We start from the raw sequence: 101,322 nt of genomic DNA, 5'->3' as shown, positions 1-101,322 counted from the left end.
GCCGCCCGTCTCCACCGCGAGGCGGGCGGACTCCTCGTACATGGTGCGCGGGTCGTCCACGAAGTGGCACCGGCCGCCGTGGAATCCGCGCCCCACTTCGACGAAGCCGACGGTTACTGGTCGCGGTACATCTCCGCCACCAGGAACGCCAGGTCGAGCGACTGGCTGCGGTTGAGCCGCGGGTCGCAGGCCGTCTCGTAGCGCTGGTGCAGATCGTCGACGAAGATCTCGTCGCCGCCGCCCACGCACTCGGTGACGTCGTCACCGGTGAGCTCGACGTGGATGCCGCCCGGGTGGGTGCCGAGGCCCTTGTGGACCTCGAAGAAGCCCTTGACCTCGTCGAGCACGTCGTCGAAGCGGCGGGTCTTGTGGCCGGAGGCCGCCTCGTAGGTGTTGCCGTGCATCGGGTCGGTGATCCAGGCGACGGTCGCACCGGAGGCGGAGACCTTCTCCACCAGCTCGGGCAGCTTGTCGCGGACCTTGTCGGCGCCCATGCGGACGATGAAGGTCAGCCGGCCGGGCTCGCGGTCGGGGTCCAGGCGCTCGATGTACTGCAGCGCCTCCTCGGCCGTGGTCGTCGGGCCGAGCTTGATGCCGATCGGGTTGCGGATCTGCGAGGCGAACTCGATGTGCGCGTGGTCCAGCTGGCGGGTGCGCTCACCGATCCACACCATGTGCGCCGAGACGTCGTACAGGCGCCCGGTGCGCGAGTCCACGCGGGTGAGCGCCGACTCGTAGTCCAGCAGCAGCGCCTCGTGCGAGGAGTAGAACTCGACGGTCTTGAACTCCTCCGGGTCGGTGCCGCAGGCCCGCATGAAGTTCAGCGCCTGGTCGATCTCCCGGGCGAGCTGCTCGTAGCGCTGGCCGGAGGGGGACGACTTCACGAAGTCCTGGTTCCAGGCGTGCACCTGGCGCAGGTCGGCGTAGCCGCCGGTGGTGAAGGCGCGCACCAGGTTGAGCGTGGAGGCGGACGCGTTGTACATCCGCTTCAGGCGCTCGGGGTCCGGGATACGGGCCTTCTCGTTGAACTCGAAGCCGTTGACGGAGTCGCCCCGGTACGTCGGCAGCGTCACGCCGTCACGCGTCTCGGTGCCCTTGGAGCGCGGCTTGGAGTACTGGCCGGCGATGCGGCCGACCTTCACGACCGGCACCGAGGCGGCGTACGTCAGCACGGCGCCCATCTGGAGCAGGGTCTTGAGCTTGTTGCGGATGTGGTCCGCGGACACGGCGTCGAAGGCCTCGGCGCAGTCGCCACCCTGGAGGAGGAACGCCTCTCCCTTGGCGACGGCCGCCATCCGGGCGCGCAGCTGGTCGCACTCGCCCGCGAAGACGAGCGGCGGATACGACTCGAGGTCCGCGATCACTGCGCGCAGAGCCTCGGTGTCGGGGTACTCGGGCTGCTGCGCCGCGGGCAGGTCTCGCCAGGTGTTGCCAGCGCTCGCGCTGGTCTTAGCGTTCACGGTCACGCCCTCCACATTACGGGGTCGTGTCGAGTCGTTTTCGCACGGCTCGACAGGTGAGACACGGCCCCGCTCAGGTGCGCATGGGGTAAGGTGCGGCGCATGTTCGCGCTTTCGACCCAGAACTGGTGGTGGACCGCTCATCCGGCGGCCCACTGACTGCGCGTACGCAAGACTTCGCGAAGGCCGCCCGAGGGGCGGCCTTCGGCGTTTCCGAGGTCGTTCCTCACCGACATCGAGTGATCGGGAGTTTGAGGAACCATGGACCTGACAGGCCTGCTGAACGACGACCGCCCCTTCGCCCTGCTCCGCCGCCGTACCCCCGGCCACGACGAGAACACCGTCGAACTCCTCGTCGGGCCGGTCAGCACCCGCGACCGTCTCGCCGACCTCCCCGACGAGGGCCTCGCGCTCGTCCCCTACCGCCAGATCCGCGAGCGCGGCTTCGACGTACGCGACGACGGGACACCGCTCGCCGTCCTGACGCCCGAGGAGACGCACACGCTCTCCCTCGCGGAGGCCCTCTCTCAGCTTCCCGCCCACGACGTCCGCGTCGAGAACGGCGGCTTCGACGTGGCCGACGAGGAGTACGCCGGGATCGTCGGGCGTGTCCTGCACGAGGAGATCGGGCGCGGTGAGGGCGCCAACTTCGTGATCCGGCGGACGTACGAGGGGGAGATCCCGGGATTCTCCCGCGCGGACGCCCTCGCGCTGTTCCGGCGGCTCCTGGTGGGCGAGCGGGGCGCGTACTGGACCTTCGTCGTCCACACCGGCGAGCGCACCCTGGTCGGCGCGAGCCCCGAGGTGCATGTGCGGATGTCCGGCGGGACCGTCGTCATGAACCCGATCAGCGGGACGTACCGCTATCCCGCCGAGGGCCCCACCCCCGAGCACCTGCTCGACTTCCTGGCCGACGGCAAGGAGATCGAGGAGCTGTCGATGGTCGTCGACGAGGAGCTCAAGATGATGTGCACCGTCGGTGACATCGGCGGGGTCGTCATCGGGCCCCGGCTTAAGGAGATGGCCCACCTCGCGCACACGGAGTACGAACTGCGCGGCAAATCCTCGCTGGACGTGCGGGAGGTCCTCAGGGAGACGATGTTCGCGGCGACCGTCACCGGGTCCCCGGTGCAGAACGCCTGCCGGGTCATCGAGCGGCACGAGGTCGGGGGCCGCGGCTACTACGCGGGCGCGCTGGCGCTGCTCGGCCGGGACTCCGGCGGGGCGCAGACCCTGGACTCCCCCATCCTCATCCGCACGGCGGACATCTCCACCGAAGGGCACCTGAAGGTCCCGGTCGGCGCGACCCTCGTGCGGGGCTCGGACCCGGTGAGCGAGGTCGCGGAGACCCACGCGAAGGCGGCGGGGGTGCTGGCGGCTCTCGGTGTACGGCCGTCCCTGCCGCGTACGGAGCACGCGCGCGTGAGTCTTGCCGAGGACCCACGCGTGCGTGCCGCGCTCGACGGGCGCCGCGCGCACCTCGCCCCCTTCTGGCTGCGGATGCAGGAGCGGTCCGAGCAGCTCACCGGACACGCCCTGGTGGTCGACGGCGAGGACACCTTCACGGCGATGCTCGCGCACGTGTTGCGGTCGAGCGGCCTGGAGGTGACCGTACGGCGGTATGACGAGCCCGGACTCCAGGACGCGGTGCTCGCGCACAAGGGGCCCCTCGTGCTCGGCCCCGGTCCCGGCGACCCTTCCGACCTGCACGATCCCAAGATGCGGTTCCTGCGCGAGCTGACCGCGCTGGTGATCCGGGAGCACCGGCACGGCGTGCTCGGCGTCTGCCTCGGCCATGAGCTGATCGCGGCCGAGCTGGGGCTGGAGATCGTACGGAAGGAAGTGCCGTACCAGGGGGCGCAGACGACCGTCGACCTGTTCGGGCGGCCGGAGACGGTCGGCTTCTACAACAGCTTCGTGGCCCGCTGCGACGACGAGGCCGCCCGGGAACTGGCCGAGCACGGCGTCGAGGTGAGCCGGAGCGACACGCACGAGGTGCACGCCCTGCGCGGGCCCGGCTTCGCCGGGGTGCAGTTCCACCCGGAGTCGGTCCTGACGCTGAACGGCGCCGCCGTCGTGCGGGAGCTGGTGGCTCAGCTGCGGGGTACCAGCACGTTCCCGGAGCGGCGGCCCGCCGTGTAGTCGAGGACGTTTTGCACCGTGGCGTCGATGATCTGGCCGACGGCGTCCTCGGTGTAGTAGGCCTGGTGGGAGGTGACCAGGACGTTCGGGAAGGTGCCCAGGCGGGCCAGGGTGTCGTCCTCGATGGCCTCCAGGGACCGGTCGACGTAGAACAGGCCCGCCTCCGCCTCGTACACGTCGAGGCCGACGCCCGCGAAGCGGCCGGCGCGCAGTTCGGTGACGAGGGCCGCGGTGTCGATGAGGCCGCCGCGGCTGGAGTTGATCAGGATCGCGTCGTCCTTCATGGCTTTCAGGGCGTCGGCGTCGAGGAGGTGGGTGGTCTCCGGCATCAGCGGGACGTGCAGGGTGATCAGGTCGGACTCGGCGAGCAGCTGTTCCTTGGGGACGTACTGCATGCCGAGTTCCCGGCAGACCGGGTTCTCGGCGACGTCCCAGCCGAGCAGCCGCATGCCGAAGCCGTGGGCGATCCGGGTGAAGGCCTCGCCGATCTTCCCGGTGCCGAGGACGCCCACCGTGCGGCCGTGCATGTCGCGGCCCATCAGCCCGTCGAGGCGGAAGTCGAAGTCACGCGTGCGCGTGGAGGCGCGCACGACCCGGCGGTTCACCGCCATGGCGAGGGTCCAGGCGAACTCGGCGACCGAGTACGGCGAGTAGTACGAGACCCGGGCGATGGTCATGCCGAGGCGCTGGGCCGCCTGGAGGTCGATGTTGTTGTAGCCGGTGGAGCGCTGGGCGATCATCCGCGTGCCGCCCGCCGCCAGGACCTCCAGGACACGGGCGCCGAGTTCGGCGTTGACGCTGGTGGAGACGGTCTCGTAGCCGGACGCGATGGGCGCGGTGTCCTCGTTGAGGAAGACGTCCAGGCAGCGGACCTCGTGGTGGCCGGCGAAGGCGCTCTCGATCAGGGGCTTCTCGTCGGCCTGCACACCGAAGGCGAGGATCTCCAAGACGTCTGCCCTTCGGTCGGCCATGGGCCGAATATACGACCCACGGCCGACTCCCGCCGGGTCAGCCGAAGAACACCCCGACCTCGTCGTACAGCTCGGGATCGACCGTTTTCAGCTTCGCCGTCGCCTCCGCGATCGGCACCCGCACGATGTCGGTGCCGCGCAGGGCGACCATCTTGCCGAAGTCGCCGTCGCGGACGGCGTCGATGGCGTGCAGGCCGAAGCGGGTGGCGAGCCAGCGGTCGAAGGCGCTGGGGGTACCGCCGCGCTGGATGTGCCCGAGGACGGTCGTGCGGGCCTCCTTGCCGGTGCGCTTCTCGATCTGCTTGGCCAGCCACTCGCCGACGCCCGACAGCCGCACGTGTCCGAAGGAGTCGAGCGACTCGTCCTTGAGGACCATGTCGCCGTCCTTGGGCATGGCCCCCTCGGCGACGACCACGATCGGGGCGTACGACGCCCTGAAGCGGGAGGTGATCCAGGCACACACCTGGTCGACGTCGAAGCGCTGCTCGGGGATGAGGATGACGTTGGCGCCGCCCGCGAGGCCGGAGTGCAGGGCGATCCAGCCGGCGTGACGGCCCATCACCTCGCAGACCAGGACGCGCATATGGGACTCGGCGGTGGTGTGCAGGCGGTCGATGGCCTCCGTGGCGATGCCGACCGCGGTGTCGAAGCCGAAGGTGTAGTCGGTGGCGGAGAGGTCGTTGTCGATGGTCTTCGGTACGCCGACACAGGGCACGCCGTGCCGTTCGGACAGTTGCGCGGCGACACCGAGCGTGTCCTCGCCGCCGATCACGATGAGCGCCTCGACCTCCCGCGCGGCCAGGTTCTCCTGGATCCGGCGGATGCCGTCCTCCTGCTTCAGCGGATTGGTGCGCGAGGAGCCGAGGATGGTGCCGCCGCGGGGCAGGATGCCGCGGACGGCCGGGATGTCGAGACGTACGGTGCGGTCCTCCAGTGGACCTCGCCAGCCGTCCCGGAAGCCGGTGAAGTCATAGCCGTACTCCTGTACGCCCTTGCGGACTATGGCCCGGATGACGGCGTTGAGGCCGGGGCAGTCGCCGCCTCCGGTCAGTACTCCGACGCGCATGGACAGTTCCCTTCGCCGCAGGTGCCTGACGAAGGGTCAGTGTGACGCGCGTCTCACTCGTCGTCGAGGCCCCGTTCGATGGCGTAGCGGACGAGCTCGACCCGGTTGTGGAGTTGCAGCTTGCCGAGGGTGTTCTGGACGTGGTTCTGGACCGTGCGGTGGGAGATGACCAGTCGCTCGGCGATCTGCTTGTAGCTCAGGCCCTTGGCGACCAGGCGCAGCACCTCGGTCTCGCGCTCGGTGAGCTGCGGGGCCCTGGGCTGGTCGGGGTCGGTGGTGGGCGTGGGGTCGGAGGCGAGGCGGCGGTACTCGCCGAGGACGAGACCGGCGAGGCCGGGCGTGAACACCGCGTCGCCGACGGCCGTACGGCGGACCGCGTCCAGGAGTTCGTCCGTCGACGCCGACTTGAGCAGATAGCCGGTCGCACCCGACTTCACGGCCTCCAGCACGTCGGCGTGCTCGCCGCTCGCCGACAGCACGAGGACGCGCAGGGCCGGGTTGTGGCCGACGAGTTCCTTGCAGACCTGGACGCCGGGCTTCACCGGCAGGTTCAGGTCGAGCACCAGCACGTCGGGGCCGGCCGCCTTGGCCCGGCGTACGGCCTGGTCGCCGTCGCCCGCGGTGGCGACCACGTCGAAGCCGGACTCGGCCAGGTCCCGGGCGACCGCGTCGCGCCACATGGGGTGGTCGTCGACCACCATCACCTTGATCGGGTCCTTGTCGTTCATCGCTGTCCTGCCTTCCCCCGTGAGACCTTCGGTATTTTCAGCTCGACCTCCGTGCCCTGCCCCGGAGGCGAGATCAGCTCGGCGTTGCCGCCGAGGTCGCGCAGCCGGCCCCGGATCGACTGAGCCACCCCGAGCCGCCCCTCCCCCTCCGCCTGCGCGAGCCGGCCCTCGGGGATGCCGGGTCCGTCGTCCCGTACGGTCACGATCACCTCGTCGGGCTCGTCCTCGACGAGGATCCACGCACGCGCGTGGTCACCGGCGTGCCGGTGCACGTTGTCCAGGGCGGCCCCGACGGCCGCGGCCAGCTCGCGCGCGGCGGGCGGGGGCAGCGGGACGGGGGCGCCGGGCTCGACGAGGGAGACCTTCGCCGAGGCGTACGGGGCGAGCAGCGCCCGCAGGTCGAGCGGGCCGTCGTCGTCCGGCTCTTCGTCGACGACGCGGACGACCGCTCCCTGGGCCGCGTCCTGCGACACCCGGGAGACGGGCGTCAGGCCGCCGGAGACCAGGGTGCGCAGCGCGACCTCCTGCTCGCCGGCCATCCGGCCCAGCTCGGCCGCCTCGCCACCCATGACCGCGCCCCGGCGCTGCACCATGGCGAGCACCTGAAGGACGCTGTCGTGGATGTCCCGGGCCAGTCGCTCGCGCTCCCGGGTCGCCGCCTCGATCTCCAGGGCGCGGGCGAGGGTGCGCTCGGAGGCGCGGGCGACCTCGACGACGTAGCCGATGGCGATGGAGGCGACCCAGACGAGGATCACGTTGTGGACGGTGTCGCGGGCCGGGTGGCCGCGCTCGATCAGGTTGGCGGCGGCGACCGGCGTGGAGGCGAGCGCGGCCCAGCGCCAGCCGCCCTTGATGGCGAAGGCGAGGACGGAACCGGCGGTCCATATCGACGGCAGGGTGGAGCCGCCGCTGTCGATGTGGTGGTCGTTGACGACCAGCGGGGTCAGCACGATCCCGGTGACCGCGATCGCGAGGTCCACGGCGAGGAAGCGCTTGGTGCACGCGGCCGCGTTCTGGACGCGGGGCAGGGTGGCTAGCGTCCACACGCACAGGACGACGTAGTAGGTGATGGCGATGCCGGGCCGGTCGAACTCGTCGTAGGCGGTGGCGAAGAGGCCGACCGCGTACAGCATGGTGAGCACCCGGTACCCGGTCAGCGCACGCCACAGCGGCTGTTCGACCGACATGCGCATGACGCGTACCTGCTTGGCCATGTCCCCCACCCCTGGCTCAGACTGCCGTGTCCCAGGATCTTAGGGCGCGGGAGTCCCGGGCTGGTCCTTGTCGGCCTTCGCGACAGCCGTCCTGGCCGCCTTCTCCGCCTTGGCCGCTTCCGCGATCCGGCGCTTGGCGGCGGTCGCGTAGATGTCGACGTACTCCTGGCCGGAGAGCTTCATGATCTCGTACATGACCTCGTCGGTCACCGCGCGCAGCACGAAACGGTCGTGCTCCATGCCCTGGTAGCGGCTGAAGTCCAGCGGCTCGCCGATGCGGATCCCCGGCCGCATCAGCTTGGGCATGACCTTGCCCGGCGGCTGGATCTTCTCGGTGTCGATCATGGCGACCGGGATGACCGGGGCGCCGCTGGCGAGCGCCACGCGCGCGAGGCCACCGGGCTTGCCGCGGTACAGGCGGCCGTCGGGCGAGCGCGTGCCCTCGGGGTAGATACCGAACAGCTCACCGCGCTCCAGGACGTCGAGGCCGCTCTTGATCGCGGCCTCGCCCGCGCCGCGCGCGCCGGAGCGGTCCACCGGGAGCTGGCCGACGCCCTTGAAGAAGGCGGCCGTGAGGCGGCCCTTCACCCCGGGCGTGGTGAAGTACTCGGCCTTCGCGATGAAGGTGACCTTGCGGTCGAGCACCGCGGGCAGGAAGAAGGAGTCGGAGAACGAGAGGTGGTTGCTCGCCAGGATGGCGGGGCCCTCGGCGGGAATATTCTCGAGGCCTTCCACCCAGGGCCTGAAGGCGACCTTCAGCGGCCCTCCGATGGCGACCTTCATCGTGCCGTACAACAACCGAGTGCCTCCTGTGTCCGTCGAACAGACCTTAACCCGGAGCCCTGTCAAAGAGCCCGACGGCCCTGGTCGGTGTCAGTGCGGTCGCGTACGGTGAACCACACCTGGACTTGCTCACGCTTCTTTCATGAACAGGAGACCTAGGTGCCGGTCCTCCCCGGAGCCGAGCCGTTCCGCCATGAGGGCGGGGAGGCCGGTGTCCTTCTCTGCCACGGCTTCACCGGTTCCCCCCAGTCGCTGCGGCCCTGGGCCCAGTACCTCGCCGAGCACGGCCTGACGGTCTCCCTGCCGCTGCTGCCCGGACACGGCACCCGCTGGCAGGACATGGCCCTCACCGGCTGGCAGGACTGGTACGCCGAGGTGGACCGCGAGCTGCGCACCCTCACCGAGCGCTGCACCTCCGTGTTCGTGGCCGGTCTCTCCATGGGCGGCACCCTGGCCCTGCGGCTCGCCGCCAAGCACGGGGACTCGGTGAGCGGTGTCGTGGTCGTCAACCCGGCGAACCGCATGCACGGCCTCGCGCCGTACGCCCTCCCGGTGGCCCGCCACTTCGTCCGTACGGCGCCCGGGATCGCCAGCGACATCAAGAAGGAGGGCAGCGTCGAGCTGGGGTACGACAAGGTGCCGCTGCACGCGGCGCACTCCCTGCGGACCTTCTTCCGGCAGGTCGACGGCGAGCTGCCGCAGGTCACCCAGCCGCTGCTGGTGCTGCGCAGCACGCAGGACCACGTGGTGCCGGCGGCCGACTCCGCGCGCGTGCTGAGCCGGGTGTCGTCGACGGACGTCACGGAGATCGTGCTGGAACAGAGCTACCACGTGGCGACGTTGGACCATGACGCGGAGCGGATTTTCGACGAGAGCCTCGCGTTCATCGGCCGGCACACCACCGGCATCGGCAGTGAAGGGACGGCCGCCCGTGGCTGAGCACGACTCCGACCGCGAGGACCGCGAGCCGGACGAGCAGGGCGTCCCGTTCGACGAGGAGGCCGCGTGGGCGGCCATCGTCGCCGGGTACGGCGAGGAGCCGGCGGACCCGCCGGGCACGAAGCCCTTCAAGTCGGTCGAGGATCTCGCGCTGCTGGAGACCGAGACGAACGACGAGCCGACGGTGACGGCGGAGAAGACGGAGCCCAGGGCGAAGACGGACGAGAAGCCGGCGAAGCCGCTGGGCGGTTCCGTCTCCTTCGCGCCCGGCGTCGGGCCGCGTGACTACAGCGCGCCGGAGCCGTCCGACGACGACTTCGAGGAGGACGACGAGGGGCACTTCGTGCCGCCGGAGCCACCACCGCTGCCCACCGGCGACACCACCGCGAAGTTCGCCTGGCTGGGGGTGCTCGGCGGGCCGGTGCTGCTGCTGATCGCGGTGCTGCTCGGCTGGGAGATGACGTGGTGGCTGGCCACGGTGGGCATCGGTGGGTTCCTGGGCGGCTTCGTCACGCTGGTGACGCGGATGCGGACGGACGACGAGGACGAAGACGGTCCCGGCCGGGGGGCCGTCGTCTAGTCGGGCTCAGGTCGCGGGGATTTTGAGGGTGGCCAGGACCGGAAGGTGGTCGGTGGCCGCCCTCAGGTCTGTCTCCGTGATGCCTGGAAGATCCGTGGGGACTCCGCAGCCGACCACCTCGATGCCCTTCGTGGCGAAGATCGCGTCGATGCGCCGGTGGGGCTCGGTGCGGATCCAGGTGGGTTCGCCGCCGGTGGGGCTGGTCGCCCAGCAGTCCTGAAGGCTGTCCGCGATGCGGGTGAAGGCGGGGCCGGAGGGCAGTTCGTTGAGGTCGCCGCCCGCGACGGCGTGGTCCACGCCCATGCCGGCGAGGCGGTCGAGGAGCATGCCCGCCTGGTCGTAGCGCTCGTCCTTCCGCAAGGACAGGTGACAGCTCAGGACGCCGAGCCGGGCGCCGCCGAGTCGTACGACGGCGGTGGCGAAGCCCCTTCGGTGCTCGCCAGGGGTGAGGGGCAGCAGGACGTCTTCCGAACGTTCGACCGTTGTCCGCAGGTTGCAGAGGATGGCCGGGCCCGCCGCGGTGCCGCCGCCGGTGAGGATGACCAGCCCCGAGGCCGACGCCAGCCTCGCCAGCTTCTTGCGCCAGCGGAAGAAGCGGGGGGCCTCCTGGATCAGGACGAGATCTGGTGCGCAGGCCCTGATGACCCGGGCCAGCGCGTCTGTGTCGTCTCGCATCGAGCGGATGTTGTAGCTCAGGACCTTGACCGGAACCATGTGGATCAATCTACGCCCATGGGCAGGGGCGCGAAGGCCGTGTCCCTACAGCCCCGCGCCCCTCCGACGGAAAAGTCACCGTCACATGATCGGGTCGGGCTCTCTCGCCAGGTCCGCCGCGCCCACCAGACCCGCCTTGTTGCCCAGCCGGGCCGCGATGACGTCGGCCACCGGGCGCCAGTTGCCGCCCACCAGCCAGCGCTTGTAGGACTTGCGGATCGGGTCCAGGACCAGTTCGCCCTCGTCGGAGAGGCCGCCGCCGACGATGAAGGCGGAGGGGTCGAAGAGGGAGGCCAGGTCGGCGAGGCCCGCACCGGCCCAGCGGGCGAGTTCGCGGTACGAGTCGACGGCGACCGGGTCGCCCTGACGGGCGGCCATGGAGATGTGCTTGCCCTCGATGCCGTCGGGGCTGCCGTCGCCGAGACCGAGGAGGATCTCGGCGTTCTCCGGGGTGGCGTTGGCGCGCTGCTTGGCGTACCTCACGAGGGCGCGGCCCGAGGCGTACTGCTCCCAGCAGCCCTGCGAGCCGCAGCCGCACAGCAGCCCGTCCGGGACCATGCGGATGTGGCCGAACTCGGCCGCCACGCCGAAGTGGCCGCGGCGCAGCTTGTTGCCGATGATGATGCCGCCGCCGAGGCCGGTGCCGAGCGTGATGCAGATGACGTTGCGGTGGCCCTTGCCCGCGCCGAACTTGTACTCGCCCCACGCGGCCGCGTTGGCGTCGTTCTCCACGACGACCGGAAGGCCGACACGGGTCTCGACCTTCTCCTTCAACGGCTCGTTGCGCCAGTGGATGTTCGGGGCGAAGTAGACCTCCGAGCGCTGGCGGTTGACGTATCCGGCCGCACCGATGCCCACGCCCACGATCTCGTGCCCGGCGCGCGCGCCCTCCACCGCCGAGGCGATCGCGTCCACGATGCCTTCGGCCGTGCCCGGGGTCGGCACCTTGTAGGTCGAGAGGATGTTGCCTTCCTCATCGACCACGCCGGCCGCGATCTTCGTGCCGCCGATGTCGACGCCGATGGTGAGTCCCATGAATCCCTCAGTTTCGGTCGAGCCCCGCTACGGCCAACCGTACCCGAGGCCCTGCCGTCAGCGGGTTTCAGTCCAGATCGATGCGCTCGGGACCGGGGTCCTCACCCTTGTCGCGCAGGGTGTCGTCACGCCGGCTCCAGCGCTGTTCCTGCGCCTGGACCGCGGAGCGGTACGCGGCGAGGAGTTCGCCACCGGCGGCGGCGAGGTGGTCGAAGACGTCCGGGTTGCGCTCGATGACCGGCTCGACCGCGGCCTTGGCCTGCTGGACGACCTGCTGGGCGGCGGGTCCGGCGATGCCCCCGAGGAGCGGGGACTGGAGTCCGGACAGCTTCTCGGCGACGTTGTCGACGAGCTTGCGCAGCTCCTCGGCGGCCGAGCCCGGGGGCGGGCCGTACTGGGTGCGGCGGCGGGCCTTCTCCGCCGCGAGGTCCTCCGCGACCGCCGTCGCCCATGCGTCGGCGTCGGTCGCCCGTACCTCGTCCACGGCGTCCACGGGCTCGCGGTCCGCGGCGTCGGACGGGGGGAGCTCTTCGCTCATGACGACCTCCTGACTACGGTTCGTCTCTACGACGTTACCCGAATGGGCGTACGTGGTTCACGGGGTGCGCGGCCACAGATCCGGGTCCGGCGCGAACCGGATCCGCAGCTCGCCCTCGCGCAGGGCGGCCCCGGCGACGGTGCAGCGGCGCAGGGCGGAGGGCAGCGGGACGATCCGGCGGAACTGCCCCGCGCTGACGACGAGTTCGTCGCCGCGCCGGATCAGGTCCAGCTCGTCGCGGACGGCGCCGGGCAGCGGGATGTGCCACACCAGCACGCCGTCGTCGGCGAGGTGGTCGACCACGGGCCACCCGACGGTGGAGGTCGTGTGGTTGACCTCGGGGACGGTGAGCGCGCCGAGGTCGTCGCTGCCGCGCGGGTCGTGGCCGAGACGCGGGACGGCATGGACGTCGTACGACTCCTGCCACTCGTCCAGGGCCTTGCGCTGCTGGGCGACGAATCCCGCCGGCCAGTCCTCCGGCACGACGCGGTTGGCGACCAGGATGTCCGGGCGCAGGCCGCGCAGGGCGAGGGCGAGGCTCGCGGCCCGTACGGCGTCGGTGCCGGCCGGGCCGGGTTCGGCGACGAGTCGCACCACGGCCTGTCGGTCGGCGAGGACGGCCTGGACGGCGCCGAGTTCCGTGTCCCAGCGGGCAGCGGTGTCATACAGCCACTCCGAGGGCATGGGGACGCCGGCGAGCCGTCCGAGCACGGGGCGCAGGCCGGAGGCCGCCTGGCGCTCGGCGGGGAGGAGCCGGCGCAGGTAACGGCGCAGCTCCTCGGGGAGGGAGAGAAGGGCGAGGGCCTGCGGGGTGGGCGGCAGATCCACGACGAGCAGCTCGTGCCGCTCGGAGAGGGCCGCGTCCCGCAGGGCCCTCAGAAGGGTGAGTTCCTCGGCGCCGGGGAGGGGGGTGACCTCCTCGGGGTCCAGGCGGGAGGCGCCGAGCAGGTCGAGCACGTGGGAGGCACGGTCCTGGAAGCCGGCGAGATCGTCCCGGAAACCGGCGGCGGCGTCGGGGCGCCAGGCGGTGAGGGTGGGGGTGACCTGGGTGGGGGTGGGGCCCGTCGTCGCGCCGAGGACCGTACCCAGGGTGTCTGTCCGGTCGGCGCTCAGCACCAGGGTGCGGGTGCCCTCGCGGGCGGCGGCGAGCGCGGTGGCGGCGGCGACGGTCGTACGACCGCTGCCGCCGGGGCCGGTGATCAGGATGGTGCGCATAGGGGTGAACCGTAACGGACGCCGAGGATGTGCCTCGCTGTGCCGTCTTGCGGCTGCGGGTGCGTCGTGGCTGGTCGCGCAGTTCCCCGCGCCCCTGGGTGGGTGCAGTGCAGGCTCCTCGAGCTGTACCCACCTGTTTGGGGCCGCGGGGAACTGCGCGACCAGCCCCACCGGCCCGCAGCCGACAGCGAACGGGCGAACCCCTACTGCTCCGACTCGACCCGCTTCTTCAGCCCCGCCAGCGCCCGGTCGATGATGACCTTCTCCGCCTTGCGCTTGATCATGCCGAGCATCGGGATCTTGACGTCGACCGTCAGCAGGTACGTGACCTCCGTCGCCCCCGCTCCCGCGGGCTTCAGCACATACGAGCCGTCCAGCTGCCGCAGCATCTGGGACTTGACCAGCGTCCAGGAGACCTCGTTCTCGCCGGTCCACGTGTAGCCGAGGACCTGGTCGTCCTTGATGGCGCCCGCGTCCATGACCAGCCGGACCTGCTCGGCGCGGCCGGACGGGTCCGTCGAGAGCACCTCCGCCTGCTTCACCTCACCCGTCCAGTCCGGGTAGCGGGCGAAGTCGGCGATCACGGCCATGACGTCGGCCGGCGCAGCTTCGATCGTGATGCTCGAACTGGTGTGTTCCGCCATCGCCGTGGCTCCTCCAGATAATCCGGTGAGGAAGGGGTGGTACGCACGTCTGTGCAGCGTGAAGGCTACCGCGCGGACGGACTCACCATTCCAGCGCCCACGGCTTCCCGGTTCCAGCGAAGTGCCCGACGTTCACGCACTCGGTCGCCCCGATCCGCATCCGCCGGGCCAGGGGCTGGTGGACATGGCCGAACAGCGAGTAGCGGGGCCGGGTGCGGCGGATCGCGGCCAGCAGCGCCCGGCTCCCCCGCTCGAACCGCCGCGCCACCGTGTCGTAGACCAGCTCCGGTACCTCCGGCGGGATGTGGGTGCACAGCACGTCCACCTCGCCGACCGCCTCGATCTTCGCCGCGTACTCCTCGTCGCTGATCTCGTACGGCGTCCGCATGGGGGTTCTGAGACCGCCGCCGACGAAGCCGAACGTCCAGCCGCCGATCTCCACCCGTTCGCCGTCGAGCACGGTCGTCCCCGGTCCGGCGTACTCGGGCCACAGAGACGGCATGTCGACATTGCCGTAGGTCGCGTACGTCGGTGTCGGGAACGCGGCGAACATCTCGGCGTACTGCTTGCGTACGGCCTTCTCGATCACGGAGGCTCGCTCGGCGCCGATGCCGCCCCACAGCCGGGCCCCGAGTTCCCGCGCCTCCTCGAAGCGGCGGGCGGTGCGCAGTTCCACGATCAGGTCGGCGTTCTCCGTCCCGAACAGGTCGGGGAAGATGCCGCGCGAGTGGTCGGCGTAGTCCAGGAACAGCACCAGGTCGCCGAGACAGATCAGGGCGTCGGCACCCTCGCCGGCTCTGGCCAGGTCACGGGCGTTGCCGTGCACATCGCTGACCACGTGTACGCGTGTCTTCCGGTTTCCGGCCGGTGTGGGTGCCATGGCGATCAAGAGTAAGGCTGTGCGGCATACGTGAACAGTGCCGCCCGGGCCTGCGGTTACTGGCCAGTCAGTCAGCAGGTGGACTACTGTGCCGAAGAACCCCAATCCGTGTGACGCAGCGAACATCTCGCCGGGACCCCCTGTCGAAGAAGCCATACCGGCGGGTAACGTCCGGGCAGTCCAGTCGTGCTCAGCATTCAATTACTGAATCCCTGAGCACCTGCCCGAGCCTTGGACCGACCGTCGCATCACACAACGTCGTGGCGCCGGCGCCCTATGAGGAGCAGCAGTCTTGCGCGAGTTCAGCCTTCCGGCTTTGTACGAGGTCCCTGCGGACGGCAATCTCACCGACATCGTCCGGAGAAACGCCGCGCAGCATCCCGACGTCGCCGTCATCGCCCGCAAGGTGGGCGGCCAGTGGCAGGACGTCACGGCCACGGCCTTCCTCGCCGAGGTGCACGCCGCCGCCAAGGGGCTCATCGCCTCCGGCGTCCAGCCGGGCGACCGGGTCGGCCTGATGTCCCGTACCCGCTACGAGTGGACGCTGCTCGACTTCGCGATCTGGAGCGCCGGCGCGATCACCGTGCCGGTGTACGAGACCAGTTCGCCGGAGCAGATCCAGTGGATCCTCTCCGACTCGGGCGCGACCGCCTGTGTCGTGGAGCTGGACGCTCACAGCGCGGCCGTCGAGTCGGTGCGCGAGCACCTGCCGGCGCTCAAGCACGTCTGGCAGATCGAGGGCGGCGGGGTCGAGGAGCTGGGCCGCGCGGGCAAGGACATCAGCGACGCGGCGGTCGAGGAGCGCAGCTCGCTGGCGAAGGCCGACGACCCCGCGACCATCGTGTACACGAGTGGCACCACCGGCCGGCCCAAGGGCTGTGTGCTCACTCACCGCAGCTTCTTCGCGGAGTGCGGCAACATCGTGGAGCGGCTGCGCCCGCTGTTCCGCACCGGGGAGTGCTCGGTCCTGCTCTTCCTGCCGCTGGCGCACGTCTTCGGCCGGCTCGTGCAGATCGCGCCGATGATGGCGCCGATCAAGCTGGGCATGGTCCCGGACATCAAGCAGCTCACCGACGAACTGGCGTCCTTCCGGCCGACGCTGATCCTCGGCGTCCCGCGCGTCTTCGAGAAGGTCTACAACTCGGCGCGTGCCAAGGCGCAGGCGGACGGCAAGGGCAAGATCTTCGACAAGGCCGCCGACACGGCGATCGCCTACAGCAAGGCGCTGGACACCCCGTCGGGCCCGTCGCTCGGTCTGAAGATCAAGTACAAGACCTTCGACAAGCTGGTCTACAGCAAGCTGCGGGCCGTCCTGGGCGGTCGCGGCGAGTACGCCATCTCCGGCGGCGCCCCGCTCGGCGAGCGCCTGGGTCACTTCTTCCGCGGTATCGGCTTCACGGTCCTGGAGGGCTACGGCCTGACCGAGTCGTGTGCCGCGACCGCCTTCAACCCCTGGGACCGCACGAAGATCGGCACGGTCGGGCAGCCGCTGCCGGGCTCGGTGATCCGGATCGCGGACGACGGCGAGGTGCTGCTGCACGGCGAGCACCTGTTCCAGGGCTACTGGAACAACGAGGCCGCGACCGCCGAGGCGCTCACCGACGGCTGGTTCCACACCGGTGACATCGGCACCCTGGACGAGGACGGCTACCTCAGGATCACCGGCCGCAAGAAGGAGATCATCGTCACCGCGGGCGGCAAGAACGTCGCCCCGGCCGTGATCGAGGACCGTATCCGGGCGCACGCGCTGGTCGCGGAGTGCATGGTGGTGGGCGACGGGCGGCCGTTCGTGGGCGCGCTGGTCACCATCGACGAGGAGTTCCTGGGCCGTTGGGCCGAGGAGCACGGCAAGCCGGCGGGTTCCACCGCGGCGTCGCTGGCCGGGGACGCGGACCTGAACGCGGCGATCCAGGCCGCGATCGACGACGGCAACGCCGCGGTGTCGAAGGCGGAATCGGTGCGGAAGTTCCGCATTCTGTCCTCCCAGTTCACGGAGGAGACGGGCCACCTCACGCCGTCGCTGAAGCTCAAGCGCAATGTGGTGGCGAAGGACTACGCGGCCGAGATCGAGGCGATCTACGCGAAGTAGTACGCCTCCTGACGGAACGTCATGGCGCGGTGTCCTCCACCAGGACCCGCGCCATCGTCCGTTCGGCGAGCGCGGTGATGGTGACGAACGGGTTCACCCCGATGTTGCCGGGGATGAGCGAGCCGTCGGTGACGTACAGCTTCGAATAGCCCTTCACCCGGCCGTAGTTGTCGGTGGCCTTGCCCAACACGCAGCCACCGAGCGGGTGGTAGGTGAAGTCGTCGGCGAAGACCCTGCTGGGGGAGCCGAACAGGTCGTACCGGTAGATGGTCGAGTTGGCGGAGTTGATCCGGTCGAAGAGCTTCTTGGCCATGCCGGAGGAGACCGAGCTCTGCGCGGCGCTCCAGTCGAGTGCCAACCCCCCGCTGCCGTAGGAGAACCTGGCGCGCTGCGGGTTCTTCGTGATCGCCAGGTACAGGCTGACCCAGTGCTCCAGTCCCGTGGGTAAAGGCGCGATCTCGGCGAACACGGGGTTGTCGGTGTTGCCCCAGTCGTCGATGCCCATGACCGGCATGGTCGACTGGTTGGCACCGACGGTGTCCCACAGGTGGTTGGCCCGGCCGAGCATCACGTTGCCGTTGGGGCCCCAGCCGGACCCGACGCTCGCGTCCAGCGCCGGGAGGGTGCCCGACTGCCGTGACCTGAGCAGGAGTTCGCTCGTGCCGAGGCTGCCGCCGCCGAGGAACAGGTAGGTGCAGCCGTACTGCTTGGTCTCGACGACCGCGCCGGTGTAGTCGATGCGGTCGGCGGTCAGCGTCCAGGTTCCGTCGCTCGCCCGGCTGATCCCGGTGACCTTCTCCAGGGTGTGGATGGTGACGTTGCCGGTGCCGAGCGCGGAGGCGAGGTAGGACTTGTCGAGGCTCTTCTTGCCGTAGTTGTTGCCGTAGATGACCTCCTGGCCGAGGGCGGACTTGGTGGCGGTACCGGCGGCCTCGCGTTGCATGTAGCCGAAGTCGTAGACGCTGGGCACGAAGGTGGTCTGCAGGCCGGTGTTGGTGGCGTGCTTCCGGGAGACCCGGGTGAACTGGTACCACTCGGTCGACTCGAACCAGGCCGGGTCGATCGTGTTGACGCCGAGCATGGCGCGGGCGCGCGGGAAGTACGTGCCGTACATCTCGGCGGCGTCGACGGTCGGGAACTGCTCGGCGAAATAGGACTGGCGGGGGGTGACCGCCATCGAGCCGTTGACCAGGGAGCCGCCGCCGACCCCGCGGCCCACGAAGACGGACATGTTGTTGAAGTGCACCCGGTCCAGGACGCCGGGGTAGGGGCTGACGTCCTTGTTGACGACGTCCAGCCACAGGAAGGTGGCCAGCGGCGCTTCGGTGCGGCTGCGGAACCACATGGAGCGCTGGTCGGGGTTGGCGGTGTTGCAGAAGACCTTTCCGTCGGGGCCCGCGGTGTTCCAGAGCCGGCCCATCTCGAGGACCAGGGTGCGGATGCCGGCCTGACCGAGACGGAGGGCGGCGACCGAGGCGCCGTAGCCGGAGCCGACGACGATGGCGGGCGCGGACTCGACCGCGGCGGGCTCGTCCGCGTGGGCCGACTGGAGCCCGACGCGGGTGAAGCCGAGAGTGGCCGCCGTCTGGAGGGCGGCCATACCAAGGATCTGACGTCTAGTCAGCTGACGCTGCATCAGTTTTGCTGTCATGCGCGCAGCATCGGCGGATTATCGGCCTCCGGCTAGAGCAACGTCCTCAACTTCTCAGCCAACAAATCCCAGCGCCACTTCTCCTCGACCCACTCCCGTCCCCGCTCCCCCATGCGTCTCCGCAGTTCCGCGTCGCCGAGCAGGGCGGTGATCCGTTCGGCGGTCTCCTCGGGGGAGCCGCCGCGCACGACCCAGCCGGTCTCACCGTCGAGCACGGCGTCGGGGGCGCCCCCGGAGTCACCCGCGACCACCGGGAGTCCGGTCGCGGAGGCCTCCAGATAGACGATCCCGAGCCCCTCGACGTCGAGGCCGCCCCGGCGGGTCCGGCAGGGCATCGCGAAGACGTCCCCGGCGCCATAGTGGGCGGGCAGCTCGGCCCAGGGCACCGCGCCGGTGAAGCGGACGGAGCCGGCGACCCCGGTCTCGTGAGCGAGCCTGCGCAGGTCCCTCTCGTACGGCCCGCCGCCGACGATCAGCAGAACGGCGTCGGGCTCCGCCGTGAGAATCCGCGGCATGGCGAGGATCAGCGTGTCCTGCCCTTTACGCGGCACGAGCCGGGACACGCACACCACCACCGGCCGGTCGCTCAGCCCCAGCCGCGCCCGCACGGCGTCGCCGCCCGAGCCGGGATGGAAGGTCTTCTCGTCGACCCCCGGCGGCAACTGCACCATCCGCCCGGCGGCCTGGGGCGTCAGCGCGGCGGCGATCCGCGACCGCGTGTACTCCCCGAGGTAGGTGATCGTGTCGGTCGCCTCCCCGATCCGCCCCAACAGCTGACGCGCGGCGGGCAGTTGGGCCCACCCGGCCTCGTGCCCGTGGGTCGTGGCCACCAGCCGCTCCGCCCCGGCCCTCCTGAGCGCCGGGGCCATCAGCCCCAGCGGCGCGGCCGCCCCGAACCACACCGCCGTACAGCCGTGCTCCCGCAGCAGCCCGACCGCCTTCCGGGTGGCGCCGGGCGTCGGCAGCAGCATGGTCGTGGAGGCCCGTACGACGGTGAAGGGCTGCTCGGCGTCGAAGGCGGCGGTCGCCTCGGCGCCCTCCCTCCCCCGCTTCCAGGTGGAGGCGTGGACGACCAGGCGCTCGGGGTCGAGCCGCAGCGCCATGTTGTGCAGGAACGCCTGGATGCCACCCGGGCGGGGCGGGAAGTCGTTCGTCACGATCAGGGTCTTGTGCATCGCGGCCGACCCTACCGAACCGGCTGCTCACAGCCGGGCGCGCCCACGTTTATGGCACCCTCACAGGAGAGCGGGACATCATGTTCCCCTCAAGACCGAATGAGAACGGCAGGGGATCACGTGGAGACGAAGGCCGGGCGGCGATCCCTGACCGGACTGCTGCTGACCTGGGGCGTGACCAGGCTGTTGCTGCTGCTCTGGGTCTACAGGGTGTACGTCTTCCCCGGCCCGGACGTCACCAGTGACGTGTCGGTCATCTACCAGGGCTGGTACGACGTCCTGCGCACCGGAACGTTCCCTCAGGACGACGTGACCTGGCAGTACCCGCCGGCCGCGGCCCTCGCGATCCTCTCCCCCGCACTGCTGCCGTTCCTTGAGTACACGCAGGCCTTCTTCCTCATGGCCTTCGCCGCGGACCTGGTCGTCCTCCTCCTGCTGGTGTACGCGGGCCTGCGTCCCGGGCGGCGGCTGCGGGGGGCCTGGGTGTGGGTGGCGGGCGTACCGCTGCTCGGCCCGACCGTCTACTCCCGCTACGACGTGATGGTGACCGCGGTGGCGGTCGCCGCGGTGCTCGCGGCCGCCCGGCATCCGAAGGTGGCGGGAGCCCTCGTGGGCTTCGGGGCGCTGCTGAAGGTGTGGCCCGCGCTGATCCTGGTCGGGATCCGCAGACGGAGCGTGTGGGCCTCGGCGGCGGTGACGGTCGCGGTGGTGGCCGGCCTGTTCGCGGTGTCGATGCCCGGAGCCTTCGCCTTCCTGACCTTCCAGCGGGAGCGGGGCACCGAGGTGGAGTCGCTGGGCTCCCTGGTCTTCCACATCGCCCGGCACCACGGCTGGGACGGCTCGGTGTCGCTCAACTACGGCTCGGTCGAGTTCCTCGGCCCCTGGGTGACCGCCGTCAGCACGGCCGCGCTCGCGCTGACCGGCATGGCCTTCGGACTGCTGCTGCTGTGGCGGCTGACGGCCACCCGGTTCGAGGCGCACACGGCGGCCGACGCGGCGCTGGTCGCAGTACTGATGTTCACCACCACCAGCCGGGTGATCAGCCCGCAGTACATGGTGTGGCTGGTCGGCCTCGCGGCGGCCTGTCTGTGCTTCCGCGCGAGCCGGATGGGCCTGCCGGCCGTCCTGGTGCTGGTGGCGTGCTTCGTGACGGTCCTGGAGTTCCCGATCTGGTTCGCGGACGTCGTGGGCAGCAGCCCGCGCGGCATCGGCCTCCTCCTCATCCGCAACGGCCTGCTGGTCCTCGCCACGGTCATCGGAATGCGCGAGCTGTGGCGGTCAACGGTCCCGAACCGAACCCCACCGCCCCCCGCCCCGGATCAGGCCACCGCCCCGGCCCGGGAGACATCGCCGTCCTCCTGAACCCGCCCGAGCGCACCGGAAAAGCGCCGGCTGCGGCGCACGACGGCCCCGCACCAGACCCCACCGCCCCCGGGTCAGGCCTCCACCCCAGCTCGGGAACCCTCGGCCTCCTCCTGAACCCGGGCGCCCACCCGCCGGAACAGGAGAAGCACGACCCCGCACTGCAGTGCCATCGCCAGCGCGAGCGCCAGACACACGCCGGGCAGGCCGAGGCCCGTGCAGCCGTACGCCAGTACCAGTTGGACCGCCGTACCGAGCAGCGTCACCTTCAGCAGGGCCGGCGCTCCCCCACTACCCTCGAAGACCCCGCCGAGCCCGATGAAGCAGGCCATCAGCAGCAGGTAGGGCCCGACGCAACGCAGGAACAGCACGCCCTCGTGGGCGACCTCGGGTCCCGCACCGAAGGCGGCCATGACCCAGGGCGCGGTCACGAGAAGCAGCACGGCCGCCGCCAGCCCCACCGCCCCGGACACCAGCGCCGCCTCCCGCCCGACCACCCGCCGCGCGTCCTGCCCGGCGCCCCGTAGATGCGCCGTGTGGATCGAGGCGGCCTGCCGCATGGCGTAAAAGGCCATCGTCGCCACGTACATGGCTTTGTAGGCGATGGAGTACGCGGCCACCGCCGCCACCCCGAGCCGCGCCACGATCGCGACGAGGACGAGGGCGCCGCCCTGGCGGACCGTGAAATCAGCGGCCATGGGCAACCCGGTGGTGAGCACTCGGCGCAGAAGGATCCCGCCACCGACGGAGGACCGCAGCAGCGCGTTCCGGCGCATGGCCGACAACCCCGCCCCGAGGGCCACGCCCCGGCACAGCACGGTCGAGGCGGCGGCGCCCTGGACGCCGTACGCCTGGATCAGGAAGGGATCGCAGACGAGGATCAGCCCGTTCGCGAGGAGCGCGAGCCGCATCGGTGTGCGGGTGTCGCCGGCACCCTTGAGGATGCCGTCGACGAGCTGCTGGGCGAAGAAGACGGCGATGCCGGGCAGGGAGATCGCGAAGTAGGCGGTGGCCAGGGACACGGCCGGGCCGCCGTCGAGCACCAGCCGGGCCAGCGGCTCGCGGAGCAGGAAGCCGCCCACGGCGACCACCGGCGTGACCAGCGCCCACAGCGCCACACCACCGCGTACGGCAGCCCGCATCCCGCCGGGATCCCGTGCGCCCCGGGCGTGCGCCACCAGCACGGTCGTACCGGAGCCGAAGACGAGCGCGACACCGAGCAGCACGTTCTCGGTGTTGGTCGCGACGGCCACCGCGGCAACGGCGGGACCGCCGAGCCGGGAGACCCACACGGTGTTGATGATCCCGGCGGCGACGGAGGCCAGGAAGCCGAGGTAGACGGGGCGGGCGAGCGCGACGAGCTGCTTGCGATGGCTGTTCACGGACAGATCCCCCTCGATACGAGCTACCTCGAATAGAGGTAGCTCGATTAGAGGTAACATGGTGCCACCATCCCCGCAAGGAGGAATGCAGTGCTGGAGCTGTCGATCCTCGGCTTCCTCGCCGAAGAGCCGCTGCACGGCTATGAGCTCAAGGAGCGCATCAAGGCGCTCACCGGCCATGTCCGCCCGGTCAGCGACGGGGCGCTCTATCCGGCGATCACGCGGCTCGTCAGGGCGGGCATGCTCGACGAGCGCGCGGAGCAAGGGGCGAGCGCAGCGCCGCGCCGGACGCTGTCACTCACGGCGCGGGGCCGCGAGGAGCTCCTGGGGCGGTTGCGACACCCCAAGCAGGCCGAGATCAGCGACCAGGTCCGCTTCAACACCGTCCTCGCGTTCCTGCGGCACCTGCCGGACCGGCACGAGCAGGCGGCCGTACTGCGGCGGCGGCTGGAGTTCCTGGAGACGCCGACGAGCTTCTTCTACGACGGCGGCGCACCGGTGCGTGCGGAGGAGGCGGACGACCTGTTCCGGCAGGGCCTGCTGCGGGTGGCGCGGGCGACGGGCCAGGCCGAGCGGGCGTGGCTGGCGGAGGCCATCGAGCAGTTGGATCAGCCGAGCTGATCCCGCAGGTACTCCTGCCACTGGGCGGTGAAGGTCTTCAGGTCGGTGTCGAGCACCTTCGTCATGGCCTCCTCCACCGCCCCCGGCCGCTTCTTGTGCGTGCCCACGGCCCGGTAGAACTCGCGCAACTTCGCCTCACCCCACCGGTCCGCGATCATCCGGCAGGCCATCCAGCCGCCCTCGTAGGACGTCGCGAGCCCGGACGCGCTGCCGCCGAAGCCGAAGTCCGCGTCGGACGGCAGGGCCGCCGGCGTCCGGCCCGCGGCGACGGCCTCCCCGAGCTCCGGCGCGACCTCGGCCGGGGTGCGCCCGGTGTCCCGGTAGCCGACCCAGTCGGCATACCCCTCCGACAGCCACAGCGGTGTCGCGGCGGTGGTGTCGGCGCGGGTGGCGACATGGGTGGTCTCGTGGGTGAGCACGACCTGTCTGCCCAGGGTGCCGAGCAGGCCGTACGCGTCGGGGTTGACGATGATCCGGTCCGCGGGCGCCTGTGCCGGGGCGCCGGTCTCGCCGGTGGTGACGGCCGCGATCCCGCGGTACGAGGAGGCCGGCGAGCCGAGCAGCCCCGCCATCCCCTCCAGGGACTTCGGTACGAGCACGACGACGTGCCGGGACCACCGGGTGCCCCAGGCGTCCGACACGGCGGGCACGGCGTGGTCGGCCAGGTCCGCGAAGGAGTGCAGCCGCTCGCCGGACTGGCCGACGCCGAGAACGATGCTGTGCTTTCCGCGGACGACGGTCACCTCTCCCTGGTCCCACAGCAGCTGCGAGGTCTTTTGGGCGGGCTTCTCACTGACGACGTACCACTGGTCGGCCGCGTCCAGGGAGAGGTCCAAGTTGCGGGCGACGGTGGCGGGGGCCTGGTCGTAGCCCTGGACCTGGTAGCGGAGTTCGGCGTCGGCGGTGGCCGTGGCGCCGGTGCGGTGCACCGCCGTGACCTTGTAGGACCAGGAGGCGAGCGGCACCGCGCTGACGTTCTCGAACCAGCTCGCGGTGCCCGTCTCGGCTATCGCCGCCTTGTCACGGTCGAGGACGGCCGCCGCCCGCCGGTCGAGGACGTGCTGTACGTCGGCCTCGGCGGCGTCGGTGGCCGTCGGCCTGCCGCCGCACGCCACCAGCGAGGTGAGCAGCAGGCACAGCACCACGACACCGTGTTTCGACGCCCGCCTTCGACCAGCCATGTTTCCCGATCGTACGGGTATCGCAGCCGTCGGTCAGGGGCGCGTGACCGTCGCCCCCGGCAGCATGCCCACCGGGTCGTAGCGCACCGCGGCGCCGGGGTACGGGGCGTGCAGGACCTGGCCGTTGCCGACGTACATGCCGACGTGACTGGCGTCGCCCCGGTAGGTGACCAGATCGCCGGGCCGCGCCTGGGAGAGCGGTACCTGGCGGCCGGCGTAGCGCTGGGCCTGCGAGGTGCGCGGGAGGGAGACCCCGGCCTGGGCGTACGACCACTGCATCAGGCCCGAACAGTCGAAGGCGCCCGGCCCGTTGGCGCCCCACACGTACGGCTTGCCGAGCGCGGACTGCGCGGCGGCCACGGCGGCGACCGCCCGGCCCGAGGGCGCCGCCACGCCCGAGAGGTCGGGCATCTCCGAGCGTCCGGAGCGGGAGGCCCGGTCGTAGGCTGCGCGCTCGTCGGACGGCAGGGAGTTGAGCAGCGCACGCGCTCTGGCGAGCTTCTTCTCGACGGTCCGCTTGTGGGACGCGACGGCCTTACGGCTCTTCTCCAGTTCGCCGAGCTTGCGGGCCGCCTCGCTGCGCTCCTGGGCGAGTTCGCGCATGGCCTCCTGGAGGTCCTTGAGCTCGCCCGCCTGACGGGCGTTGATGCGGTCCAGGACGGCCGCCTTGTCGAGGTAGTCGTCCGGGCCGTCGGAGAACAGCAGCGCGAGCGACGGGTCGAGGCCGCCGGAGCGGTACTGGGCGCCCGCCAGTGAACCGAGCTTCTCCCGCATGGAGTTGATGCGCTCCTGCTGCCGGGCGATCGTGTCCTGGGCGGTACTGACCTCCTCGCGCAGCGAGTCGGCGCGGTCGTCGGCCTTGTTGTAGGCCTCGGTGGCCCGCTCGGCCTGCTCGTAGAGGCGGTCCACCTCGGGCTTGGTGTCGGTGGACGGGGCGGCGACGGCCGGTACGGCGCCGAGCGCGGCGGCCGCCGCGGACAGCACGCACAGGGCGGCACCGGCGCCCCGGTTGAACCCGGACGTCTGGACAAGGCGGCGATGGGACCCCACGGAGGCCGCACTCCTTCCACTGGCGGACGAGAACGCGGCAGACAGTAGCCCCGGGAACGGGGCTCGGCCAAAGACCTCAAAGGGTGCACAACGGGACGCCCCGCCTCAGACGCAGGTCATGGGCGGGGCGTGGAGTCAGATGAAGTTGTCGCGATTCGCCCGAACGGGGGGCCGCCGGGTGTCAGATCCGCACGCCGAACTGGAACGGCATGTTGTTGATCGACTCGTAGCGCACGACCGTGCCGGTGCGCGGGGCGTGGATGACCTGGCCGTTGCCCGCGTACAGCGCGACGTGGTGCAGGTCGCCGTAGAAGATGACCAGGTCGCCGACCTTGAGGTCGCTCATGCTGTAGATGCGTGTGCCGGCGTTGGCCTGGGCCTGCGAGGTGCGCGGGATGGTGATGCCGGCCTGGGCGTAGGCCCAGGAGGTCAGGCCCGAGCAGTCGTAGGAGGCGGTGCCGGTGGCGCCGTAGACGTACGGCTTGCCGAGCTGGGTCTGAGCGGCGTTGAAGGCCGCCTGGGCCCGGGCGGAGGACGCGGGGGCGTCCCCGAGGTCCACGCGCTCGCTGGCGGAGCGGCTGGCGCGGGAGTCGGCGGCGGCGAGGGCGGCCTTCTCGGCGGCGGTCAGCGAGTTGAGGAGCTTCTGCGCCTCGGCGAGCTTGCCCTGAACGGCCTTCTTCTGCTTGGCCAGTTCGGTGCGGGTGCTCGCGAGGTCCTGGAGCTTCTCGGTGGCCTCGGCACGGTCCTGGGCCAGCTCGCGCTGCTTCTCCTGGATCTTCTTCAGCGCCTCGACCTGCTGGGAGCTGAGCTGGTCCGCGGTGGACGCCTTGTCCAGGTAGTCGTCCGGGTTCGACGACAGGAAGAGCTGGAGCGAGGAGTCGATGGAGCCGGTGCGGTACTGCGCTGCGGCCGCCATGCCTATGGAGTCCCGCAGTTCGTTCAGGTCGTCCTGGCCGCGGGCCACGTTGTCCTGGATGGTGGAGATCTCCTTCTGGAGCTTCTCCTGCTTCTCCTTGGCGCCGTTGAGCTTCTCAGTGGCCTGCTCGGCCTGCTCGTACAGCGCGTCGACCTTCGCCTTGACCTCGTCCTTGCTCGGCTTCTCGCTCGGCGCGGCATTGGCGGCATTGGCACTGAGGGCCACGGCGGCAGCCGCTGCGGTCGTGAGCACGGTCACGCGCGTACGGCTCGGCTGCTTGGGTCGACGGTGGGACGCCACGGAGGTGAACTCCTTCTTTTGAGTGATCACCCGCTCGGAGGTTCGAGAGCAGACCCTAGTGACCTTCCCGTGATCATTCAAATCCTCAGGAGCAAAATCTCGTCACGCCCTGCATTCTTTGCACATAACTCACATGCAGTGAGGCCAGCTTGACACTACGTTGCGTGACGATACCGCCAATTCGGGCGTTAAACCCCGAACTTCAAGGTTTAGGACAGCCGCTTCAGAAGCACCGCAGAAGCGACCGGCCGAGCTCCCGCCTTGGCGATGCCGTCGGCGACCTCGCGGTCGGTCGAGGCGACGATCACCGGCCGCCCGGGCGGCTCGGCGCGCACCAGCTGGCGGATCAACTCGTCGGCGGTGACGCCCGCCTTGGAGAACAGCACCCGCACCCCGCGCGGCGGCGCGAGCAGCACCGGCGCGGCCAGCTCGGCCCCGTCGAAGACGCAGGTCACCTCCGCCCCGGTCTGCGCGGCAAGCTGGGAGAGCTGCCCGAGGAGCCTGAGACGCTGCTTCTCCAGCGGCATCTGGGGATAGCCGGTCTTGGTCACGTTGTAGCCGTCGACCACCAAGTGCGCCTGGGGCAGGGCGAGAAGCTGGTCCAGGATCGCCGGGTCGTTCTCGGACAGTGCCCGCGCGGCGATGTCCTTCGGGGTCATACGGCCCGGCTCGACCGCGTCCACGGTCTCGGCGGGCCGGACGGAGACCGGCGGCAGGGCCAGTTCCCGGCGCAGCCCCTGGGCCGCCTCCAGAACGGTGTCCAGAAGCAGACGCACGCGCATGTCCTCGACACTGCGCCCCTCCCGTGCCGCTCTGCGCGTGGCCTCCAGAGCGGCCTCCGCCTCCCCGAGGCGGGCCTTCAGGCGGCGGGACTCGCTCTCGGCGGCGGACACCTGGGTCTGGCTCTCGGCGCGCGCGGACTCCATCTCGGCCTGCTGCTTGCGCAGGGCCGCCTCGCCGCGCTTGACGTCACTGAGTGCCGCGCGCAGCTTGCGGTGAAGCGATTCGGCTTCCTTCTTGGCGGACTCCAGCTCGGTGCGCAGCCGCTCGGTCTCGGCGCGCGTCTGGTCACGGGCGGCCGTGAGCTCCTCGCGCAGCCGCTCCAGCTCGGCACGGCTCTCCTCGTCGGCCCGCTCGGCGTCCGCGCGCTGGGCCTCCTCACCGGCCGCGGTGACCAGCTTGACCCAGCCGGTGGGACGCAGGACATAGGCCGCGGCCGCCACGTCGAGCGGCTCCGCGGCCGGAGGCGGGGAACCGGAGTCGAGGGCGCCGCACAGCTCCGGCTGGGCCTCCCTGAACTTCTCCCCGATGCGCTGGCGGAACAGCGGATCGGTCTCCAGCGCGGCCGCCATCGCGTTGCCCGCGAACTTGGCCCGCCGGTTCGGCGCGAAGCGCGCGTACTGTCTCAGCTGTGCGGGCAGTTCGCCGACGGTCAGGCCGCCGAACCCCTCGGAGACGATGTGCACGACCCGGCGCCGGACACCGTCGGGCAGCGGGCGGTCGAGCACCTCGGCGGTGCCGTCGCCCGGCTCCCCGCCTTGTGTCTCCACCATCCGTCACACCCCATCACTGTGCGGGGCCGGCCCTGTCAGGAGCCGGCGCCCGGCCTGTCCACGAGTTCCACCTGGTCCACGGCGTTGCACCAGCGGCACCGCACCGACTCGATGGTCTCACTGACCACCTCGCGCTCCTCGACCTTCGGCTCTCCGGCCAGGTCGAGGTGGACGTACTCGACGACCTTCGACGAGCGGGTCACGTCGAAGCGCGTGAGGTTGCCGCAGAGGGTGCAGCGCCACCGCGTCGAGGCGGTCGGAAGGGGAACCGTCATCGTGGCTGTGCTCTTTCCTACTAGCCATTGTCAGTGACACACCGGCGTCCCGGTGCGTGTGGCTCGTAACCCTACGGCCTGGCGGGTACTCGCCGCTCGGGCGTCCACAGGACCTGTGCGGCGGCGAGGCGCTCTGTTCGGTTGCGTCCCGTTACGTCATGCTCTGTGTTCATGATCCGCAACTGGAAGGTGACGGTCGGTGGAACAAGCAGGGCGCTGAGGGGGCCGGCTCCGGTCACCTACGGCCTGATCGCCCTGTGCTGTCTGGTCTTCGTGATCGGCCCCGCCTCGGGTCTCGATCCGGCCTACGGCTCCGGAGACGCGGCCCTGGCCGCACAGCGCGCCTACTTCCACCGCTGGGGCGTGGTCCCCGCCGAGCTCTTCGAGGGCGCGCCCGGCGCCGCCCTCACCCCGGCCACCGCACTGTTCGTGCACGGCAGTTGGGTGCACCTGCTGGGCAACATGCTCTTCCTGTACGTCTTCGGGGTGATGACCGAGGAACGGATGGGCCGGCTGCAGTTCCTCCTCTTCTACGTCGGCTGCGGCTACCTCGCCCTGCTGGGCTACGCGGCCGCCAACGCGGGCTCCGAGCAGTCCCTGGTCGGTGCCTCCGGGGCGATCTCGGCGGTACTCGGCGCGCTTCTCTTCCTGTTCCCCGGAGCCCGGGTGACCAGTCTCCTGCCGTTCCTCTTCTTCCTGCCGCTGCGCTTCCCCGCCTGGGTCGTCCTCCCCTTCTGGGCGGCGCTGCAGTGGCTCGCGGCGGGCCGGGCCTCCGACGGCCCCGGGGTGGCCTATCTCGCCCACCTGGTGGGCTTCGGCCTGGGCCTCGTCTTCGCCTGGGTGCGTTTCGGCCGTACCACTAGAGTGAAGGCCGCCCCAGCTCCGTCCCCCGAGGGAGAGAACCAGCCGTGATCACCGCGATCGTGCTCATCAAGACCAGCGTGGACCGGATCCCCGAGATCGCGGAGCGGATCGCCGCGCTGGAGTCCGTGAGCGAGGTCTTCTCGGTCACGGGCACGTACGACCTGATCGCCATGGTCCGGGTCAAGCAGCACGAGGACCTCGCCGAGGTCATCCCCGGCAGCATCAGCAAGATCCCGGGCGTCGAGGCGACGGACACCCACGTGGCCTTCCGCACCTACTCCCAGCACGACCTGGAGGCCGCGTTCGCGATCGGCCTCGACAGCTAGGAGACCGGCGTGAGCACGGTGACGCCGTCGGCGGTCGCGACATGGGCACGGCTGCCCCGGACCACCGGGGACTGGGTGCCGACGGACGCCCCGCCCTCGACGCGCTTGTGCCAGGTCTGCCTGCCCGCACGGTTGACGCCGTAGAGGTGAACCGGAAGGACCACACCGTCGATCCGTCGGCCGGGTCCAGGGCGAGGAGTTCGTAGTCGGTCGCGGTGACGCCCGGGCCGCGGAACGGCACGCAAGGTGGGCCCGCCCCGCCGACGGTCTGCGCGGCCCGCCCGGCGCCTGGGCGAGCCACACCTCGCCCATAGGCGCGCCGGACGCCAGTACGTCAGACGGCCGGGACGCAGCGGCCGTCCTCGGTGCGGTACGTCCACTTCGCACCGTCCGCGACCAGTTCCTTCACGGCCTGCACGAACCGCTCCACGTGCTCGTCCGGCGTGCCCGCGCCGAAGCTCACCCGGATCGCGTTGAGGGACTTCTCGCCGGGCGCGGCCTCGGGGGCGCCGCACTCGCCCTGGGACTGCGGGTCGCTGCCGAGGAGGGTGCGGACGAGGGGGTGGGCGCAGAAGAGGCCGTCGCGGACGCCGATGCCGTACTCCGCGGAGAGCGCGGCGGCGAAGTGGGAGCTGTTCCAGCCCTCGACGACGAAGGAGATCACGCCGACGCGGGGGGCCTCGTCGCCGAAGAGGGACAGGACGCGGACCTCGGGGACGTCGGCGAGGCCCTGGCGGACCTTCTCGATCAGGTACTGCTCGCGGGCGACCAGGCTGTCGAAGCCGGCTTCGGTCAGGGCCTTGCAGGCGGAGGCGATGGAGTAGGCGCCGATGACGTTGGGCGAGCCGGCCTCGTGGCGGGCGGCGCTGTCGTGCCACTCCACGTCCACTCCCCCGTCCTCGCGCCGGGTGACCTTGCGGCTGGCGCCGCCGCCCGCGAGGTAGGGGTCGGCGGCCTTGAGCCAGTCGGCGCGGCCGGCCAGGACGCCGGAGCCGAAGGGGGCGTAGAGCTTGTGGCCGGAGAAGGCGATCCAGTCGACGTCGAGGTCACGGACGCTCACCGGGTGGTGCGGAGCCAGCTGGGCGGCGTCCAGGACGATCCGGGCGCCGTGCGCGTGGGCGGCGGCGGCCAGCTCACGGACCGGCCACAGCTCGCCGGTGACGTTGGAGGCGCCGGTGACGCAGACCAGGGCCGGGCCCTGGGGGTCGCGGTCGGCGAGGGCCTTCTCCAGGGTCTCCACGGCCTGCCGCGGGGTGCGCGGGGCGTCGAGGTAGCTGACCTGGGCGTCCTTCCAGGGCAGCAGGCTCGCGTGGTGCTCGGTCTCGAAGACGAAGACCTGGCAGTCGGCGGGGAGGGCGGCGGCCAGGAGGTTGAGCGAGTCGGTGGTCGACCGGGTGAAGACCAGCTGGTCGTCGTCGCGGCAGTCGAGGAACTCGGTGACGGTCCTACGGGCGTTCTCGAACAGGTCGGTCGACAGCTGGGAGAGGTAGCCGGCCCCGCGGTGCACGCTGCCGTAGTAGGGCGCGTACGCCGCCACGTCGTCCCAGACCCGCTGGAGGGCCGGAGCGCTGGCCGCGTAGTCGAGGGCGGCGTAGGTGACCTCGCCGCCGGTGACGAGCGGGACGGTGACATCCCGGCCCAGAACGGGCAGCTGGGCACAAATGGTCTGGGTGGAGGCAGCGGTGGAGACAGACATGGGGGACTCCCGTGAAAAGAGAAAGGGTGATGATGAGATGGGTGCGCGGAGGCGGGGCTCGGCGGCCCTATCGCATTCGCTTGCTCACGGAAGACTCCCTCGAACGACCAGGACCCCTGGTTTCGAGAGGGGCCCGCGCTTGCCGTAGACCTCGCTGCCTACGGCCTGGTCTTCACCCGGGGCACCCCGCCACGGACGGAGGGTTGCCGGACAGTCGGCCGGGGCCTCATGACTGTCACTCATGACCTGGTCAAAGAACGTACGTGAAGTGATCGTCGTCCCGCAACCCGTGTCCGGATCGCGGGACGACTCCCGGTCGCACGCTAGGCGTTGCTCGCGGCCACCCAGCGCTCCAGCGTCCGCTTCGCCGACCCCGAGTCGATCGATTCGGCGGCCTTGTCCATCCCGGCCCTCAACTGCTCGGCCAGCGTCCCGGAACCGGGGTCCAGGGCCACCAGCGCGGCCGCCGAGTTCAGGAGTACGGCCTCCCGGACCGGGCCCCTCTCGCCGTCCAGGAGGTTGCGCGCGACCTCCGCGTTGTACGCCGGGTCACCGCCGCGCAGGGCCTCCACCGGCACCAGGTCGAGGCCCACGTCCCGGGGGTCGAAGCTCTCCTCGGTGACCTTGCCGTCGCGGACGGTCCAGACGTGGGAGGTCGACGTGGTCGTCAGCTCGTCGAGGCCGTCGTCGCCGCGGAAGACGAGCGCGGAGTTGCCGCGCTCGGCGAAGACGCCCGCGACCACCGGGGCCATGCGCGGGTCGGCGACTCCGACCGCCTGGGACCGCACCCGGGCGGGATTGGTCAGCGGGCCGAGGATGTTGAACACCGTGCGGATGCCCAACTGCCCGCGTGCGGCGCCCGCGTGACGCAGCGCCGGATGGAACTTGATCGCGAAGCAGAACGTGATCCCGGCCTCCTCCGCCACCTCGGCCACCCGCTGCGGGGTCAGCTCCAGGTTGACGCCGAGCTTCTCCAGGACGTCGGAGGCGCCGGACGCGGAGGACGCGGCCCGGTTGCCGTGCTTGACGACCGTGGCACCGGCTCCGGCCACGACGATCGCCGACATGGTGGAGATGTTGACGGTCTTGGCGCCGTCGCCGCCGGTGCCGACGATGTCCACCGTCCGCCCGGGTACTCCGATCACGTTGGCGTGCTCGTACATCGCCCGGACGAGGCCGTTGATCTCCTCGACCGTCTCGCCCTTGGCCCTGAGGGCGACCACGAAACCGGCGATCTGCGCGTCGGTCGCCTCGCCCTGCATGATCCGGTCCATCGCCCACGCCGTCGCGTCGGCGCTCTGGTCACGGCCGTACAGCAGGGCGTTCAGTACCTCGGGCCAGGAACGGCCCGCCGCGGTGTCGCCTCCAGCGGGGGTCACAGCGCTCATGGGGCCGCTCCAGATGTCGTAGAAAAGTGTGCCCACACCCTATCCAGCCCGGCGCACGACAAAGGGCCCCCGTCCGGCGTTCGGACGGGACGCAGAAGACCCGGTGGGTCGGACGGAGCCTCCGCCCCGGGCGGCCCGACTCCCGTGGTCGGGCGCGGCCCCGCGCGTTGGGCAGCTCTGTCACGTCGTCCTCGGCCCGACGGGGCGGTGGCGCAACCCCCTCGGGCCGCACGGCTGGACGCACCGGACCTGGTTCGCCCCCTCGCAGACGCGGCAGAAGGAGCCGTCCCGTGCTTCCTCCTCGGCCTCGGGCCGGCGGGCCCTTCACCGCCTCCTCGACCGCACAGCCGCACTCCGGCCGTCGCGGACACGGCAAAGGCTCCCGTCCCGTGGATCGGGCAGGGCCGCCCGGTCCGGTGCGCCCCCCTCGCGGTACGGCAAAGGGCCCGTCCGGTGGGTCGGACGGGCCCTTCTACCGCGCGTGGCGAGCGCAGCGATCAGTGGTGGCCGTGGCCGCTCGTGATCTCCTTGTACTCCTCGACGGTCGGCTTGGCGATCTGGGCTTCCTCGCCGTAGTACGCCTCGCTCAGCTTGGCGCGCAGCTTCTCGGAGCCCTTGACCTTGCGCTCGACGCCGTTCTCGTCGGTCGTCGGGCCGATCTCGGCCGGTCGGTACTGCTCGTGCGCCGTGAGCGTGTGCAGTTGCTCCTGGCTGAGCGGCTCGTGCACCTCGATGAACTCACCGTGCGGCAGGCGCTTGATGATGCCGGACTCGCGGCCGTGCAGCACCTTGTCCTTGTCGCGGCGCTGGAGGCCGAGGCAGATCCGCTTGGTGGCCACGAACGCGAGGACCGGGGCGACGAAGAACGCGACCCGGACGAACCAGGTGATGGCGTTGATCGACAGGTGGAAGTGGGTGGCCCAGAGGTCGTTTCCACCACCGATCAGCAGCACCATGTACCAGGTGATCCACGCGACGCCGAACGCGGTCCGCGTCGGGGCGTTGCGCGGGCGGTCCAGGATGTGGTGCTCGCGCTTGTCGCCGGTGACCCAGGACTCGATGAACGGGTAGACCGCGATCGCGACCAGGACCAGCGGGAAGATCACCAGCGGGATGAACACGCCCAGGACGAGCGTGTGACCCCAGAAGTTGATCTCCCAGCCCGGCATGACACGGATCAGGCCCTCGGAGAAGCCCATGTACCAGTCCGGCTGGGCGCCCGTGGACACCTGGTCGGGACGGTAGGGGCCCATCGACCAGATCGGGTTGATGGAGGCGATCGCCGCGATGGCCGCGATGACACCGAAGACCAGGAAGAAGAAGCCTCCGGCCTTGGCCATGTAGACCGGCAGCAGCGGCATGCCGACGACGTTGTTGTTCGTCTTTCCGGGGCCCGCGAACTGCGTGTGCTTGTGGTAGAAGACCAGGATCAGGTGGCCGACGACCAGGCCGAGCATGATGCCCGGCAGCAGCAGGACGTGGATCGAGTAGAAGCGGGCCACGAAGTCGCCGCCCGGGAACTCGCCGCCGAAGAGGAAGAACGACAGGTACGTGCCGACGATCGGCACGGACAGGATCGCGCCCTCCATGAAGCGGACACCGGTGCCGGAGAGCAGGTCGTCCGGGAGCGAGTAACCGGTGAAGCCGGTGAACATGCCGAGGACGAACAGCAGGAAGCCGAACAGCCAGTTGACCTCACGCGGCTTGCGGAACGCGCCCGTGAAGAACACACGCATCATGTGCACGAACATGCCGGCGAGGAAGATCAGCGCCGCCCAGTGGTGGATCTGCCGGATCAGCAGACCACCGCGCACATCGAAGGAGATGTGCATGGTCGAGTTGAACGCCTCGGACATCATCTGGCCCTGCAGCGGGATGTAGCTGCCGTGGTACTCCACCTCGTTCATCGACGGGTGGAAGAACAACGTCAGGTACACACCCGTGAGGATGATGATGATGAAGCTGTAGAGGCAGACCTCTCCCAACATGAACGACCAGTGGTCGGGGAAGATCTTGCGCATGTTGGACTTGGCCAGGGAGTAGATCCCCAGGCGGCCGTCGGCCCAGTCGGCGACACGTTCGCCGGCCGGTGCCTTCCCGCGTGCGCGGGACTCGGAGGACTCTGTAGTACTCATCCGCGCTCCCAGAATGCAGGACCGACGGGCTCCTCGAAGTCGCCGAGCGCTTCGAGGTAACCCTGGTCGTTCACGCCGATCCGCAGCTGCGGCAGGGCGTGACCGGCGGGGCCGAAGATCACCCGGGCACCGTCGGAGAGGTCGAAGGTGGACTGGTGGCAGGGGCAGAGCACGTGGTGCGTCTGCTGCTCGTACAGGGAGATCGGGCAACCGACGTGGGTGCAGATCTTCGAGTACGCGACGATTCCGTCGTACGACCACTCGAGCTCGCGCTTGTCCTTGATGTTGTCCGGCTGAATGCGGACGATCATCAGGGCGGCCTTGGCGATCTCGGTCTGGAAGTCCTCGTCGTGCTCCTCCAGGCCCTCGGGCATGGCGAAGGTCAGCGAGCCGACCTGGACGTCGGAGGGGCGCAGGGGCTCGTTGGTGTTCATGTTGACGAGCTGGAGGCCCTGGCGCCACATGGTGTGGCGGAGCTTGGTGCCGGGCAGCGGACCGAGGTCGCGCAGCAGCATGACGCCGGAGAGCGGGAACAGGGCCAGCGCGCCGAACATCGTGTTGCGGATCAGCTTGCGCCGGCCGAGCGCCGACTCCTTGGCACCCTGCTTGAAGTCCGCGTGGACCTTCGCACGGACCTCGGGCGACGCCTCGATCGGGTGACGCTCGTCGGCGATCTCCTCGTCGGACATCAGGGTGCGGGCCCAGTGGACCGCGCCCGCGCCGATCGAGAAGAGGGCGAGACCGAGGGTCAGGCCCAGCGCGAAGTTCAGCGCGTTGATGTGCCCGATCGGGAAGACGTAGATCGACTTGTCGTGGGGGATGCCCACGTACGAGGCGATGAACCCGACGGTGGCCAGCATCGACACCGTGAACAGCAGGGCCACCATGCGCTCGGACCGCCTGGCGGCCCGCTCGTCGATGTCCTGCACCCGGTGCTCGTGGGGCGGGAGGCCGGGGTCCGCGAACGGGTCCTTCTCGTCCGCGACGCCTACCGCGCCGTGCGCGTCCTGCTCTGCGGGCAGGTTCTCTTCTGGAATGTCTTGGCTACTCATGACTTCTTGGCCTTTGCGGTCCGAGCGGCGACCCAGACGGCGACTGCGATCAGCGCGCCGAGGCCGAAGATCCAGGCGAACAGGCCTTCGGAGACCGGGCCGAGACCGCCCAGCTCAAGGCCGCCGGGGCTCACGGTGTCGTCGCCGTTGACCGCGTTCAGGTACGCGATGATGTCCTTCTTGTTCTGCTCCGACAGTGTGGTGTCGGGGAACGACGGCATGTTCTGCGGGCCGGTCTGCATGGCCTCGTAGATGTGCTTCGGGGCGACACCCTCGAGGCTGGGCGCGAACTTGCCGTGCGTCAGCGCACCACCCTTGCCGGTGAAATTGTGGCATTGGGTGCAGTTGTCACGGAAGAGCTCGCCGCCCTTGGCGATGTCGGCACCGTCGGGGCCGTACTGCGCCTCGGTCGGGATGCTCGGACCGGACCCCAGCGAGGAGATGTACGCGGCCAGCTGGTCGATCTCGGCCTGCGTGTAGATGACCTTCTTGCGCGGCACCTGCGCGCCCGGCTGCTGGGCCGGCATACGGCCCGTGCCGACCTGGAAGTCGACGGCCGCGGCGCCCACGCCCACCAGGCTCGGACCGTCGGAGGATCCCTGACCGCCGGTGCCGTGGCAGCTGGCGCAGCCTACGGCGAAGAGCTTCTTGCCCTCGTCGATGGCCAGGGACTGGGCGGTTTCATCTGCCTTCGCCTTGCTCGCGGGTGCGAACACGGCGTACAGCCCCCCGGTGCATGCCAGCGCGAGGAGTAGGACGACGAGCGCCGCCAGCGGGTGGCGTCGTCGTGCGGAGAGCTTTTTCACGGATTACCCCGGTGTCAGGATCTTCTGCGTCGATGCTTGCGATGTCGGGAGCGGGCCCGGCTACTTGATCATGTAGATCGTGGCGAAGAGGCCGATCCAGACGACATCGACGAAGTGCCAGTAGTAGGACACGACGATGGCCGCGGTCGCCTGCTCGTGGGTGAACCTCTTGGCCGCGTAGGTACGCCCGAGTACGAACAGGAACGCGATGAGGCCGCCCGTCACGTGCATGCCGTGGAAGCCGGTGGTCAGGTAGAACACCGAGCCGTACGGGTCGGAGGAGAGCGAGAGCCCGTCCTTCTTCACCAGCTCCGTGTACTCGTAGATCTGACCGCCGATGAAGATCGCGCCCATGATGAAGGTGATGATGAACCAGCCCCGGAGCTTCTTCACATCACCGCGCTCGGCTGCGAAGACGCCGAGCTGGCAGGTGAGGGAGGAGAGCACCAGGATCGTGGTGTTCGTCGCCGAGAACGGGAAGTTCAGGCTGGACGCCATTTCCTTCCAGTGGTCGGGACCCGTCACCGATCGCAGGGTGAAGTACATCGCGAAGAGGGCCGCGAAGAACATCAGCTCGGAACTCAGCCAGATGATGGTTCCGACGCTGGTGAGGTTCGGTCGGTTGACCGACGGGTGCGCGTGCCCGGTTGTCTCTGTCGTTGCTGTCGCCACGACCGACATTATGTCGGTCGCTTATCCCGCCCTCACCCCGGGGGGTGCCGTTCGGAGTGTCTGCCTGTTCCGGACCGGTGTTGACGTGGTGTTCAAGGGAGTAGCATCCGGCCCAACGGGCCTGTCCTTACGACGCTGACGTCATGGAGGAACAATGCAGCCGACCGCCACGGTGCTGGTCTACAGCGACGATTCCAACACCCGCGAGCAGGTGCGGCTCGCCTCCGGCCGGCGACCGGCTCCGGACGTCCCGTTGGTCGAGTTCCTGGAGTGCGCCACGCCCGCCGCGGTGCTGAAGGAGCTGGACAAGGGCGGGATCGATGTCTGTGTGCTGGACGGCGAGGCCGTGCCGATGGGGGGCATGGGCCTGTGTCGGCAGATCAAGGACGAGGTGTTCGACTGCCCGCCGGTGCTGCTGCTGATCGGGCGGCCGCAGGACGCGTGGCTGGCGACGTGGAGCCGGGCGGAGGGTGCGGTGACGCATCCGGTGGATCCGGTGGAGTTCGCTTCGGCGCTGGCTTCCTTGCTGCGGGACCGGAAGGCCTTGAGCGCCTAGGAGCTTGCGGTGTGCGGTGTGCGGGCGGCTGCGGTCCGTTGTGGCTGGTCGCGCCCACGCGGCGGAGCCGCATATCGATACAGCCCCGCGCCCCTGGGGAGTCACACCACCGTCGGTCGCAGACGTGCCGTTTGGTCCGCGCTCGGGGCATCCGGAGTGCCGGCCACCAGGGCGCTGCCGTCGCGCCACTTCTTCCAGTCCAGGTTCCAGTCGCCGAAGCCGTTGCCGAACGGCTCCATCGTGTGGCCGTCCGAGTTGATGACCTTGACCACATCGCCCTCGTGGACGGTGTTGAAGAACCACTCGGCGTTGGACGTGCTCATGCCGGTGCAGCCGTGGCTGACGTTGGCGTAGCCCTGGGAGCCGACCGACCAGGGGGCGGCGTGGACGTACTCGCCGCTCCAGGTGACGCGGGTGGCGTAGTAGACCGGGAGGTCGTACGAGTCCGAGGAGCCCTCGGCGATGCCGATGCTGGTGCCGCGCATACGTACGAAGTACTCCTTGCCCAGCACGACCTTGACGCCGTTGCGGGTCTCGAAGCCGGGCTTGCCGGTGGTCACCGGGAGCTCCTTTATGACCTCGTCGTTCTTGTAGACCGCCATCGAGTGTGACGCGGCGTCCGTCACGGCGATGATGCGGTCGCCGGTGGTCAGCTTCAGGGGCTTGCCCTTGCCGCCCCAGAGCCGGTCGCCGATCTTGATGCCCTCCAGGTCGCTGCGGACGTGGATCGTGGCGTGGGCGGGCCAGTACTCCTTGGGGCGGTAGTGGAGTTCCTTGTCGTCCACCCAGTGCCAGGCGCCCGGTACGGCGGGCGTGGAGTCGACCCTGAGGGCGCGCTCGACGACGGCCCGCTGGGCTTTGTCCTTGACGGGACGGTCCAGCTTGGCGGTGACGGGCTGGCCGACGCCATAGGTGCCCGACTTGGGGCCGAAGGTGACGTTCAGGCGGGTCTTGCCGAGAGGTTTGCTGGTGTCGAAGTCGACGACCTTGCGGCCGGGTGCCCCGTCGTCGTCCTCGGTGCTCACCCGGACCGTGTAATGGGCGTTTGCGGCCAGCGGGGAGGTGCTGTGCCAGCGGGTGCCGTCGGCGGAGAGTTCGCCCGCCACATGGCGGCCCGTGGCGTCCGTGGCCGTGACGTCGGTGATGCGGCCGTCGTCGTCCTCGGCGGTGACCTCGAGCGGCTTGTCCGGGTCGGCCTTCTTGCCGTCGCCCGTGGGCGCGTTGAAGGAGATCTGGTCCGCCGCGTCGTACGGCGACTCCGCCAGCGGGTTCCCGTCGGACCCGCAGGCGGAGGCGCTCGCGCCGAGGGCGATCACCAGCAGGCTGCAGCTGACGACGGTGCGGGTACGCGGTGCCTGGTTCATGACTTCACGCTAGGGAGCGTGGTCAACTCCGGCACGCCGGGCGACTCGAACGAGGGACATCGATTGCGGCAAACGCAGGAGCCCGGACCCTCCTGACGGAGTGTCCGGGCTCCTGATGGGCTCCGCTCGTGCTACTGGGTGCGGTTCTCACCGCGGTAGTACTCGAAGACCCAGCCGTACAGGCCGATCAGGATCACCGGCACCGAGAAGTACAGCAGCCACCAGCCGATCGCGACCGACAGGAAGGCCAGGGCGCCGCCGAAGCCGAGTGCGAGCGGCTGCCAGCTGTGCGGGCTGAAGAACCCGACCTCGCCGGCGTCGTCCGCGACATCGGCCTCCTTGTTGTCCTGCGCGCCGGCGTCCACCCGCTTGGCCGTGAAGCCCAGGTAGAAGCCGATCATGATGGACAGACCGAAGGCCAGGAAGAGCGCGGTGGTACCGGCCGGCTCCTTCGACCACACGCCATAGACGATCGCCATGGCGAGGATGAAGATGCTCAGCCAGAAGAACATCCGTCCCTGGATCTTCACTTCCCGGCCTCCTTGCCGCCGTTGCCGGCCAGAGCCTTCTCACCGTGACCGGCGTTCTCGAGCTGGTCGAGAGCGGCGATCTCCGGGTGGTGCAGGTCGAACGCCGGGGATTCGCTGCGGATCCGCGGCAGGGTGAGGAAGTTGTGGCGCGGCGGCGGGCAGGAGGTCGCCCACTCGAGCGAGCGGCCGTAGCCCCACGGGTCGTCGACGCCGACCGGCTTGCCGTACTTGGCGGTCTTCCACACGTTGTAGAGGAACGGCAGGATCGACAGGCCGAGCACGAACGAGCTGATCGTCGAGATCGTGTTCAGGGCGGTGAAGCCGTCGGCCGCCAGGTAGTCGGCGTAACGACGCGGCATGCCCTCGGCGCCCAGCCAGTGCTGGACGAGGAAGGTGCCGTGGAAGCCGATGAACAGCGTCCAGAACGTGATCTTGCCGAGGCGCTCGTCGAGCATCTTGCCCGTGAACTTCGGCCACCAGAAGTGGAAGCCGGAGAACATCGCGAAGACGACGGTGCCGAAGACGACGTAGTGGAAGTGCGCCACCACGAAGTACGAGTCCGAGACGTGGAAGTCCATCGGGGGCGAGGCCAGGATGACACCGGTCAGACCACCGAAGGTGAAGGTGATCAGGAAGCCGGTGGCCCAGAGCATCGGGGTCTCGAAACTCAGGGACCCCTTCCACATCGTTCCGATCCAGTTGAAGAACTTCACGCCGGTCGGTACGGCGATGAGGAACGTCATGAAGGAGAAGAACGGCAGGAGGACACCGCCGGTGACGTACATGTGGTGGGCCCACACCGTCACGGACAGACCCGCGATCGCGATGGTCGCCGCGATCAGACCCATGTAGCCGAACATCGGCTTACGGGAGAAGACCGGGATGACCTCGGAGATGATGCCGAAGAACGGCAGGGCGATGATGTACACCTCTGGATGGCCGAAGAACCAGAAGAGGTGTTGCCAGAGCAACGCTCCGCCGTTCGCGGCATCGAAGACGTGTGCCCCGAATTTCCGATCCGCCTCCAGCGCGAAGAGCGCGGCGGCGAGGACGGGGAAGGCGAGCAGGACCAGCACGGCGGTCAGCAGCACGTTCCACACGAAGATCGGCATGCGGAACATGGTCATGCCGGGCGCGCGCATGCAGATGATCGTGGTGATGAAGTTGACCGCACCGAGGATCGTGCCGAAGCCGGAGAAGGCCAGACCCATGATCCACAGGTCGGCGCCGACGCCCGGCGAGCGGACCGCGTCCGACAGCGGGGAGTAGGCGAACCAGCCGAAGTCGGCCGCGCCCTGCGGGGTCAGGAAGCCGCCCACCGCGATCGTCGAGCCGAACAGGTAGAGCCAGTAGGCGAACATGTTCAGCCGCGGGAACGCCACGTCGGGCGCGCCGATCTGCAGCGGCATGATCCAGTTGGTGAAGCCGGCGAACAGCGGCGTCGCGAACATCAGCAGCATGATCGTGCCGTGCATCGTGAACGCCTGGTTGAACTGCTCGTTCGACATGATCTGCAGACCCGGCCGGGCCAGCTCGGCGCGCATGAAGAGCGCCATCACGCCGCCGATCAGGAAGAACGCGAACGACGTGACCAGGTACATGGTCCCGATCGTCTTGTGGTCAGTGGTGGTGAGCCACTTGATGACCACGCTGCCGCGGTTCTGGCGCCGGACCGGCAGCTCGTCCGTGTAGTGGGACCCTGCTGCCGCGGCACCCTGGGGTTCGTTGAGGATGCTCACAGGTTCGTCGTCTCCCGGTCCTTCTCGTGGGCGGTCTGCTCGATGCCCGCGGGAACGTAACCGGTCTGCCCCTTCTTCGCGAGGTCCTTGAGGTGCTGCTCGTAGCGCTCGGGGGAGACGACCTTCACGTTGAACAGCATCCGGGAGTGGTCGACGCCGCAGAGCTCGGCGCACTTGCCCATGAAGGTGCCCTCCTTGTTCGGAGTCACCTCGAAGGCGTTGGTGTGGCCCGGGATGACGTCCTGCTTCATCAGGAACGGCACCACCCAGAAGGAGTGGATGACGTCACGCGAGGTGAGGACGAAGCGGACCGTCTTGCCCTTGGGGAGCCAGAGGGTCGGGCCCGGGTTGCCGGTCTGCGGGTTCCGCGTCGCGGGCGTTCCGAAGTCGTAGACACCGCCGGCGTTCGCCGGGAAGGCGTCCTTGTACCGGGTCGGAATCGCGTTGAGGTTCTTGTCGGTCTTCGCGTCACCCGTGGAGCCCGCGACGGGCTCGATGTAGTTGAACGCCCAGCTCCACTGGTAGCCGACGACGTTGATGGTGACGTCGGGCTGCTTCTTGAGGCTGAGCAGCTTCGACTCGTCGCGGGCCGTGAAGTAGAACAGGACCGAGACGATGACCAGCGGAACCACGGTGTACAGCGCCTCGATGGGCATGTTGTACCGGGTCTGCGGAGGTACCTCGACCTTGGTGCGGCTGCGCCGGTGGAAGATGGCGCTCCAGATGATCAGACCCCACACCAGCACGCCAACGGCGAGCGCGGCAGCCCAGGAACCCTGCCACAGGGAGAGGATCCGCGGAGCCTCTTCCGTGGTCGGGGTGGGCATACCAAGGCGGGGGAAGTCCTTGTATGTGCAACCGGTGGCGGTCGCCAGGACCAGGCCCGCGGTCATTGCCTGCAGCAGCTTCCGCCGCATCGGGCGCCGCGGCGAGCGGTCGGAGCCGTTGGGACTCACGTAGCGCCTTCCCGAGAGTCTCGCCCGCGCGTAACGGCTGCGGCCTGGCCTTACTCGGTGGTCGGTCGCCGCCCTGCGTCGGGCAGGGGTTTGGATGTTTATGCGGACCAAACCCTAGCCGACGCCCTCCGGGGGTTCAGCGGGAGGGGTGCCTACTCACTCGCTGGGTTAGCGCGATTGGCGGCTGCGGGTGGTTTGTGGCTGATCGCGCCCCGCGGCGGAGCCGTTATGGGTACAGCCCCGCGCCCCTGGGGAGGTTAGCGTTGCCGTGTGTCTTATTTCGACGCCGCTTCCAGTGCGCCTCTTCACCCCGTTGCCCGTCAGGCGCTCTTGGCCTCTCTGGATGAAGGGTGGGCTGATCCCTCTCGGTTGTACCGGGAAGGGCGGCGGGCTCGGATGTTGCTGGATGCTGCTCGGGAGGCCGGTGCCGACGCCGTGGGGTGTCGTCCCGATGAGCTGACGTTCACCTCGTCCGGGACGCGGGCCGTGCACAGCGGGATCGCTGGGGCGATGGGCGGACGCAGGCGGGTCGGACGTCACCTGATCGTGTCTGCCGTCGAACACTCCTCGGTCCTCCATTCGGCGGAGTTGTTCGAGGTGACCGAGGTGCCGGTGGACCGTACGGGGGCGGTGAGTGCGCAGTCGTACGCCGATGCTCTGCGCCCCGACACCGCGCTGGCGTGTCTTCAGTCGGCCAACCACGAGGTGGGGACCGTGCAGCCGGTGGCCGAGGTGGCCGCCGCGTGCCGGGCGGCCGGGGTGCCGTTGCTGGTGGACGCGGCGCAGTCGCTCGGGTGGGGGCCGGTCCAGGGTGAGTGGTCCCTGCTGACCGCCAGCGCGCACAAATGGGGTGGTCCGTCGGGGGTCGGCCTGCTCGCCGTACGGAAAGGTGTCCGGTTCTCGCCCCAAGGCCCCGCCGACGAGCGGGAGTCGGGGCGGGCGCCGGGCTTCGAGAACCTGCCGGCGATCGTCGCGGCGGCGGCTTCACTGCGGGCGGTGCGGGCCGAGGCGGCGCAGGAGGCCCTACGGCTGCGGGAGCTGACGGCGCGGATCCGGTCGCGCGTGCCGCAGTCGGTGCCGGATGTGGATGTGGTGGGCGATCCCGAGCGGCGGCTGCCCGGGATCGTGACCTTCTCCTGTCTCTATGTCGACGGAGAGACACTGCTGCACGAACTGGACCGGGCGGGTTTCTCCGTGTCGTCCGGTTCGTCCTGCACGAGCAGCACGCTGACGCCGAGCCATGTGCTCAAGGCGATGGGGGTGCTGAGTGAGGGGAATGTGCGGGTGTCGTTGCCGTTCGGGGCGGTCTCCGAGGAGGTCGACCGTTTCCTGAAGGTGCTGCCGGGGGCGGTGGCGCGGGTTCGGGAGAAGCTCGGCGCGCCTGCGCCCGCGCCCGCGGTCGTGGTGCGGGAGGACGTGCTGGTCGTGGACGCCCTCGGCAAGCGGTGCCCGATCCCGGTCATCGAGCTGGCGAAGGTCATCGGCGAGGTCCCGGTGGGCGGCACGATCCGCGTCCTCTCCGACGACGAGGCCGCACGGCTCGACATCCCGGCCTGGTGCGAGATGCGGGAGCAGGAGTACATGGGAGAAGAACCGGCGGACCAGGGTTCCGCTTACCTGGTCCGCCGTAGGTCCTAGTTCCTAACGGGTCACTTGAGGTGCGTGCGGACCTCGTCGGCCGCCTCGTCCCCGTACGCCTTGGTGAACCGCTCCATGAAGTTGCCGCGCCGCAGCCGGTACTCCTGGGTCCCCACGGTCTCGATGACCAGGGTCGCGAGCATGCACCCGACCTGCGCGGCCCGCTCCAGCGAGACACCCCAGGCCAGTGCCGACAGGAAGCCGGCGCGGAACGCGTCACCGACGCCGGTCGGGTCGGCCTTGCGCTCCTCCTCCGGGCAGCCGACGACGATCGGCTCCTCGCCGACCCGGTCGATGCGCACGCCCTGCGCCCCGAGCGTCGTGACCCGGTGACCGACCTTCGCGAGGATCTCCTCGTCGGACCAGCCCGTCTTGGACTCGATGAGCCCCTTCTCGTACTCGTTGGAGAAGAGGTAGGTGGCGCCTTCGAGCAGGATGCGGATCTCGTCGCCGTTCATACGGGCGATCTGCTGGGAGAAGTCCGCGGCGAACGGGATGCCCCGGGAGCGGCACTCCTCGGTGTGGCGGAGCATCGCCTCGGGGTCGTCGGCGCCGATGAGGACGAGGTCGAGGCCGTCCACACGGTCGGCGACCGTCTTGAGCTCGATCTGGCGGGCCTCGCTCATCGCGCCCGTGTAGAAGGAGCCGATCTGGTTGTGGTCGGCGTCGGTGGTGCACACGAAGCGGGCGGTGTGCAGAGTCTCTGAGATCCGGACGGACGCGGTGTCGACGCCGTGCCGGTCCAGCCAGGCGCGGTACTCGTCGAAGTCGAAGCCCGCGGCGCCGACGAGGATCGGCTTGGTGCCGAGCTGACCCATGCCGAAGGCGATGTTCGCGCCGACCCCTCCCCTGCGTACGTCGAGGTTGTCGACCAGGAAGGAGAGCGAGACCGTGTGCAGCTGGTCCGCGACGAGCTGGTCGGCGAAGCGGCCGGGGAACGTCATGAGGTGGTCGGTGGCGATGGAGCCGGTGACTGCGATGCGCACGGCGAGGCTCTCCTGAGAATAAAGGGGGCGCGATAGCGCTCGTTGGAAGGGCGGTGGCGGGAGACGGGAGGGCGTATTGACACTTCACGCTATCGGGTCCGTATGGAGTACTGCGAGGCAGAGACGGAGCGGGGAAGCAGGTAAAACTACCCGATAGTAGATCTTTCTTCGCAGGCTCCGGCGTGCTTACGGTTTCGTCATGACGAACCTTGAGCTGTACGCCTCCGTCCCGGCCGACCTGGACGGAGACCTCGCCTCGCTGCGTGGTGACTGTGCCCGGATGGCTCCGCACTGGGCGGTTCCGGACCGGATCACCGCTCTTCCGGTCTCTCCTTCGCTGATCCACGGGGTGTCGGTTCCCGAGGGGTCCGCCCGGCTGCTGGACGCGATGTCGGAGTACGGCGACTGAGCCACGGCGCGTGCGTCGGCGCGTTCGAGGGAACCGCGCGCTCCCCCGCTGCGTCCCATCGCCGTCCCCCGGAAAGGGGATGCGGGATACGACCCGTTCGCCGACCTTTTTGACAGGGCCGGGTCAGGGTCGAGGGACAGTTGCGCAGCAGAAGGAGCGATGCGGTGAACACCGAGCGACCCGACAACAACGACCCCGGCGAGGCCTCCGGCGGCGGGGACGGGAGCGCTGCGGAAGCGCACGGTGCCGGTGACGCGAATGCTGCCCAGGAGCGGGGTTCCGAGGCCTCCGGCGACAAGCGGACGAGCCGGAACGCCGAGGCAGGTCAGGACGGCGCGGCCGAGGGCGCCGGGAAGACGCTCGGTGCCGACGAAGGCTCGGCCGGGCACGCCGAGGAAGTCGCCGACGCCGACACGGACGACTTCCCTGCCTCGGACACCGCAGCCGCTGCCGCGGAGCCGGGCGGCTCCGCGAGCCCCGACGCCCCTGCCGACGATGACGCGCCACCGGCGGCCGCCGACGCCGACAGCAGCGCTCCTGCCTCGCCCGCCGCGAGCCCTGCGGCCACAGAAGCCCTCCTCGACCGTGGCGAGCCCGCGGGCACCGATCAGCCCCGAGCCTCTGCCGGCGCCGACACGAGCACGGAAGGTGCCCCGGCCCCCGCCGGTGACGATCTCCCCGACTCCGAGATCCCCCGGCACGCGGATGCCGGCGCCCGCCGCCCGGCCCGGCATCGGTCGCCCGTCGCCATTGCTGCCGTAGCCGCTGCCGTGCTGCTGGTCGGGGGCGGTGGGGCGTACCTCGCCGCCGGTGCCTCCGGAGGGTCCGGCGACGACACGACCTCCGGCGCGTCCGGCGACAGCACCCCGCCGCCCCTCGCACTCGACGGTTACGGCGCGGGCGGTGGCGCGGGGAACGGGATCGCGCCCGGGGAGCCGAATCCGTACGGCGTGACCTACCGCGTCGACGGCAGCCTCCCGGACGGTCCCGGCTCGGCGCCCGTCTACCGGGCCCAGGGGCAGGTCACCGAGGACGACGCGGCGCGGCTCGCCGAGGCGCTCGGGGTCGACGGGACGCCGGTGGCACAGGGACAGGTCTGGCGGGTCGGGGTCAAGGACGGTTCGGGGCCGAGTCTCCAGGTGGACCGGCAGGCACCGGGCGCGTGGACCTTCCAGCGCTTCTCCCCCGTCATCGACCACTGCGACAGTGCCACCGTGTGCGGTGCGGAGTCCGAGACCCCCACCGGTCCTGCGGTGAGCGAGGCGGTCGCGGAGAAGGCCGCCGCGCCGGTGCTGAAGGCCGTGGGCCAGGGCTCCGCGAAGCTGGACGCGAGCCAGGTCATGGGCGCCCAGCGGATCGTGAACGCCGATCCGGTCGTGGGCGGGCTGCCCACATACGGCTGGGCGACCGGCGTCACCGTGAACGGGCAGGGCGAAGTGGTCGGCGGCACCGGCCAGTTGAAGGCGCCGGTGAAGAGCGACACGTATCCCGTGCTGAGCGCCGAGAAGACGCTGGGCCTCCTGAACAAGGTGCCCGCGCCCGGCCACCGCATGGGTATCGGGGGCTGCGCCAGTCCCGTACCGCTGAAGGACCGCCTCGAGGCGCCCTGCGGGGAGTCGTCGGCGAGTCCGGCGAAGAGCGTGCTCACCGTCGAGAAGGCGGTGTTCGGGCTGGCGTCGCACTTCGTGGGCGGCCGGCAGGCGCTGGTGCCGTCCTGGCTGTTCGAGGTACGGGCGACGGGCGCGAAGGACGCCTTCACGGTGACGTATCCGGCGGTCGACCCGCGGTACATCGCCTCCCCGGCGACCGCGACGCCGACCATGCCCGTCTCCCCCACCGCGCCCTCCGCCCCGCCCAGCTCCGCGCCGAAGACACGGGACGTCGAGGTGGACGGCTACACGGCCGAGGGCGACGAGCTGACCGTGAGCTTCACGGGCGGGGTGTGCGGGGACTACACGGCGACGGCGAGCGAGAGTGCGGCCGAGGTGAGGGCCACCGTCACCTACACGCCGTGGCCGGACAAGATCTGCATCCTGATCGCCAAGGAGATGCAGAAGACCGTGCCGCTCGACCAGCCGCTCGGTGACCGCAAGGTCGTGGGCTCGGACGGCAAGGAGATCCCGCTGAAGAAGACGGGGGCACGGCTGCCGGAGACCTCCGGGGCCCGGTAGCCCTGGAGATGCGCGAAGGCGGCGGCCCCGTCGGAGGGGGCCGCCGCCTTCTGTCGCTCGAAGCCTGGTCGAACTCGACGCCTAGCTGAAGGAGTCGCCGCAGGCGCAGGAGCCGGTCGCGTTGGGGTTGTCGATCGTGAAGCCCTGCTTCTCGATGGTGTCCACGAAGTCGATGGACGCGCCACCCAGGTACGGGGCGCTCATGCGGTCGGTGACGACCTTGACGCCACCGAAGTCCTTGACGACGTCGCCGTCGAGCGAACGCTCGTCGAAGAAGAGCTGGTAACGCAGGCCGGAGCAGCCGCCGGGCTGAACGGCGACGCGCAGGGCCAGGTCGTCACGGCCTTCCTGGTCGAGCAGGGCCTTGACCTTCGCCGCGGCGGCGTCGGACAGAATGATGCCGTCGGTGACGGTGCCGGTCTCGTCCGATACGGACATCTACATCTCTCCCGGGTTGTACGGAGACTGCTTGCCGACTGGTGCAACCGGCAAGGCCGCGGATTCATTCCGGGCCGGACGCCGGATTTCCGGCGCCCTCTTCATGCTCGCACATGCGGTCGCCGTCAGAAAATGCCACTTCGGGATTCACGTCACATCGACGCAATGACCATCGTCAAAGTGACGTGAACCGGGTTATGATAGATAACGTCAGTTCGACGAAAAGTAGAAAGGGTGCGTGTCGTGACCACCGCCCAGACCACGGAGCTCGACGTACAGCCGACTCCGCTCGCCCTGTTGCTGCTCGGCCGCGAGGCCGACCCGAAGAGCGAGCGGGGCGTCGAGTGTCCCGGCGACCTGCCCTCGCCGTCCGACCCCGACCTGGTCGAGCGCGCCCGCGCGGCCAAGGAGAAGCTCGGCGACAAGGTGTTCGTCCTCGGCCACCACTACCAGCGTGACGAGGTCATCCAGTTCGCCGACGTCACGGGCGACTCCTTCAAGCTGGCCCGGGACGCGGCCGCGCGCCCGGAAGCCGAGTACATCGTGTTCTGCGGTGTGCACTTCATGGCCGAGTCGGCGGACATCCTCACCTCCGACGACCAGAAGGTCGTCCTGCCCGACCTCGCCGCCGGCTGCTCCATGGCCGACATGGCGACGGCCGAGCAGGTCGCCGAGTGCTGGGACGTGCTCACCGACGCCGGCATAGCCGAGCAGGTCGTGCCGGTGTCGTACATGAACTCCTCCGCGGACATCAAGGCGTTCACGGGCAAGCACGGCGGCCTGATCTGTACGTCCTCCAACGCCAAGCGCGCCCTGGACTGGGCCTTCGAGCAGGGCGAGAAGGTCCTCTTCCTGCCCGACCAGCACCTCGGCCGCAACACCGCGGTGCGGGACCTGGGCATGTCCCTGGAGGACTGTGTCGTCTACAACCCGCACAAGCCGAACGGCGGCCTGACCGCCGAGCAGCTGCGGGACGCGAAGATGATCCTGTGGCGCGGGCACTGCTCGGTCCACGGCCGCTTCTCGCTGGAGTCCGTGGAGGACGTCCGCGCCCGCATCCCCGGGGTGAACGTCCTGGTGCACCCCGAGTGCAAGCACGAGGTCGTGGCCGCGGCGGACCAGGTCGGTTCGACCGAGTACATCATCAAGGCGCTGGAGGCGGCCCCGGCCGGCTCGAAGTGGGCCATCGGCACGGAGCTCAATCTCGTACGACGCCTCGCGAACCGTTTCGCCCCCGAGGGCAAGGAGATCGTCTTCCTCGACAAGACGGTCTGCTTCTGCTCGACCATGAACCGCATCGACCTGCCCCACCTGGTCTGGACCCTGGAGTCCCTGGCCGAGGGCAAGCTCGTCAACCGGATCGAGGTCGACAAGGAGACCGAGACGTTCGCGAAGCTGGCGCTGGAGCGGATGCTGGCGCTGCCGTAGAGCGACCGCCAGAGGCCTCCCTCTGCCGCCAACGACCAAGTCGTCGGGGTTCCACGCGCGTACGGGCGCGGGGGCTGCCGACGACTTGTTCGTTGCGGCGAGGGGCGGGGGTGAAGGAACTGCGAGTCTTGCCCGTAGATCTTGTGGTCGCTAATTTGTACACAGCGATATGTCATGTACATCGTTGATGCCTGAGCCTCACATGGGGGAAACGTGAGACGCCTTCTGTCAACGACCATTGCCACTGTTGCGCTTGCCGCCGGCGTGGTCATCGGCACCTCAAGTCCCGCCGCCGCCGAGTCCGCACCGGGCTGCAGCACTGTTGTTCAGATCGGGGACACGGGGTACATCACCGTCGCGGGTCAGACCGCCGTCTCCGTGAAGCAGTTCAAGGGCTGCGCCAAGAACTGGGCGTATGCGTACGTCTGGCAGAGCTTCCGTGACACCCACGGTTCATGGCGGATCGGGGCCGCTGTCCAGACATCGTCGCAACTACTGGGTTGGAATGCATCGACAGGGAACGAGGTCTGGTCCGCCGGGGCCAACACGCTGAATGTCTGCACCCAAGCCTACGGCGAACTGAATTCGAGCGGTTCCGTCTACAAGGGGTGGACGGACACCCGCTGCTGATCTTCGGCACGGAGTACCGCGCGGCGTCCCAGCTGTTCCGCGTCAGTCACGCGGGCGGGAGTTGAGCCGGGCCGCCTGTCGGGTCAGGTAGTCGCGTTCGGCGAGGTTGGGGGCCTTGTGGGCGGCCTCGGCGTACAGGCCGGCCGCGGTCGTCAGGTCGCCGGCGCGTTCGTGGAGGTAGGCGGCGGCCGCGGTGTGGCGGGGCAGCGAGTCCTCGATCGCGGCCAGGGCGGCCAGGCCCGCGCGGGGGCCGTCCGCCTCGCCCACGGCGACCGCCCGGTTGAGGCGGACGACGGGGCTGTCGGTGAGGCGGGCGAGTTCGTCGTACCACTCGACGATCTGCACCCAGTCGGTCTCCTCGGCGGTGGGCGCGTCGGCGTGCAGGGCGGCGATGGCTGCCTGGGCCTGGAACTCGCCCAGCCGGTCGCGGGCGAGGGCGTTCTGGAGGATCCGCACGCCCTCGGCGATCGCCGCGGTGTCCCAGCGGCTGCGGTCCTGCTCGGCGAGTGGCACCAGAGTGCCGTCGGGGGCGGTCCGGGAGGCGCGGCGGGCGTGGTGGAGCAGCATGAGGGCGAGCAGCCCGGCGACCTCGGGGTGGTCGATGGCCGCGGCGAGCTGCCGGGTGAGCCGAATGGCCTCGGCGGCTAGGTCGACATCGCCGGAGTAGCCCTCGTTGAAGACGAGGTAGAGGACGCGCAGCACGGTGGCGACATCGCCGGGCTGGTCGAAGCGGACACCGGAGACGGTGCGCTTGGCCCGGCTGATGCGCTGCGCCATGGTCGCCTCGGGCACGAGGTAGGCCCGGGCGATCTGGCGGGTGGTGAGTCCGCCGACGGCGCGCAGGGTGAGGGCGACGGCGGAGGACGGGCTGAGCGAGGGGTGGGCGCACAGGAAGTACAGCTGGAGCGTGTCGTCCACGGCGGGCGTGGGGCCGGGTACCGGATCCTCGTCGGCACGTTCCTCTCGTCGGCGGCGGGCGGTGTCCGAGCGGGTCGCGTCGAGGAACTTGCGCCAGGCCACGATGACCAGCCAGCCCTTGGCGTCGCGCGGCGGGTCGGCCGGCCAGACCCGGACCGCCTCGACGAGCGCGTCCTGGACGGCGTCCTCGGCCGCCGCGAAGTCGGCCCCGCGGCGCACGAGGACGGCGAGCACGCTCGGCGTGAGGCTTCTGAGCAGCGCCTCATCCACCGGCGTGGCACTCCGTGGCGGTGGGCGACACCGCGTACAGCGGGCGCAGCTCCAGCCACTCGTGGATCGGCTTCCCGCCGGCTCCGGGGGCGGCCGACAGCTCCCCGGCCAGCTCCAGGGCCCGCTCGTAGCTGTCGACGTCGATCACCGTCCAGCCGGCGATGAGGTCCTTGGTCTCGGCGAACGGCCCGTCGGTGACCGGCGGGCGCCCCTCGCCGTCGTACCGCACCCACGTCCCCTCGGGAGCGAGCGCCTGCCCGTCGACGTACTCCCCGGTCTCCACCAGCCGTTCCGCGAAGTCCCGCATGTACCGCACGTGCGCCGAGATCTCCTCCGGCGTCCACTGTTCCATGGGCACGTCGTTGGCCGGGGCGGGAGCGCCACGGTAGTGCTTGAGCAGCAGGTACTTGGCCATGATGTCTCTCCTGGGTTCCGGGGCCGCCTCGTGCCGGCCGCTCTCACCCCGGGGACGGAGCGGAGCCGGGGTTCTCGACATCGCCGCGCGGTTTTTTTCGGCGCTGCGGCCTGCTGAGCTCACTCCACCCTGGGCCGTACCAGCCCCGACTCGTAGGCGATCACCACGAGCTGGGCCCGGTCGCGGGCGCCCAGCTTGGCCATGGCCCGGTTGACGTGGGTCTTGACGGTGAGCGGGCTGACCTCCAGGCGCTCGGCGATCTCGTCGTTGGAGTGGCCGCCGGCGACCTGGACGAGGACCTCGCGTTCGCGGTGGGTCAGGGCCGCGAGGCGTTCGGAGCGGACGGGGTCGTGCTCGTCGTCCGCGTCGCCCTGGGCGAGGAAACGGGCGATCAGGCCCTTGGTGGCGGCCGGGGACAGCAGGGCCTCACCGCCGGCCGCGACCCGGATGGCGCTGAGGAGTTCCTCGGGTTCGCTGCCCTTGCCGAGGAAGCCGGAGGCGCCGGCGCGCAGGGACTGCACGACGTAGTCGTCGACCTCGAAGGTGGTCAGGATGACCACGCGGACGTGGGCGAGGGAAGGGTCCTCGCTGATCATGCGGGTGGCCGCGAGGCCGTCCGTGCCCGGCATCCGGATGTCCATGAGCACGACGTCGGCGCCTTCCTCCCTGGTCAGCCGGACGGCCTCGGCACCGTCGGACGCCTCGCCGACCACCTCCATGTCCGGCTCCGAATCGACGAGCACACGGAAGGCGCTGCGCAGCAGTGCCTGGTCGTCGGCGAGCAGGACACGAATCGTCATACGGGCTCTCCCGGTTGGTCCCTTGCCGCGGTGCGGGTCTTGACCGGCAGGATCGCATGGACGCGAAAACCGCCTCCGTAGCGCGGGCCGGTGGTGAGGGTGCCGCGCAGGGCGGTGACGCGCTCGCGCATGCCGAGCAGGCCGTGGCCGCCGCCGTTGTCGGGGTCGTCGTCCTGGCCGGCCCCGTCGTCGAGGACGGTGATCTCCACGTCGGGGCCTACGCGGACGACGCTGACCTCGGCCTTCGCCTCCGTACCGGCGTGCTTCTGCACGTTGGTCAGGGCTTCCTGGATGACCCGGTAGGCGGCCAGGTCCACGGCGGCGGGGAGGGTGGTGCCGTGGTCGGCGCGGGCGACCTCGACGTGCAGGCCCGCGCTGCGGAAGGTGCCGACGAGTTCGTCGAGGCGGGCGAGGCCCGGGGCGGGTTCGGTGGGGGCCTCGGGGTCGCCGGACTGCCGGAGCAGGCCGACGGTGGCGCGGAGTTCGTTGAGGGCGGAGCGGCTGGCCTCGCGGACGTGGGCGAGGGCCTCCTTGGCCTGGTCGGGGCGCTTGTCCATGACGTGCGCGGCGACTCCGGCCTGGACGTTGACCAGGGCGATGTGGTGGGCGACGACGTCGTGCAGGTCGCGGGCGATGCGCAGGCGTTCCTCGGCGACCCTTCGCCGGGCCTCTTCCTCACGGGTGCGCTCGGCCTTCTCGGCGCGTTCCCTGATGGCCTGGACGAAGGCGCGGCGGCTGCGGACGGCGTCGCCCGCGGTGGCGCCGATGCCGGTCCAGGCGAAGATCGCGAGGTTCTCCTGGGCGTACCAGGGCAGCGGCCCCGCAAGCATCGCGGCGCTGGTGAGGACGGTCATGGTGAGCAGGCCGGCCCGCCAGGTGGTGGCGCGGTCGGTGGTGGAGGCGACCGTGTAGAGGGCGATCACGGCGGCCATGGCGACGGGGGCGCGGGGGTCGCCGGTGACGCACTCGATGACGGAGGCGGTGCCGGTGAGGGCGAGGACAGTGAGGGGGGCGCGGCGGCGGAAGACCAGGGCGAGGGCACCGAGGGCCATCAGGACGAGGCTGAGTGGCTCGGGGGTGCGGATGCTCCAGCTGACGGCGTCCCTGTCATGGGGCTCGACGAAGGAACCGGCCACCATGCAGGCGAGGACGCCCGCGGCGAGGACGGCGTCCAGGGCCAGGGGATGCGCCTTGAGGTGGTGCCGGGCGCGGTCGACGGTGCGGCTCACTCTTGAACAGTACGGGGGCCCTGCCGGGGGCGGAACGGGGGCTACCTGTACGTTCCCGACTTCACGGACCTGGGTCACGGTGACCGCCCCGGGTCGCCTGCCCGTCCTCGGACGCTGGAGCGGGAAAGGGCCAGGTAGGGGGACGGCGGCGTCCTCGTCCCCTGAGTCCGGAGCCAGCCGGACGGCGGGGGCCAACCCCCAGCAGAGAGGTCCACCAGCGAGCTCGGTGGCGAAGCCGGGGCCGTGTCGAAGAACGCAGCCCCGGCAAGCCGGAGGGTGCGGGCCGGCCCCCGGCACAGAGGTCCCACCGGCGGGCCGCTGAAGGCGGGGAGGACAGCGGGCTCGGTGGCGAAGCCGGGGCCGCGTCGAAGAGCGCAGACCCGGCAAGCCGGACGGTGCGGGCGGCCCCCAGCAGAGAGGCCCCACCGGCGGACCGCTGGAAGCGGGGACGACAGCGGCTCGGTGGTGGAGCGGGGGTGAAGAGCCCAACCCCGGCAAGCCGGACGGTGCGGGCGGCCCCCACGGCGCGGTCTCACCGGCACGCAACGGGAAGCGGGGACGTCGGCGGGCTCGGTGGTGGAGCGGGGGTGGAGAGCCAAGCCCCGGCGAGCCGGACGGTGCGGGCCGGCCCCCGACAGGGCGGTCTCACCGGCACGCAACGGGAAGCGGCGACGTCGGCGGGCTCGGTGGTGGGGCTGCGCCGACGAGCGAAGCCCCGGTGGGCCGGGTGGGAGTGCCCGCGCGTCGCACCCCACGGCGCCGCGATGTGGGGCAGTGCCGGACGGAAGTCGTCTTACGGGCTCGTCGCCGGCGTGATCCGGCGGAGAGCCCTCGCAGAGTGTGGTGTCAGCCCGGGATCAGGCCGTCGTCGCTCAGGAGGTCCCGGACTTCCTCCAGGGTCGCGTCCGCTGACGGGAGGATCAGTTCCGAGGGTTCCAGGGAGTCGTCCGGGAGCGGGTCGCCCAGTTCTCGAACGCTGGTGAGGAGGGCTTGGAGGGTGCGGCGGAAGCCCGGGCCGTCGCCCTTCTCCATCTCGGCCAACAGCTCGTCGTCCAGCTTGTTCAGGTCGGCGAGGTGGCTCTCGGCCAGCCTCACCTGACCCTCCCCCATGATCCGTACGATCATGTCGCCCTCCTCGGCGTGGGCCCTACTGCTTGTCGAAGCGTGGGGTGTCCTGCGGCTGCTGGGACTGCGACTGGCCGGTGCCGCCCTCGATGGCCTGCTGGGACGACGACCCTCCCGCCAGCTCCGCCTTCATGCGCTGCAGTTCCAGCTCTACATCCGTACCACCGGAGAGCCTGTCCAGCTCGGCCTGGATGTCGTCCTTGTGCATGCCGGACTGGTCGTCGAGGACACCCGAGGCCAGCAGCTCGTCGATCGCGCCGGCCCGGGCCTGGAGCTGGGCCGTCTTGTCCTCGGCCCGCTGAATCGCCAGGCCCACGTCGCCCATCTCCTCCGAGATGCCGGAGAAGGCCTCGCCGATCCGGGTCTGCGCCTGGGCCGCGGTGTACGTGGCCTTGATGGTCTCCTTCTTCGTCCGGAAGGCGTCCACCTTGGCCTGGAGGCGCTGGGCCGCAAGGGTGAGCTTCTCCTCCTCGCCCTGCAGAGTCGAGTGCTGGGTCTCCAGGTCGGTCACCTGCTGCTGGAGCGCGGCACGACGGGACAGCGCCTCACGGGCGAGGTCCTCACGGCCGAGCGCGAGCGCCTTGCGGCCCTGGTCCTCCAGCTTCGAGGACTGCGACTGCAACTGGTTCAGCTGGAGTTCCAGGCGCTTGCGGGAGGTGGCGACGTCGGCCACGCCCCGGCGTACCTTCTGGAGCAGCTCCAGCTGCTTCTGGTACGAGTAATCGAGGGTTTCGCGCGGGTCCTCGGCCCGGTCAAGGGCCTTGTTCGCCTTCGCGCGGAAGATCATCCCCATACGCTTCATGACACCGCTCATGGGCTTCGCGCGCCCCCTTCTGACGGACTTCCAGCTCAGCTCTGCGACAGAACCCACAGTACGGGCCCTGCATCCATTGACGCACTGTTCCGGGACGGATGCGCTCATCCCCAAGGACGACTGACCAATCCCTTGCTCCGGCGTAAGGAGTAGGTGACCTTCAGGGTGAGCAACCAGTCACCGGACGTCCCCTCTGTCCCCCTACATGACGACTGGTGTTGCCGGATCGTTCCCCACCGGGCTGGGGTCCAACCCCGGACACCCCTTACCCTTGGGTTTTGTGTTCCGTAGCCGTGCCACCAAGGAAGAGAAGGCCGCCGTCGCCGACAAGGCGCAGCTGACCGACTCCAAGCAGCCCCGCGACCCGCAGGCCCCCAAGGGCCGGCCCACGCCCAAGCGCAGTGAGGCCCAGTCCCAGCGCCGCAGCGTCGCCAACACGTCGCTCACCCGCAAGGACGCCTCCAAGCGTCAGCGCGAGGAGCGCCGTTCGGCGCTGGAGAGGCAGCGCCAGGCGCTGGCCGGCGGCGACGAGCGGTATCTGCCCGCGCGGGACAAGGGGCCGGTGCGCAAGTTCGCCCGCGACACCATCGACGCGCGGTTCAACGTGGCGGAGTTCTTCCTGCCGATGGCCGTGGTCATCCTCGTGCTGAGCCTGGTGCGGGTGGGCGCGCTGCAGAGCATCGCGTTGCTCCTGTGGCTCGTCGTGATCGTGCTGATCGTGCTCGACTCGATCCTCACCGGTTTCCGTCTGAAGAAGCGGCTCGCCGAGCGCTTCCCGGACCAGAACCGGAAGGGCGCGGTCGCCTACGCCCTCATGCGCTCGCTCCAGATGCGTCGCCTCCGGCTGCCGAAGCCGCAGGTCAAGCGCGGAGAGCGGCCCTGAGTACGACATCTTTCTCCGGGGGTGCGGCTGATGCCTGGCTGGACAAGCTGGGCGGGCTGCGGAATGTCGTACGACAGGAGCTGGTGGCCCGGCAGCTCGACGAGCAGATAGTCGGCCGGTACCCGGTGGGGCAGCGGCTGCGGGTGCTCGACGTGGGGATGGGCCAGGGCACGCAGGCGCTGCGGCTGGCCCGGGCCGGGCACCAGGTGACCGGGCTCGAGCAGGACTCCACGATGCTCGCGGCGGCCCGGCAGGCCCTGTCCGCCGAGCCCGAGGGCATCCGGGAGCGGATGCGGATCATCGAGGGTGACGGCCGGGAGACCGGGGTGCACTTCCTGCCGGGCAGTTTCGACGTGGTGCTGTGCCACGGCGTGCTCATGTACGTCGAGGAGCCCGATCCGCTGCTGGCCGGGCTGGCGCGGATGCTGGCACCGGGCGGCCTGCTGTCGTTGCTCGTACGCAACGGTGACGCGCTGGCGATGCGGCCGGGGCTGGCCGGTGACTGGGCCGGCGCGCTGGGTGCCTTCGACTCCACCGCGTACCGCAACCGGCTGGGGCTCGATGTGCGGGGCGACCGGCTGAGCACGCTGACCGCGACGCTCGCCGGCATCGGGGCGCCGCTCCAGACCTGGTACGGGGTGCGGGTGTTCACGGACACGGCGGCGGACGACACCGGGACGCCGGCCGATGTGGAGGCGCTGCTGGCCTGCGAGGAGCGGGCGGGGCGGACGGATCCGTACCGTGGGGTCGCCGCGCTGCTGCATCTGTGCGGGGTGCGGGGCTGAGCCCGTTCGGGCGAACAGCGCAGGCCCGGGCCTCGGGCCCGAAGTGAGACTCGGGGCATGAACGCTTCGCGTACCCGTGCTCTGCGAGTGTCGTCGGCGGCGCTCGTGTGTTCCGTCGCTCTCCTCGCCGGGTGCTCCGACTCCGGTTCCTCCGGCTCCGGTTCCTCCGGCCGCAAGGAGACATCGACCACGCAGGCCGCCCAGGCGGCCGTTCCCGCTGCCGACGGTGACCTCCAGAGCGACTACCAGAAGGTGGTCAAGGACGTTCTGCCGTCGGTCGTGCAGATCCAGGCCGGCGGTGATCTGGGGTCCGGGGTGGTGTACGACGACAAGGGCCACATCGTCACCAACGCCCATGTCGTCGGGGACGGGAAGACCTTCAAGGTGACGACGGCGAACAGCGAGAACGAGCTGACCGCGACGCTCGTGTACTCCTACCCGGATCAGGATCTCGCCGTCATCAAGCTGGACCAGGTGCCGGGCGGGCTGAGGGCGGCGGCCTTCGGTGACTCGGCCAAGGTCGCGGTGGGGCAGATCGTGCTGGCCATGGGATCGCCGCTCGGGCTGTCGTCGAGCGTGACCCAGGGCATCGTCTCGGCGACCGGACGGACCGTCAGCGAGGGCGGCAGCGGGGGCGGGACGGCGGTGACCATCCCCAACATGGTGCAGACGTCCGCGGCCATCAACCCCGGCAACAGCGGCGGGGCCCTCGTCAACCTCGACGGCCAGGTCATCGGCATCCCGACCCTCGCCGCGACGGACCCCACCTTCGGGGACAGCGCGGCGCCCGGGATCGGGTTCGCGATCCCCGCGTCGATGGTGAAGACGGTCGCCGCTCAGATCATCAAGAACGGCAAGGTCACCGACTCGGGCCGGGCCGCGCTCGGCATCACCGGCCGGACGGTCGTCGACGACAGCCACCAGGCCGCCGGGGTCGCGGTCGTGGACGTGAAGAGCGGCGGGGCCGCGGACAAGGCCGGCATCGAGGCCGGGGACCTCATCACGGAACTCGGCGACACCAAGACCCCGACCATCACCGCGCTCTCCGAGGCGCTGGCGGCGGACCGGCCGGGTCAGAAGACCTCCGTGACCTACACACGGGACGGCGACGTGAAGACCGTGGACGTGACACTGGGTGAGCAGTGACGGAGGTGGGCGAGGGTTTCCTGCGAAGCCCTCGCCCTCCCCCTGTCACGCCTCCTCGGCCGCCTTCAGGCTCATCGGACCGTAGATCTCGGTGGCGTCCTCGAACAGGCGAACCTGTTCCGCGCCGCCCGCGAGCAGGGGCTTCCAGTACTCACCGAGCCAGGACTCGGCGTCTCCCTGGGTCGTGAACTCCTCCGGCTCGACCGCGGGCTCGGTCTCCGCACCGTCGGACTTCTCGAATCGCCAGGTCCATGTCGCCATGTGAGCCTCCCGTGGTTGATCCGTCACGAAGAGCACCCTAAGCGGTACGTGGTCGGATGCGGGCCGGTGGGGCTCGTGCCCACGCGATGGAGCCGCACATCGGCACGGTCCCGCGCTCCTGAAGGCAGCTCCGCGCGCGCATGATCAACAGGGACCGGCGAGAATCGTCTGCGTGGAACTGACTCTGCTCGGGACCGGTGCCCCCGCCGGCCTCCCTCGCCCCGGCTGCCCCTGTGCCGCGTGTGCCGTCGCCGTCGGGACGGACGCCCGGGGTGCCACCGCCGTACTCGTCGACGAGACCCTGTTGCTCGATCTCACCCCCGGTGCCGCCTTCGCCGCCGCCCGCTCCGGGCATTCCCTCGCGGGCGTACGGCAGGTGTTGCTGTCGCACCCCCATGACGGGCCCCCCGTCGAGGTGCCTGCCGGGCTTCCGCAGCCGGGGCGGGTGCCGGACGGACGGGAGTTGACGTTGCTGACGGGGCATCGGGTGCTGGCCGTGGCGATGGACGCGCCGGGGACCGGGTACGCCGTCACCGGGCCCGAGGGGCAGCGGGCGCTGTACCTGCCGCCCGGGGGCGCGCCCGCCGGGCTGGAGCGGGGGGCCGTGGAGTCGTACGACCTGGTGCTCGCCGATGTCGTACGGCGGCCGGACGCGCTCGCCCGGCTGCGGGCCGTGGGTGCCGTGGGACCCACGACCGACGTCGTCGCCGTGCACGTCGACCACGATGTGCCGCCCGGCGCCGAGTTGCGGCGGAGGCTGGCCGCCGCCGGGGCGCGGGCCGTGCCCGACGGGACGAATCTGGTTGTCGGGGTGTACGAGGACGTACCGGATGTGCCGCGGCGGACGCTGGTACTGGGCGGGGCGCGGTCCGGGAAGTCGGTGGAGGCCGAGCGGCGGCTGGAGGCGTTCCCCGACGTGCTGTACGTGGCGACCGGCGGGTCGCGGAACGGGGACACCGAGTGGGCTTCCCGGGTCGCCACCCACCGGGAGCGGCGGCCGGGGTCGTGGCGTACGGCGGAGACCTGCGACCTGGTGCCGCTGCTGAAGGACGAGGGGGCGCCGCTGCTGATCGACTGTCTGTCGCTGTGGCTGACGGACGCGATGGACACCGTCGGCGCGTGGGACGACGCGGAGTGGGCCGACGGCGGGGAGCGGGAACTGCGGGCGCGGGTGCGGGAGTTGACGGAGGCGGTGCGGGACGCCCGGCGGACCGTGGTGGCCGTGTCGAACGAGGTGGGGTCGGGGATCGTGCCGGCCACCGCGTCGGGGCGCCGGTACCGGGACGAGCTGGGGCGGCTGAACGCGGCGTTCGCGGCCGAGTGCGAGCAGGTGGTGCTGGTGGTGGCGGGGCAGGCGCTGGTGCTACGGGGCTGAGGTGTCCGCGTTCTTGCGGGCGATCACCCGGTAGGTCTTCGCGAAGCGGGTGCCGGCGAGGAGGAGGGCCAGGGTGTGGTCCAGCGCTCTCGCGGTGGAGGTCAGCGGCCCGGTCACCCACGGGGGCAGGGTGCCGGGCAGGCGGGCCGTGAGACGGGCCGGGACGTGCGCGGATCTGCGGGCCGTCGCGATGATGGTGCAGCCCCGCGACTCCAGTTCGGCGCGGGGGTCGTCCGGGGATTCCACCAGGAGGTGGCCGCCGGGGCGCAGGACCGCGAGGGCCGCGCGGAGTTCCCCGGGGTCCGTGTGCGGGTTCAGCAGACTGACCACGTCGTAGCGGCCGCGCAGGTGGGCGGCGATCCGCGGGTCCGTCAGACGTCCGAGGTAGCCCTCCTCCAGGCGCTCGATCGCCTGGGCGTGCAGGACGCGGTGGGTGGGGTCGAGGCCGTCGAAGGCCGTGTAGGGGAAGAACGTTCGCGCCGCCTCCGGGAAGTCCGCGTCCCCCGTGTCCACGTCCAGCCAGCTCTCGGGGTCGGGGAACCGCAGCATCGCGCGGGCGGCGGAGCGAAGACGCCGCACGGAAGGGGCGGTCGGTGCGGGCATGGGGCCTCCCGGAGACGCACGGCAATTCGCTATAAAACGGAACGTATGGGAAGCCGATCCCGGGCGCAACGACGTCATGGCCCTGTGGCGCCCCCGTGTTCGATCAGGGCCGGTACTGTTCGGCGAATGAGCTCGCTTAATCTCGACGACTTCACCGATCTGATCGAGCGCCCCGACGGCGGGGTGCGTCGCGACGCCGAGGCGCGCCGGGAGCGTCAGATCGTGCCGCCCGGGGCGCTGGGCCGCCTCGACGACCTGGGCGAGTGGCTGGCGGCGGCGCAGTCGGCCGTACCGGTACGGCCGGTCGAGCGGCCGCGGGTCGTGCTGTTCGCCGGTGACCACGGGATCGCCGGACTGGGTGTCTCGGGGCGGGCCGCGGGCAGCGCCTCGGAGTTGGTGCGGGAGGTCCTGGAGGGCGGCCGTCCGGTGTCGATCCTCGCGCGGCGGCTCGGCGTGCCGGTGCGGGTCGTCGACATGGCGCTGGACTGCGATCCGGCCGAGCTGCCGGAGGATGTCGTACGGCATCGGGTGCGGCGCGGAAGCGGTCGTATCGATGTCGAGGACGCGCTGACCCTGGATGAGGCGGAGGCCGCCTTCCGGGCCGGGGTCGCGGTGGCCGACGAGGAGGCCGACTCCGGTACGGACCTCGTGGTGCTCGGCGATGTGAGCGTGGGCGGGACCACGGTGGCCGGGGTGCTGGTCGCCGCGCTGTGCGGGACCGACGCGTCCGTGGTGACCGGGCGGGGCGGGACCGGGATCGACGACCTGGCGTGGATGCGCAAGTGCGCGGCGATCCGGGACGCGCTGCGGCGGGCGCGGCCGGTGCTCGGGGACCAGTTGCAGTTGCTGGCGACGGTGGGCGGGGCCGACCTCGCGGCGATCACCGGGTTCCTGCTGCAGAGCGCGGTGCGCAAGCTGCCCGTCGTGCTGGACGGGATGGTCGTGGCCGCCTGCGCGCTGGTGGCGCAGCGCATCGCGTTCCGGGCGCCGGACTGGTGGCTGGCCGGGCAGAACAGCGGTGAGCCGGGACAGTCGAAGGCGCTGGACCGGATGGCTCTGGAACCACTGCTCGACCACGGCGTGACGGTCGGCGAGGGTGCGGGCGGACTGCTGGCGCTGCCGCTGGTGCAGGCCGCGGCGGCACTGGCCGCCGAGCTGCCCGAGAAGCCGGAGGAGCCGCAGGAGCCCGCGGTCTTCGAGGAGGAGCCGGAGAAGGTGTCCGACGAGGAGTAGTCGCGGACTGGTGAGTGCCCTTGCGGCGGAATCGCCGGCGCAAGGGGCATGATCGCCCTTCATGGGAGATGTCCGGGTTGCACCTGTTCGGAATGTCCGGTCCACCGGGGGCTCGCGGCGGGCCGCCGGTTTCGCCGTGTGGTACCTGCGGGTCGTCGCTTTCGTCAACTTCCTCAGCGCGGTGTGGGTGTCGCTGGGGCAGGACGTACGGCGGCACAACCAGCAGGACTACTTCACGCCCTATCTGCTGACGGCGGGCTTCGCCTCCGGGGTGTTCACGGCCTTCCTCGCCATCACCATGCGGCGGCGCAAGCGCGCGGCGTGGATCCTGAACCTGGTGCTGTCGGGGTCGTTCCTCGCCCTGTTCGTCCTCGCGATGGCGTTCCCGGAGATCCGGCGCTACGCGCAGAACTGGATCTCCCTGTTCCTCACCGCGGCCTTCGTGGTGGCCCTGCTCGTCGGACGGCGGGAGTTCTACGCCAAGGGCGACCGGTCCAACCCGCGGCTCGCCGCCGCCGTGGCCGTGGGCGGGCTGCTGGTGTGCTCACTGCTGGCCGCGCTGCTGGTGACCGTCACCAACCAGGCGTCGCGGTCGTCGGCCTTCGTGGAGCGGTGGTGGTACGGCACGCTGCGGCTGGTCTCGGTCGCCGCCGACGACTCCCGCTTCGACGGGATCCTGACACCGAACTGGGTCAACGTCGTCATCAACGTGCTCAGCACGGTCCTCGTCCTCGCCGTCCTCTACGCCGCGTTCCGCTCCCGGCGTGCCCTCGACCCGCTCACCGAGGACGACGAGCGGCGCCTGCGGGAACTGCTGGGGCGGCAGGGCGAGCGGGACTCGCTCGGGTACTTCGCGCTGCGCAGGGAGAAGAGCGTCATCTGGTCGCCGACCGGCAAGGCGGCCGTCACCTACCGGGTCGTCAGCGGGGTCTCCCTGGCCTCCGGTGATCCGATCGGAGACCCGGAGGCCTGGCCGGGGGCGATCGAGCCGTGGCTCGCCGAGGCGCGGGCGCACGGGTGGCTGCCGGCCGTGATGGGCGCGGGCGAGGACGCGGGGACCGTGTACGCGCGGCACGGTCTGAACGCGCTGGAGCTGGGGGACGAGGCGATCGTCGAGGTCGCCGAGTTCACCCTGGAGGGCCGTGCGATGCGGACCGTCCGGCAGGCCTACAACCGGGTCAAGCGGGCCGGGTACACCGTGCGGATCCGGCGTCACGAGGACATCCCGGCCGAGGAGATGGAGGCGCTCGTACGGCGGGCCGACGACTGGCGGGACGGGGCCACCGAGCGCGGGTTCAGCATGGCGCTGGGGCGGCTCGGGGACCCGGAGGACGGCCGGTGCGTGGCGCTGGAGTGCAGCGACGGCAACGGTGAGCTGAAGGCGGTGCTCTCCTTCGTGCCGTGGGGGCCGCACGGGCTGTCCCTCGACCTCATGCGCCGGGACCGCGACGCGGACAACGGCCTCATGGAGTTCATGGTCATCGAGCTGCTGAACCGGGCCCGGGAGATCCAGATCACCCAGGTCTCACTCAACTTCGCGATGTTCCGTTCGGTCTTCGAACGTGGGGCGCGTCTTGGCGCCGGGCCGGTGCTGCGGCTGTGGCGGTCGCTGCTCAGCTTCTTCTCCCGCTGGTGGCAGATCGAGTCGCTGTACCGGGCCAACGCCAAGTACCGGCCCATCTGGGAGCCGCGGTTCCTGCTCTTCGAGAAGAGCGCGGACCTGCCGCGCATCGGCATCGCCTCCGCCCGCGCGGAGGGGTTCCTGGAGGTGCCGGGGCTGCCGAGGTGGCTGCGGCGGCGGGAGCACCTGAGTACGCACAGATGAGAGCCGTGGGATGAGGACCGTGGGATGAAGACGCTCGGCCGCTGGGCCCGCGCGGAGTGGGGTGAGCTGTACGTCACCGTGCGCGGGCGGCTGCTGCGGCGGAGGTGGCGGGCGGTTCCCCTGGCCGTGGCGGCCGTGTGTCTGACGGCGGCCCTGCATTTCGTGCACAACCAGTCGTGGGGCTACGGCTTCGTCCAGGACGTCGGTGCCGTACGCGCCGCGGATCCCCTCTGGCTGGCCCTGCTCCGCACCCCCCTCTCCCTGTTCGTGCCGGCCCTGGACCTGCCCGTGTGGGGTGCGCTCGCGCAGATCCTGTTCGTGTTCGGGCTCGCCGAGATCTGTCTGGGCCGGTGGCGGACACTCACGCTGGCGTACGCGGCCACGCTCGCCGGCACGCTGTACGCGCGCGTGGGCATCTGGCTGGGCCCCGACAGCCCGCTCGGCCTGCCCGCCTCGGACGCCCACGTCGTCGACACCGGACCGTCGGCGGCCGTGGTGGGCCTCGCCGTCTTCCTCGGCTGGCAGTACGGCGCCCGGGTCACCGCGGGTGCCGTGGTCGCGGCGATGGTGGTCGAGGTGCTGGTGAAGGAGAACCTCGCCGGCCGGGAACACGTGGCGGCGATCGCGACGATGCTGGTGCTGTGCGCTCTCTCGGCGGCCCGTCAACGCCGTACCCGCGCGCGGGAGACCGTCGGCCCCGGCCTGCCACGGCCCGGCCCCTGACCCCGACAGCGACCTTTCCGGCGAGGCCGACGCCGCCCCTTGAAACCAGCGGGCCCCGCGCCCCCTCAGCGCCCGGCGCACCTCGGCTGCCGCCGCCAGGACCCTGCGACCACTGGGCCCGCACCTCCACCCCGCCTCAACACCCAGCGCTCCGCACCCGGCCAGTACCTCCGCGCACCCGCAAGGTCCGCGCGGCCGTAGCGGATCCGGTCTGCCCCTCCGTCCCTGAGAGCAGCAGGCGGCGCCCGCAACGCCCCAAAGACCCCACCGGGCCCCGGCAGCCGCCCGCTCAACGCCCCAGCGACCGTACCGTGTCCGGCTTGCCACCCCCAGGTCCCCAAAACCGGCGGCGCCCGCGCGACCGACCCAGAACTCCGCACCCCCAACGCCCGAAACACCCACCGAACCCCGACGGCCGCCCCTCCCCCGGACCGCCACACCTCCACGACGACCAGAATCCCCCGCCCCGCTCAACGCCCCAGCGGCCGTACCGGATCCGGTGTGCCACCCCCCGGTCCTCCCCAAAACCGGCGGCGCCCGCGCGACCGACCCAGAACTCCGCACCCCCAACGCCCGAAACACCCACCGAACCCCGACGGCCGCCCCTCCCCCGGACCGCCGCACCTCCACGACGACCGGAATCCCCTACCCCTCAACGGCCCCCGCGGCCATACCCGGCCCAGTTCGCCACCCCCGGCCCCTGGAACCGGCCGACGCCCACGCTCGAGCAGAATCCCCCCGCCGGCTCACCGCCCCAGCGGCCGTACCGGGTCCGGTTTGCCGCCGATCAGGTCCTGGAATCTGCGGCGGGGGCCCGACCAGCGTTTGTCGCGGTGGTAGGAGCGGAGCAGGGCGCGGGCGCGGGCGTGGGGGCGGCGGGCGTAGAAGCGGCGGGCCCAGGGGGAGTCGGGGCGGGCCAGGCGGATCACCCCGATGAGCCCGACGAGCGGGACGATCACGCTGAAGATCGCCATCCGGGTCTTGCCCTTGAACAGGACGAGCATCGCGAAGAGGAAGTTGACCACCACACTGCTGATGACGCCACCGCGGTCCTGCGCCTCGCCCTGGGTCACGTCGTTGACGCCGAACGGCGAGAACCCCGCCAGCACCAGGCCGACCAGCGCCACGGTGAGGACGACGACCTCGACGCTCTTGCGGCCCTCCTCGCTCCAGTACACGTCGTCGAGATGCAGGATGAGCGCGAACTCGTCCAGCACCAGACCCGCGCCGATCCCGAAGACGACCGCGCACAACCCCGCCGTGAAGCCGCTCCGCCCGCTCCCCACCGCGCCGAAGCCGCCGATGACGGTGAGGACGACTCCCGGCACCACGTGGTGGATGTGCACGCCTCCGGAGCTGACGTTGCCGAAGGGCCCCTTGCCCGCCCGGATGAGCCGGGTGATGACCCGCGTGATCAGGAAGGTCAGCACGAACGCGGTCAGGGCGAGGAGCAGCGGCAGCTTGCCGGGTTCCACGATGTTGCGGTGCAGCCAGTGGCCCATGGACCCAGTGTCCGGTCCACAGGGGTGGGCCGCCCGGCGGCGACGGCGTCCGGGCTACCCTGCCGACGTGTCCATGACCCCACCCCCGCTACACGGCCTCCGCTTCGCCTTCGGCACGCTCAGCGTGCTCCCCGTGAAGGTGACCCGCTGGGACCGGGAGGCGGCCCGCGGCGGAATGCTCTGCGCCCCGCTGGTCGGGGTGGTGCTGGGCGGGCTGTCGGCCGCGCTGGGCCTCCTGTTCCTGGCCCTGGGGTCCTCCGAACTGCTCGCCGCGGTCGCCACGGTGGCCGTGCCGGCGGTCCTCACGCGGGGCCTGCACCTCGACGGCCTCGCGGACACCGCCGACGGCCTGGGCAGCGGCAAGCCCGCCGAGGACGCCCTGCGCATCATGAAGCAGTCGGACATCGGCCCGTTCGGCGTGATCGCCCTCGTCCTCGTGCTCCTCGCCCAGGTGGCCGCGCTCTCGCAGATGTACGGCGACTCGTGGGCACGGGGTGCGACGGCGGCCGTGGTCTCGGCGACGGCCGCCCGGCTGGCCCTGACACTCGCGGCCCGCACCGGGGTTCCGCCGGCCCGGCCGGAGGGGCTCGGGGCCGCGGTGGCAGGGGTCGTCCCGGTCCGGGGCGCGGTGCTCGCGGCCGCCGCCGTGACGCTGGGGGCGGCCGGAGCGGGAGCGCTCCTCGGGTCGTACGACATCGTCCGCACGGTCCTCGCGGTCGCCGCCGCCGTGGGAGTGGCCGAACTGCTCCTGCGGCACTGCACGCGCCGCTTCGGCGGAGTGACCGGGGATGTGTTCGGGGGGTTGGCGGAGACGGCCGCGACAACGGCGCTGGTGGTCCTGTCGATGAACTTCTAGCAGGCCTCGCGCCACACCCCGAGCTCGTACTTCTTCAGCATCGAACTCAGCTTCAGCCGCCGGGACTCGGCGCAGAAGCGGCTGGTGGGGAGTTCGTACTCGACGTGGAAGACAGCCTTGCCGGCCTTGACGAACGGCTCCACGTCCCCGCACTCGCCGTACTGCGCGCACTGCTCGTTGACCGCGAAGTCGAAGTCCCCTACCAGCTCCGGGATCTGGTCGAGGTCGTTCTTCAGGCCGACCGACATGCCGCGTTCGTGGGCCAGTTGCGCGATCAGGCGGTTGTAGCGGAGCTGGTCCGCCGCGGTCAGTTCGAAGCCCGTGCGGTTCTTGTAGCCGTCCATGTTGTCCGGCTCCACCGCGTCGAAGCCCTTCTCGCGGCACATGTCGAGGCGGTCCGCCATCAGCGGTTCCAGGACGTCCGTGGCACGGATGTCGAGCCAGCGCTCCCCCTTCCAGCCGTTGCCGCGCCCGATCACCGACTTGGGGAACTCGCCGGCGTCCGGGCGCCAGTCCTCCCACGCGCCCGTGGAGAGGTAGCAGATGACCTTGCGGCCCTTGCGGTGCAGCGCCGACACCACGGCCTCGGACTGGTCGAAGCCGTCAATGTCGTACACCGGCACGTCCACGGACGTGTCGACGCGGCCGCTCAGCTGCCACTGCCAGGCGATGCCGGGGCGGGGCAGCCAACGGGAGCCGCCGGACTCGGAGTCGGAGCCGGAGGCGGAGTCCGGGGTGGTCGAGCAGCCGGCCACCAGGAGGAGCGGTAGCAGGGTGACAAGGAGGAGAGGGCGTTTCAACGGACGGGCTCCAAGGGGTGTGACGGGGTACCCGGGAATGATCTCCCGCGCCGCGGCCCGGAGGTACGCTCGCCCGACCCGAGCGTAGGCTCGTCCCGGGTGGTCGCCGACAGGGGTGAAGGCCCCGATCGGGATCCGAATTCGGACACGAAATAGGGTCGGCCGTCGGGCCCGGTCGACCCACCCGCTCGACCCACGCAACTTCACATCGGAAGCGAGAATTCACCACCGTGACTGCTCTCACTCTCAGCACCTCCGCGGCGCCCGGCCTGCGAGCCGACGCGATCGTGATCGGTGTCGCCAAGGGCGCGAAAGGCCCGGTAGTGGCGCCGGGCGCCGAAGCCGTGGACAAGGCCTACGACGGCGGGCTCGCCGGTGTCCTGGAGACCCTCGGTGCCTCCGGCGCCGAGGGCGAGGTGACGAAGCTCCCCGCGCCCTCCGGCCTCAAGGCCCCTCTCGTGGTGGCGGTCGGCCTGGGCGCCGAGCCCGAGAAGGACTCCTCCTTCGACCCGGAGGCGCTGCGCAAGGCCGCCGGTGTCGCCGCCCGCACGCTGACCGGCGCGAAGAAGGCCGCGTTCGTGCTGCCGCTGGGCGATGCCGCCGACCTCGGCGCGGTCGCCGAGGGCGTGCTGCTCGGGGCGTACTCCTTCACCACCTACAAGGAGAACGGCAAGGACGCCAGGGCGAAGAACGGCAAGGCTCCGCTGGCCGAGGCCGCGCTGCTGGGCGGCAAGCCGCGGGACGCCGCGTACAAGGCCGCGCTCGCCCGGGCCGTCGCGGTCGCCGAGGAGCTCAACCGCGCGCGCGACCTCATCAACATGCCGCCGAACGACCTGAATCCCGAGGCCTTCGCCGCGATCGTGCAGACGGCGGGCAAGGAGCACGGCCTCAAGGTGCAGGTGCTCGACGTGAAGGCCCTGGAGAAGGGTGGCTACGGCGGCATCCTCGGCGTCGGCGCGGGGTCGACGTCGGGGCCGCGGCTGGTGAAGCTGTCGTACACCTCGTCCAAGGCGAAGAAGCACCTCGCGCTGGTCGGCAAGGGGATCACCTACGACTCGGGCGGCATCTCGCTGAAGCCGGCGGGCCACAACGAGACGATGAAGTGCGACATGAGCGGGGCGGCGGCGGTCTTCGCGGCCGTGGTCTCGGCCGCGCGTCTCGGTCTCGAGGTCAACGTGACCGGGTGGCTGGCGCTGGCCGAGAACATGCCCTCGGGGTCCGCCACGCGGCCCGGTGACGTGCTGCGGATGTACAGCGGCAAGACGGTGGAGGTGCTCAACACCGACGCCGAGGGCCGGCTGGTGCTCGCGGACGCCCTGTGGGCGGCGTCGGCGGAGAAGCCGGACGCGATCGTGGACGTGGCGACGCTGACCGGGGCGATGGTGCTCGCGCTGGGGAGCCGGACGTTCGGGGTCATGGCCAACGACGACGCCTTCCGTACGGCGGTGCACGAGGCCGCGGAGGAGGTCGGGGAGCCGGCGTGGCCGATGCCGCTGCCGGAGCACCTGCGCAAGGGGATGGACTCCCCCACGGCCGACATCGCCAACATGGGTGAGCGGATGGGTGGCGGACTGGTCGCCGGGCTCTTCCTGCGGGAGTTCGTGGGTGAGGGGATCCCGTGGGCGCACCTCGACATCGCGGGTCCGGCGTTCAACGACGGGGGGCCGTTCGGGTACACGCCGAAGGGTGGGACCGGGTCGGCGGTGCGTACGTTGGTGCGGCTCGCCGAGTTGACCGCCGCGGGTGACCTGGGGTGACGGGCGCCTAAGAGCTCGGCTCTCGAGGGGCGTGGGCGGCTGCGGGCCCGTCGTGGCTTGTCGCGCAGTTCCCCGCGCCCCTGGGTGTCGGTCGCGCCCGCGCGGCGGAGCCGCATATCGATACAGCCCCGCGCCCCTGGGTGTCGGTCGCGCCCGCGCGGCGGAGCCGCATATCGATACAGCCCCGCGCCCCTGGGGTGTCTCACCAGGTCCCTGGTCGAAGGTCTCACCGGGGCCTGCCTTCACATGTGAGCGTGTGGTGTCTCACACCCCGGCCCGGCGTCTCGTTCAGGGCTGACAAGTGCGAAGATGGGGCTCGGCAGGACAGGGCCCCCACACAGGGCCGAAGAAAGAGCGGCCGGACACCAGCCGCCGCCCGGTCACTGGAGACCGGCGTACGGCGCACATGCATGGAGGACGTGACGTGGCGAACGACGCCAGCACCGTTTTCGACCTAGTGATCCTCGGCGGTGGTAGTGGCGGTTACGCCGCGGCCCTGCGCGGGGCGCAGCTGGGGCTTGACGTCGCCCTGATCGAGAAGGACAAGGTCGGCGGTACCTGCCTGCACCGGGGTTGCATCCCCACCAAGGCCCTGCTGCACGCGGGCGAGATCGCCGACCAGGCCCGCGAGAGCGAGCAGTTCGGTGTGAAGACCACCTTCGAGGGCATCGACATCGCCGGGGTGCACAAGTACAAGGACGGCGTGATCGCCGGCCTGTACAAGGGCCTCCAGGGTCTCGTCGCCTCCCGGAAGGTGACGTACATCGAGGGTGAGGGACGGCTCTCCTCCCCCACCTCCGTCGATGTGAACGGCCAGCGTGTCCAGGGCCGCCACGTCCTCCTCGCGACCGGCTCCGTGCCGAAGTCGCTGCCCGGCCTGGAGATCGACGGCAACCGCATCATCTCCTCGGACCACGCCCTCGTCCTGGACCGCGTGCCGAAGTCGGCAATCGTCCTCGGCGGCGGTGTCATCGGCGTCGAGTTCGCCTCCGCCTGGAAGTCCTTCGGGACCGACATCACCATCATCGAGGGCCTCAAGCACCTCGCCCCCCTCGAGGACGAGAACTCCTCCAAGCTTCTTGAGCGCGCGTTCCGCAAGCGCGGGATCAAGTTCAACCTGGGCACCTTCTTCCAGAAGGCCGAGTACACCCAGGACGGTGTCAAGGTCACCCTCGCCGACGGCAAGGAGTTCGAGGCCGAGCTGCTGCTCGTGGCCGTGGGCCGCGGGCCCGTCTCCGCCGGTCTCGGCTACGAGGAGCAGGGCGTCGCGATGGACCGCGGCTACGTCCTGGTCGACGAGTACATGCGCACCAACGTCCCGACCATCTCCGCCGTCGGTGACCTGGTCCCCACGCTCCAGCTCGCGCACGTCGGCTTCGCCGAGGGCATCCTGGTGGCGGAGCGTCTGGCCGGTCTGAAGACCGTTCCGATCGACTACGACGGTGTCCCGCGGGTGACGTACTGCCACCCCGAGGTCGCCTCCGTGGGCATCACCGAGGCCAAGGCCAAGGAGATCTACGGCGCGGACAAGGTCGTCGCTCTGAAGTACAACCTGGCGGGCAACGGCAAGAGCAAGATCCTGAACACCTCGGGCGAGATCAAGCTCGTCCAGGTGAAGGACGGTGCCGTGGTCGGCGTCCACATGGTCGGCGACCGCATGGGCGAGCAGGTCGGCGAGGCCCAGCTGATCTACAACTGGGAAGCGCTGCCGGCCGAGGTCGCCCAGCTCATCCACGCCCATCCGACGCAGAGCGAGGCGCTCGGCGAGGCCCACCTGGCCCTCGCGGGCAAGCCCCTGCACTCGCACGACTGATCCCTCGGTCGACGAAGCGACTCCGCTTCGCACTCAGACTTCCGCAATTCGTAAGGAGCAACCGAAACCATGGCGGTTTCCGTAACCCTTCCGGCGCTCGGCGAGAGCGTCACCGAGGGCACCGTCACCCGCTGGCTGAAGGCCGAGGGTGAGCGTGTAGAGGCCGACGAGCCGCTGCTCGAGGTGTCGACCGACAAGGTTGACACCGAGATCCCCTCCCCCGCCGCCGGCGTCCTGGCCTCCATCAAGGTCGCCGAGGACGAGACGGTCGAGGTCGGCGCCGAGCTGGCCGTCATCGACGACGGCACCGGCGCTCCCGCCGCTGCCCCGGCCCCCGCGGCCGAGCCGGTCGCCGAGCCCGCTCCCGAGCCGGCCGCGGCCGCGCCGTCCACCGAGCAGGCCGCCCCGGCGCCCGCTCCCACCGCCGAGGCCGCTTCCGGCGGCGGCTCCGCCGAGGGCACGGACGTCGTCCTGCCCGCGCTCGGCGAGTCCGTCACCGAGGGCACCGTCACCCGGTGGCTGAAGGAGGTCGGCGAGGAGGTCGCGGAGGACGAGCCCCTGCTCGAGGTCTCCACCGACAAGGTCGACACCGAGATTCCGGCGCCGGTCGCCGGTGTCCTGCTGGAGATCGTGGTCGGCGAGGACGAGACCGCCGAGGTCGGCGCCAAGCTCGCCGTCATCGGTGCCCCGGGCGCGGCTCCGGCCGCTGCCCCGGCCCCCGCCGCCCCGGCCCCGGCCGCCGAAGCCCCCGCCCCGGCCCCGACTCCCGCCCCCGCGGCTCCGGCGCCCGCTCCGGCTCCGGCCCCGCAGGCTCCCTCGGCTCCGGCCCCGCAGGCTCCCTCGGCTCCGGCCCCGCAGCAGCAGACGGCTCCGGCTCCCGACCCGGCGCCCGCCGCTCCGGCCCCGGCGCCCGCCCCGGTCACCCCGGCCCCGGCTCCCGCCGCGACCTCCGGTGACGACGGCGCCTACGTGACCCCGCTGGTGCGCAAGCTCGCCGCCGAGAACGGCGTCGACCTGGCCGGCGTCAAGGGCACCGGCGTCGGTGGCCGTATCCGCAAGCAGGACGTCGTCGCCGCCGCCGAGGCCGCGAAGGCCGCCGCCGCCGCTCCGGCTCCCGCCGCTGCCGCCCCGGCTGCCGCCGCCAAGAAGGCGCCGACGCTGGAGGCCTCCCCCCTCCGCGGCCAGACCGTCAAGATGCCCCGCATCCGCAAGGTCATCGGCGACAACATGGTCAAGGCGCTGCACGAGCAGGCGCAGCTGTCCTCGGTCGTCGAGGTCGACGTCACCCGCCTGATGAAGCTGCGCGCCCGTGCCAAGGACGCGTTCGCGGCCCGGGAGGGCGTCAAGCTCTCCCCGATGCCGTTCTTCGTCAAGGCGGCGGCCCAGGCGCTGAAGGCGCACGCGCCGATCAACGCCCGGATCAACGAGGGCGAAGGCACGATCACCTACTTCGACACCGAGAACATCGGTATCGCGGTGGACTCCGAGAAGGGCCTGATGACCCCGGTCATCAAGCACGCGGGCGACCTCAACATCGCCGGCATCGCCAAGGCCACGGCGGAGCTCGCGGGCAAGGTCCGCGCGAACAAGATCACGCCCGACGAGCTGTCCGGCGCGACCTTCACCATCTCCAACACCGGTTCGCGCGGTGCGCTCTTCGACACGATCATCGTGCCGCCGGGCCAGGTCGCGATCCTCGGCATCGGTGCCACGGTCAAGCGCCCGGCGGTCATCGAGACGGAGGAGGGCACGGTCATCGGCGTCCGCGACATGACCTACCTGACCCTCTCCTACGACCACCGTCTGGTGGACGGCGCCGACGCGGCCCGTTACCTGACCGCGGTCAAGGCCATCCTGGAGGCGGGCGAGTTCGAGGTCGAGCTCGGCCTGTAAGGCATTTCGCTCGTACGGTGCCCCCGTCCGGTTTCCGGGCGGGGGCACCGGCGTTCTCTCACCCGGGTGTGAGCTGCAGTGAGCTCGCCGGTCTTCGGTCGACGCCGACGAGGAACCCACGCGCCTCAACCGTACGGATCATCGCCCGGGGCCCGATGTCGCCGCCCGGCCGGGTGTACAGCTCGGCGCTGGGGTTCTCCACGGCGCCGTAGACCCAGCGGCCGGTGCCCGGGACCTTGAAGGCCCAGCCGGCGTGGCCGAACCTCTGGGCACCGTCGGGTTTGACGAACACACAGGCCGCGCCCCTGCTCGGGACCGCGGCCGCCATCCCCGTGATCGCCACCGTGCTGCTCGGCCTTGCCTGCCCCGTCGCCCGGGTGGCCGACTGCCCGCAGCCCGCCACGCAGACGAGCGCGCCGATCACGGCCGCGACCGCCAGTCCCCGTCGTCCCCCCGATGTCCATGCGTCCCCCTGCGGTGCGAAGGGGCGCCCCGTGCGGAAACCCCCTGCCGAACGCGGCACCTCTCAGGGCTCCGGGGTTCCGTGTCTTGACAGAAGTCGTGTGGCTGGGAGCGTGTAAGCCTCGTCTCACCTGCGGGGAAGCGCCCCCGAGCGCCCCTCCCGGACGGGCCTTCGGCCTTATTGTCTAAACGTCAAACGCCCTTAAGGAGCTCTCATGACCGCGCCCGTCGTCCACTCGCTGCGCGAACAGATCCGCGAGCACATCGTGGAGGGGATCGTCAGCGGGCGCTGGCAGCCGGGCGAGCGGATCGTGGAGCGCCGTATCGCGACCGAGCTGGAGGTCAGCCAGACGCCGGTGCGGGAGGCGCTGCGCGAGCTGGAGTCGCTGCGGCTGATCGAGTCCGCGCCGAACAAGGGCGTCCGGGTGCGGAACCTGACGGCTGCTGACCTGGAGGAGAGCTACCCGGTCCGGGCCGGCCTGGAGGCGATCGCGGCGGAGCTGGCGGCGGAGCAGCTGGCGCAGGACTGCTCGGCCCTGGAGCCTCATGTCGCCGCGCTGTACGAGGCGGACCGGGATGCCGACGGCACCGGCCAGGTGCGGCACACGGTGGGTTTCCACCGCGAGCTGGTGCGGGCGGCCGGCAACTCGGTGCTGCTGCACACCTGGGAGGGCCTGGGCATCGAGGTGTTCACCGCGCTGTCGATCCGCTGGCTGGGGACGGTCCAGCAGTCGTACGCGGAGGAGCACGAGGAGCTGGTGGCGGCGTTCAAGCGCCGGGATCCGCGAATCCCGGAGATCGTGAAGGCGCATGTCCTGGGGTGCGCGCCGAGGGCCTGACACAGCCGAGCACACCCACGCTCACCTGCGGAAACCCTTCGAAAACAAGGCACCCGGTGTCTCCGCCGGAGGCACCCCGTGCCGACTTTCTCGAGATCGAGAAGTTTTACCCTGAACCCTTTGATCGATCATCGATCAGGGAGTTAGAGTCGCCGACGGGCTTCCACCGAGGCCCCACTGCCCTGTCCTGCCAAAGACAAAGGGCACCCCCCTTCGACTGAGGAAGGCGGCGACATGACCGACCCCAACGCCATCCAGCCGAGCGAGCTCGACCAGCTCCCCGACCGGGACCCCGAGGAGACCGCCGAATGGCAGGCCTCCCTGGACGCCGTCGCCAAGGCGGCCGGCCCGCACCGCGCCGCGTACCTGATGCGCCGCACGCTGGAGAGGGCGGAGGGCAACGGCATCGCGCTGCCGAAGCTCCTCGAGACGGACTACGTCAACACCATCCCCACCGCCGCGGAGCCGGGCCTGCCCGGTGACCCGGAGATGGAGTCCCGCATCACCGCGTGGAACCGCTGGAACGCGGCCGCGATGGTCACCCGCGGCTCCAAATACGGCGTCGGCGGCCACATCGCCACCTTCGCCTCCGCGGCCTGGCTCTACGAGACCGGCTTCAACCACTTCTTCAAGGGCAAGGAGGCCGACGGGTCCGGCGACCAGCTCTACATCCAGGGCCACGCCTCCCCCGGCATCTACGCCCGCGCCTTCCTCGACGGCCGGCTGGACGAGCACCAGCTCGACAACTTCCGCCGTGAGTCGGGCGGCAACGGCCTCCCGTCGTACCCGCACCCCCGCCGCCTGCCCTGGCTGTGGGAGTTCCCGACGGTGTCGATGGGCCTCGGCCCGCTCTCCGCGATCTACCAGGCCCGCTTCAACCGCTACCTGACGGCGCGCGGCATCAAGGACGTCTCCGACTCCCACGTCTGGGCCTTCCTCGGCGACGGCGAGATGGACGAGCCGGAGTCCACCGCGGCCCTCGCACTCGCGAGCCGCGAGGGTCTGGACAACCTGACCTTCGTCATCAACTGCAACCTCCAGCGTCTCGACGGCCCGGTCCGCGCGAACTTCAAGATCGTGCAGGAGCTGGAGGCCCAGTTCCGCGGCGCCGGCTGGAACGTCGTCAAGTCGCTGTGGGGCAACGCCTGGGACGAGCTCTTCCAGCTCGACACGACGGGCGCGCTGGTACGACGGCTGCGCGAGGTACCCGACGCGCAGGTGCAGACGTACCAGACCCGCGACGCCGCCTACATCCGCCAGGACTTCTTCGGCAAGGACCCGGCGCTCGTCGAGATGGCCAAGCTGCTGTCCGACGACAAGATCCTCGAGTGCTTCCACCTCTCGCGCGGTGGCCACGAGGCGCGCAAGGTGTACGCCGCCTACAAGGCCGCCGTCGAGTTCAAGGGCGCGCCGACCGTGATCCTGGCCCAGACGGTCAAGGGCCACACCCTCGGCGAGGGCTTCGCGTCGAAGAACGCCAACCACCAGATGAAGAAGCTGACGGTGGACGAGTTCAAGACAATGCGCGACCTGCTCGAACTGCCCATCAAGGACAGCGACTTCGTCGACGGCGTGGTCCCCTACGGCCACCCGGGCGCCGACTCCCCCGAGGTGCGCTACCTACAGGAGCGCCGCGCGGCCCTCGGCGGCCCGGCCCCGGCCCGCCGGGTGCACCCGGTGGCCCCGCTGCCCGCGCCCGCCGAGAAGGCGTTCGCCTCCTTCGACAAGGGCTCGGGTTCGCAGAACGTGGCGACCACGATGGCCTTCGTCCGCCTGATCAAGGACCTGGTCCGCGACAAGGAGACCGGCAAGCGCTGGGTGCCGATCGTCCCCGACGAGGCGCGCACCTTCGGTATGGAGTCGCTGTTCCCGTCGCTCGGGATCTACTCCCCCAAGGGCCAGACGTACGAGCCGGTCGACCGCGACCAGCTGATGTACTACAAGGAGGCCCAGAACGGCCAGATCCTCAACGAGGGGATCACCGAGGCCGGTTCGATGGCCGACTTCATCGCCGCGTCCACCGCGTACGCGACGCACGGCGAGGCGATGATCCCGTTCTACATCTTCTACTCGATGTTCGGCTGGCAGCGCACGGCCGACCAGATGTGGCAGCTCGGCGACCAGCTGGGCCGCGGCTTCCTGGTCGGTGCCACGGCGGGCCGTACGACGCTGACGGGCGAGGGCCTGCAGCACGCGGACGGTCACTCGCCGGTGATCGCGGCGACGAACCCGGCGGCGCTGACGTACGACCCGGCGTTCGCGTACGAGGTCGCCACGATCGTGCGCGACGGCATCCGCCGCATGTACGGCGAGGCGGCCCCCGGCGAGGACCCGAACGTCTTCTACTACCTGACGGTCTACAACGAGCCGCTTCCGCAGCCCGCCAAGCCGTCCGGTCTCGGCATCGACGAGGGCATCGTCAAGGGCCTGTACCGCTTCAACACGGCGGAGTCCGCGGGCCTTTCCCCGGTCGCGAACGCCCCCCGCATCCAGCTCCTCGGCTCCGGCACGGCGATCCACTGGGTGCTGAAGGCGCAGCGGATGCTCGCCGAGGAGTGGGGCGTGGCCGCCGACGTGTGGTCCGCGACCTCCTGGACGGAGCTGCGCCGTGACGCGCTGGAGGCCGACGCCGGCCTGCTGCGCGGCGAGGAGCGGGTCCCGTACGTCCGCCAGGTGCTGCACGGTGCCGAGGGTCCGGTGCTCGCGGTCTCCGACTACATGCGCCAGGTCCCGGACCAGATCGCGCAGTGGGTCGAGCAGGACTGGTCCTCGCTGGGCGCGGACGGCTTCGGCCTCTCCGACACCCGCGAGGGCGCCCGCCGCCACTTCGGCGTCGACGCCGAGTCGGTCGTCGTCGCGGCGCTCGCCCAGCTGGCCCGCCGCGGCGAGGTCAAGGCGACGGCGGTGAAGGAAGCGCGGGAGAAGTACGGGCTGTGAGGGCCTGAGCTTCGGCACTTCAGCGCTTCGTTGCTTCGTTGCTTCGTTGCTTCGTTGCTTCGTTGCTTCGACGAAGGGGTACGGCGGCTGCCGTGCCCCTTCGCTGTCAGTGGTCCCCGGCATCATGGCCGTATGCGTGCTGCCCGGCTCATCAAGATGGTGCTGCTGCTCCAGTCCCGGCCCGCCATGACCGCCGCCGAGCTGGCGCGCGAGCTGGAGGTGTCGGAGCGGACGGTGACGCGGGACGCGCAGGCGTTGTCGGAGGCGGGGGTCCCGGTGTACGCCGACCGGGGGCGGGCCGGCGGGTACCGGCTGATCGGCGGGTACCGGACCCGGCTGACGGGGCTGGCCCGCGGTGAGGCCGAGGCGCTGTTCCTGTCCGGGGTGCCGGGGGCTTTGCGCGAGATGGGGCTGGAGGACGCGGCCTCGGCCGCCCGGCTGAAGGTGTCCGCCGCGCTGCTCCCCTCCCTCAGCGACGCCTCCCGTACGGCCGCCCAGCGCTTCCATCTCGACGCGCCCAACTGGTTCACCGAGCCGAAGTCCCCCGAGCTGCTGCCCGCCGTCGCCGACGCGGTGTGGGACGACCGCCGGGTCACCGCGCGCTACCACGGCCGGGAGGGCGAGGTGGAGCGCGAGCTGGAGCCGTACGGGCTCGTGCTCAAAGCGGGCGTCTGGTACCTGTGCGCACGTGTCTCCGAGGGCGGCTCCTTCCGGGTGTACCGCATCGACCGGTTCACGGCGGTGACGGCCGCCGGGGAACGGTTCGAGCGCGACGGGGAGTTCGATCTGCCCGGCTTCTGGGAGGCGCGCGCCGAACAGTTCGCCCGCTCGATCCTGCGGGCCGAGGTCGTCGTCCGGCTCTCCGAGGCGGGGGCGCGCGGACTGCCGTACGCCGTCGATCCCGCCGCGGCCCGGGAGGTGCTGTCCGCCGCCGGGCCGCCGGACGAGGACGGTTGGGTCACGGTGACCGTGCCGGTGGAGTCCGAGGAGGTCGCCCACGCGCAGCTCGCCTCGCTGGGGCCGGAGGTGGAGGTGCTGGCTCCGGCGAGCCTGCGGGCGCGGTTCGCGCGGGACGCCGTACGTCTGGCGGGGCTGTACGAGACTTGAATCCTCCTCTCCCTGAAGGGAGAGGGTTCCTGGCTCAGGCTGCATCCGGGAGCGGCGCTCCCGGAGGTCTAACGCCCTCGGCACCAGCCGGGTTGAGACCAGCCCGGAGGAGCATCACGCGCGCGGAGTTCTTGTCTCTGTGCAAGACGGCTGCGCATGCGGTGCAGGTGTAGGTGCGTTCGGACAGGGGCAGTGCGTGCTTGTTTCTCGCTCCGCAGGCTGCGCAGTCCATGGTGGTGTGCTTGGGGTCGACCAGATGCACGATGCGCCCGTGCTTCCTGGCCATCTCCAAGAGAGCCTTCTTGGTGGCGCCGATGGCGGCGTCGGCCGCCTTGCGCGCCATGGTGGTCCTGGCGAGGAACTTCGGGCGGAAGTCTTCGACCGCGATGGCGTCGTGGTCGCGCACGACCTTCTTCGCCCATTTGCGGCCGGTGTCCTGCCGCTGCCGGGCCGCCTTCTTGTGCGCCTTGCCTCGCAGCTTCTTCGCCTCGCGGTAGCCCTTGGAGGCTGCCTGTCCCCTGGCGGGTTTGCGGCGGGCCATCATCCGGTCGTACCGCGACAGCTTCGCCTGGGCCTTCCTGCCATGGCCGGCGTGCGGGAGGTCGTGGGCGTCGCTGGTGGTGGTCGCGGTCTCCCTGACGCCCCAGTCGATCCCGATCACGCAGCCGGTCTTGGCCAGCGGCTGGACTGTGGCGGGCACGACGAACGAGGCGTACCAGTGACCGAGGCTGTCGCGGTACACGCGCACCGACGACGGTGCCGCGGGCAGCGCGCGCGACCACACCACAGTCAGCACGATGTTGCCCGCGAGGTGCAGGCGGCCGTCCTTCAGTCGGAAGCCGCGCTGGGTGTAGTTCAGGCTCGGGTCGGCCTCGCCCTTCTTCTTCCACCCGGGCATCCCGGCCCGCCGCCGCTGCGGAAGCCGCTCCTTGATGTCCTTGTGCGCCTTGGCCCGCGAGGTGGCGAAGTCACGGATGATCTGCTGTTGCGGCACCGAGCTGCCCTGGCGCAGCCACGGCGTGCGCTCGCGGGCCTCGGTGAGCATCCGATCCAGCTGGGCCGGGCCGCATGTGCGCTTGCCCTCGCCCTCGGGCCGGTTCTGGTTCCAGCCGTACACGGCCCTGGACTTGGCCACGCATTCGTTCCAGATCCACCGGCAGCGGTCCCACTCCGCGAGCAGCGCGGCGTGTGCGGTCGACGACACGCGCAGCCGGTAGGTGTACCGGGCATGCCCGCCCTCCCCTGACACCTTCACCACCGGCACAACGACACCCCCTCCCACACCCCGCCCGCTCGCCCCGACGTCCATGACGAGACCGTACGTGCGATACCCGCACAGCCGTGCCCTCATCGCGCCGCCATCACCACAACCAGCGAACACAAGCACACGCGTTCGCTTCCCCGGCCACGACAGCACTGCGGGCGCTCCGCGCCCCAGGACACCGGACGCAGCGATGCCCGCGTCGCCGCCACGAGATGCGATTCCTCCCCGGCGCCGGGGCATCCTCGCAAGAATCCATGTGAAGAACTCTGTTCGGGACATAACAATCCGCCGCACTCCACGTGCGCCGCACCCTTCCAGGCCCGATGCTGGACCCGTGATGGACGAGACGGAGTTCTGGGAGCTGGTGGACGCCACCCGCGAGGCCGCCGAGGGCGACCCCGAGGAACAGGCCGACCTGCTCGTGGACCGGCTGCTGACGCTGGACCCGGAGATGGTCCTCGACTTCGCCCGTCACTTCGAGGCCCGGTTCAACCGGGCGTACACCTGGGACCTGTGGGGCGCCGCCTCGATCCTGCTGGACGGGGCGAGCGACGACGCCTTCGACTTCTTCCGGTGCTGGCTGATCGGCCAGGGCCGCGAGGTGTACGAGGGCGGCGTGCACGAGCCCGACTCGCTGGCCGACCTGCTGGCCGACTTCGACGAGGAGATCGACGGCGACGGCGAGGAACTGGGCTACGCGGCCGACGAGGCCTACGAGCAGCTCACCGGTACCGTCGCTCCCGACCTGGGCATCCCGCCCGCGGCCTCCGAGCCGCTCGGTGCGCCGGTCGACCTGGAGAGCGATCGGGTGCTGGCGGAGCGGTATCCCAAGCTGTGGGACCGGTTCAGGGGCTGAGCCCCCGTCAGACCGGCCGCCGGGTTCAGACGCCCGCCGGCTTCAGACCGCCCGCTGGTCCGGACCGCTCGGCGGACCTCAAGCTGTGGGAGCGGTTTAGGGCGTGGCTCCCGCCAGGTCGCTGGTCGGTTTCAAACCGCCCGCCGCTCTCAGGCTGCTCGCCGATCTCAGGCCGCTCCTTCAAACCGCTCGCCCGCTTCAGGCCGCTCGTCGGCGTCAGGCCGCCGTCGTGGCCCTGCGCCGGGTCGTGTCCGCCGGGATGTACGCCTGCGTCCCATCGGCCCGCACCGCGTGGTGCATCGGGGCCGCGTTGGCCTGGTCGAGCGCGGACGCGGTGACGGCGGCCGGACCGAGGACCACGGCGGCGACGGCGCATACGACGGCCCAGGGGCCGCGGGCGGTCCGGATCCATCCGCCGGCCTTCTCCGTGGTGTCCATGTGACTGCTGTTCATTTCTTCCCCACCTCCAGTCAGTGCGTGTGCATGACGATAGGGCGGCTGTTTCGGCGTGGCCCTTGAGTCGCCTACGAGAAACCTGTGAGGGCTCGGGCCCTTGACCCCCGCCGTGACCCCCGGCTTACCGTGGCCGCCCCGAACAGGAGCACCCCGCCCATGACCAGCCCGTACGTGCGCGAGATCACGCGCGAGGAACATCTCGCCCACCTGCGGCTGCACCCCGACGCGAGCCATCTGCAGATCCCCGAGTGGGCCGAGGTGAAGCCCGACTGGCAGGCGGAGAGCGTCGGCTGGTTCGAGGACGAGGCGAGGATCGCGACGGCACTGGTCCTGTACCGGCCGCTGCCCGGCACCCGGCGCCGTCTCGCCTACCTCCCCGACGGGCCCACGATCGACTGGCTCGGCCCGCGCCCGGAGCGCCTGCTGGATCCCCTGGTCGCCCATCTGGAGAAGCGCGGGGCGTTCTCGGTGCGGATCGGGCCGCCGGTCGTCGTCCGGCACTGGGACGCCGGCACGGTGGCGGCGGGCATCGCCGACCCAGGCGTCCAGCATGTGCGCGAGCTGCCCGCGGCAGACGTCGACGGGTTCGCGCTGGACGCCGGGGAACGGCTGCGCGGGCTCGGATGGCGGCGGTGCGCACAGGACGAGGACAGCGGCTTCGGCCCCGGGCAGCCGCGGTACGGCTGTCACATCCCGCTGGCGGGCCGCTCGGTGGACGAGCTGCGCGAGGCCCTCGCACCGCACTTCGAGCAGTCCCTGCGCACGGCCGAGTCGGCGGGCGTCCGGGTCTCCTGGGGTACGGCCGCCGACCTGCCCGACTTCTACCGCCTCTACGCCGCGACCGCCGCCCGCGACGGCTTCCGGGCCCGTCCTCCGGTCTACTTCCGGCGCATGTGGGAGTCCCTGAACGCCGAGGACCCCGACCGGCTGCGGCTCTATCTCGCCGAGTACGACGGTGAGGTGCTCTCCGCCGCGCTGATGATCAACGTGGGCTCCCGGGTCTGGCACTCCTACGCCTCGTCCGGCCGCCGGGGCCGGGAACTGCGGCCCAGCAGCGCGCTGTTGTGGCGGATGCTGTGCGATGCGCGGGCGGCCGGTGCCGAGACGTACGACCTGCGTTCCGTCACCCCCTCCCTCGACGAGGACCGTCTGCTGGGCCGGCTCCACTTCAAGACGGGGGCGGGGGGCCGGGTCGTGGAGTACCTCGGCGAGTGGGAACGGCCGGTGGGGCTCCAGGGGCGGGTGCTGCAGCGGGCGTTGGGGGTGTATCTCGGCCGCAGGTGACCCGGCTGCCGGCCGCGGACGCACCCCCGCCGCAGACAACCCCGCCACCGACCGCGGACGCACCCCCGCCGCAGACAACCCCACCGCCGACCGCGGACGCACCCCCGCCGCAGACAACCCCACCGCCGACCGCGGCGCTCGGCGGGTCACTTTCTGCCCTGGAGCCGGGCCGCTCGCTCCCTTATCTCCGGGAGCAGGGCCTTGAGGGCGGCGCCGGGGCAGGTCGTCGTGTAGGCGTCGCCGTGGGCCGCGAGGGCGGGCAGCGTGGCGGTGGTCCCTTTGGTGTAGCGGCTGTGGCTGTTGCTGGAGGTGAGACGGACGGTGGCGCGCGGGTCGATGCCGGCGAGGCCGAGTTTCCAGGCGGCCAGGGCGGCGATCGCGTCGGCCATCGCCCGAGGGACGGCGGCGCCCGCGGTGAAGGTGCCGAGGGCGGCGATGCCCGCGGTGCGGTGGTTGAAGCCCAGGGTGTGGGCGCCGGTGACGGGACGGTCGACACCGCCCGCACGGCCCTCGTAGATGGTGCCGCAGCGGTCGACGAGGAAGTTGTAGCCGATGTCGTCCCAGTTCCGGGCGCCGGTCTGGCCGGCGGCGAGGTAGCGGATGATGCGGGGCACGTCGGCGCAGGCGTAGTCGTTGGGCGAGTCGGTGTGGTGCACGAAGACCGCGAGCACCTTGTCGTCGTAGTGCGGGGGCGGCGGGGTACGGGCGGCGCTGTTCGCCTCACCGCCGACGGCCCACACCGCCCTCGGCACGATGTGCGGCCTGACCGCCTCGTGCGGCGCGAGCCGGTGCCCCGCCACCGCGGCGGCCCTGGCGGACCCGGCGTCCACCGCGCGCTCGACCCCCTTGACGCACAGCACAAGCCCGAGAACGGCGGCGAGCCCGGGGACGCAGGCAAGCGCGAGCCCTGTGCGGCTCGCGGGGCGTATTCGGGCCGACCGCCGCCTTCGCATCCCCCGGGCTCTTCGGACACGCATGGTCCCACTGTCGGACCGATCGGCGCCGCCCGCGATGTGTGCTGTGCCACCCGGTGGAACCATCGTCCTGGTCCACGACGTTTTTCCAGGTGCACGCACGCGTGGCCGGTTCCTGGCGCCACGCGCGCGCGTAGCTGATCACTGGACGCCTCGCCTGCGTACTGAAGGTTCCGAAAGAGAAGGGCGGCTCCGTGGACGTGCTCGACATCCTGCTGTTGCTGGTGATCGCCGCGTACGGGGCCTCCGGCTACCGGCGCGGCCTGGTGGCCGGCTGCGTCTCGTTCGCCGGCTTCGTCGGCGGCGCGGTCGTGGGCGTGTGGGTGCTGCCGTGGATGATGGACCTGGTGACCCCGGGGAGCACGGCCGCGACGGTGACCGCGGTGCTGACCGTGCTGGTCCCGGCCGCGGTCGGGCACGAGCTGGCAGGACGGCTGGCGCTCAGGCTGCGCCGGGAGCTGGACCAGGGGCCGCTGAGAGTCGCCGACGGTGTCGGCGGGGCCGCCGCCAACTCCGTCGCCGTGCTCATCGTGGCCTGGGTCGCCGCGAGCGTGCTCGGTGCGTCCTCGTCCCCGCTGGTGACCACGGCCATACGGGACTCCGCCCTGCTCGGCGCCGTCCAGGACTCCATGCCGGAGACCACGCCGTCCTGGTTCTCCCGGGCCACCTCCGCGCTCACCGAGGCGGGCTTCCCGCAGGTCTTCAACCCGTTCGAGAACGAGTCGACGGCCGAGGTCGCCAAGCCCACCGGCGACAGCGTCACGGCCGCCGCCACCGACGCCGCCAAGCTCAGCACCGTCAAGATCGAGGGCGCCTCCGGCACCCAGGGCCGCGAGGGCAGCGGCTTCGTGTTCGCGCCGCAGCACGTGATGACCAACGCGCACGTGGTGGCCGGCATCGACAGACCCAGCGTCCGGATCGGCGGGGTCGGGCAGGTGTACGAGGCACGGGTGGTGCTGTTCGATCCGGACAGGGACGTGGCCGTGCTGTACGTCCCGGATCTGCGCGCGCCGGTGCTGCGCTTCGACGACGGCGCCTCGCGGGGCGACTCCGCGGTGGTCGCGGGCTATCCGCAGGACGGCGACCTGAACCTCCAGGCGGCCACGGTGGCCAATCGGGTGAAGGCGACCGGCCAGAACATCTACGGCAATGCCACCGTCACCCGCGAGATCTACTCGATCCGCTCGACCGTCCGCCCCGGCAACTCCGGCGGCCCGCTGCTGACCACCTCGGGCAAGGTCTACGGCGTGGTCTTCGCCCGCTCCACCTCCGACGACGAGACGGGCTACGTCCTGACGGCCGACGAGGTCGCGGGCGCCGCCGAGAGGGCGGCGGACGCCACGTCAGCGGTGGACACGGGCGAACTGGTCACGTCCTAGCGCGACGGTCTCCCCGATGATGAGAGGGCCGGTCCCTTTCGTCCTCGCGGAGGCCCCCGTGTTCTTCCTGATCTCGTCGCCTCAGAGACGGCGCCCCATGAGCACGTCGTCGACGTACTCCCCCGCCAGCAGGAACTCCTCGGGCAGCACGCCCTCGACCGTGAAGCCCTCGGACTCGTAGAGGCTGCGGGCCGGGGTGTTGTGGCCGAGGACGCGCAGGGTGAGGCGGCGGGCGCCCCGGCGGCGGGCCTCCTCGGTGATCGCCCGGATCAGCGCCCGGCCGACACCGCGTCCACGGGCCCGGGCGCTGACGACGAAGCCCTGGATCTGGCGCACATGGGCGTTCGCGTCGAGCCCGGTCGGGAGACCCAGACGGACGTACCCCAGGATGCGTCGGTCGGCCTCGGCGACCAGGCAGTCCCCGGGGAGGTGACGTTCGTCGAAGAACGGCCGGTAGGGCGGCCGCTGTTCGGGCAGGACCTCGTGCAGGGGCGACCACTCGGCGCGGTCGAGGCGGGCCAGCTCCTCTTCGTCGTCAGGGAGGGCGAGGCGTATGGACAGCTGGGACATGACCGTCAGCCTACGGCGGGGGTACCGGAACCAGACATCGCTTTTACCCACCCACCAGGCAGGATGAGGTCATGCAACTTTCAAGAATCGCGGTGGCCGGAGCGTCCGGACTGATCGGCTCGGCGCTGGTGCGGTCCCTCACCGCGGACGGGCACGAGGTGGTGCGCCTGGTGCGCCGGGAGCCCCGGGACGAGTCGGAGATCCGCTGGGATCCCGAGGCCGGGCGGGTCGACACGGCCGGGCTCGCCGGGTGCGACGCCGTGGTCAACCTCGCCGGGGCGGGCGTCGGTTCGCGGCGCTGGACGGAGGCGTACAAGAAGCGCATCCACGACAGCCGGGTCAACGGCACGACCGCTCTCGCCAAAGCCGTCGCCTCCCTGGACGAGCCGCCGCGGGTCTTCGTGAACGGCAGCGCGATGGGCTACTACGGCGAGACTGGCGACCGGGTCGTCGACGAGAACTCGCCCGCCGGCCGGGGTTTCCTGCCCGAGTTGTGCGTGGAGTGGGAGGAGGCGGCCGCGCCCGCGCAACAGGCGGGCGTACGGACCGCGTTCACCCGCACCGGTCTGGTGGTGGGCCGCGGGGGCGGCGCCTGGGGCAAGCTGTTCCCGCTGTTCCAGGCGGGGCTCGGCGGGCGGATGGGCGACGGGGTGCAGTACTGGTCGTTCATCGCCCTGCACGACGAGGTGGCCGCGATCCGCCACCTCCTGGAGACCGACGGGCTGTCCGGGCCGTTCAACCTCACCGCCCCGGAGCCCCTGACGAACCGTGAGATCACCGAGGCGATGGGGCGGGTGCTGCACCGGCCGACGCTCTTCCCGGTCCCCGCGCCGGTACTGCGGGCCGTGCTCGGCGAGATGGCCGGGGACGTACTCGGCAGCGCACGGGTGCGGCCGACGCGGTTGCTGGAGTCGGGGTTCACGTTCGCGTTCCCGGACATCGACGGGGCGATCCGCGCGGCGTGAGAGGTCCGGTGGCCGTCTGTGACGACATGCGACCGGCGTGCGACCGTGCCCTGTCGATGCGCGACTGCTCCTGACCGTTCACCGCCCTACCCTCGACCCGAACTCGGGTATCCCCGGAGCCTGTTGGGGGCATGACGTCTCCACCGGCCGCGCAACCTCGAGGAGGGGCACGTGCTTGAGCCCGCGTACCAGGCGGACGTCGTGATCGTGGGAGCCGGGGTCGCCGGACTCTCCGCGGCGCATCGGCTGACCAGCCAAGGAGTGACCGTCGCGGTGTTGGAGGCCGCCCCCGGTGTGGGCGGCCGCATGTCGACGGAGAAGGTCGACGGCTTCCGGCTCGACCGGATCGGACAGTTGCTGTCCACGGCGTATCCCGAACTGCGGCTGACACCGGGGCTCGACGGGCTCGTACTGCGCCCGTTCGCGCCGGGGGTCCTGCTGCACGGCGACGGGCGTCACCACCGGGTGGACGCTCCGGCGGGCGCCCGGAGCGCGAGGGGCGCACTGCGCGCGGTGCGCGCCCTGGCGAGCGCCCCTCGGGGGGCGCCGGGGCCGGGGCTGGTGGCCGCGTCCCGCAGGGCCGCGTTCCGGGTGCTGCCCGGTGCCGGTCAGGGGACCGTCCCCCGGGCCGCCCGCGGGGCCGCACCGCTCGGCGGTGCCGTCGATCAGGCCAGGCTCGGTGCCGCACTCACCCGCCTCGCCGGCGTGCCCGTCGAACGCCTCCTCGCACGTCCCGAACTGCCCGCCGGGCAGGCGCTCGCGGCCCGCGGGCTGCCCGCGCGCACGATCGACGGCTTCCTGCGTCCGCTGCTCGCCGCGCTGCTGTGCGACCCCGCGCTGACGACGTCCAGCCGGTGCGCCGACCTCGCGCTGCGGGCGTTCGCGGGCGGCCGGCTGTGTGTGCCGGAGGGGGGCGCGGAGGCGCTGCCGGAGCTGCTAGCGCAGACCCTGCCGCCGGGGACCGTGCACACGGGGGTGCGGGTCACGTCCGTCGCGACGACCTCGGTGACCACGGCCGAGCACGGCGAGATCCGGTGCCGGGCGGTGCTGCTGGCGACGGACGCGCGGACGGCCGCCGAACTGCTCCCCGGCCTGCGGGTGCCGGACTTCCACCCGGTGACGGTCGTCCACCACACGACGGACGACCCGCCGCCCCACACGGGTTCCGCCCTGCTGCTGGACGCCGACCGGGGCGGCCCGGTGGCACACACGGCGGTGATCAGCGAGGTCGACCCGAGCCGGGCCCCTGCAGGCCGGGCCCTGATCTCCTCGACGGTCCTGGGGACTCCCCCTTCGGACCTGGAAACGGCCGTACGCAGCCACCTGGCCCGCCTCTACGGCACTCCCACGCACCGCTGGGAGACCCTCGCGGTCCACCACACCCGGGAGGCGGTCCCGGCCATGCCCGCCCCCCACGACCTCCGCCGCCCGGTACGCCTCCTGACGGGCCTGTACGTCTGCGGCGACCACCGCGACACGAGCACGGTCCAGGGAGCGCTGCATTCGGCCCACCGGGCGACTACGGCAATCCTCAAGGACCTGGGAGCAGCAGGCTCGATGCACAGGGCAGACCCCACCCCAACAGCTCAGGCGGCCTGACGGTCACCCGCGCCCCGTCAGGGGCGCGGGGCTGTATCGATTTGCGGCTCCGCCGCGTGGGCGCGCCCAGCCACGACGCAGCGTCACATGGCACACGACGGTGCGAAGTTACGGCGCGAAGGCCCTACCCCAGCGCAGCAACCTTGTCCCGATAACTCCGAACCGGCGCCGCATCCTTATAGGGCTCCAACCGCCGTTCAAAGTCCCGCACATACTCCACCGCCCGAACCGACCGCATCTCCGCCGCCTGCCCCGCCGCCTCCACAGCCAATGCACAGGCCTGATCCAACTCCCCCAGCCCCAGCCTCGCGGAGGCCAGCACCACCCGGCAGAACAACCGACTCCGCGCATACGCCGGCGCCCGCAGCTGAAGCGAGCGCTCGGCGTGCTGCGCCGCCGCCCGGAACTGCTGCAGATCCCGGTGGCAGTGCCCGAACTCGTCCGCCAGCTGTGCCTCGTCGAAGAACCGTGCCCAGTGCGGGACTTCGTCACCGGGACGCGCCGCCTCCAGCGCCCGTTCCGCGCGGACCAGTGACGACGTGCACGCCCGCACCTCGCCCAGCACCCCGTGCCCGCGCGCCTCGGCCGAGTGCAGCAGTGCCTGGACGACCGGCGGGGCCGTCGTACCGACACCCTGCTGGGCCACCCGCGCCAGCTGGATCGCCTCCCGGCCGTGCCCCAGGTACACCGCCTGCCGGCTCATCGTGACCAGCACATACGCCCCGTACGCCCGGTCCCCCGCGGCCTGCGCGAGCCGCAGGGCCTGCACGAAGTACCGCTGCGCGAGCCCGTGCGCCGCGATGTCGTACGACGTCCAGCCCGCGAGCCGGGTCAGGTCGGCCGCGGCGGCGAACAGCCTGCGCCCGGTCGTCTCGCCGTACGTGCCGCGCAGCATCGGCTCGCACTCGTGCTCCAGGTAACGGACCAGGGCCTGCCGGGCGTGCCCGCCGCCGTACTGGTCGTCGAGGGTGCGGAAGAGGTCGCCGACCGAGGCGAGCGCGGCGATGTCGCCCCCGGTGACCTTCTGACCGCGTGCGCGCTCGGCCTGGCCGCGCTGCCGGGGCACCACCGGGCGTCCCTGGGGAGGGATCCGGAGGGCGGGCTCGCCGCGGGCGACCCGGTCGTCGGGGCGGCCGATCAGCCAGTCACGGCTCGGCACGACCAGGCCGGCCGGGGTGAAGGCGATCTTGCGCAGTTCGGCGTGGCTGCCGGAGTCCTTGCGCCACAGCCCGCTGACGATGTCGACGGCCTCCTCGGGGCCCGCGGCGAACTCCAGCCCCGCGTAGACGGGTGCGCAGGCGTCGAGGCCCAGGTCCTGTGCGGAGAGCCGGCGGCCGAGCCTGCGGGTGAAGACCTCGGCGATGAGGGCGGGTGTGGTGCCTCGGGGCTGCTGCCCGCGCAGCCACCGGGTCACGGATGTCTTGTCGTATCTGAGATCCAGCCCATGTTCGAGACCGAGCTGGTCCACGCGTCGGGCGAGACCCGCGTTGGAGAACCCCGCTTCTGCGATGAGCGCGGCGAGCTGTCGGTTGGGAGTGCGCTGCGCGGGTCGTTCCGTCATCTGCGGTGCGGTCTCCTGCCTTTCGGGCCGTCACGTGGTCACGTGGTGCCCGGATTGCCTGTGAGCAGCCCTTATGGCCTCTACGAACGGCGCGAATGTAGCGGAGAGTGAGCAGGTGATCGCACGCTTCGACGTTCGTTCATCCGATCGTGTGAGGATTGCCCCCGAGGCTGACGTCCGCGGGGCGGACGTACAGTGGCGTAGGCACCGTTCGTGCCTTACGACCTTCTAGGGAGGCGCTTGCCGTGAGTGGGTTGCGGTTCGTCCGCATGGGGTTCGGTGCGGACGCGGTCGAGTACCAGGTGGCATGGGACGAGCAGCGCCGGGTGCACGCGGCGCGGTTCGAGGACGAGATCCCCGACACGGTCCTGCTGCTCGAACACCCCCCTGTCTACACGGCGGGCCGGCGCACCGCGGACAGCGAGCGCCCCCTCGACGGCACCCCCGTCATCGACGTCGACCGCGGCGGCAAGATCACCTGGCACGGCCCGGGCCAGCTGGTGGGCTACCCGATCCAGAAGCTCCCGCGCCCCGTGGACGTGGTGGCGCACGTGCGGCGCCTGGAGGAGGCCCTGATCCGCACCTGCGCGGAGTTCGGCCTGGAGACCAGCCGGGTCGAGGGCCGCAGTGGCGTGTGGGTGCTCGGCGATCCGGTCGGGACGCGCCCGTTGCTCGGCGGGCTCTCCCTGGACTTCGATCCCCGGCTGACGGACGACGAGTTCGACCCGCGGATGAACGGCCCGGAGTACGCCCCGTCCAACGCCGGGCAGCGCCGCGAGGACCGCAAGATCGCGGCGATCGGCATCCGCGTGGCCAAGGGCGTGACCATGCACGGCTTCTCGCTGAACGTGAACCCGGACAACAAGTGGTTCGACCGGATCATCCCGTGCGGCATCCGTGACGCGGGCGTGGCCTCCCTCGCGGACGAGCTGGGCCGGGACGTGACCATCGACGAGGTCCTGCCGGTCGTCGAGCGGCACCTGAGGGACGTACTGGAGAACGCGGAGCTGAAGCCGAGGGTGATCGAGAAGACACCTGCGGCCTGAGACGGGCAGCGGACTTTCAAATCCACGGGCGTACCCTTGAGCACGCCGAAGAATCAATCGCTAGGGAGCCGGTCGTGTCCGCAGTCGCACCCGACGGACGCAAGATGCTGCGCCTGGAGGTCCGCAACGCTCAGACCCCCATCGAGCGCAAGCCCGAGTGGATCAAGACCCGGGCGAAAATGGGCCCCGAGTACACCGCCATGCAGAAGCTCGTGAAGAGCGAGGGCCTGCACACGGTCTGCCAGGAAGCCGGCTGTCCCAACATCTACGAGTGCTGGGAGGACCGCGAGGCGACCTTCCTCATCGGCGGCGACCAGTGCACCCGGCGTTGCGACTTCTGCCAGATCGACACCGGCAAGCCCGAGGCCCTCGACCGTGACGAGCCGCGCCGGGTGGGCGAGTCCGTGGTCACCATGGACCTGAACTACGCCACCATCACCGGCGTCGCCCGCGACGACCTGGAGGACGGCGGCGCCTGGCTGTACGCGGAGACGGTCCGGCAGATCCACGAGCAGACCGCGGGCCGCGAGGCCGGCCGCACCAAGGTCGAGCTGCTCGCCCCCGACTTCAACGCCGTGCCGGAGCTGCTCCAGCAGGTCTTCGAGTCCCGCCCCGAGGTCTTCGCGCACAACGTCGAGACGGTCCCGCGGATCTTCAAGCGCATCCGCCCCGGCTTCCGCTACGAGCGCTCCCTGAAGGTCATCACCGACGCCCGTGACTTCGGCCTGGTGACCAAGTCCAACCTGATCCTCGGCATGGGCGAGACCCGCGAGGAGGTCAGCGAGGCGCTGCGGCAGCTGCACGACGCCGGCTGCGAGCTGATCACCATCACGCAGTACCTGCGCCCGTCGGTGCGCCACCACCCCGTGGAGCGCTGGGTCAAGCCGCAGGAGTTCGTGGAGCTGAAGGAGGAGGCCGAGCAGATCGGCTTCTCCGGTGTGATGTCCGGCCCCCTCGTCCGGTCCTCCTACCGGGCCGGCCGGCTCTACCAGATGGCCGTAGAGAAGCGTGGTTCCTACGTCGCCTCGCAGGCGGTCTGAGAGTTTCCGATGGCACGGAGTGCCACTCCAAACGTGTGAATCCGAGCACAAGCAACTACCGCTCGGTAGTGGCCGATTGACGCGGTCCCGGACATCCCCGCAGATAGGGGGGTCAACGGGGCCGCGTCCGTGTTTTCGGGCGGGCATCGGGGCTTCATGCGCGTTTGACCGGTCGGTCACGCGCTGGTAACACCATTCAGTGACGCTGTTTGTACACCCCGTGCACCACTCACCAGAGCCGCCATCCCGAGGGGACCTCCATCATGCAGGCCGCGCCGGTTCGCGCCACCGCCATCCCGTCGTTCTCCACTGCACTCCGTGCCGTCGAGTCGCTGCTCCTGAGCAGCGGTCAGCGCACCGCCCGCCGCAACGCCTGGACCTCCGTCCTGGAGGACCGCCGTCGCGCCAAGGACCGGGTCGAGGCGCAGCGCGTCCTGGACCAGACGTTCACCATCAGCTCCTGACGCCTCCCGTTCGAGGGGCGGACACTGCCGTCGTCGGCGTCTGCGGGGCCACGTAGACTTCGGGGCATGGCGAGAAGTGACAGTGCGGCGGATGCCGCGAACCCCGGGCGACTGAAGCAGATCGCCCTGACGTACAAGATGACCCGCAAGGCCGACAAGAAGATCGGCCTGGTACTCGCGGGTGTCTTCCTCCTCATCCTCGGCGTTTTTCTCGCCATCGGTTTTCTGATCGGCCACCCGGTCTACCTCGGCATCCTGGGCTTCCTGCTCGCCTTCCTCGGGACGGCGGTCATCTTCGGGCGCCGGGCCGAGCGGGCCGCGTTCGGGCAGATGGAGGGCCAGCCGGGTGCCGCCGCGGCCGTACTGGACAACATCGGCCGGGGCTGGACGACCACCCCCGCGGTGGCGATGAACCGCAGCCAGGACGTGGTGCACCGGGCCGTCGGCAAGGCCGGCATCGTCCTGGTCGCCGAGGGCAACCCGAACCGGGTCAAGAGCCTGCTGGCCGCCGAGAAGAAGAAGATGAACCGTATCGTCGCGGACGTGCCGGTGCACGACATCGTCGTCGGCACGGGCGAGGGCCAGGTCCCCCTGAAGAAGGTGCGGACCGCCATGCTCAAGCTGCCGCGCGTCCTGACCGGCCCGCAGGTGACCGCCACCAACGACCGGCTGCGCGCGTTGGGCGACCTGATGAGCAACATGCCGTTGCCGAAGGGCCCGATGCCGAAGGGCATGAAGCTGCCGAAGGGCGGCGGCAAGGCCCGCTGACTTCTCTCGTACGACGATGGGGGCGCCCGGTGTGACACCGGGCGCCCCCATCGTCGTGGCCGATCAGCAGTCGCTCTGGGCGGACCTGCCCGCGAACCGGTCGCCGAGCCAGGAGACGACGTCGCCGACGGCCTGGTTGTCGGCGAGCAGATGGTCGCCAGCGTAGATCTTCCAGCCGGTCTTCACGCCCGCCGCGCAGTAGGCGGTGCGGACGGCGTCCTCGGTGGCGGTGGGGATGACCTCGTCGAGGGCGCCGCGGTACTGGAGCACGGGGAAGCCGATCTTGTAGGTCCCGAGGTCCACGCCGAGTTTCTGGGCGTCCAGGACCTGGCCCCAGGTGCGGCCGTCGCTGCCGCGCTGCCGATAGAGCTGGTCGAGGGTGAGCCCGGCCGTGGTGAAGTCCTTGATGCTCTTGCCCGCGAGGGCGGTGACGGTGCCCGCCACGCAGACGGACCTGGCGGTCTTCACGGCCTCCTTGCCCTGGTCGTTGAGGAGCGAGTCGAGGGGCAGGGCCGGGTAGGCGGCCTGGATGCCGACGGCCGCGTCGGCGAGGAAACCGGAGAAGGCCCCGCCGTCGAGCCCGGCCGCCACCTCCCTCAGGTCACCGGGGATGCCGCCCGAGGCGTCGCCGACCACGTTGAGCTCGGGTGCGTAGCCCGCCGCCAGCTGGGCCGCCCACAGACTGGCCGCGCCGCCCTCGGAGTAGCCCCACAGGCCGATACGGGCCTGCCGGGACAGGCCGCTGCCCGGTACCGCGGGGGCGGCGCGGGCGATGTCGAGCAGGGCGTGCCCGGAGTCGGTGCCGGCGACATAGCGGTGCGTCTGGCCGTCGAGGTAGCCGGGACCGTCGGTCGCGGCGACGGCGTACCCGGCCTTGAGCAGGGCCGCGATGTTGTCGCCCTCGTACTCGTCCTGGAAGGCCCCGGCGAGCTGCTTGGAGAACGCGCACTGGGGGCCGAGACCGAGGGTGCCGGGGTGGAAGGCGACGACGGGGCGGGTGCCGGGGCCGGCCCAGGGCGCCGTGGGGACGGCGAGGGTGCCGGAGACCGCGACGGGCCGGCCCTGGTGGTCGGTGGAGCTGTAGAGGACCTTCCACGCGGACATGGCGAGGTTGCCCGGCACCTGGCTCAGCGTGACGGAACGGCAGGCCAGCACGGTGCCCGGAGTGGCGGGAACGGTGGCGGGGGGTGCGTAGACGTCCGCGTCGGCGGCGGTGCAGGCGGCCGCGGCGGGGGCCGGGGGTGCTTCGCAGACGAGACCGCCGCCCAGCAGGGCGGCGGCGAGGGCGGTGACAAGGACGGATCTCTTCATCGGTCCGGCGCGTCCCTTCGCAACGGGGGGAGGTTGCTTGGGTGCTCGACGCTAGGAGCCGTACCGACCGACCCATAGTCAGCCGCCGCGCATGTTCATCGCGGCGGCTGTCAGGACACGACAAAGCGGCTATCAGGACACCGCGAAGACGGGGGGAAGGGTGACCTCGTCGGACGTCAGATGCGTACTTCCACGGTCTTCGCCAGCCGGTCGTGCAGCCCCCGGCCGTCGCGGTCCCAGATCAGGGCCGGGAGGGCGAGGCAGAGCAGGACCGTGCGCAGGAGGGCGCGCGCCGGGTTCACGCGGCCGGTGTCGAGGGCGACCACGCGCAGGCCGAAGAGGCGCTTGCCCGGGGTGAAGCCGATGGTGCCGACCGTGAGGACGCCCATCACGAAGAAGACCAGCAGCGACCAGTTCGAGGTCGACGGGTCGGCGTAGCTCTGAGTGATCAACCGGGATGCAATCAGGACGCTCATCGCCCAGTCCACGGCGAGCGCGCCCAGCCGTCGCCCGGGGCGGGCGATCGCCCCCGGTCCCTCCTCCGGCAGGCCGAGCTGCTGTCCGCGGTATCCGAAGTCGACACCGGCATCCTCGGCGGCCGCGCGGGGGCCGGAGAGCCACGATCCGATTGCATCCCTCTTGTCCACGCGTCCACGGTACTGCCAGCGTTTCGGGATACGGACAGGTGGGGCGGGGCCGACGATGTCCGGTTAACTTGTGCGAAACAAATGGGTCACGCCCGAGAAACCACCCGTCCCTAGGGTCGTGGACAGCGTGTGCCACCGCACTGGCCGCACGAACGAACTACCACCCCGGTCCAGGAACGGTCGGGAGTAGGAGGAGCTGGATGTTCCAGAACGCCGACGAGGCCAAGAAGTTCATCGCGGACGAGGACGTCAAGTTCGTCGACGTCCGCTTCTGCGACCTGCCGGGCGTCATGCAGCACTTCACGCTGCCCGTCGAGGCGTTCGACCCGGACGAGGAGCTCGCGTTCGACGGCTCGTCGATCCGCGGCTTCCAGGCCATCCACGAGTCCGACATGGCGCTGCGCGCGGACCTGTCGACCGCCCGGGTGGACCCCTTCCGCCGCGACAAGACGCTGAACATCAACTTCTTCATCCACGACCCGATCACCGGCGAGCAGTACAGCCGTGACCCGCGGAACGTGGCGAAGAAGGCCGAGGCCTACCTCGCGTCGACGGGCATCGCCGACACGGCCTACTTCGGCCCCGAGGCGGAGTTCTACGTCTTCGACTCCGTGCGCTTCGCCACCTCGGCGAACGAGAGCTTCTACCACATCGACTCCGAGGCCGGCGCCTGGAACACCGGCGCCCTCGAGGACAACCGCGGTTACAAGGTCCGCTACAAGGGCGGGTACTTCCCGACCCCGCCGGTCGACCACTTCGCCGACCTGCGCGCGGAGATCTCCCTGGAGCTGGCGGCCTCCGGCCTCCAGGTCGAGCGCCAGCACCACGAGGTGGGCACCGCCGGCCAGGCCGAGATCAACTACAAGTTCAACACGCTGCTCGCCGCGGCCGACGACCTCCAGCTCTTCAAGTACATCGTGAAGAACGTGGCCTGGCGCAACGGCAAGACCGCGACCTTCATGCCGAAGCCGATCTTCGGTGACAACGGCTCGGGCATGCACGTCCACCAGTCCCTGTGGGCCGGCGGCTCCCCGCTCTTCTACGACGAGGCCGGTTACGCGGGCCTGTCGGACACCGCCCGCTACTACATCGGCGGCATCCTCAAGCACGCCCCGTCGCTGCTGGCCTTCACCAACCCGACGGTGAACTCGTACCACCGTCTGGTGCCGGGCTTCGAGGCGCCGATCAACCTGGTGTACTCGCAGCGCAACCGCTCCGCGGCCATGCGTATCCCGATCACGGGCTCCAACCCGAAGGCCAAGCGCGTCGAGTTCCGCGCGCCCGACTCCTCCGGCAACCCGTACCTCGCCTTCTCGGCCCTCCTCCTCGCGGGCCTGGACGGCATCAAGAACAAGATCGAGCCGGCCGAGCCGATCGACAAGGACCTGTACGAGCTCGCTCCCGAGGAGCACGCGAACGTCGCCCAGGTCCCGACCTCCCTCCCGGCGGTCCTCAACTCCCTCGAGGCCGACCACGAGTTCCTCCTCCAGGGCGACGTCTTCACGCCGGACCTGATCGAGACGTGGATCGACTTCAAGCGGACGAACGAGATCGCCCCGCTGCAGCTGCGTCCGCACCCGCACGAGTTCGAGCTCTACTTCGACGTGTGATATCGCCCCAGGTCAGAGCGGGTTACCGCTCGCCTGGGCCGTGTGTGGGCCGTCGGCCGTGTCCTTCCTCGCCGGAGGGGCACGGCCGACGGCCTTTTTTCGGGCTACGCGCCGCGACCGACGGTCGAGAGCCACGACTCGCCGCCGCTCAGGTCGGCGCATCGGCTTCGCCCGGGCCGAGGACCGCCGTCTCCGTTTCTACGCCATCCAGCAGTACAAGCGGTCATCGCGCCCGACGATGCCGCGAGCCAGCCTGGCCAGATCGCTCAGGATCTTGGTCGCGATGTCCTGGTCAAAGGCCTCTCCATCCGACGCCCGCTCCTCGACCCACGACTGGCTGACTTCAACAAGTCGGGACTGATCGACAGCGGCAAGTGCGCCCTGAAGGGCTCTGGAAGCGGCGAAGACCACAGGGCCCTCCCCGTCGTCGAGGTCGGCGACGGCTTCGGGCTCACCAGCGGCGACAAGCGCATCAAAGCTCCGACCGGTGAAGATGCTCTCCCACTCGATCATGGCCTCTTCAGCATCGAAGTTGCCGTACGACAGCGGCTCGAAAGCCTCATCTGGGCCGCCGTCCACGACCGCAGCCGCAGCGTCGTGACCCGGTGCCACAAAGAACTTGATGACGATGCTCACCGCGGCATCGTGCCTGCTCAACCGCCCCTGGTCTACCCGCCGTCAGCCCGCAGACCGCGACCACTTGACCATGGCAGGCGCCGCCGCCGGAGGACGAGGACGGCAGCCTGGCCGTCCGTACGTCTCGGCCGTCAGCAGACCCTCGGCCCGCCGGGCAGCTGCGTGAGCGAGGCGGAGGACCACGAGGCGGCCAGGCCGGCCCTACCCGAAGAAGTTCCACGGCGCCCCCGTTCCCGTTCCTCGGGACGGAGGTGCCGTCGTATCGTTTCCTGCACAGCTGTTCGACGGGAGACGACGGGGGATACGAGGATGCCCGAACAGGACGACATGGAGCGGGAGTTCGACATCAAGTGGGCCGACGGGGCCGAGCTGAAGGAGCCCTCGGCGCGGGCCCGGATGCTGGCCGCCCGCTGGAAGGAGAACCCGCCGAAGCCGCAACCGTTCCGCGCCGACCCCGAGTGGAGGGCGCCGCGGCGTTCGTCCTGGCGCTCGACGGTGATCGTGTTCGGCTGTGTGGCGGCGATCGTCCTGCTGCTGGGGTACGCGAACTTCCGGGCGTCGTACTGACCCCAGCGGGGGGCTGAGCAGGTAAATCGTGGGGCCTTCCGCGCTGTTGCCGCCTACCATCTGCGGACACATCGAGGCCGGGAGCGGGCGTGCGCGGGAACATCGGGGACGGGACAGCGGCGGCGGTGCGCCTCGCGGAGGGGGCATCGCTCGGGGAGGCCGTCGACACGGCCGATCCGGGCGCCTGGATCGCGTTGGACGCCGGGGTCCGGGCGGGCGGCTGGACCCACTACGAGGACTCGTGGCGGCTGACGGACGCCCTGCGCGGCGAGCAGGACGGAACGGCGGCTGGACTCCTCACCGAGGGGCGGCTCGCGCTCGGTCTGTGCCACCGGGACGGCAGGATCAGGTCTGCGGCTCTGGCGCGGGCGGCCGCGTATGCCGGACTGCTGCCGCTGGTGATCGTGCGGTGTTCCGACTGGGCACCGCCGGTGCGTGAGGACGCCCGGGGGCTGCTCGCGGAGGTCCTCGATGCCGGGTCCGCGGTACGGCTGATGCCGCTGATCCTGCGCCTCGGACGCCGGGACCGGGGTGACTTCGCCACCGACATGGCCACCCGACTGCTGCGCGCCGCACCCCGGGACACGCTCGCCCCGCTGTACACCGACGGCGACCGGGCGACCAGGCGATACGTCTACCGCCTCGCCGTCGAGGAGGGGTACCTCTCCCCCGCCGAGCTGGCCCGCGCCGCCGCCCAGGACGACGACACGGTCGTGCAGGGCCTGTGCGCGGAGGCCGCCCTGGCCGCCGTGGCGGAGGGCGGCGCGGACGACGACGTACTCGAACCGCTGCTCGCCGCCCGCAATCCGCGGGTGCGGTCGGCCGGGGTGACCGCGTTGCGACGGGCCGGACAAGGGGAGCGGGCGGTCGCGTTCCTCGGTGACCGGGCCGGGGTGGTGCGGGCCTGCGCGCGGTATGTCGTACGGCAGTCCGGGGGTGATCCCCTGGAGTGGTACCGGCGGCGGTGTGCCGACGCCGGTGACGCCGCGCTGTCGGCGGGCGCGGTGAGCGGGCTCGCGGAGTGCGGGAGCCGGAGTGACGCCGAGCTGCTGTGGGCGCTGACCTCGCATCCGGACCCGGTGGTCAGGACGCGCGCCGTGGGTGGGCTGCGGGCGCTGGACGTGCTGGACGTACGGCGGCTGCGGGCGCTGCTCGACGATCCCGCGGCCGGTGTGGTGCGGGAGGCGACCCTGGCACTCGTGCCGTCCGCACGGCTGCTGGACGGCGGATGGCTGCTGGAGCGGCTGGCGGTGGAACGGGCCCGGGAGACCCGGGTCTCCGCGTTCCGGCTGCTCATGGCGCACGGCGGGCTCGCGGGGCTGCGGGCCGCCGTCGCGCTGGTCGACGATCGGGACGACAAGCTGCGGCACTGGGCCAGGCAGTCCGTGCAGCGCTGGCATCCGACGGCGGAGGTGCCGCCCGGGTCGGACGAGGTGGGTGAGCTGCTGGGGCGGGCCCGGCACCTGTTCAGCGACCACGTGCTGAAGAGGCGTATGTGGGAGGCCGGCCTCAAGGCCTGAGCCTTTGCCGACCCCAGGGCTGATCGCGACCGCTTCATGGGCGGGGCCGGGTGCACACTGAAGGGTGGGACGAGTGCCTGACTGCGGGGTGGTGCAGATGCGGAGTCGTTTCCGGAGCGACCGGCGGCTGACCGTGCGGATGACGGTCACTATGTTCCTGCTCGGGCTGCTGTACGTGGCCTTCGTCGCCGTGCTGATCGTGTTGCTGAAGTCGTGGCTGCTGGTCGTGGGCCTGATCGCCGTGATGTTCGTGGCCCAGTTCTGGTTCTCCGACAAGATCGCGATGTTCGCGATGCGCGGGCGGGTCGTGGGGCGGGAGGAGTATCCCGAACTGCACGCCGTGGTCGACCGGCTGTGTGCCATCGCGGACATGCCCAAGCCCGTGATCGCGGTGTCCGCGATGGACATGCCCAACGCGTTCGCCACCGGGCGCAATCCCGACAACGCCGTGGTGTGTGTGACCACCGGGCTGCTGCGGCGCCTTGAGCCCGCCGAGCTGGAGGGCGTCCTCGCGCACGAGCTGTCGCACGTGGCCCACAAGGACGTCGCCGTGATCACCATCGCCTCGTTCCTGGGCGTGATCGCCGGGCTGATCGTGCGGTTCGCCTTCTACAGCCAGATCTTCGGCGGGCGGAAGGACCAGAACACCGCCGTGATCTTCGCCGCCGTGATGGGTGTCTCGGCGGCCGTGTACGCGCTCAGCTTCCTGCTGATCAGGGCACTGTCCCGGTACCGGGAACTGGCTGCGGACCGGGCGGCGGCCCACCTCACCGGCCGGCCCTCGGCACTCGCCTCCGCGCTCACCAAGGTCTCCGGAGAGCTGGCCCGCATCCCCACCAAGGACCTGCGCACCGCCCAGGCCTTCAACGCCTTCTACTTCACCCCGGCCACCGGCAAGGAGCCCGGCATCGAGCGCATCTTCTCGACCCACCCGTCCCTGGAGCAGCGGCTGGAGCAACTGGGGCGGATCTCCACGGAGTTGGGTGAGGCGGCGACGCCGGAACACGGCAGGGCGGACTGAGTATGGGGCTGCTGGACATCCTGCTCGGGCGCACGAAGCCCGTCGCGCCCGATCTCGACCAGCTCTTCGCGCTGCCGTCGGCGGCCGTCACGCTGGAGGCGGCCGCCTCCTTCACGCCGACCGGGCGCGGAGCGGTGTGCTTCGCCACGGTCGAGGGCGCGGCCTTCGAGCAGACGCACCGGGAGGTCCAGGCCCTGCTGGACGCGGACGCCGACCGGGACGGCCCCCCGGTGCGGCTCGCCAGGGACGAGTTCGGCTACTCCTGGCTGGTCTCCGAGCGCGTGCCGGAGCAGCTGCCGCAGCTGGTCAACGACCTGCACGCGGTGAACAGCTCGATGGAGGTCAACGGCTTCGGGCCGCAACTGCTGTGCTCGCTCGCCGGGTTCCAGGACACCGAGAGCCGTTCCCTCGCGCTGGTCTACCTCTACAAGCGCGGCACCTTCTACCCCTTCGCGCCGCTCCCCGGTGCGGGACAGCGGCGTGACAACCCGCTGGAGCTGCGGGTGAAGGCCGCGCTCACGAACGATCTGCGGATCGAGCAGGACCTGAACCGGTGGTTCCCGTTGTGGGGCGCCCCCGGCCTCTGAGCCCCTAGCCCTTTCTCTCGCGCGACTGCCGACGGGACTCCACGGGACGCTCGCGCCGGTAACGGCGGTCCCACTTGGCCTGCTTGTCCCGGCGGTCGCGGTACGCCCGGTAGCTGCCGGGCACGGCGCCCGAACCTCCGCCGGCGGACGAACCGCCCGACGAGGACGCCGAGGCACCGCCCCGGCCGTACTGCATGTACACGAAGAGCAGGGCGACGGCGACGAGCCACCAGGTGTGGTTCCCGAAGCCCAGGACGACCAGGACGACGGTCCCGGAAATGACGATGGTGCCCATGACGGGCCTCCGTGTGCGTGGGTGTGGTGTAGAAGACTAGCGCCGGAAGAGCGGGCTGGTGCCTGCCCTGCGCGAAGCTCTTTCCCCACCCTCCGGAGTTGACGGCATGCCCGAGCCCTTTACGCAGGAACACGCAGGCGAGCGCCTCTGTGGCGTCCGCGGCGGTGGCGGTGGACCGGCCACTGCCGTACTGCTGCACGGGGCGGGCCTCGGCAGCAAGGAGCGACTTCTGCCGCTGCTCGACGAGTTCGAGGCTCAGGGCTGCCGCGCGCTCGCCTTCGAC

96 protein-coding genes, 1 pseudogene and 1 riboswitch (1 of these 98 running past the window's edge) are annotated in these 101,322 nt (G+C 70.9%); of the genes and pseudogenes, 44 read left to right on the top strand and 53 right to left on the bottom strand.

Features of this window, described 5'->3' with window-relative positions:
• Positions 1 to 113 precede the first annotated feature (113 nt).
• Positions 114 to 1,466: a class II 3-deoxy-7-phosphoheptulonate synthase gene (locus ABZT06_RS11305; protein WP_306982711.1), complete on the bottom strand. Its 1,353-nt coding sequence runs from the start codon at positions 1,464 to 1,466 to the stop codon at positions 114 to 116.
• A 96-nt stretch (positions 1,467 to 1,562) separates the two neighbouring features.
• Here ABZT06_RS11305 and ABZT06_RS11300 point away from each other — a divergent pair, with 96 nt between their 5' ends.
• Together ABZT06_RS11300 and ABZT06_RS11295 are read left to right on the top strand one after the other, a co-directional pair.
• Positions 1,563 to 1,619, top strand: coding sequence for a trp operon leader peptide (locus ABZT06_RS11300; protein WP_078912442.1), 57 nt, complete (start codon positions 1,563 to 1,565; stop codon positions 1,617 to 1,619).
• Positions 1,620 to 1,721: 102 nt separating this feature from the next.
• Positions 1,722 to 3,602, top strand: a complete 1,881-nt coding sequence (locus ABZT06_RS11295; RefSeq protein ID WP_355738250.1) for an anthranilate synthase family protein — start codon at positions 1,722 to 1,724, stop codon at positions 3,600 to 3,602.
• Here ABZT06_RS11295 and ABZT06_RS11290 read toward each other — a convergent pair.
• The 5 genes from ABZT06_RS11290 to ABZT06_RS11270 form a co-directional block, all read right to left on the bottom strand.
• The gene (locus ABZT06_RS11290; RefSeq protein ID WP_355738308.1) at positions 3,554 to 4,549 is read right to left on the bottom strand and encodes a 2-hydroxyacid dehydrogenase; all 996 of its coding nucleotides are present in this window, start codon (positions 4,547 to 4,549) and stop codon (positions 3,554 to 3,556) included. The two genes, ABZT06_RS11295 and ABZT06_RS11290, sit on opposite strands and share 49 nt — an antisense overlap.
• Before the next feature lie 61 nt (positions 4,550 to 4,610).
• Positions 4,611 to 5,639: a 6-phosphofructokinase gene (locus ABZT06_RS11285; RefSeq protein ID WP_355738247.1), complete on the bottom strand. Its 1,029-nt coding sequence runs from the start codon at positions 5,637 to 5,639 to the stop codon at positions 4,611 to 4,613.
• 53 nt (positions 5,640 to 5,692) lie between these two features.
• On the bottom strand, positions 5,693 to 6,367 hold the full coding sequence (locus tag ABZT06_RS11280; RefSeq protein ID WP_355738245.1) for a response regulator transcription factor: 675 nt from the start codon (positions 6,365 to 6,367) through the stop codon (positions 5,693 to 5,695).
• Entirely contained in the window at positions 6,364 to 7,581 is a 1,218-nt protein-coding gene (locus ABZT06_RS11275; RefSeq protein ID WP_355738241.1) for a DUF5931 domain-containing protein, read from the bottom strand. Before ABZT06_RS11275 ends, ABZT06_RS11280 begins: the two co-directional genes overlap by 4 nt.
• 39 nt (positions 7,582 to 7,620) lie before the next feature.
• Positions 7,621 to 8,379, bottom strand: a complete 759-nt coding sequence (locus tag ABZT06_RS11270) for a lysophospholipid acyltransferase family protein (protein ID WP_355738238.1) — start codon at positions 8,377 to 8,379, stop codon at positions 7,621 to 7,623.
• 144 nt (positions 8,380 to 8,523) lie between these two features.
• On the opposite strand from ABZT06_RS11270, the gene ABZT06_RS11265 reads away from it, so the two are divergent.
• Both ABZT06_RS11265 and ABZT06_RS11260 read left to right on the top strand, forming a co-directional pair.
• Positions 8,524 to 9,303 carry an alpha/beta fold hydrolase gene (locus tag ABZT06_RS11265; protein WP_355738235.1) on the top strand — a complete coding sequence of 260 codons (780 nt, stop codon included), beginning with the start codon at positions 8,524 to 8,526 and terminating at the stop codon, positions 9,301 to 9,303.
• Positions 9,296 to 9,883, top strand: a complete 588-nt coding sequence (locus ABZT06_RS11260) for a hypothetical protein (protein WP_355738232.1) — start codon at positions 9,296 to 9,298, stop codon at positions 9,881 to 9,883. Before ABZT06_RS11265 ends, ABZT06_RS11260 begins: the two co-directional genes overlap by 8 nt.
• Positions 9,884 to 9,889: 6 nt before the next feature.
• Here ABZT06_RS11260 and ABZT06_RS11255 read toward each other — a convergent pair whose 3' ends face one another.
• The 6 genes from ABZT06_RS11255 to ABZT06_RS11230 all read right to left on the bottom strand — a co-directional run bounded on the left by ABZT06_RS11255 (position 9,890) and on the right by ABZT06_RS11230 (position 14,867).
• Positions 9,890 to 10,597, bottom strand: coding sequence for an endonuclease/exonuclease/phosphatase family protein (locus tag ABZT06_RS11255; protein ID WP_355738229.1), 708 nt, complete (start codon positions 10,595 to 10,597; stop codon positions 9,890 to 9,892).
• A gap of 81 nt (positions 10,598 to 10,678) precedes the next feature.
• A complete protein-coding gene (locus ABZT06_RS11250) occupies positions 10,679 to 11,632 on the bottom strand; it encodes an ROK family glucokinase (protein WP_355738226.1) in 954 nt (317 codons plus the stop codon).
• A gap of 67 nt (positions 11,633 to 11,699) precedes the next feature.
• A complete protein-coding gene (locus ABZT06_RS11245; RefSeq protein ID WP_355738224.1) occupies positions 11,700 to 12,170 on the bottom strand; it encodes a DUF5304 domain-containing protein in 471 nt (156 codons plus the stop codon).
• 57 nt (positions 12,171 to 12,227) lie between these two features.
• Positions 12,228 to 13,385, bottom strand: a complete 1,158-nt coding sequence (locus tag ABZT06_RS11240) for an ArsA-related P-loop ATPase (protein ID WP_355738222.1) — start codon at positions 13,383 to 13,385, stop codon at positions 12,228 to 12,230.
• A gap of 203 nt (positions 13,386 to 13,588) precedes the next feature.
• Positions 13,589 to 14,029, bottom strand: a complete 441-nt coding sequence (locus tag ABZT06_RS11235) for an SRPBCC family protein (RefSeq protein WP_355738219.1) — start codon at positions 14,027 to 14,029, stop codon at positions 13,589 to 13,591.
• 82 nt (positions 14,030 to 14,111) lie between these two features.
• Positions 14,112 to 14,867 (bottom strand): metallophosphoesterase, encoded by a 756-nt coding sequence (locus ABZT06_RS11230; RefSeq protein WP_355738305.1) that lies wholly within the window; start codon positions 14,865 to 14,867, stop codon positions 14,112 to 14,114.
• A gap of 334 nt (positions 14,868 to 15,201) precedes the next feature.
• Between ABZT06_RS11230 and ABZT06_RS11225 the strand changes: the two genes are divergently transcribed.
• On the top strand, positions 15,202 to 16,998 hold the full coding sequence (locus ABZT06_RS11225; protein WP_355738216.1) for an AMP-dependent synthetase/ligase: 1,797 nt from the start codon (positions 15,202 to 15,204) through the stop codon (positions 16,996 to 16,998).
• A gap of 19 nt (positions 16,999 to 17,017) precedes the next feature.
• Here the strand turns inward: ABZT06_RS11225 and ABZT06_RS11220 are convergent, their stop codons facing one another.
• On the bottom strand, positions 17,018 to 18,598 hold the full coding sequence (locus ABZT06_RS11220) for a GMC oxidoreductase (RefSeq protein ID WP_355738302.1): 1,581 nt from the start codon (positions 18,596 to 18,598) through the stop codon (positions 17,018 to 17,020).
• Between the two features lie 83 nt (positions 18,599 to 18,681).
• Positions 18,682 to 19,824: a glycosyltransferase family 4 protein gene (locus tag ABZT06_RS11215; protein WP_355738214.1), complete on the bottom strand. Its 1,143-nt coding sequence runs from the start codon at positions 19,822 to 19,824 to the stop codon at positions 18,682 to 18,684.
• Between the two features lie 120 nt (positions 19,825 to 19,944).
• Between ABZT06_RS11215 and ABZT06_RS11210 the strand changes: the two genes are divergently transcribed.
• Positions 19,945 to 21,186 (top strand): glycosyltransferase 87 family protein, encoded by a 1,242-nt coding sequence (locus ABZT06_RS11210; protein WP_355738211.1) that lies wholly within the window; start codon positions 19,945 to 19,947, stop codon positions 21,184 to 21,186.
• Positions 21,187 to 21,260: 74 nt separating this feature from the next.
• Here ABZT06_RS11210 and ABZT06_RS11205 read toward each other — a convergent pair whose 3' ends face one another.
• Positions 21,261 to 22,568: an MATE family efflux transporter gene (locus ABZT06_RS11205; protein ID WP_355738208.1), complete on the bottom strand. Its 1,308-nt coding sequence runs from the start codon at positions 22,566 to 22,568 to the stop codon at positions 21,261 to 21,263.
• 90 nt (positions 22,569 to 22,658) lie between these two features.
• Between ABZT06_RS11205 and ABZT06_RS11200 the strand changes: the two genes are divergently transcribed.
• Positions 22,659 to 23,189, top strand: coding sequence for a PadR family transcriptional regulator (locus ABZT06_RS11200; RefSeq protein ID WP_355738205.1), 531 nt, complete (start codon positions 22,659 to 22,661; stop codon positions 23,187 to 23,189).
• Here ABZT06_RS11200 and ABZT06_RS11195 read toward each other — a convergent pair.
• The 5 genes from ABZT06_RS11195 to ABZT06_RS11175 form a co-directional block, all read right to left on the bottom strand.
• Complete coding sequence (locus tag ABZT06_RS11195) at positions 23,177 to 24,370, bottom strand: hypothetical protein (protein ID WP_355738202.1); 1,194 nt, start codon at positions 24,368 to 24,370, stop codon at positions 23,177 to 23,179. The two genes, ABZT06_RS11200 and ABZT06_RS11195, sit on opposite strands and share 13 nt — an antisense overlap.
• 33 nt (positions 24,371 to 24,403) lie before the next feature.
• Complete coding sequence (locus ABZT06_RS11190; protein WP_355738199.1) at positions 24,404 to 25,420, bottom strand: NlpC/P60 family protein; 1,017 nt, start codon at positions 25,418 to 25,420, stop codon at positions 24,404 to 24,406.
• Positions 25,421 to 25,601: 181 nt separating this feature from the next.
• Entirely contained in the window at positions 25,602 to 26,636 is a 1,035-nt protein-coding gene (locus ABZT06_RS11185; RefSeq protein WP_355738197.1) for an NlpC/P60 family protein, read from the bottom strand.
• 209 nt (positions 26,637 to 26,845) lie between these two features.
• A complete protein-coding gene (locus ABZT06_RS11180; protein WP_355738194.1) occupies positions 26,846 to 28,189 on the bottom strand; it encodes an NYN domain-containing protein in 1,344 nt (447 codons plus the stop codon).
• Positions 28,190 to 28,224: 35 nt separating this feature from the next.
• The gene (locus ABZT06_RS11175) at positions 28,225 to 28,464 is read right to left on the bottom strand and encodes a hypothetical protein (RefSeq protein WP_037719539.1); all 240 of its coding nucleotides are present in this window, start codon (positions 28,462 to 28,464) and stop codon (positions 28,225 to 28,227) included.
• A gap of 171 nt (positions 28,465 to 28,635) precedes the next feature.
• On the opposite strand from ABZT06_RS11175, the gene ABZT06_RS11170 reads away from it, so the two are divergent.
• The gene (locus tag ABZT06_RS11170; protein ID WP_355738191.1) at positions 28,636 to 29,376 is read left to right on the top strand and encodes a rhomboid family intramembrane serine protease; all 741 of its coding nucleotides are present in this window, start codon (positions 28,636 to 28,638) and stop codon (positions 29,374 to 29,376) included.
• On the top strand, positions 29,373 to 29,654 hold the full coding sequence (locus tag ABZT06_RS11165; RefSeq protein WP_020137395.1) for an Lrp/AsnC ligand binding domain-containing protein: 282 nt from the start codon (positions 29,373 to 29,375) through the stop codon (positions 29,652 to 29,654). The genes ABZT06_RS11170 and ABZT06_RS11165 overlap by 4 nt, the downstream gene beginning before the upstream one ends.
• On the opposite strand, the gene ABZT06_RS11160 is transcribed toward ABZT06_RS11165, so the two are convergent.
• From ABZT06_RS11160 to ABZT06_RS11130, 7 genes are all read right to left on the bottom strand, one after another.
• Positions 29,651 to 29,818, bottom strand: a complete 168-nt coding sequence (locus tag ABZT06_RS11160) for a hypothetical protein (protein WP_355738188.1) — start codon at positions 29,816 to 29,818, stop codon at positions 29,651 to 29,653. The two genes, ABZT06_RS11165 and ABZT06_RS11160, sit on opposite strands and share 4 nt — an antisense overlap.
• 170 nt (positions 29,819 to 29,988) lie before the next feature.
• The gene (locus ABZT06_RS11155) at positions 29,989 to 31,350 is read right to left on the bottom strand and encodes an aminotransferase class V-fold PLP-dependent enzyme (RefSeq protein ID WP_355738185.1); all 1,362 of its coding nucleotides are present in this window, start codon (positions 31,348 to 31,350) and stop codon (positions 29,989 to 29,991) included.
• A 130-nt stretch (positions 31,351 to 31,480) separates the two neighbouring features.
• Positions 31,481 to 31,597, bottom strand: a riboswitch (SAM riboswitch).
• Positions 31,598 to 31,673: 76 nt separating this feature from the next.
• Positions 31,674 to 32,738 (bottom strand): anthranilate phosphoribosyltransferase, encoded by a 1,065-nt coding sequence (gene trpD / locus ABZT06_RS11150; RefSeq protein ID WP_355738182.1) that lies wholly within the window; start codon positions 32,736 to 32,738, stop codon positions 31,674 to 31,676.
• Positions 32,739 to 33,235: 497 nt separating this feature from the next.
• Positions 33,236 to 34,873, bottom strand: a complete 1,638-nt coding sequence (locus tag ABZT06_RS11145) for a cytochrome bc complex cytochrome b subunit (protein WP_355738179.1) — start codon at positions 34,871 to 34,873, stop codon at positions 33,236 to 33,238.
• Positions 34,870 to 35,925, bottom strand: a complete 1,056-nt coding sequence (locus ABZT06_RS11140) for a Rieske 2Fe-2S domain-containing protein (RefSeq protein WP_355738176.1) — start codon at positions 35,923 to 35,925, stop codon at positions 34,870 to 34,872. Before ABZT06_RS11140 ends, ABZT06_RS11145 begins: the two co-directional genes overlap by 4 nt.
• Positions 35,922 to 36,731, bottom strand: coding sequence for a c-type cytochrome (locus ABZT06_RS11135; protein WP_355738173.1), 810 nt, complete (start codon positions 36,729 to 36,731; stop codon positions 35,922 to 35,924). The genes ABZT06_RS11140 and ABZT06_RS11135 overlap by 4 nt, the downstream gene beginning before the upstream one ends.
• Positions 36,732 to 36,791: 60 nt before the next feature.
• Complete coding sequence (locus ABZT06_RS11130) at positions 36,792 to 37,412, bottom strand: heme-copper oxidase subunit III (RefSeq protein WP_007381483.1); 621 nt, start codon at positions 37,410 to 37,412, stop codon at positions 36,792 to 36,794.
• 145 nt (positions 37,413 to 37,557) lie between these two features.
• Here ABZT06_RS11130 and ABZT06_RS11125 point away from each other — a divergent pair, with 145 nt between their 5' ends.
• Positions 37,558 to 37,959 (top strand): hypothetical protein, encoded by a 402-nt coding sequence (locus tag ABZT06_RS11125; RefSeq protein ID WP_355738169.1) that lies wholly within the window; start codon positions 37,558 to 37,560, stop codon positions 37,957 to 37,959.
• A gap of 101 nt (positions 37,960 to 38,060) precedes the next feature.
• Here the strand turns inward: ABZT06_RS11125 and ABZT06_RS11120 are convergent, their stop codons facing one another.
• The 4 genes from ABZT06_RS11120 to coxB form a co-directional block, all read right to left on the bottom strand.
• Complete coding sequence (locus ABZT06_RS11120; protein ID WP_355738166.1) at positions 38,061 to 39,323, bottom strand: Ig-like domain-containing protein; 1,263 nt, start codon at positions 39,321 to 39,323, stop codon at positions 38,061 to 38,063.
• A gap of 131 nt (positions 39,324 to 39,454) precedes the next feature.
• Complete coding sequence (locus tag ABZT06_RS11115; RefSeq protein WP_355738163.1) at positions 39,455 to 39,853, bottom strand: cytochrome c oxidase subunit 4; 399 nt, start codon at positions 39,851 to 39,853, stop codon at positions 39,455 to 39,457.
• A complete protein-coding gene (gene ctaD / locus ABZT06_RS11110) occupies positions 39,850 to 41,592 on the bottom strand; it encodes a cytochrome c oxidase subunit I (RefSeq protein ID WP_355738160.1) in 1,743 nt (580 codons plus the stop codon). Before ctaD ends, ABZT06_RS11115 begins: the two co-directional genes overlap by 4 nt.
• The gene (coxB, locus tag ABZT06_RS11105; protein WP_355738157.1) at positions 41,589 to 42,548 is read right to left on the bottom strand and encodes a cytochrome c oxidase subunit II; all 960 of its coding nucleotides are present in this window, start codon (positions 42,546 to 42,548) and stop codon (positions 41,589 to 41,591) included. Before coxB ends, ctaD begins: the two co-directional genes overlap by 4 nt.
• Before the next feature lie 270 nt (positions 42,549 to 42,818).
• Here coxB and ABZT06_RS11100 point away from each other — a divergent pair, with 270 nt between their 5' ends.
• Entirely contained in the window at positions 42,819 to 44,186 is a 1,368-nt protein-coding gene (locus ABZT06_RS11100; protein ID WP_355738154.1) for an aminotransferase class V-fold PLP-dependent enzyme, read from the top strand.
• Between the two features lie 11 nt (positions 44,187 to 44,197).
• Here ABZT06_RS11100 and ABZT06_RS11095 read toward each other — a convergent pair whose 3' ends face one another.
• Positions 44,198 to 45,172: a carbohydrate kinase family protein gene (locus ABZT06_RS11095; protein ID WP_355738151.1), complete on the bottom strand. Its 975-nt coding sequence runs from the start codon at positions 45,170 to 45,172 to the stop codon at positions 44,198 to 44,200.
• 199 nt (positions 45,173 to 45,371) lie between these two features.
• On the opposite strand from ABZT06_RS11095, the gene ABZT06_RS11090 reads away from it, so the two are divergent.
• Together ABZT06_RS11090 and ABZT06_RS11085 are read left to right on the top strand one after the other, a co-directional pair.
• Positions 45,372 to 45,581, top strand: a complete 210-nt coding sequence (locus tag ABZT06_RS11090) for a hypothetical protein (RefSeq protein WP_355738148.1) — start codon at positions 45,372 to 45,374, stop codon at positions 45,579 to 45,581.
• Positions 45,582 to 46,270: 689 nt separating this feature from the next.
• Positions 46,271 to 47,752, top strand: coding sequence for a hypothetical protein (locus ABZT06_RS11085; protein WP_355738299.1), 1,482 nt, complete (start codon positions 46,271 to 46,273; stop codon positions 47,750 to 47,752).
• 81 nt (positions 47,753 to 47,833) lie between these two features.
• Here ABZT06_RS11085 and ABZT06_RS11080 read toward each other — a convergent pair whose 3' ends face one another.
• Positions 47,834 to 48,190 carry an iron-sulfur cluster assembly accessory protein gene (locus tag ABZT06_RS11080; protein WP_020137379.1) on the bottom strand — a complete coding sequence of 119 codons (357 nt, stop codon included), beginning with the start codon at positions 48,188 to 48,190 and terminating at the stop codon, positions 47,834 to 47,836.
• Positions 48,191 to 48,433: 243 nt separating this feature from the next.
• On the opposite strand from ABZT06_RS11080, the gene nadA reads away from it, so the two are divergent.
• Positions 48,434 to 49,618: a quinolinate synthase NadA gene (gene nadA, locus ABZT06_RS11075; RefSeq protein ID WP_355738146.1), complete on the top strand. Its 1,185-nt coding sequence runs from the start codon at positions 48,434 to 48,436 to the stop codon at positions 49,616 to 49,618.
• Positions 49,619 to 49,831: 213 nt separating this feature from the next.
• Positions 49,832 to 50,248 (top strand): hypothetical protein, encoded by a 417-nt coding sequence (locus tag ABZT06_RS11070; RefSeq protein WP_355738144.1) that lies wholly within the window; start codon positions 49,832 to 49,834, stop codon positions 50,246 to 50,248.
• A 42-nt stretch (positions 50,249 to 50,290) separates the two neighbouring features.
• Here the strand turns inward: ABZT06_RS11070 and ABZT06_RS11065 are convergent, their stop codons facing one another.
• The 6 genes from ABZT06_RS11065 to ABZT06_RS11040 form a co-directional block, all read right to left on the bottom strand.
• Positions 50,291 to 51,436 carry a DUF6596 domain-containing protein gene (locus ABZT06_RS11065; protein ID WP_355738141.1) on the bottom strand — a complete coding sequence of 382 codons (1,146 nt, stop codon included), beginning with the start codon at positions 51,434 to 51,436 and terminating at the stop codon, positions 50,291 to 50,293.
• Entirely contained in the window at positions 51,429 to 51,851 is a 423-nt protein-coding gene (locus ABZT06_RS11060; protein ID WP_355738138.1) for a YciI family protein, read from the bottom strand. Before ABZT06_RS11060 ends, ABZT06_RS11065 begins: the two co-directional genes overlap by 8 nt.
• Before the next feature lie 119 nt (positions 51,852 to 51,970).
• Positions 51,971 to 52,651, bottom strand: a complete 681-nt coding sequence (locus ABZT06_RS11055) for a response regulator transcription factor (RefSeq protein WP_355738135.1) — start codon at positions 52,649 to 52,651, stop codon at positions 51,971 to 51,973.
• Positions 52,648 to 53,880, bottom strand: coding sequence for a histidine kinase (locus ABZT06_RS11050; protein WP_355738132.1), 1,233 nt, complete (start codon positions 53,878 to 53,880; stop codon positions 52,648 to 52,650). The genes ABZT06_RS11055 and ABZT06_RS11050 overlap by 4 nt, the downstream gene beginning before the upstream one ends.
• 846 nt (positions 53,881 to 54,726) lie before the next feature.
• A complete protein-coding gene (locus ABZT06_RS11045) occupies positions 54,727 to 55,005 on the bottom strand; it encodes a hypothetical protein (RefSeq protein WP_355738130.1) in 279 nt (92 codons plus the stop codon).
• Between the two features lie 22 nt (positions 55,006 to 55,027).
• The gene (locus ABZT06_RS11040) at positions 55,028 to 55,807 is read right to left on the bottom strand and encodes a PspA/IM30 family protein (RefSeq protein WP_234438850.1); all 780 of its coding nucleotides are present in this window, start codon (positions 55,805 to 55,807) and stop codon (positions 55,028 to 55,030) included.
• A 217-nt stretch (positions 55,808 to 56,024) separates the two neighbouring features.
• Here ABZT06_RS11040 and ABZT06_RS11035 point away from each other — a divergent pair, with 217 nt between their 5' ends.
• The 3 genes from ABZT06_RS11035 to ABZT06_RS11025 all read left to right on the top strand — a co-directional run bounded on the left by ABZT06_RS11035 (position 56,025) and on the right by ABZT06_RS11025 (position 58,633).
• Positions 56,025 to 56,702 carry a DUF3043 domain-containing protein gene (locus ABZT06_RS11035; RefSeq protein ID WP_107104848.1) on the top strand — a complete coding sequence of 226 codons (678 nt, stop codon included), beginning with the start codon at positions 56,025 to 56,027 and terminating at the stop codon, positions 56,700 to 56,702.
• An 83-nt stretch (positions 56,703 to 56,785) separates the two neighbouring features.
• Complete coding sequence (locus ABZT06_RS11030) at positions 56,786 to 57,487, top strand: methyltransferase domain-containing protein (protein ID WP_355738125.1); 702 nt, start codon at positions 56,786 to 56,788, stop codon at positions 57,485 to 57,487.
• Between the two features lie 57 nt (positions 57,488 to 57,544).
• Entirely contained in the window at positions 57,545 to 58,633 is a 1,089-nt protein-coding gene (locus tag ABZT06_RS11025) for a trypsin-like peptidase domain-containing protein (RefSeq protein WP_355738122.1), read from the top strand.
• 45 nt (positions 58,634 to 58,678) lie between these two features.
• Here ABZT06_RS11025 and ABZT06_RS11020 read toward each other — a convergent pair whose 3' ends face one another.
• Positions 58,679 to 58,894 carry a hypothetical protein gene (locus ABZT06_RS11020; protein ID WP_020137368.1) on the bottom strand — a complete coding sequence of 72 codons (216 nt, stop codon included), beginning with the start codon at positions 58,892 to 58,894 and terminating at the stop codon, positions 58,679 to 58,681.
• 172 nt (positions 58,895 to 59,066) lie between these two features.
• On the opposite strand from ABZT06_RS11020, the gene ABZT06_RS11015 reads away from it, so the two are divergent.
• Positions 59,067 to 60,269, top strand: coding sequence for a bifunctional adenosylcobinamide kinase/adenosylcobinamide-phosphate guanylyltransferase (locus ABZT06_RS11015; RefSeq protein WP_355738119.1), 1,203 nt, complete (start codon positions 59,067 to 59,069; stop codon positions 60,267 to 60,269).
• Here the strand turns inward: ABZT06_RS11015 and ABZT06_RS11010 are convergent.
• Positions 60,258 to 60,872 carry a MarR family transcriptional regulator gene (locus ABZT06_RS11010; RefSeq protein ID WP_355738116.1) on the bottom strand — a complete coding sequence of 205 codons (615 nt, stop codon included), beginning with the start codon at positions 60,870 to 60,872 and terminating at the stop codon, positions 60,258 to 60,260. The genes ABZT06_RS11015 and ABZT06_RS11010 overlap by 12 nt on opposite strands.
• Positions 60,873 to 60,998: 126 nt before the next feature.
• Here ABZT06_RS11010 and cobT point away from each other — a divergent pair, with 126 nt between their 5' ends.
• From cobT to ABZT06_RS10995, 3 genes are all read left to right on the top strand, one after another.
• A complete protein-coding gene (gene cobT, locus ABZT06_RS11005; RefSeq protein ID WP_355738114.1) occupies positions 60,999 to 62,105 on the top strand; it encodes a nicotinate-nucleotide--dimethylbenzimidazole phosphoribosyltransferase in 1,107 nt (368 codons plus the stop codon).
• A gap of 61 nt (positions 62,106 to 62,166) precedes the next feature.
• Complete coding sequence (locus ABZT06_RS11000) at positions 62,167 to 63,930, top strand: phosphatidylglycerol lysyltransferase domain-containing protein (RefSeq protein ID WP_355738111.1); 1,764 nt, start codon at positions 62,167 to 62,169, stop codon at positions 63,928 to 63,930.
• Between the two features lie 24 nt (positions 63,931 to 63,954).
• Positions 63,955 to 64,653 (top strand): hypothetical protein, encoded by a 699-nt coding sequence (locus ABZT06_RS10995; RefSeq protein ID WP_355738107.1) that lies wholly within the window; start codon positions 63,955 to 63,957, stop codon positions 64,651 to 64,653.
• Between the two features lie 746 nt (positions 64,654 to 65,399).
• Here ABZT06_RS10995 and ABZT06_RS10990 read toward each other — a convergent pair.
• On the bottom strand, positions 65,400 to 66,155 hold the full coding sequence (locus tag ABZT06_RS10990; RefSeq protein WP_355738104.1) for a hypothetical protein: 756 nt from the start codon (positions 66,153 to 66,155) through the stop codon (positions 65,400 to 65,402).
• A 73-nt stretch (positions 66,156 to 66,228) separates the two neighbouring features.
• Between ABZT06_RS10990 and ABZT06_RS10985 the strand changes: the two genes are divergently transcribed.
• Positions 66,229 to 67,011 (top strand): adenosylcobinamide-GDP ribazoletransferase, encoded by a 783-nt coding sequence (locus ABZT06_RS10985; RefSeq protein ID WP_355738296.1) that lies wholly within the window; start codon positions 66,229 to 66,231, stop codon positions 67,009 to 67,011.
• Here ABZT06_RS10985 and ABZT06_RS10980 read toward each other — a convergent pair.
• Positions 67,008 to 67,811, bottom strand: a complete 804-nt coding sequence (locus ABZT06_RS10980; protein WP_355738101.1) for an endo alpha-1,4 polygalactosaminidase — start codon at positions 67,809 to 67,811, stop codon at positions 67,008 to 67,010. The two genes, ABZT06_RS10985 and ABZT06_RS10980, sit on opposite strands and share 4 nt — an antisense overlap.
• A 230-nt stretch (positions 67,812 to 68,041) precedes the next feature.
• On the opposite strand from ABZT06_RS10980, the gene ABZT06_RS10975 reads away from it, so the two are divergent.
• The 3 genes from ABZT06_RS10975 to sucB all read left to right on the top strand — a co-directional run bounded on the left by ABZT06_RS10975 (position 68,042) and on the right by sucB (position 73,274).
• On the top strand, positions 68,042 to 69,568 hold the full coding sequence (locus ABZT06_RS10975; protein WP_355738098.1) for a leucyl aminopeptidase: 1,527 nt from the start codon (positions 68,042 to 68,044) through the stop codon (positions 69,566 to 69,568).
• Positions 69,569 to 69,992: 424 nt separating this feature from the next.
• Complete coding sequence (gene lpdA / locus ABZT06_RS10970) at positions 69,993 to 71,381, top strand: dihydrolipoyl dehydrogenase (protein ID WP_174269101.1); 1,389 nt, start codon at positions 69,993 to 69,995, stop codon at positions 71,379 to 71,381.
• A gap of 69 nt (positions 71,382 to 71,450) precedes the next feature.
• Positions 71,451 to 73,274: a 2-oxoglutarate dehydrogenase, E2 component, dihydrolipoamide succinyltransferase gene (gene sucB / locus ABZT06_RS10965; protein WP_355738095.1), complete on the top strand. Its 1,824-nt coding sequence runs from the start codon at positions 71,451 to 71,453 to the stop codon at positions 73,272 to 73,274.
• A gap of 58 nt (positions 73,275 to 73,332) precedes the next feature.
• On the opposite strand, the gene ABZT06_RS10960 is transcribed toward sucB, so the two are convergent.
• Positions 73,333 to 73,698 (bottom strand): hypothetical protein, encoded by a 366-nt coding sequence (locus ABZT06_RS10960; RefSeq protein ID WP_355738092.1) that lies wholly within the window; start codon positions 73,696 to 73,698, stop codon positions 73,333 to 73,335.
• A gap of 253 nt (positions 73,699 to 73,951) precedes the next feature.
• Here ABZT06_RS10960 and ABZT06_RS10955 point away from each other — a divergent pair, with 253 nt between their 5' ends.
• The 3 genes from ABZT06_RS10955 to ABZT06_RS10945 all read left to right on the top strand — a co-directional run bounded on the left by ABZT06_RS10955 (position 73,952) and on the right by ABZT06_RS10945 (position 78,619).
• A complete protein-coding gene (locus ABZT06_RS10955) occupies positions 73,952 to 74,575 on the top strand; it encodes a GntR family transcriptional regulator (RefSeq protein ID WP_355738090.1) in 624 nt (207 codons plus the stop codon).
• A gap of 234 nt (positions 74,576 to 74,809) precedes the next feature.
• On the top strand, positions 74,810 to 77,512 hold the full coding sequence (gene aceE, locus ABZT06_RS10950; protein ID WP_355738087.1) for a pyruvate dehydrogenase (acetyl-transferring), homodimeric type: 2,703 nt from the start codon (positions 74,810 to 74,812) through the stop codon (positions 77,510 to 77,512).
• A gap of 132 nt (positions 77,513 to 77,644) precedes the next feature.
• Entirely contained in the window at positions 77,645 to 78,619 is a 975-nt protein-coding gene (locus ABZT06_RS10945) for a YafY family protein (protein ID WP_355738085.1), read from the top strand.
• A 34-nt stretch (positions 78,620 to 78,653) separates the two neighbouring features.
• Here ABZT06_RS10945 and ABZT06_RS10940 read toward each other — a convergent pair whose 3' ends face one another.
• The gene (locus ABZT06_RS10940; protein WP_355738082.1) at positions 78,654 to 79,928 is read right to left on the bottom strand and encodes a transposase; all 1,275 of its coding nucleotides are present in this window, start codon (positions 79,926 to 79,928) and stop codon (positions 78,654 to 78,656) included.
• 292 nt (positions 79,929 to 80,220) lie between these two features.
• On the opposite strand from ABZT06_RS10940, the gene ABZT06_RS10935 reads away from it, so the two are divergent.
• Positions 80,221 to 80,739, top strand: coding sequence for a DUF4240 domain-containing protein (locus ABZT06_RS10935; protein ID WP_355738293.1), 519 nt, complete (start codon positions 80,221 to 80,223; stop codon positions 80,737 to 80,739).
• Positions 80,740 to 80,955: 216 nt separating this feature from the next.
• On the opposite strand, the gene ABZT06_RS10930 is transcribed toward ABZT06_RS10935, so the two are convergent.
• Positions 80,956 to 81,192 (bottom strand): hypothetical protein, encoded by a 237-nt coding sequence (locus ABZT06_RS10930; RefSeq protein ID WP_355738079.1) that lies wholly within the window; start codon positions 81,190 to 81,192, stop codon positions 80,956 to 80,958.
• Positions 81,193 to 81,351: 159 nt separating this feature from the next.
• On the opposite strand from ABZT06_RS10930, the gene ABZT06_RS10925 reads away from it, so the two are divergent.
• Positions 81,352 to 82,479 (top strand): peptidoglycan bridge formation glycyltransferase FemA/FemB family protein, encoded by a 1,128-nt coding sequence (locus ABZT06_RS10925; RefSeq protein ID WP_355738077.1) that lies wholly within the window; start codon positions 81,352 to 81,354, stop codon positions 82,477 to 82,479.
• 146 nt (positions 82,480 to 82,625) lie between these two features.
• On the opposite strand, the gene ABZT06_RS10920 is transcribed toward ABZT06_RS10925, so the two are convergent.
• Positions 82,626 to 83,456 (bottom strand): N-acetylmuramoyl-L-alanine amidase, encoded by an 831-nt coding sequence (locus ABZT06_RS10920; RefSeq protein WP_355738074.1) that lies wholly within the window; start codon positions 83,454 to 83,456, stop codon positions 82,626 to 82,628.
• 191 nt (positions 83,457 to 83,647) lie between these two features.
• Here ABZT06_RS10920 and ABZT06_RS10915 point away from each other — a divergent pair, with 191 nt between their 5' ends.
• Entirely contained in the window at positions 83,648 to 84,832 is a 1,185-nt protein-coding gene (locus ABZT06_RS10915) for a MarP family serine protease (RefSeq protein ID WP_355738071.1), read from the top strand.
• A gap of 81 nt (positions 84,833 to 84,913) precedes the next feature.
• On the opposite strand, the gene ABZT06_RS10910 is transcribed toward ABZT06_RS10915, so the two are convergent.
• Positions 84,914 to 85,402, bottom strand: a complete 489-nt coding sequence (locus tag ABZT06_RS10910) for a GNAT family N-acetyltransferase (RefSeq protein WP_355738068.1) — start codon at positions 85,400 to 85,402, stop codon at positions 84,914 to 84,916.
• A 71-nt stretch (positions 85,403 to 85,473) separates the two neighbouring features.
• On the opposite strand from ABZT06_RS10910, the gene ABZT06_RS10905 reads away from it, so the two are divergent.
• Both ABZT06_RS10905 and ABZT06_RS10900 read left to right on the top strand, forming a co-directional pair.
• The gene (locus tag ABZT06_RS10905) at positions 85,474 to 86,367 is read left to right on the top strand and encodes a TIGR01777 family oxidoreductase (protein WP_355738065.1); all 894 of its coding nucleotides are present in this window, start codon (positions 85,474 to 85,476) and stop codon (positions 86,365 to 86,367) included.
• A 171-nt stretch (positions 86,368 to 86,538) separates the two neighbouring features.
• Complete coding sequence (locus tag ABZT06_RS10900; RefSeq protein ID WP_355738062.1) at positions 86,539 to 87,966, top strand: NAD(P)/FAD-dependent oxidoreductase; 1,428 nt, start codon at positions 86,539 to 86,541, stop codon at positions 87,964 to 87,966.
• A 124-nt stretch (positions 87,967 to 88,090) separates the two neighbouring features.
• On the opposite strand, the gene ABZT06_RS10895 is transcribed toward ABZT06_RS10900, so the two are convergent.
• Complete coding sequence (locus tag ABZT06_RS10895) at positions 88,091 to 89,527, bottom strand: regulator (protein WP_355738059.1); 1,437 nt, start codon at positions 89,525 to 89,527, stop codon at positions 88,091 to 88,093.
• Between the two features lie 245 nt (positions 89,528 to 89,772).
• Between ABZT06_RS10895 and lipB the strand changes: the two genes are divergently transcribed.
• The 4 genes from lipB to ABZT06_RS10875 all read left to right on the top strand — a co-directional run bounded on the left by lipB (position 89,773) and on the right by ABZT06_RS10875 (position 92,845).
• On the top strand, positions 89,773 to 90,573 hold the full coding sequence (gene lipB / locus ABZT06_RS10890) for a lipoyl(octanoyl) transferase LipB (protein WP_355738057.1): 801 nt from the start codon (positions 89,773 to 89,775) through the stop codon (positions 90,571 to 90,573).
• Between the two features lie 74 nt (positions 90,574 to 90,647).
• Positions 90,648 to 91,613, top strand: a complete 966-nt coding sequence (lipA, locus tag ABZT06_RS10885; RefSeq protein WP_355738055.1) for a lipoyl synthase — start codon at positions 90,648 to 90,650, stop codon at positions 91,611 to 91,613.
• Between the two features lie 263 nt (positions 91,614 to 91,876).
• Entirely contained in the window at positions 91,877 to 92,077 is a 201-nt protein-coding gene (locus ABZT06_RS10880; protein ID WP_355738052.1) for a hypothetical protein, read from the top strand.
• 66 nt (positions 92,078 to 92,143) lie between these two features.
• Positions 92,144 to 92,845: a DUF4191 domain-containing protein gene (locus ABZT06_RS10875; RefSeq protein WP_355738049.1), complete on the top strand. Its 702-nt coding sequence runs from the start codon at positions 92,144 to 92,146 to the stop codon at positions 92,843 to 92,845.
• A gap of 63 nt (positions 92,846 to 92,908) precedes the next feature.
• Here ABZT06_RS10875 and ABZT06_RS10870 read toward each other — a convergent pair whose 3' ends face one another.
• Positions 92,909 to 94,156, bottom strand: a complete 1,248-nt coding sequence (locus tag ABZT06_RS10870; RefSeq protein ID WP_355738046.1) for a lipase family protein — start codon at positions 94,154 to 94,156, stop codon at positions 92,909 to 92,911.
• Between the two features lie 176 nt (positions 94,157 to 94,332).
• Positions 94,333 to 94,803: an RDD family protein gene (locus tag ABZT06_RS10865; RefSeq protein ID WP_355738043.1), complete on the bottom strand. Its 471-nt coding sequence runs from the start codon at positions 94,801 to 94,803 to the stop codon at positions 94,333 to 94,335.
• Between the two features lie 200 nt (positions 94,804 to 95,003).
• On the opposite strand from ABZT06_RS10865, the gene glnA reads away from it, so the two are divergent.
• A complete protein-coding gene (glnA, locus tag ABZT06_RS10860) occupies positions 95,004 to 96,413 on the top strand; it encodes a type I glutamate--ammonia ligase (protein WP_355738040.1) in 1,410 nt (469 codons plus the stop codon).
• Positions 96,414 to 96,611: 198 nt separating this feature from the next.
• Here glnA and ABZT06_RS10855 read toward each other — a convergent pair whose 3' ends face one another.
• Complete coding sequence (locus tag ABZT06_RS10855; protein ID WP_355738038.1) at positions 96,612 to 97,049, bottom strand: hypothetical protein; 438 nt, start codon at positions 97,047 to 97,049, stop codon at positions 96,612 to 96,614.
• 309 nt (positions 97,050 to 97,358) lie between these two features.
• Between ABZT06_RS10855 and ABZT06_RS10850 the strand changes: the two genes are divergently transcribed.
• The 4 genes from ABZT06_RS10850 to ABZT06_RS10835 all read left to right on the top strand — a co-directional run bounded on the left by ABZT06_RS10850 (position 97,359) and on the right by ABZT06_RS10835 (position 100,744).
• Positions 97,359 to 97,616, top strand: coding sequence for a hypothetical protein (locus tag ABZT06_RS10850; RefSeq protein WP_355738035.1), 258 nt, complete (start codon positions 97,359 to 97,361; stop codon positions 97,614 to 97,616).
• An 89-nt stretch (positions 97,617 to 97,705) separates the two neighbouring features.
• Positions 97,706 to 99,136 (top strand): hypothetical protein, encoded by a 1,431-nt coding sequence (locus ABZT06_RS10845; RefSeq protein ID WP_355738032.1) that lies wholly within the window; start codon positions 97,706 to 97,708, stop codon positions 99,134 to 99,136.
• Positions 99,137 to 99,233: 97 nt separating this feature from the next.
• Positions 99,234 to 100,157, top strand: a complete 924-nt coding sequence (htpX, locus tag ABZT06_RS10840; RefSeq protein ID WP_355738029.1) for a zinc metalloprotease HtpX — start codon at positions 99,234 to 99,236, stop codon at positions 100,155 to 100,157.
• 2 nt (positions 100,158 to 100,159) lie between these two features.
• Positions 100,160 to 100,744 (top strand): hypothetical protein, encoded by a 585-nt coding sequence (locus tag ABZT06_RS10835; RefSeq protein WP_355738026.1) that lies wholly within the window; start codon positions 100,160 to 100,162, stop codon positions 100,742 to 100,744.
• A gap of 4 nt (positions 100,745 to 100,748) precedes the next feature.
• On the opposite strand, the gene ABZT06_RS10830 is transcribed toward ABZT06_RS10835, so the two are convergent.
• Complete coding sequence (locus ABZT06_RS10830; RefSeq protein WP_355738024.1) at positions 100,749 to 101,039, bottom strand: hypothetical protein; 291 nt, start codon at positions 101,037 to 101,039, stop codon at positions 100,749 to 100,751.
• Between the two features lie 106 nt (positions 101,040 to 101,145).
• Here ABZT06_RS10830 and ABZT06_RS10825 point away from each other — a divergent pair.
• Positions 101,146 to 101,322 (top strand): annotated as a pseudogene (locus ABZT06_RS10825) (alpha/beta hydrolase) (its annotated part continues 132 nt past the right edge of the window); the annotation flags it as partial.

It is taken from the genome of Streptomyces sp. NPDC005483, from assembly GCF_040606035.1.
Taxonomy (GTDB): domain Bacteria; phylum Actinomycetota; class Actinomycetes; order Streptomycetales; family Streptomycetaceae; genus Streptomyces.
The sequence above is the reverse complement of the archived record's forward strand: the minus strand, read 5'-3'. Positions and strand labels throughout refer to the sequence as shown.

Bases quoted from the DNA above. Each gene is read 5' to 3' on its own strand.
- ABZT06_RS11275 (WP_355738241.1), bottom strand. From the start codon at position 7,581: ATGGCCAAGCAGGTACGCGTCATGCGCATGTCGGTCGAACAGCCGCTG.
- ABZT06_RS10995 (WP_355738107.1), top strand. From the start codon at position 63,955: ATGAAGACGCTCGGCCGCTGGGCCCGCGCGGAGTGGGGTGAGCTGTAC.
- ABZT06_RS11235 (WP_355738219.1), bottom strand. From the start codon at position 14,029: ATGGCGGAACACACCAGTTCGAGCATCACGATCGAAGCTGCGCCGGCC.
- ABZT06_RS10835 (WP_355738026.1), top strand. From the start codon at position 100,160: ATGGGGCTGCTGGACATCCTGCTCGGGCGCACGAAGCCCGTCGCGCCC.
- ABZT06_RS11285 (WP_355738247.1), bottom strand. From the start codon at position 5,639: ATGCGCGTCGGAGTACTGACCGGAGGCGGCGACTGCCCCGGCCTCAAC.
- ABZT06_RS10875 (WP_355738049.1), top strand. From the start codon at position 92,144: ATGGCGAGAAGTGACAGTGCGGCGGATGCCGCGAACCCCGGGCGACTG.
- ABZT06_RS11080 (WP_020137379.1), bottom strand. From the start codon at position 48,190: ATGTCCGTATCGGACGAGACCGGCACCGTCACCGACGGCATCATTCTG.
- ABZT06_RS10930 (WP_355738079.1), bottom strand. From the start codon at position 81,192: ATGAACAGCAGTCACATGGACACCACGGAGAAGGCCGGCGGATGGATC.
- ABZT06_RS11145 (WP_355738179.1), bottom strand. From the start codon at position 34,873: ATGAGTACTACAGAGTCCTCCGAGTCCCGCGCACGCGGGAAGGCACCG.
- aceE (WP_355738087.1), top strand. From the start codon at position 74,810: ATGACCGACCCCAACGCCATCCAGCCGAGCGAGCTCGACCAGCTCCCC.
- ABZT06_RS11140 (WP_355738176.1), bottom strand. From the start codon at position 35,925: ATGAGTAGCCAAGACATTCCAGAAGAGAACCTGCCCGCAGAGCAGGAC.
- ABZT06_RS10990 (WP_355738104.1), bottom strand. From the start codon at position 66,155: ATGGGCCACTGGCTGCACCGCAACATCGTGGAACCCGGCAAGCTGCCG.
- ABZT06_RS11250 (WP_355738226.1), bottom strand. From the start codon at position 11,632: ATGGGACTCACCATCGGCGTCGACATCGGCGGCACGAAGATCGCGGCC.
- ABZT06_RS11215 (WP_355738214.1), bottom strand. From the start codon at position 19,824: ATGCACAAGACCCTGATCGTGACGAACGACTTCCCGCCCCGCCCGGGT.
- ABZT06_RS11060 (WP_355738138.1), bottom strand. From the start codon at position 51,851: ATGGCCAAGTACCTGCTGCTCAAGCACTACCGTGGCGCTCCCGCCCCG.
- ABZT06_RS10905 (WP_355738065.1), top strand. From the start codon at position 85,474: ATGCAACTTTCAAGAATCGCGGTGGCCGGAGCGTCCGGACTGATCGGC.
- ABZT06_RS10945 (WP_355738085.1), top strand. From the start codon at position 77,645: ATGCGTGCTGCCCGGCTCATCAAGATGGTGCTGCTGCTCCAGTCCCGG.
- ABZT06_RS10910 (WP_355738068.1), bottom strand. From the start codon at position 85,402: ATGTCCCAGCTGTCCATACGCCTCGCCCTCCCTGACGACGAAGAGGAG.
- htpX (WP_355738029.1), top strand. From the start codon at position 99,234: ATGCGGAGTCGTTTCCGGAGCGACCGGCGGCTGACCGTGCGGATGACG.
- ABZT06_RS11295 (WP_355738250.1), top strand. From the start codon at position 1,722: ATGGACCTGACAGGCCTGCTGAACGACGACCGCCCCTTCGCCCTGCTC.
- ABZT06_RS11255 (WP_355738229.1), bottom strand. From the start codon at position 10,597: ATGGTTCCGGTCAAGGTCCTGAGCTACAACATCCGCTCGATGCGAGAC.
- ABZT06_RS10955 (WP_355738090.1), top strand. From the start codon at position 73,952: ATGACCGCGCCCGTCGTCCACTCGCTGCGCGAACAGATCCGCGAGCAC.
- ABZT06_RS10985 (WP_355738296.1), top strand. From the start codon at position 66,229: ATGACCCCACCCCCGCTACACGGCCTCCGCTTCGCCTTCGGCACGCTC.
- ABZT06_RS10940 (WP_355738082.1), bottom strand. From the start codon at position 79,928: ATGGACGTCGGGGCGAGCGGGCGGGGTGTGGGAGGGGGTGTCGTTGTG.
- glnA (WP_355738040.1), top strand. From the start codon at position 95,004: ATGTTCCAGAACGCCGACGAGGCCAAGAAGTTCATCGCGGACGAGGAC.
- ABZT06_RS11280 (WP_355738245.1), bottom strand. From the start codon at position 6,367: ATGAACGACAAGGACCCGATCAAGGTGATGGTGGTCGACGACCACCCC.
- ABZT06_RS11170 (WP_355738191.1), top strand. From the start codon at position 28,636: ATGATCCGCAACTGGAAGGTGACGGTCGGTGGAACAAGCAGGGCGCTG.
- ABZT06_RS11055 (WP_355738135.1), bottom strand. From the start codon at position 52,651: ATGACGATTCGTGTCCTGCTCGCCGACGACCAGGCACTGCTGCGCAGC.
- ABZT06_RS11040 (WP_234438850.1), bottom strand. From the start codon at position 55,807: ATGAAGCGTATGGGGATGATCTTCCGCGCGAAGGCGAACAAGGCCCTT.
- ABZT06_RS10850 (WP_355738035.1), top strand. From the start codon at position 97,359: ATGCCCGAACAGGACGACATGGAGCGGGAGTTCGACATCAAGTGGGCC.
- ABZT06_RS11010 (WP_355738116.1), bottom strand. From the start codon at position 60,872: ATGCCCGCACCGACCGCCCCTTCCGTGCGGCGTCTTCGCTCCGCCGCC.
- ABZT06_RS10895 (WP_355738059.1), bottom strand. From the start codon at position 89,527: ATGACGGAACGACCCGCGCAGCGCACTCCCAACCGACAGCTCGCCGCG.
- sucB (WP_355738095.1), top strand. From the start codon at position 71,451: ATGGCGGTTTCCGTAACCCTTCCGGCGCTCGGCGAGAGCGTCACCGAG.
- ABZT06_RS10925 (WP_355738077.1), top strand. From the start codon at position 81,352: ATGACCAGCCCGTACGTGCGCGAGATCACGCGCGAGGAACATCTCGCC.
- ABZT06_RS11245 (WP_355738224.1), bottom strand. From the start codon at position 12,170: ATGAGCGAAGAGCTCCCCCCGTCCGACGCCGCGGACCGCGAGCCCGTG.
- ABZT06_RS10870 (WP_355738046.1), bottom strand. From the start codon at position 94,156: ATGAAGAGATCCGTCCTTGTCACCGCCCTCGCCGCCGCCCTGCTGGGC.
- ABZT06_RS11155 (WP_355738185.1), bottom strand. From the start codon at position 31,350: ATGTCTGTCTCCACCGCTGCCTCCACCCAGACCATTTGTGCCCAGCTG.
- ABZT06_RS11195 (WP_355738202.1), bottom strand. From the start codon at position 24,370: ATGGCTGGTCGAAGGCGGGCGTCGAAACACGGTGTCGTGGTGCTGTGC.
- ABZT06_RS11045 (WP_355738130.1), bottom strand. From the start codon at position 55,005: ATGATCGTACGGATCATGGGGGAGGGTCAGGTGAGGCTGGCCGAGAGC.
- ABZT06_RS11240 (WP_355738222.1), bottom strand. From the start codon at position 13,385: ATGCGCACCATCCTGATCACCGGCCCCGGCGGCAGCGGTCGTACGACC.
- ABZT06_RS11180 (WP_355738194.1), bottom strand. From the start codon at position 28,189: ATGGTGGAGACACAAGGCGGGGAGCCGGGCGACGGCACCGCCGAGGTG.
- ABZT06_RS11020 (WP_020137368.1), bottom strand. From the start codon at position 58,894: ATGGCGACATGGACCTGGCGATTCGAGAAGTCCGACGGTGCGGAGACC.
- trpD (WP_355738182.1), bottom strand. From the start codon at position 32,738: ATGAGCGCTGTGACCCCCGCTGGAGGCGACACCGCGGCGGGCCGTTCC.
- ABZT06_RS11130 (WP_007381483.1), bottom strand. From the start codon at position 37,412: ATGTCGGTCGTGGCGACAGCAACGACAGAGACAACCGGGCACGCGCAC.
- ABZT06_RS11125 (WP_355738169.1), top strand. From the start codon at position 37,558: ATGCAGCCGACCGCCACGGTGCTGGTCTACAGCGACGATTCCAACACC.
- ABZT06_RS10920 (WP_355738074.1), bottom strand. From the start codon at position 83,456: ATGCGTGTCCGAAGAGCCCGGGGGATGCGAAGGCGGCGGTCGGCCCGA.
- ABZT06_RS11000 (WP_355738111.1), top strand. From the start codon at position 62,167: ATGGGAGATGTCCGGGTTGCACCTGTTCGGAATGTCCGGTCCACCGGG.
- ABZT06_RS11175 (WP_037719539.1), bottom strand. From the start codon at position 28,464: ATGACGGTTCCCCTTCCGACCGCCTCGACGCGGTGGCGCTGCACCCTC.
- cobT (WP_355738114.1), top strand. From the start codon at position 60,999: ATGAGCTCGCTTAATCTCGACGACTTCACCGATCTGATCGAGCGCCCC.
- ABZT06_RS11220 (WP_355738302.1), bottom strand. From the start codon at position 18,598: ATGGCCGCCCTCCAGACGGCGGCCACTCTCGGCTTCACCCGCGTCGGG.
- ABZT06_RS11090 (WP_355738148.1), top strand. From the start codon at position 45,372: ATGACGAACCTTGAGCTGTACGCCTCCGTCCCGGCCGACCTGGACGGA.
- ABZT06_RS11025 (WP_355738122.1), top strand. From the start codon at position 57,545: ATGAACGCTTCGCGTACCCGTGCTCTGCGAGTGTCGTCGGCGGCGCTC.
- ABZT06_RS10935 (WP_355738293.1), top strand. From the start codon at position 80,221: ATGGACGAGACGGAGTTCTGGGAGCTGGTGGACGCCACCCGCGAGGCC.
- ABZT06_RS11035 (WP_107104848.1), top strand. From the start codon at position 56,025: ATGACGACTGGTGTTGCCGGATCGTTCCCCACCGGGCTGGGGTCCAAC.
- ABZT06_RS10830 (WP_355738024.1), bottom strand. From the start codon at position 101,039: ATGGGCACCATCGTCATTTCCGGGACCGTCGTCCTGGTCGTCCTGGGC.
- ABZT06_RS10880 (WP_355738052.1), top strand. From the start codon at position 91,877: ATGCAGGCCGCGCCGGTTCGCGCCACCGCCATCCCGTCGTTCTCCACT.
- ABZT06_RS11120 (WP_355738166.1), bottom strand. From the start codon at position 39,323: ATGAACCAGGCACCGCGTACCCGCACCGTCGTCAGCTGCAGCCTGCTG.